Genomic DNA, 92,435 nt, shown 5'->3' on the forward strand with positions numbered 1-92,435 from the left:
CTTGCGGTCGAGCGCAACCCCGTAGAGTTCCATGCGGTGGTCGACGAGGCGGAAGCCCAGCCGCTCGGCGATTTGCTTCTGCAGCAGCTCCAGCTCGGGATCGACGAACTCGATCACCTTGCCGCTTTCGACGTCGATCAGGTGATCGTGATGCGCCTCGGGCGCCGGCTCATAGCGGGCACGGCCGTCACCGAAATCGTGGCGATCGAGAATGCCCGCCTCTTCGAACAGGCGGACGGTGCGATAGACGGTGGCGATCGAGATGCCCGGATCGATCGCGGCGGCGCGCTCATATACCTTTTCCACGTCGGGATGATCGTCCGCGTCGGACAATACGCGCGCGATCACCTTGCGCTGTTCGGTGATGCGCAGCCCCTTTTCGTGGCAGAGCGCTTCGAGATCAATCTTGCGAGCCATGACACCGCTGTAGCGCCATCCGTGCCAACGGAAAAGGGCAAGCCGTCGGATCTCTCGAGACGAAAACGCCGGCCGCGGACAAGGTCCGGGCCGGCGCTTCTATCTGCTGTCCTGGGGAAGGACGGATCAGCGCGTCTTGCGACGCTTGGTGCCGAGGCCGATCTTCTTGGCCAGGCTGCGGCGCTGTTCCGCATAGTTGGGGGCGACCATCGGATAGTCGGCCGGCAGATTCCACTTGGCGCGATACTGCTCCGGGGTCATCTGATAATGGGTCATCAGGTGACGCTTCAGCATCTTGAGCTTCTTGCCGTCTTCGAGGCAGACGATGTAATCGGGCTTCACCGAAGCGCGCACCGAAACCGCCGGCTCCTGCTTCACTTCCGGCTCGGGCTGGACGGTGCCGAGACCGCTAAGCGCGCCGTGCACGTTCGAAATCAGCTGCGGAAGGTCCGACACGGCAACGCTGTTGTTGCTGACATGCGCAGCAACAATATCCGCGGTCAGCGCGATGAGGGTTTCCTGAATTTCAGATGAAGCTTCCATGATGTTCCTTTCGACCCATTAACGGCGACTATTGCTTGCTGTCACCTGATCCGCTCTATCGTTCGACACACAACGATTGGCAAGATATCAAGTCGCAAGTCGAGTAAAAATTTATCGAAGCGGCCGTGCCAAAGTGAGAGCATTGAACGTCTGGCCATTAGTACCGCGATAATAGCCGCGCCGTTCGCCGACCTTTTCGAATCGCTCGCGGTGGTACAACCGGATCGCACCATTGCCTTCACGGACTTCCAGATGCAGCTTTTCCGCGCCACGATTGCGCGATTCCGCAACAACTGCTCGCAGCAGCGCACCGCCCACGCCGCGCCCGCGCGCTGCGGGGCTGGTGGCGAGCAGCAGCAATTCGGCTTCGTCGAGCATCGCCCGTGCCATCGCGAACCCGCAATCGCGCCCGCCGACGCTGGCGACCAGCAACCAGACACCGGAAAGTGCCATCATTCCCATGCATTGCGGATGGGTCCAGGCTTCGCCAAATTGGGAATCGAACGCCGCCTGCATGATGCGAAGTACCGACGGCAGGTCCTGCACCCCGCCCTCGCGCAGCTCGATCGGCTGGGGTGCCGCGCTCATGCCAGGCCGCGCTCGGCCAGGGTCTTGGCGTCCGGTCCGCGGCCGTAGAGCGGGCGCGGCGGCAGGGTGGTGAATGCAGGAGGCAGCAGCAGGGCGTCGGCTGCGCGCGGAAGCGCCTCGCGAAGGTCCAGCCCCCCGGCAAGTGCAGCGAGATGGCGGACGCCACTGCCGATCGCGGCACGCCCGTCGAGCGCGGCGAGCGCCACATCCGGACGCAGGGACGCCAGCGGTGCGGTTTCCATCAGCGGTGCCGAAAAATGCTGAACGAACACTTCGCCATGCCCACCTTCCAGCACCACGGAAAGGCGATGAAGGTCCGGATCGGAGGCGAAACCGGCTGCCGCAAGCAGCGCCAGCGACGAATAGCCGTGGACCGGCACCCCCCAGCCGATCGCCAGCCCCCGAGCAGCGGCGAGTCCCACCCGCACCCCGGTGAAACTGCCCGGGCCGACATCGACGAGGATCGCGTCGGCGCGCCCGCCACCGGGAAGCGCGCCGATCATCGGAATCAGACGCTCGGCATGGCCGCGACCCACGATTTCGTGGGCCTGGGCCAAGACGGTGTCGCCCGCCAGCAGCGCCACCGAACAGGCAGCGGTTGCGGTTTCGAGGACGAGAATGCGCGGGGCGTCAGCCATCGCCCCGCGCTAGCCAAAGAAACGGGGGCAGGTCAAATCACCGTGTTGAACTGATCGAACGCAGGACGCGGCGATCGCGCGAAGATCGTTGTCGGATCCCCCACGCCGAAGGTCGAGATGAAGTTCGACTTCACGCCGGGCTGGTCGCCGAAGAACGCGTCATCGACCTTCGCATTGTCGAAGCCGGACATCGGCCCGGTATCGAAGCCCAGCGCACGCGCCGCGATGATGAAATAGGCACCCTGCAGCGAGGAATTGCGGAAGGCCTGCTCGCGGCGGCCCTCCTCGGTGGGGAACCAGTTCTTGGCTTCGGGGGCGTGCGGGAACAGCTCCGGCAGATGTTCATGAAAGTTCACGTCATAACCGATGATCACGCTGGCCGGTGCCTTGCGGATCTTCTCGGCATTGCTGCCGCTGGCAAAGCTCGCCAACTTGTCCTTGCCGTCCTGGCTCAGGATCCAGACGAATCGCGCCGACTGCTGGTTGACCGAGGTCGGACCCATCTTGAGCAGGTCGTAGATCGCCTCGATGTCCCCGCGCTTGATCGCCTGGTCGGTATAGCCGTTATAGCTGCGGGCGGTACGGAAGATCGTGTCGAGGGCAACGTCGTTCAGCGGCTGGCCCATGGCCTGCGGTCCTTTCGTGCGGGGGAGGCGGGAAGCGGGCGCGCGCTCAGATGGCGCGCACCTCGGTGACTTCGGGGACGTAATATTTCAGCAGCTGCTCGATACCGTTCTTCAGCGTCGCGGTGGACGAGGGGCAGCCCGAGCAGGCGCCCTGCATCTGGAGGAACACCTTGCCCTCGTTGAACCCGCGATAGACGATGTCGCCGCCGTCATTGGCAACCGCCGGGCGAATACGCGTATCGATCAGCTCCCTAATCTGCGCGACGATGTCGGCATCCTCGGGGTTGTCGCCGAAGTCGGCGCTTTCCGGCGGCACGCTGAAGCCCGCAGCCGAGCCTTGCAGGAACAGCGGCATGTTGGCCGAGAAATGATCGAGCAGGATGCCGAGCACGTCGGGCTTGAGCCCGCTCCACTCCACGCCCGGCCCTGCGGTGACCGAGATGAAATCGCGGCCGAAGAACACGCCGGTCACGTCGCCCAGCGCGAACAGCGCGGTGGCGAGCGGCGACGCCTCGGCCTCCTCGGGGCTGGCGAAGTCGCGGGTGCCCGCTTCCATCACGATCCTGCCGGGCAGGAACTTGAGCGTGGCGGGGTTCGGCGTGGCTTCGGTCTCGATCAACATGGCGTTCACATGGGCGTGTCGTTGCGCCGGATCAAGCGGCACCACGGGAAACACAAGGTTGCCCGGCCATACCCCCTCCCCTGCCCGGAATGCATCGTGTAGGTCCGCCCGCGATGTTTAGCCGTCCGCTGCTCGCTTCGCTGATCCTCGGCCTCGTTTCCGCGACCGGCTTCGCGCCCCTCGAATGGTGGCCGCTCGCCCTGCTCTGCTTCGCCGGCCTGTTCGCGCTGGTCCATGCGGCGCCGACGCTGCCCCGCGCCCTGCTGCGTGGCTGGCTGTTCGGCCTCGGCCACTTCACGGCGGGCGACAACTGGATCCAGCACGCCTTCGGCTATCAGGACAAGATGCCGCCGGCGCTCGGCTATTTCGCCGTGGTGCTGCTGGCGCTCTACCTCGCCATCTATCCCGCGCTGGCGATGGGCGCAGCCTGGCTGTTCGCGCGCAAGGTGAAGGCGAAATCGGGCTGGATCGAGCCGGATCTCGGCTATGTGCTTGCCGCCGGCGCCGCCTGGATCGTCACCGAATGGCTGCGCGGGTGGGTGTTCACCGGCTATCCGTGGAATCCGCTCGCCGTGCTGTGGGTCCCGGTGCCGGGCGTGCGCAACCTCGCGACGCTGCTCGGCACCTATGCGCTGTCGGGCGTCACGATCATCATTGCCGGCTGCCTCTATCTCGCCGTCCAGCGCCAGTACCGGCCGCTGCTCGCCGCCGCTGGCGCGTTGCTCGCGCTGAACCTCGGCTGGTCGGATCGCTGCGACCGGATGCCGTGCATCAGCACCGCCAGCGGCACGGAGGTGGTGATCGTCCAGCCGAACATCGGCCAGGACGCGGTCAGCCGCCCCGATTATGCCGAGTTCCTGCTCAACCGGATGATCGCGCTCAGCGGCAAGCCGGGTGCGCTGCCGCGCCTCGTCGTCTGGCCCGAGGGCATGGTCGATTACTTCGTCGAGGACGGCTATCCGGTGCAATGGTACCGGCAGGACCCGCGCCTCGTCCGCGCACGCATCGCTGCGGTGCTCGGCCCGTGGGACCGCGCGCTGATCGGCGGCAACGCACTGCAGTTCGGCCGCGACGACCAGCTGCAGGGCGCCGGCAACTCGGTCTGGGCGCTCGATCCCGACGGGATGCTGGACGGCCGCTACGACAAGGCGCACCTGGTGCCGTACGGCGAATATCTGCCGATGCGCACGCTGCTGGCGCCGCTCGGCCTCGCCCGGCTGGTGATGGGCGACGTGGACTATCTCTCCGGCCCCGGTCCGCGCGCGCTCGCGCTACCCGGCTTCGGCAGCGCCGGCATCCAGATCTGCTACGAGATCATCTTCTCCGGCCAGGTCGTCGACCGTGCCCATCGCCCGGACTTCCTGTTCAACCCCTCGAACGACGCCTGGTTCGGTCGCTGGGGTCCGCCGCAGCATCTGGCGCAGGCGCGACTGCGTGCGATCGAGGAGGGGCTGCCGATCCTGCGGTCTACCCCCACCGGCATCTCGGCGCTGATCGACGGGCATGGCCGCCTGCTCGGCACGGTGCCGCCGGGCCGGGCCGGCGCGATCCGCCTGCCGCTGCCGCGCCCGCTGCCCCCCACGCTCTTCTCGCGGGTCGGCAACGGGATGGTGCTGCTGGTCGCGGCGCTGTGCGGATTGTTCGCGATTGCCAATCGGCGCTTCGCCCGTTAGGGAGTTGATATAAGGAAAGCTTTATATGGGCATGGCAACGGCCCGGCGATCCTTCCCAACCTGAGGAATTTTCATGCGTTCCAACTACCTCTTCACGTCCGAGTCCGTGTCCGAAGGCCATCCGGACAAGGTCGCCGACCAGATTTCCGACTCGATCGTCGACCTGTTCCTGTCGAAGGATCCCGAAGCGCGCATCGCCTGCGAGACGCTGACCACCACCCAGCTCGTGGTGCTTGCCGGCGAAATCCGCTGCAAGGGCGTGTACGAGAATGGCGAATGGGCACCCGGCGCGCAGGAAGAGATCGAGAAGACCGTCCGCGAGACGGTGAAGCGCATCGGCTATGAGCAGTCGGGCTTCCACTGGCAGACCTTCCGCTTCGAGAACAACCTGCACGGCCAGTCGGCGCACATCGCGCAGGGCGTGGACGCGAGCGGCAACAAGGACGAAGGCGCCGGCGACCAGGGCATCATGTTCGGCTTCGCCTGCGACGAGACCCCCGACCTGATGCCGGCGACGCTCGACTACAGCCACAAGATCCTCGAGCGCATGGCCGCCGACCGCCACTCGGGCGCGGCACCGTTCCTCGAGCCGGACGCCAAGAGCCAGGTCACCCTGCGCTTCGACAACGGCAAGCCGGTCGCCGCCACCGCGATCGTGGTCTCGACCCAGCATGCGCCGGGCTATGACCAGGGCGAGAAGGAAGCCGAGCTCCACGCCTATGTGAAGAAGGTGATCGCCGAGATCCTCCCGGCCGAGCTGCTCTCGGACGCGACCGAATATCACATCAACCCGACCGGCTCGTTCGAAATCGGCGGCCCGGACGGTGATGCGGGCCTGACCGGCCGCAAGATCATCGTCGACACCTATGGCGGCGCCAGCCCGCATGGCGGCGGCGCGTTCAGCGGCAAGGACCCGACCAAGGTCGACCGTTCGGCGGCGTACATCACCCGCTATCTCGCCAAGAACATCGTCGCGGCCGGCCTCGCCAAGCGCTGCACGATCCAGCTCGCCTACGCCATCGGCGTGTCGAAGCCGCTGTCGCTCTATGTCGACACCCACGGCACCGGCACCGTCGGCGACGACAAGATCGAGCAGGCGATCCAGGGCATCGAGAAGCTGGGCGGCCTCACCCCGCGCGGCATCCGCACCCATCTTGGCCTCAACAAGCCGATCTACCAGCCGACCGCTGCGTACGGCCATTTCGGCCGCAAGCCCGAGGGTGACTTCTTCCCCTGGGAGCGCACCGACCTGGTCGAGGATCTGAAGGCCGCGCTCGCCGCCTGATCCGACCTCCGCATCGCGAACGAATGGGCCCCGCCGGTATCCGCCGTGCGGGGCTTTTTCGTGGAAGTTGCGACCGTTCGTTTCGTCATCGGCCTATAAGGAGAGTCGGCCCGCATGGTTAACGCGGGGCATGAAGGAGTAACGGATGGTTCTCGATAGTGAGGACTGGCAGCCCGCGTCCCCCCAGGGGCTGCATCTTGCGTTCCGCCCCGTTCACGACGTCGTCGGCGGGCGGGTGTTCGCCTATGAGGCACTGCTGCGCGGCCCCGACGGCGAGGAGGGCGAAGAGATCCTCGCCCAGATTCCCTCCGAACGGCATGCCGAGCTCGATCGTCGCGTTGCCGCCGGTGCCGTCTACCGAGCGATGACCGCAGGGCTCGGCGCGATCCCGGCGCGCCTGATGATCCCGATCTACGCCCCCGCCGCCGCCTCCGCACAGGCGTCGCTCGCCGCCGCGACGGAAGCGGGTCGCCGCACCGGGCTGGTGCCCGAGCGCCTCGTCTTCGGGGTCCACGGCTTTGGCGACCTGCCCGGCCAGCTGCTTGCAGACCTGGTGGAAGGGCATCGCCGCGCCGGCAGCGCCACGGCCTTTGTCGGACTCGGTCACGATCCGGTCGGCTATACCGCCTGTGTGCGCTACCGGCCCGCGATGGTGCGCCTCGACAGCGACCTCGTACACGGCATCGACTCCAGCTGGTCGCGACGGCTGATGCTGGAAGAGCTGGTGCCCCGCCTGCGCGACCTCGGCATGCGGGTGATCGCCGACGGCGTGGAGCATGAGGGGGTGCTGCAGCGACTGCGCAGCCTCGGCATCTTCCACGTTCAGGGCGACATGGTAGCCCCGCCGATGCCCGGCGTGCTGCCCCCCACCCGCATCCTGCGCCCAGCCGCCGCGGCCTGACCCGCTCGGGGTCAGCCCCGGCGGCGGCGTCAACGCTCGGGTAACGGATTGCAATTATTGTCCAGGGTACGGGGATCAAGATTGGAGATGCCCCGTGCTCGACCAAATCGTCCCCGTTCCGCGCCAGGAACCCATTCCCCGGGACTGGTTTGCGATGGCGTTCCAACCGGTCGTCAACACCTCGACCCTTATCGTCACCGCCTATGAGGCAACGTTCCGCGGCCCCGAGGGCGAGAGCCCGGCCGCGTTTGTCGAGACGGTGCCAGAGGAAAAGCGCGCCACCTTCGATCTACGCTGCCGCGTCGCCGCGCTGGAGCAGGCGATGGCGCTGGGCATTACCGAGCGGCACACCCGGCTCGCCGTGAAGGTGATGCCGCGCTACATCACCGATCCCGTCGCCGATGCCGATCGCATGCTGCGGATCGTCCGCCGGCTGGGCTTCCCCGCGCGTGAGCTGGTGTTCGAGTTCAGCGATCGCGATCATCTCGAAAGCGACAAGATGCTCGGGTTGATGAAGGCCTATCGCAAGCTGGGCTTCCTGATCGCCTTCGACGATTTCGGCGCAGGCGACATGGGACTGGACCTGCTCTCTGCCTTTACGCCCGATACGCTGAAACTGGCACCCGAGCTGGTTCACAGCCTTTGCAGTAGCTGGGCAAAGAGGATCGTGGTCGAACGGGTGGTGGAGATTGCCAAGCGAGGCCGGATCCGGCTGATCGCCGAGGGCGTTTCGACCCGTGCCGAGCATGATCGACTTCGCTCGCTTGAGGTCACGTTGATGCAGGGCGATCTGATTGCCCTGCCGCAGGTAGGCGTCCTGCCGTCACCGGCACTCCGTCTCAACGCTGCCGCCTGAGCGACGACTCCCTCCGAATCGGGGGAGTCGCGAAGGCAACCTTCGTAGATTCCCCATTCGGACGAATCCGCTGCGGCGACGCACGGAATGGGCCGGGCCGGCGACTTTGGTTACCCAATCTTCAGGTTCGGAAGAATCGGGTAGAGGAGCACGGATCATGGCAAACACGATGAACCTGCGGATCAATCTGCGGCCGCTGACGGCGCAGGGCCAGGCCGAACCGTTCGCCTGGCACGCCGCCATTCACGCCCCTGCCCAAGCCTTTCATACGGCCGATGCGATCCTGCCGCGCGAAGATCGCACCGCATTGGAAGGGGTTCGCCTTGAACGTGCCTTTGCCGAGGCAGCCGAGGCCCAGCTGGCCGAGTCGGGCGGCCTGCTGATCGTGCCGGTCCAGCTCCACGCCGGCGCTGCCGACCGGTTGCTCACCCACTTGTTCCGCGCCGCGCTGCGTCACCGCTTTCCGCTGGACCGTGTCGTCGTCGAGATCAGCGCGGACGAGACCGCCGATCGCGATGCCGCCGCAGCGATGATCCACGCCTGCACCGATCGCGGCCTGATGATCGGCCTCGCGGATTTCGACGCCGGTCCACTGGCGCTTGGGCTGCTCGCCCATTGCTCGCCGCGGCTGATCCGTCTGGCGCCGGCGCTTGCCCACCGCCTCGACGTCGCCCCCGCGCGCGCGCGGCTGGTCGAGGGCGTGCTGCGCCTCGCCCGCGGCATGGGCGTCACCGTCGTCGCCCCCGCCCCGACCGAGGAAGCCGAACACCGCGCCGCCGTCGCCGCCGGCCTTCGCCACTTCGAGGGCGAACTGCGCATCCAGCCGCGCGTCCGTCGCTACACCCACCCGGTGCGCCGCTGGGGCGCGGCGTTCGCCACCACCCGCCTCGCGGCCTGAACCTGAACCTCCTCGGAGATTTGCCAGCGCGCGGCCACGCGACTATGCGCTGCGCCCCATGGCCGATCCCATCACCATCCGTCGTCTGTATGGCCGCCGCCAGGGCCACAAGCTCCGCCAGGGCCAGTCCGCCCTTGTCGAGGAGCTGCTGCCCCAACTGAGCGTGCCCGAAGCCGGCCCGCTCGATGCCGTCACCCTGTTCGGCGACGATCGCCCGCTGGAAGTCGAGATCGGCTTTGGCGGCGGCGAACACCTTGCCGGTCAGGCGGCGATGCGGCCCGACCACGGCTTCATCGGTTGCGAGCCCTTCCTCAACGGCGTGGTGGGCGCGCTCAATCACATCCGCGACGGGGAACTCGCCAATGTGCGCCTGCACATGGGCGACGCGCTGGAAGTGATCGAGCGGCTGCCCGACGCCAGCCTCAGCCGCGTCTATCTGCTCCACCCCGATCCCTGGCCCAAGGCGCGCCATGCCAAGCGCCGCATGGTCAACCACGGCCCGCTCGACCTGATCGCCGCCAAGCTCAAGCCCGGCAGCGAGTTCCGCCTCGGCACCGACGATCCCACCTATTGCCGCTGGGCGATGATGGTGATGGGCCAGCGCAAGGACTTCGTCTGGCAGGCGCAGACCGCGCAGGATTTCCTCACCCGACCCGCCGACTGGCCGGAGACCCGCTACGAGCGCAAGGCACGCCGCCAGGGCCATGAGGTGTGGTACTTCCGCTATGTCCGGGTCTGAGACCGGCCACCGCATCGAAGGCGTCGAGACCGTCTATCAGGGCTGGGGGCGGATGCTGCTGGCGACGCTGGTGACGCCCGACGGCAGCCGCATCACCCGCCAGATCGAGGATCACGGCGATGCCGTCGCCGTCCTGCCCTATGATGCGGCGCGCGGCACGGTGCTGCTGGTCCGCCAGTCGCGCCCGCCGATGCTCTTTCGCGACGAGAGCACCCCGCTGTACGAGGTGCTGGCCGGGCGCGTCGATCCTGGTGAGGATATCGAATCCACCGCCCGCCGCGAGGCGATGGAGGAATGCGGTCTGTCGCTGGGCGCGATCGAGCTTGTCGGCCATTTCTTTTCGATGCCGGCCGTCTCCACCGAGCGGCTGAGCCTCTATCTGGCGCCCTACAGCCTCGCCGACCGCACGTCCGCCGGCGGCGGCCTGGCGCAGGATCATGAGGATATCGAGGTCATCGAGATTGGGCTCGACGCCCTCTGGGCGAAGGGCATGGCGGCGCTGGCCGACATGAAGACCGCGATGCTGGTCCTCGCCTTGCGCGAGCGGCTCGCCGCTCAGGCCTGGCCGCCAGCCGCCTGACCGCTGCGTCCCCAGCCCCTGCGCAGCAGCCGCGCCGCCCATCCCTCGACGCCCGGCCGCACCAGGATCCAGTCGCGGATCGCGGGTCCGGGCACCGCGCCCATTGTCTGTTTGTACCCGCTGTCGCCCGCCCCCCAGTCGACCTGGGCGACACCGCGCTCCAGCGCGCGCACGAGATTGCGATACTGCAGCACCCTCCCCGGCGAATGCTTGGCCACGGCAGGATCATAGCTGTTGGCGATGGCGTGGATGCGCGTGCCGGTCACCAGATCGAAGGAGAAGGCCATCGCCCGACCGTCGATCCGCAACACCGCCGCCGAGAACATGGCAGCGAGTACCGGATCGCGTGCCGCTGCCCGCCAGAAGGCGCCGTGCCCCGTTTCGGTGAACTTGGCGTCGCTGCCGTCGGTGCGGGTGGCGATCCAGCTGCGCCGCTCGATATCTGCCAGGTCGGCGAAGTCTGGCCCGGCAAAGTCCCAGTCGACGGTGCCTTCGCTGCGCAGCTGCTTCTCGAAATAGCGATTCTTGCGCAGCGTCGATCCCCGCGGCCATTCGCCCCTCGCCGACAGCGCGGCCATGTCGAGCAGCCAGGAACCGGCGAGGCGGCGTTCGAGCAGCGTCCAACCCCGCCGAACGGCCCCCGCCTTCAGCCAGGCGAGTGCGGCGTCATCATCATATACCGGCCCGATCCGCAGCGCCCGCACGATGCGCGCGAGCCTGTCCAGCAGCGCATCCGCCGCAAGCGGGCTCGCCCCCTGCGCCAGGGGGAAGCTCCGAAACGGCCAGTAGCAGCCGGGTATCTCGGCCAGCCCCAGCCAGTTCGGCCCCTTCGCGATCATCGGCAGCGCCGCCACCGGCACGCGCTCCGCCTCTACCACCAGGGTGCGTCCGGCGCCGCCATAGGCCTGGAGCGCCGCCGCATACCAGCCGCGGCGGAGGAAGCGGTGGCTCTCCGGCGCCTGCTCGGCGACCCTGTCGAGGGCCGTCGCGAGACCCGCCGTGCAGGTAACGCGAAATGCCGGATCGGAGCGGGAAGCAGGCAGAGCCATGCTACCCCCCTAGCGCCCACCCCTTACCATCCGGTGCAGCCCATGCTTGCAAGCGCCGCACGCCCGCTTGCATAACGCGCGCATGGAAGGTCCCTATCTCTCCACCGTCTCGGAAACGATCCAGGCTGCGATCGCGCCGGTATTCCTTCTCGCCGGCATCGGCGCGTTCCTGAACACGATGGTGGGCCGGCTCGCCCGCATCGTCGATCGCGCGCGGATCATCGAGGAACTGCATCCCCGCTCCAGCGGCCCGGAGCATGACCGCCATGTGTGGGAGCTGCGCATCATCGATCGCCGCATCTCGGTGATCAACAACGCGATCTTCCTGTGCACCGCCAGCGCGCTGGCGATCTGCTTCGTCGTCGCGCTGATGTTCGTGTCGCGGCTGGCCAACCTCCATGTCGGCATCTGGGTCGCGGTCGCCTTCATCATCTCGATGCTGCTGCTGATCGCGGGGCTGCTCTATTTCCTCGTCGAGGTGCGGATGTCCTTGAAGGCGATCCATGTCCGCCAGGAACTGCTCGAACTCGACCGCTGACCCATTGCCCTCAGCGCCCTGCCTCACTAACACCCGCGCTTCCATTCCACGGTCGGGCAGGCAATGGCGGACGCACCTCTTATCGGCATCATCATGGGCAGCACCTCCGATTGGGAGACGATGCGCCACGCCGCGTCGATCCTGGAGGAGCTTGGCATTCCGCACGAGACCAGGGTCGTCTCCGCGCACCGCACCCCGCAGCGGCTGTATGACTATGCCACCGGCGCGGCGGCTCGCGGCCTGAAGGTGATCATCGCCGGCGCCGGCGGCGCGGCGCACCTCCCCGGCATGGCCGCGGCGATGACGCACCTGCCGGTGCTGGGCGTGCCGGTCGAATCCAAGACGATGAAGGGGCTCGATAGCCTCTATTCGATCGTCCAGATGCCCGGCGGCATTCCCGTCGGCACGCTGGCGATCGGCAAGGCCGGCGCGAAGAACGCCGCGCTGCTCGCCGCCGCGATCCTCGCCACCTCGGACGACGCGCTCACCGAAAAGCTGATCGCCTGGCGCACCGCCCAGACCGAAAGCGTCGCGGAGGAACCGGCATGAGCGACATCCTCCCCCCCGGTTCCACCATCGGCATCCTCGGCGGCGGCCAGCTCGGCCGGATGATCGCGGTCGCGGCAGCGCAGCTCGGCTATCGCACCCATGTCCTCGCCCCCGACGAGGAAAGCATCGCCGCGCAGACCGCCTCCAGCTTCACCCGCGCCGATTATCACAGCCATATCGTGCTCGACGAACTCGCGAGCCACGCCGACGTGATCACCTACGAGTTCGAGAATGTCGCCCTTGCCCCCGTCGCGCATCTGGCGAGCAAGGTGCCGGTCCGCCCTGGCGCCAAGAGCCTGGAGATCGCGCAGGACCGCGCCAACGAGAAATCGTTCGTGGCGGAGCTCGGCGGCCGCACCGCGCCCTGGGCGCTGGTCACCACCCGCGACGAGCTGCACGAAGCGATCGCCAGGATCGGCGCGCCGTCGATCCTGAAGACGCTGCGGCTCGGCTATGACGGCAAGGGCCAGGTGCGCCTGCACGATGCCTCGGAAGCGGACGCGGCCTGGGCAGCGATCGGGGAACGCCCGGCGATCCTCGAAGGCTTCGTCACCTTCAGCCACGAATTCTCGATCATCACGGTGCGGGGCTTGGACGGCACGCTGGCCAGCTATCCGCCGCCCTGGAACGAGCACAAGGACGGCATCCTCGCCCGCTCCACTTTGCCCGCCCCCGCCGAGATCGCCCGCCACTGGACCGAGGCGGCGGCGCTTTCGGGCCGCGTCGCCGAGGCGCTGGGCCATATCGGCGTGCTGACCTGCGAGTTCTTCGCGACCGAGCAGGGCCCGGTGTTCAACGAAATGGCGCCGCGCGTCCACAATAGCGGGCACTGGACGATCGAGGGCGCCGAGACCTCGCAGTTCGAGAACCATGTCCGCGCGATCTGCGGCCTGCCCTTGGGCTCGACCGCGCTGACCGGCAGCCATGTGGAAATGGAAAACCTGATCGGCGACGAGGCGAACCGCTGGCCCGAGCTGCTCGCCGAGCCGGGCACCCATCTCCACCTTTACGGCAAGGGCCAGGCCCGGCCGGGGCGGAAGATGGGGCATGTCACGCGGGTGAAGCGGGGCTGAGGCCCCGCCCCTGCCCTGGCGTTCGGATCACGACGCCTTGGGGCAGGGGCTGAAGCCGTCGAAGCTCTTGATATAGTCCGCCAGCGGCTCGAGGCCTGCCTCGCTGCGCAGCGCCGGCATCTTCGCGGCGTCCTCCAGCGGCAACGGCACCCGCTTTCCGGCGGTGCATGTCACCTGCGTCGCGTAGCGCTGCTTGCCCGAGATCTTGAGCATGACCCGGTCGTAGAGATAGGCGTAATTGCGCTTGTTGACCTCGCCGCGCGCGGCGAGCGGCGCCATCAGCCGGAGCGCGCGCAGCTGGAACGCCGGATCCGCATCGGCATGCTGCACCAGCAGCCACGCCATCATCGATCCCGATTCGCCCGCGCGCGCGATCGTCGGCCAGGCGTCCTTCGCCACTTCGGCCTTCAACCACGCGGTATTGGCGAAATCCCGTTCGCCCATCGCCACGGAGAGCTGGGCGATCAATACCGCGCGCGCACCGTCCGAGAGACGCGGCGCGTCCGCCATCTCGCCCGCGCCCCAGTCGGTTGCCTTGCGCAGCACCTGTTCGCCGATCGTCCGCGCGAGGATGCGTTCCTCGAGCGATGCAGCCGCACGCGGCATCGCCATTTCCTCGGCGAGCCGCAACGCCAGCAGGAAGCTGGTCGCGAAGGGCCGCGCCTCGGCGACATGCTGCTGGAATTCCGCCCAGGTGGCGCTGCGTTCCCGCGCCGCGCTTTGGGCGGTTGCGACGACATCGCAGCGCAGATCGCGTGGAGGCATGGTCGCCAGGTCGGCATGCTGCACGCCCATCGCCGCGAGTTCGTCGCGGGTATGCGCCTTGCCTTCCTCGAAGCACGCCGTCAGCCAGGCATTGACGGCGGCGTAGGTCCGGGCCTCCGCAGGCGTGGCCCCGGCAAACCCTCCGCGCATCCAGCCGAAATCGCCGGGATCGAATGCTTCGCCATGAAAGTAGCGGGCAAGTTCCGGTGGCGGTTCGCTGGCAGCAGTCAGCATCAAGGCGGCTATGAGCACACCAACAATGCGACCGATCTTCATGGACATTCCCCCGAAACGCGCAGCACTCGCCCGCCGAGGACAGATATTCATCGCCTCGCCGCCGCTGTAAAGAAGCCAGATGCTGGCGCTACATCTTGCGCCACCCGTGCATGAAGACGATCGACGCGCGCGCCTCAGCGCTGCGTATCACCGACGCGCTTCGCCACGATCTCCGGCCGGTCGCACGACGCATCGCGCACGATCGCGCGGGACAGGTCGGCCAGCGGCTCCTCCGTCAGGCGCCGGTTTGCGGGCACGGCCTCACCGCGGCCCTGTACCTGTCTGACTCGCGCATTCTGGCAGCGTCCGCCGGACGTGCGGACGACCGGCACGGCCATCGCCGGCGGCACCGGCACGATCTTCGGTGCGGGTGCGGCATCTTTGGTGAGCGCCGAAAGCAGCAGGACCATCCACATGGCAACCTCCCCGATGCAGCCCGTCGTTCTGGGACGGGCGGCCGCGAGAATAGCAGAAGATCTGCTGCCCTTCTATCGTCCCCGCTCGGCGAGCTTGCGTTCCCAGGCAAGGGCGTCACGGACGATGCCGTTCAGATCCGCATGCTTCGGCCGCCAGGGCAGCGCCGCCAGGATCGCGCTGTTGTCCGCCACCAGCGCGTCGGGATCGCCGGCGCGGCGGCCTTCCAGCTTGCGCTCGATCGTCCTGTTGGTGACCCGATCCACCGCGTCGAGCACCTCCAGCACCGAGAAGCCCCGACCATAGCCGCAGTTCATCGTGTGGCTTTCCTCGGGCCGCGCGATCAGCAGGTCGAGCGCATCGACATGCGCGGCGGCCAGGTCGCTGACATGGATATAGTCGCGCACGCCGGTGCCGTCCGGCGTCGCGAAATCAGTGCCGAACACGCTGACATGGCCGCGCTTGCCGGTCGCCGCCTCCACCGCCACCTTGATCAGGTGCGTCGCGCCCGCAGTCGACTGGCCGGTGCGCCCCTGCGGATCGGCGCCTGCGACGTTGAAGTAGCGCAGCGCGCAATAGTTGAGCGGATGCGCGGCGGCGACGTCCTTCAGCATGATCTCGGTCATCAGCTTGGACATGCCGTACGGGTTGATCGGCACCTTGGGGGAATCCTCGCGCACCGGCACCTGCTCGGGAATGCCATAGGTGGCGGCGGTGGAGGAGAAGATGAAGTGGCGCACGCCTTCCGCCACCACGCTTTCGATCAGCGTGCGGCTGGCGGCGGTGTTGTTGCGGTAGTATTTGAGCGGGTCGGTTACCGATTCCGGCACCACCACCGATCCGGCAAAATGCATCACGGCCGTCACATCGTGGTCGCGGATCGCGCGGCGCACCGCCTCGGCATCGTCGATGTTCGCCACCACCAGCGCGGCGCGGGGATCCACCGCCCACTCGAATCCGGTCACCAGATTGTCGACAACGACCACGCGCCAGCCGGCGTCGAGCAGCGCCAGCACCGCATGGCTGCCGATATACCCCGCACCACCCGTCACCAGCACCGTACCGTCGCGCATACGCCATCCTCTTTGTTCTGCGCCGGCTCCACCCTATCTTGGGCCCACAAGCAAGGAGTTCCTCGTAATGACAATCGAAACGGCGACGCTCGCCGGCGGTTGCTTCTGGTGCACGGAAGCGGTGTTCAACGACGTGATCGGCGTTCAGGGCGTCGAGAGCGGCTATATCGGCGGCACCAAGGACAACCCCACCTACAAGGAAGTCTGCAGCGGCAGCACCGGCCATGCCGAGGCGATCCGGGTGCGCTTCGATACCGATGTGGTGAGCTATGGCGAGATCCTCGACATCTTCCTCGCCACCCATGACCCGACCCAGCTCAACCGCCAGGGCAACGACATCGGCACCCAGTATCGCTCGGCGATCTTCCCGCATTCGGCCGAGCAGGAGCGCGAGGCGCTGGACGCGATCGAGCGCGCCCGCCCCGATTGGCCGCAGCCGATCGTCACCACGATCGAGCCGCTGGGCCAGTGGTGGCCGGCCGAGGACTATCACCAGGAATATTGGCAGGGCGAAGGCCAGCGGAACCCCTATTGCCTGGCGGTGATCCCGCCCAAGCTCCGCAAGCTGCGCAAGAGCTTCGCCAACAAAGCGAAAGAGGGCGCGGCCGCGTAAGCCACGCCCTCCCACGGGGGGTTTTCGGGACCGCGTCCGGCAACGATGCCGGTCGCGGCTACGAACAACGTCGGATAGTGCATGAATAGCACCAGACGCGGTTCGGGTTCCGCTCTCTTTGATGATGCACCGGCACAACGATCGACTGCCCGACGTTCGGGTGGATCGCTCAGCGCGCTCCAGATCCATCACCCACCGCCATTCCCGTCTGTTCCCGCGGGCTTGGCGGCAGATCCAGCCTAGAAACTTGGCAGCGGCTGTAAAGAAATGATCGTATACGGACTACCCAGAATGGGACGAAAACCACATGGTCCCGGGCTTTCATACTCACTTCATGTTGATGCACGTTTCTGACATCGATGACGGAAGTCGATCACAAGAACTGTACAGCGCCCGATCCACCCTACAGCCTGGCTCGCCGTCGTGCTGCTATCGTTCTTGTTCGCCGGCGCTCGCTGTTCAGCCGCGCGGATAGGCGGCGCGGGCGAGTCGGTCTCGAATTGCCCAGCCAAGCCCGGTCGACGGAATCGGCGCGACGGCGATACGCGGACGATCCGACGCATCGGCGCGGTGCAGCGCATCGAACAGGCACGCCGCCGCCTCGCGCAGGTCGCCGGTAGCGGATAGGGTATCGTCGCCCGTCACCGCGCCGAAGCCGATCAGCCACTCATCCGCCGCCGCCTGTTCCGCCTGCAGCCGCAAGGGCTTGGACGGGGCATAGTGGCTGGCAAGCTGCCCCGGCGCGGTGATCGCTCCCGGCGTGACCCCGGTGGCATAGCCGGGAAGGTCCTCGGCGGGAACCGGGCCGGGCCGCAGGATGCGGCGCAGCGCAGGATCCACGATCGTGGATTCGATGCCCGCGCTGGTCGCACCGTCGTCGATCACCAACGGGATGCGGCCGGCGAGGCTTGCCGCGACATGCGCGGCCCGGGTCGGGCTGATCCCGCCACTGGCATTGGCCGAAGGGGCCGCCAGCGGGCGCCCGCTGGCACGGATCAGCCCCTGCATCGCGCGGTGATCGGGCATGCGCAGCGCCACCGTGGGCAGTCCGGCGGTGACGAGGCTGGCGACCGGCGATCCTTCCGCCAAGGGCAGAACCATGGTGAGCGGCCCCGGCCAGAATCGTGCCGCCAGCGCCCGCGCCTCGTGGTCGAACCGCGCGATCGTCTCGGCCATGGCCATGTCGGCGACATGCACGATCAGCGGATTGAACGAGGGTCGCCCCTTCGCCGCATAAATGCCCGCCACCGCGTCCGAATCGGTCGCGTCGGCGGCAAGCCCGTAGACGGTCTCGGTAGGCACCGCGACCGATTCGCCGCGCCGGATCAGCGCAGCGGCCTCGCCAAGTGCAGCCTCGCCGTAGGGTAAGATGCGCGGATTTGCTGGGGTCACCCGCAAGGCGCTATATTGCTGTCAACAAGATCACAAGAGAGAGGCCTGATGTTCACCCCCGCAACCGCCGAGCAGCGTTTCGTGCTCGACCATATCGTCCGCCTGTCCGAGATCAGCGAAGAGGCCACGCCCGACCTGCTCGACGCCGTGCTGGAAGGCGCCGGCCAGTTCGCCGCGGGCGAATGGGCGCCGCTGGAACGGCTGGGGGACACCGAAGGCGCGCGCTGGACCCAGAACGGCGTGACGATGCCGGAAGGCTTCGCCGCGGCCTACCGCGCCTATGTCGATGGCGGCTGGGGCACGATCGGCTCGCCGGCCGAACATGGCGGCCAGGGCCTGCCGGTCAGCCTGTCGGTCGCGGTGCTGGAGACGCTGGGCACGGCGAACATGGGCTTCTGCCTGTGCCCGGTGCTCACCGTCGGCGCGGTCGAGGCGCTGCACCATCACGGTTCGCCCGAACAGCAGGCGCTCTATCTGCCCAAGCTGGCCACCGGCGAATGGACCGGCACGATGAACCTCACCGAACCGCAGGCGGGATCGGACGTCGGCGCGGTGAAGACCAAGGCCGAGCCGACGGGCGACGGCAAGTGGAAGATCAAGGGCACCAAGATCTACATCTCGTTCGGCGACCATGACATGGCGGACAACATCGTCCACCTCGTCCTTGCCCGCACGCCGGGCGCTCCTGCGGGCACCAAGGGCCTGTCGCTGTTCCTCGTGCCCAAATACCGGCTGAACGCGAACGGCACGCCGGGCGATTTCAACGACGTGCATGTCGTCTCGATCGAGCACAAGATGGGCCTGCACGCCTCGCCCACCTGCGTGCTGAGCTTCGGCGACCAGGACGACTGCATCGGCGAGTTGATCGGCCCCGAGCTGGGCGGCATCCGCGCCATGTTCACGATGATGAACAATGCGCGGCTCAATGTCGGCCTGCAGGGCGTGCAGGTTGCCGAGCGCGCCACCCAGCGCGCGGTCGCCTATGCCCGCGAGCGCGTGCAGGGATATCGCGGCGGCGCGCCGACGGCGATCATCGAACATCCGGACGTCCGCCGCATGCTGCTGCGGATGAAGGCGCAGACCCAGGCCGCCCGCGCGCTGGTCTATTACGCCTTCGGCCAGCTGGATCGCGGCCGCGCCGGCGACGCGGAAGCCGACAAGCGCGTCGAGCTGCTCACCCCGCTCGCCAAGGCGCATGCGACCGATATCGGCAACGAAGTCGCGAGCCTCGGCCTGCAGGTCCATGGCGGCATGGGCTATATCGAGGAGACCGGCGCCGCCCAGCATTTCCGCGACGCCCGCATCACCCCGATCTACGAGGGCACCAACGGCATCCAGGCCGCCGACCTGGTCGGCCGCAAGCTGAGCATGGACAATGGCGCGACGCTGCTCGGCCTGCTCGCCGATATGCGCGCCGAGGCCGAGGATGCCGGGCTGCGCCAGCTGATCGACGCCTGCGAGGAAGTCGGCCGCAACCTGCTCGGCGCCGATGCCGACGACCGGCTGGCGGCGAGCTATCCCTTCCTGACCATGCTGTCGGTGGCGGTGTGCGGCTGGCTGATGGAGAAGAGCGGACGGCTGGCGGCACAGGGCGACGGCGAGCCGGGCTTCCTGAAGATGAAGCAGGCGGCAGCGCGCTTCTATGTCGAGCAGATCGTGCCCGAAGCGCTCGGCCTGCGCGCGGCGGCGATGGCGAAGGCGGCGGTGCTGTACGCGGTGGAGGCGGAGGCATTCGCGGCGTGAGACTTCGCACCCGCCCTGCTCAAGCCAAACAACATCTCAAGAAATATTGCATCAAGGATCCCTAAGAAAGGCACTCATCCAAGCCCTCTCTTCATCTGAAGGATCGTATAACACACCATCTTCGTGCAGCCGCCAGTATCTTAGATCACTTATATCGTCGTGATAAGCCAACTCAGCGACGAGATATAGCATCCATATATTTGCCCGCATCGTACCTACGATGAATCGAAGAGCTCGGTCATCGACGTCGTACGGCTTCGGAGACTCAAGAATCGCGTGAACTGGACCCACGTGAGCAAATTGGTCACTGAGTAGCCCGTAGTATATACCGATCGGCTCAAGAACATTTTTTGCCCAACCGATACATTTAGGGGAAGGCAGATTCCCCTCATGAAATTTCTCTAACGCATCTGGCCGCGTAGCGATCACTATGACCGTCGCTATCAATTCAATGAACGTACGAGCAAGCACCCCATATTGACGCCTGAAGCCATGACGGGCGGTTTCGATGCTAGCCAGATACGTGTTAGCCGCTGTATTCAGAAGCCTAGAAACAGTTGCCTTGTAGCCATAATCTTCAAATTTTGGGAGGTGTTTCATCAAAATGTGCATCACCTCCCCAAGCAATGCACTGCATTCAGACACGTCAGAGCGCGTCAAAGCATCAAAAGACCTTCTAACTCTAGGCCCATCCCGCCTTAACACATTTTGAATGATATCGTTTGTTATGACGAAAACGAGGCCATTTTCTCGATCAATTCTAATTGAGGAAACCTTATTTCGAGGAGGAATACCAAACTTCTTTCGAGTGGTCTTTGTTTTCGTTCGCTTCGTCACAACGCCCCCAAATCCCCCACCGCATCCTTGTCCAGCCACGTCCCCGCCTCCGGCATCGGATATTTCAGCCCCGTCGCGCAATTGAACAGCACGGTCCGCTCCTCCGGATCCACCAACCCGTCGCGCATCGCCTGCCGATAGGCGGCCAGCGTCGCGCCGCCCTCGGGGCAGAGCAGCAGCCCGTCCTTGCGTGCGCAGTCGTCCACCGCCTGCAGGATCGCCGGATCGCCCACCGCCAGCGCCCGGCCGCCGGAATCGCGCACCGCGCGCAGGATCAGGAAATCGCCCACCGCGCGCGGCACGCGGATGCCCGCCGCCACCGTCGCGGCATTCTCCCAGCGCTCGGCATGCTCCTCGCCCGCCTCATAGGCCCGTACGATCGGCGCGCAGCCCGAGGCCTGCACGGCATACATGCGCGGCCGCTTCGATCCGATCCAGCCGAGCCGCTCCAGCTCGTCAAACGCCTTTCCACATGCCGATCAGCCCGGTGCCGCCGCCGGTGGGATAGAAGATCGCGTCGGGCAGTTCCCAGCCGCACTGGGCGGCGAGTTCGAGCCCCATCGTCTTCTTGCCCTCGATCCGGTACGGCTCCTTGAGCGTCGAGAAATCGAACCAGCGCCCCTCGGTGGCCCCGCGCCCGACGATCGCGCTGCACTCGTCGATCTGGCCGTTGACGCGGTAGACCCGCGCGCCCTGCGCGGCGATCTCGCGGACATTCACTTCCGGCGTCTCCTCGGGGCAAAGGATCACCGTCTCGATGCCGCAGCGCGCGGCGTAGGCGGCGAGTGCTGCCCCGGCATTGCCGTTGGTCGGCATCGCGATGCGGGTGACGCCCAGTTCGCGCGCCATGCTCACCGCCATCACCAGGCCGCGCGCCTTGAACGAGCCGGTGGGCAGCCGCCCCTCGTCCTTGACGATTGCACCGGGACCACCGGACTTGGGGATGGCGATCAACGGTGTCTCGATCTCGCCCAGCGAGACGATGTTCTCGGCGCGCCGCACCGGCAGCAGCTCGCGCCAGCGCCAAAGGTCGGTCGGCCGGGCCTCCAGCGCCTCGCGGGTCAACGCCTGCGCGACGCCCTCCAGATCGTAGCGCACGAGTAATGGCCGCCCGACACGGGAAAGCTGGTGCAGCTGGTCCGCCGCATAGTGCTCACCCGTCATCGAGCATTCGAGGCGGGTAACGAAGCTCGGCCGATCGGCCCGACTATTGTCCTGCATCGACTGGAGATTAGGCAGGCCCGGGGCGCGTGTCGACCGGCCTCATCCGCCGTCCTGCCCGGCCTCTTCGCGTTGGTCGCGACGCTTGTGAACGGTCTCCATCGCCTCGGCCTTAGCCGGGTCGAACAGGGATCCGAAGGCCAGCCCGATCAGCAGCATCGCCGCGCCCGCCTTGCCCCGGGCGCGACCGCGGCCGAAGCGGACCAGCAGCGGGATCAGGAGCAGGATCGCCGCGGCGACCGTCCATTGCAGCACAATGCTCAATTGGCACGCTCCGGCCGCAGACTGGTGCCCGCGCGATCGACGCGCAGCGCGCCGAAATAGGCGAGCGGGTTGAACCACGATCCTTCGCCGTTGAAGCTGTGCGTCACCAACTCGGCTCGCCCGGCCAGCGTCTCGATCGGCACCGGTCCGCCAAGCCCCAAAGCGTCCGAGCCGAAACGGCTGTCGGCGGACTGGTCTCGGTTGTCGCCCATCAGGAACACATGGCCTGCCGGTACGGTAATCGGTCCATAGGTGTCGCCCGGGCTCACATAGCCGCCGGGCAGCACGCTATCGCCCAGGTCCACCACATCATAGCTGGCGCCGCCCGGCAGCGTCTCGCGGTACAGCGGCAGCTGGCAGGTGAGCTTGCCGTCCGGCCCGGCCTTGCGGAATGCCGCCAGCGGCCCCTGGTCGCACGGCACCGCCGCGTCGACGGGAATCGCGGCGACGCCGTTCGGCACCCGCGGAACGGCCTTGCCGTTCAGGATCACCTGGCCATGGCGCACCGCAATCGTGTCGCCCGGCAGTCCGATCACGCGTTTGATCAGGTCCTCGCCGTCCCCCCGCCGCACGACGATGACGATATCGCCGCGCTCCGGCGTGCGGCCGAACAGTCGCGTCCTCGCAATGTCCTTGCCATGGATCGGAAAGGAGGCCTGGGAGAAGCCATAAGGAAATTTGCTCGCCACCAGCCGGTCGCCGGTGCGCAGCGCAGGCATCATCGAGCCCGACGGGATATAGTAGGGCCGCGCCACCGCGCTCTGGAACAGGAAGAAGATCCCGAGCGCGACCACCCAGCCCCCCAGCGTACGCAACCAGCCGGGCTTGGGATCCTCGGCCATGGTGTCAGGCGATCTCGTGGCTGCCGTCGAGCAGCTCGCGCACGTCGAGGCCGAGAAGGGAGATATGGTCCTTCACGCGCGGCCAAAAGCTGGTGAGAAAGCGCTCGCGCTCCGCCATTCGCAGCCGTTCCACCGCGCCGGAGACGACGAACATGCCCACGCCGCGGCGCACCTCGACATAGCCGTCGTCCTGGAAGCTCTGATAGGCCTTGGCCACGGTCAGCGGGTTCGCGCCATGCTCGGCGGCAAGCGCGCGGACCGAGGGAAGCTGGTCGCCCGCACGGTACTGGCCGCGCAGGATCGCCGCGGCGATGATCGCGCGCAGCTTGAGGTAGACCGGGCTGTCTTCGTGCTCCAGGGCTGTCATGCTGCCATAATACAGCACATGGCCTGCGAGTCCATACTCAGGGAATCCACCGATGGACGATCCGGGACAGTTCACCGCGCGGACGCTCCTCCAACGGACGCGACGGCGTGCCGAGGAAGACGAAGCCCGCGATGCGCTGGCCGTCGTCGCCGAACAGGTCGCGCACGGCAGGGGAATAGGCCGGCCAGCCGGTCAGCCAGCCGCCGGCAAAGCCCATCGCGTGGGCGGCGTGGAGCAGGTTCATGCAGGCCGCGCCGGCCGACAATTCCTGCTCCCATAGCGGGATCTTGTGCGGCTGGACGGGCGCCGAGAGCACCACCACCAGCGAGGGCGCCTGGGTGGCGAATTGGGCCGCCGCCTCCTCGTCCCGCGCGGTCGCCGCCGGGTTCTCGGCGCACAGGATCTCCACCAGCTTGCGCGCGAGCGCAGGCCGCGCCTCGTCCGGTACGATCACGAAGCGCCAGGGGGCGAGCTTGCCGTGATCGGGCGTGCGCGCGGCAATCGCCACCATCTGGTCGAGCTGCTCGGGGCTCGGCCCCGGTGCCGCCAGATCGCGCGGCTTGCCGGAGCGGCGGGTCTGGAGGAGCGTGAGCGGCGTGGTGCGATCGTTGAAGGTCATGGGGGCCATCTAGAGTGCCGCTCCGCCGCCGCCAAGCGGCACGACTTTACAGCGGCGATGCAGGCTCTAGTCTGCGCCCCCATGCACCGGGCCCATGCGCCCGGCTCCCAACCTTAGGACGAAAACCTGCATGGTCGACACACCCACTGCCGATTCCCCGGCAGAACCGGATATCTCCCACGTAAACCCTGCCGACGAAAAAACCTGGTTCGGTCATCCCCGCCAGCTCGCGCGGCTGTTCTCCACCGAGATGTGGGAACGCTTCGGCTTCTACGGCATGCGGGCGTTGCTGACGCTCTACCTCACCCAGCATTTCCTGTTCGGCGATCGCGAGGCGACCGGCCTGTACGGCGGCTATACCGCGCTCGTCTATCTCACCCCGCTGGTCGGCGGCTATCTGGCGGACCAGTTCCTCGGCTCCAAGCGCGCGGTGAAGTTCGGCGCGATCCTGATGTCGATCGGCTATTTCGTGCTGTGCTTCGGCGGCCAGACCGCCACGCCCTACGCCAAGATCGACGGCCAGCGCTATGAAGTGGTGATCGAGAAGACCGCCGCCGGCGAGCAGCGCTATGTGCTCGATGCCGGCCATAAGCAGCTGATCAAGGGCAATGACGACGGCTCGATCACGCTGAGCGAGAACGGCCAGACGGTGCGGACGATCGCCAAGGGCGGATTCGAATCCGAGGCCGATCGCAGCCCCTTCTACGTGATGGTGATGCTGATCGCGCTCTCGATGGTCTCGGTCGGCAACGGCTTCTTCAAGCCGAACATCTCCACGATGGTCGGCGAACTCTATCCGAATGGCGATACGCGCCGCGATGCCGGTTTCACCATTTTCTACATGGGCATCAATCTCGGCTCCACCCTGTCCCAGGCGCTGTGCCCATGGCTGGCCGTGGCGGTCGGCTGGTGGGCGGGCTTCGGCCTCGCCGCGATCGGCATGATGTTCTCCTGGGCGCTGATCCAGCTGGACGGCGGCAAGCTGAACGGCATCGGCGAGCCCCCCGCCAAGGCGGCAACGGGCCGGCAGCAGCTGCTGATCTATGTCGGCGCGATCTGCGTCGTACCGCTCTTCTACCTGCTCTACACCAACCTGATGGCCGCCGAACCCGCCCCCGCGGGCTCGGGCCTGCTCGGCTATGTCGCCTCGCTGTCGCTGATGGGCAAGCTGCTGTTCGGCACCTTCCTGATCGGTGTGCCGGCCATCCTCATCTGGTCGTTCTTTGCCGGCGATCGCCGCGAGTTCCAGATGATGCTCGCCGCGATGGTGCTGATCGTCTTCAACGTCGTCTTCTGGACGCTGTTCGAACAGGCGGGCTCGTCGCTCACCCTCTTCGCCGATCGCAACACCAACCTGTCGATCTTCGGCTGGTTCACCATGACTGCGGGGCAGACGCAGAGCTTCAACGCGCTGTTCATCGTGCTGCTCGCGCCGCTGATGTCGATGATGTGGGGCGCACTCGGCAAGCGTGGGCTCGAGCCGAGCATCCCGGTGAAGTTCGGCATCGCGCTGGTCGCCGTCGGCTGCGGCTTCCTGTTCCTGGTGTGGGGCGCCAACTGGGCGGATGCGAGCTTCAAGGTCTCGGTCTGGTGGATCGCCGGGCTCTACTTCATCCACAGCTTCGCCGAGCTGTGCATCTCGCCGGTAGGCCTCAGCATGATCACCAAGCTGTCGATCGCGCGGATCGTCGGCATGATGATGGGCGTGTGGTTCCTGTCGATCTCGGTCGCGCAGTATGTGGCGGGCGTGATCGCGCAGTTCGCCAGCGTCGAGACGGTGGGCGGCCAGGTGACCAACCTCAAGGTCAGCCTGGATACCTATCTCAGCGTGTTCACGCTGATCTCGCAATGGGCGATCGGGCTCGGCCTGGTCCTGCTGCTGCTCAGCTGGCCGCTCAAGCGCTGGATGCACGGCGTGAAGTAAGTGCCGGCAAAACTGGGACGGGGCGCCGCGTACATTGGGGGGAACAGCGGCGCCCCTGTCGTTCGCCCGAGGGGGGAGTGGGCGAACGAGTCTCGGTTCAGGCCGCCAGCGGCAGCGCCGGGATCGCGTCCTGCTCATTGGCTGCCGCAAGGGCGCGGCCGTTCGCCACGACCGGCTGGCCAGCCTCGGCAGCCAGGCGACGATGGGCGAAATAGAGCGCGATCAGCGAAAACATGGGAAACCTCGAATAGCTTTGCTGCAATGCAGCGTCGGCGGCGCATCTGGTTTCGAGCCCCCGATTCCGCAACTGCAAAGCCGGAGTCGGCCGGTTGCGTCTCGTGCAACTGACGCGATTTCTCCTCCGGAAATACAAAAAGGCCCGGCGTCTCCGCCGGGCCTTTTCCGTATTGATACGGGGGTGCGCTTACCAGATGTGGACGCGCTGCTCGGGCGGCAGATAGAGCTTGTCGCCCGGCTGGATGTTGAATGCCTTGTACCAGGCATCGACGTTGCGGACGACGCCGTTGACGCGCGCGGTCGCGGGCGAGTGCGGGTCGACGACGAGCTGCTGACGCAGCGCATCCTCGCGCATCTTCACCCGCCAGGCCTGGCCCCAGCCGAGGAAGAAGCGCTGGTCGCCGCTCAGGCCGTCGACCGTCTTCGCCTTGCCGTGCTTGGCCTGGTACTTCTGGTAGGCGCCATACGCCGCCTCGACCCCGCCCAGATCGCCGATATTCTCGCCGAGCGTGAGCTTGCCGTTGATCTTCATGCCCGGCAGCGGCTCATAGGTGTCGTACTGGCCGGCCAGCGCCGCCGTGCGCGCACCAAAATCGGCCTTTGCCTTGGGCGTCCACCAGTTCTCCAGCTTGCCGGTCGGGCCGAACATGCTGCCCTGGTCGTCGAAGCCATGGCCCATTTCGTGGCCGATCACCGCGCCGATCGCGCCATAGTTCACCGCCGGATCGGCCTTGGGATCGAAGAAGGGCGGCTGCAGGATCGCGGCCGGGAAGGTGATCTGGTTCGACAGCGGGTTGTAATAGGCGTTCACCGTCTGCGGCGTCATCGCCCAAAGCGTGCGGTCGACCGGCTTGGGGAAGCGCGCCAGCTGCAGCTGGTGCTGGAATTCGCCCGAGCGCATCACGTTACCCAGGATATCGCCGCGATCCACGGTGAGCGACGAATAATCGATATACTTGTCGGGATGCCCGATGCGCGGCTCGAAGGCGGCGAGCTTGGCGAGCGCGGCCTTGCGGGTCGCCTCGTCCATCCAGGTCGAGGCCTCGATCCGCTCGCGGTAGGAGTCGCGCAGATTCTCGATCAGCTCGGCCATCTGCTTTTCCGCCTCGGGCGGATAATATTTGGCGACATAGGCCTTGCCGACCGCTTCGCCGAGCGCGCCGTTGACCATCTGCACGCCGCGCTTCCAGCGCTCGCGCTGGGCCGGCACGCCGGAGAGCGTCTTCGAATAGAAGTCGAAGCGGGCCTGATCGAACGCCTTGGGCAGATAGGTCGCGTGATCGCTGACGAAGCGATAGGCGAGATAGTCCTTCCAGGTCTGGAGCGGTGTCTCGGCGAAGATCTTGGCCAACGCGATCAGCGCGGTGTTCTGCGCCATCAGGATCTGCGGCGAGCTGTCGACGCCCGCGGTCTTCAGCATCAGCGCCCAGTCGAACTCGGGTGCCTTGGCCTTCAGGCCGGCGATGGTCTGCGGATCGTTGAGCTTGGCGATGTCGCGGCTCTGCTCGGGCGACCACTGCACCTTGGCCATCGCCATTTCGAGCGCGACGATCGCATCGGCCTTGGCAGACGCATCGGGGATGCCCGCCAGTTCCTGGATCTGCTGCACATAGGCGCGATAGGCCTTGCGGAAGCCCTCGAACTTCTCGCCCGGGTTCAGGAAATAGTCGCGCGGCATGCCGAGGCTGCCCTGGCCGACCGCGGCGGTGTAGCGGGTCGGATCCGCAAAGCCGGGGGAGATCTCCACCTCGACCGGCGTCGCATAGCCGACGCTGGCGAACAGCACCTGCAGCGCGGTCTTGTCCTGCACGCCGGCGATGCGGGCGAGATAGGGCTTGAGCGGCGCCGTGCCGCGCGCCTCGATACCCGCCTCGTCCATCCAGCTGGCGTAGAAATCGCCGATCTGCTTGCCACTCGCGCCATAGGCGGCGGGGTTCTTGGCCATGTCGTCGAGCAGTGTGCGAACATTGGTTTCCGCCGCCAGCGCGAGGTCAACGAACGGGCCCGCCGAGGTGCGGTCGGCCGCGATCTGGGTACGATCGGCCCAGCCGCCATTCGCATAGGTCCAGAAGTCGTCGCCGGGCTTCACGCCGGGCTTCTGCGCGGTCATGTCGACGCCGAAGCTGCCATAATAGGGCTTGCCGGTCTGGGCGAGCGCAGGCGCGGAGACGAGCAGCGCCGCAGCGCTGGCAAGAAAGAGAGAACAACGCAATTTCATGGTGTTAGGCTTCCCCACCTCGGTGTGTGTTACCGGAGTGTAACGGCCAGTTTCATGCGTCGCAATGGAATTTTGTTACAAGGGAAACTGCCCAAACGGGCACCCCTCCTCCCCCGTTCTGCGGGGAAGGAGGGTCACGATCAGCCTACCCGATTCGCCACCAGATCGTCGACGACCGACGGATCCGCCAGCGTCGAGGTGTCGCCCAGGCTGCTGACATCGCCCTCCGCGATCTTGCGCAGGATGCGGCGCATGATCTTGCCCGAGCGGGTCTTGGGCAGGCCAGGCGCGAACTGAATCGCGTCCGGCGTGGCGATCGGGCCGATCTCGGTGCGCACCCAGTCGCGCAACTCCTTGCGCAAGCCCTCGCTCGACTCCTCGCCCGCGTTGAGCGTCACATAGGCATAGATGCCCTGGCCCTTGATGTCGTGCGGCATGCCGACGACCGCGGCTTCCGCCACCTTGTCGTGCAGCACCAGCGCGCTCTCCACCTCGGCGGTGCCCATGCGGTGGCCCGAGACGTTGATCACGTCGTCCACCCGCCCGGTGATCCAGTAATAGCCGTCGGAATCGCGGCGGCAGCCGTCGCCGGTGAAATACTTGCCGCGATAGGTGGTGAAATAGGTCTGGAAGAAGCGCTCGTGGTCGCCCCAGACGGTGCGCATCTGCCCCGGCCAGCTCCGCGCGATGACGAGATTGCCCTCGGTCGCGCCCTCCAGCAGTGCGCCATCGCCGTCGACCAGCTGCGGCTCGATCCCGAAGAAGGGCATCGACGCCGAACCGGGTTTCAGCGCGGTCGCGCCCGGCAGCGGGGTGATCATGTGGCCGCCGGTCTCGGTCTGCCACCAGGTGTCGACGATCGGGCAGCGCCCCTCGCCCACCACGTCGTGATACCAGCGCCACGCCTCCGGGTTGATCGGCTCGCCCACCGAGCCGAGCAGCTTGAGCGACTTCCGGCTGGTCGACGTAACGTAGCTATCGCCCTCCTTCATCAGCGCGCGCAGCGCGGTCGGCGCGGTGTAGAGGATCTCGACCTGGTGCCGGTCGACCACCTGCCACATCCGGCCGGCATCGGGCCAGGTCGGCACGCCTTCGAACATCAGCGTGGTGCCGCCGTTCGCCAGCGGGCCGTAGACGATATAGCTGTGCCCGGTGACCCAGCCGATATCGGCCGCGCACCAATAGACCTGGCCCGGCCGGTAATCGAACACCACCTCATGGCTGTACGCCGCCCAGAGCAGATAGCCGCCGCTCGAATGCAGCACGCCCTTGGGCTTGCCGGTCGATCCCGAGGTGTAGAGGATGAACAGCGGATCCTCGGCGTCCATCGGCTCGGCCGGACAGTCGGCGGAAACCCTGGCGGCGGCCTCGTGATACCAGAGGTCGCGGCCGGGCTGCATGGGCACGTCCCCGCCCGTCGCCTTCACGACGATGACCTTCTCGAGCACCGGGGCATGCTTCTGGGCTGCGTCGACATTGGCCTTCAAGGGCACGCGCTTGCCGCCGCGCCGGCCCTCGTCGGCGGTGATGACGATGCGGCTGTCGCAATCGACGATGCGGCCGGCCAGGGCCTCGGGCGAGAACCCGCCGAACACCACCGAATGGATCGCGCCGATCCGCGCGCAGGCAAGCAGCGCCACCGCCGCCTCGGGAATCATCGGCATGTAGACGGTGACGCGGTCGCCCTTCTGCACGCCTTCCGCCTTCAGCACATTGGCGAAGCGGCAGACCTCTTCATAGAGCTCAAGATAGGTGATCCGGCGCGCCTCTTCGCTGGGGTCGTCCGGCTCCCACAGGATCGCGGTCTCGCCCCCGCGGCTCGCCAGATGCCGGTCGAGGCAGTTGGCCGCGACGTTGAGCTTGCCGTCGGCGAACCAGCGGATGCGGAAATCGGCCTCGTTGAACGACCAGTCCCCGGCCGTCTGCGGCGGCACGATCCAGTCGAGCCGCCTGGCCTGTTCGAGCCAGAAGCCGTCCGGATCGGACAGCGACTGGGCGTGGAGACGTTCATACGCTGCGGCATCGACGCGGGCATGGCGCGCCCAGGCTTCCGGCACCGGATACAGATTCTCGCTCATCAAGACCCCTCCTGGTCGGCGGGCATCTAGGGGCGCAAGGGGTGGCTAGGCAAGGCACCTGCCTGCGCAAGATCGTTACGGTACCCCATGTTTTTTTGGTGGATCGGCGAAACCGTATCAGCCATATAAAACGCTATGGCACGACCTGCGATTGCTCTGTTGCTCGGTGCGGCGCTGCCGCTGGCAGCCTGCTCCACCGGTTCCGCCCGACCGCAGCAGAGCGCCGCGACGATCGAACTGCCCGATCGATTCTCGGTCGACCCGCAGGTAAAAGCGCGCGAGGACCTGTCCCGCTGGTGGGACAGATTCGACGATCCGATGCTGGGCCAGCTGATCGGCCAGGCGCAGTCCGCCAATCTGGACATCGCCCAGGCGGTGATCCGCCTGCGCCAGGCACGCGAATCGCTGATCCAGTCGCGGTCCGCGCTGCTGCCGACGGTGAGCGGCTCGGGCGGCTATTCGCGCAACGAACCGCTGCGCGGCGGCAGCACCACCACGCGCCTGCCCGACGGCACCATCGCCTCCTTCTCGCAGGGCGGCAGCAGCAACTTCTCGCTGGGCCTGGATGCGAGCTATCAGGTGGACCTGTTCGGCGGCGTCCGCGCCGGGGTGCGCAACGCGCGGGCCAGCTATGAATCCACGGTGTTCAACCGTGCGGCGGTGCTGCTCTCGGTCGAATCCGAAACCGCGCGCAACTATGTGCTCGCCCGCCTGGCGCAGGCCCAGCTCGCCAATGCGCGCGAGAGCCTGGCCATCCAGGACGAGACCCTCAGCATCGCCCGGTGGCGCGTGCAGGCCGGCCTCGTATCCTCGCTCGATGCCGAGACCGCACGGTCGCAGCGCGCGCAGACCGCCGCGACCATCCCGCAGCTGGAAAGCAGCTATGCCGGCTATGTCGCGCGGCTCGGCGTGCTGACCGGGCAGGCACCGGGCGCACTGCGGACCCTGCTGGAGACACCAAAGCCGATCCCGCGCGGCCCGGCGAACGTCGACACCGGCATCCCCGCCGACGCGCTGCGCCAGCGGCCGGACGTGCGTGCCGCCGAACGCAGCCTTGCCGCCGCCGCCGCGCAGATCGGCGTGGCCCGCGCGCAGCTCTATCCCAGCCTGGCGCTCGGCGGCAGCATCAACATGGGCAGCAGCCGGATCGGCTCGCTGTTCGACATCATCACCGGCCGCGCCTTCGCCAACGTGGCGCAGACGCTGTTCGATTCCGGCCGGCTGCGCAGCCAGCTCCGCTCGGCCCGGGAGGGGGCCGACGGTGCCTTCTATGCCTACAAGTCCAGCGTGCTGAAGGCGCTGGAAGAGATCGAAAACGCGATCGTCGCGCTGCAGGCCGCCCGCACCCGCGAGGCCGAGTTCCGCATCGCGCTGGAAGCCGCGACCAACCAGGCACTGCTCGCCCGATTCCAATATCGCTCGGGCCTGACCGACTTCACCACGCTCAACCAGTCCGAAAGCGCCCTGCTTTCGGCCAAGAACGGCCTTTCCCAGGCCGAATCCGAACAGGCGACCGCGCTGATCCAGCTCTATGTCGCGCTTGGTGGCGGCTGGGACGAAGCCGCGCCGATCCCGCCCCTTCCTCCAACGACAGGCAGCGCCACCGATGGCCAGTGAACCTCAGGACCTCAACGCCTTTCTGGGCACGAAGCGGCGCCCCTGGTGGCGGCGGAACCTGCGCTGGATCGTCATCGCGCTGGTCGTGGTGGTGCTGGGCCTGCTCGTCTCGCGCTGCTTCGCGCCCAAGCCGCCGCCCAGCTACATCACCGTGCCGGCGGAGCAGGGTTCGCTCGCCGTTACCGTCTCCGCCACGGGGCGCCTTGCGCCGATCCGCCAGGTGACGGTGGGCTCGGAAATCTCCGGCCTGGTGCTGAAGGTGCTGGTCGACGTCAACGATCGGGTGACCGAAGGCCAGACGATCGCGATCATCGACCCTGCCCGGCTGGAGGACGCGATCACCCAGAGCCGCGCGACGCTTTCCGCCAACCAGGCGGCGGTGGCGCAGACCCGTGCGACGCTCGACGAGGCGACCGCGCAGCTCCGCCGCATGGAGGAAGTCAGCCGACTGTCCGGCGGCAAGGTGCCCGCCCAGACCGAGCTGGATACCGCCCGCGCCGCCGTGGCCCGCGCCCGCGCCAATCTGCGTTCGGCCGAGGCGAACGTCGTCTCCGCCCAGGCCTCGCTCTCCTCGAACCAGACGCAGCGCACCCGATCGATCATCCGCTCGCCGGTGAACGGCGTGGTGCTCGCCCGCCAGGTCGATGCCGGCCAGACCGTCGCCGCGCAGTTCAGCACGCCGAACATGTTCGTGATCGCGCAGGACCTGACGCACATGAAGCTGGAAGTGGCGATCGACGAGGCCGATGTCGGCGCGGTCAAGGTGGGCCTGCCGGCGAGCTTCACGGTGGACGCCTTCCCCGGCCGCACCTTCCCGGCGCAGATCACCCGCGTCGACCTCGGCTCGAACCTGACGGCATCGACCGCCTCGACCAGCGCATCGACCAGCACCACCACCGCCAACCAGGTCGTCTCCTATGCCGCGATCCTGTCGGTCGCCAACCCGGACATGACGCTGCGCCCGGGCATGACCGCAACCGCGACGATCGGCGTCGAAAAGCTGGAGAATGCGCTGCTGATCCCCAACGGCGCGCTGCGCTTCACCCCGGACCAGGCCGGCGCCAAGTCGGGCGGCGGCATCCAGTTCGGGCCGCGCCGGCAGGACCAGCAAAAGGCGATCGGCCGCGGCAGCAAGCAGACGGTGTACATCGTCGGCAAGGACGGGAAGCCGCAGAAGGTGGAGGTCGTCACCGGCCCCAGCGACGGCAGCCGTACCGCCGTGACCAGCGCCCAGCTCAAGCCCGGCATGAAGGTGATCGTCGGCGTGCAGGCCGAAGGCGCGGCCACGCCCGCCAAGGCCGGCCAGAACTGACATGGCCGAGCCGCTGATCCAGCTGGAGGGCATCACCAAGACGTTCGGCGAGGGGCCGACCGCGTTCCAGGCGCTGAAGGGCGTGGATCTCACGATCGAGGCCGGTGCGTTCCTGGCGGTGATGGGGGCATCGGGCTCGGGCAAGTCGACGACGATGAACATCCTCGGCTGCCTCGATGTGCCAACGGGCGGCAGCTACCGGTTCCGCGGCGTGCATGTCGAGCAGCTGGACCGCGACCAGCGCGCCTATCTGCGCCGCCGCTATCTCGGCTTCGTGTTCCAGGGCTTCAACCTGCTGGCGCGCACGACGGCGCTGGAGAATGTGGAACTGCCGCTGCTCTACCGCGGCGAGCATCGCAAGGCGCGGCGGGAGGCGGCGATGGCCGCGCTGGAACAGGTGGGGCTCGATCGCTGGGCGGACCATACGCCCTCCGAACTCTCCGGCGGCCAGCAGCAGCGCGTTGCCATCGCCCGCGCGATCGTGACGCAGCCCGACGTGCTGCTGGCGGACGAACCGACCGGCAACCTCGACAGCGAACGCTCGGTGGAGATCATGAAGCTGCTCCAGCGCCTGAACGCGGAGCTGGGCATCACCGTGCTGATGGTGACCCACGAACCGGACATGGCCGCCTTCGCCAAGACGATCGTGCATTTCAAGGACGGGCTGGTGGAGCGCACCGAGATCGCCGCGGGCGCGGGAGCCTGAGCCGATGCTGTTCACCACCCTCCTCCTGTCGCTCCGCGAAATCCGCCGGCACCTGCTGCGCTCGTTCCTGACGACGCTGGGCATCATCATCGGCGTCGCCGCGGTCATCACCATGGTGACGCTGGGCAACGGCGTCTCCGCCTCGGTACAGGCGTCGATCAGCTCGCTCGGCAACAACACGCTCACCGTGTTTCCCAGCGGCGGGCGGCGCGGCGGCGGCAATGCGCCGCCCAGCTTCGACAATGCCGACGTGCTGGCGATCCGCCAGCAGGTGAGCGGCGTCAGCGCGGTGGCACCCCAGGCCTCGTCCTCGGCGCTGGCGGTGCGCAACGCGCAGAACTGGAACGCCTCGGTCACCGGAACCAGCAACGACTATTTCGACGCGCAGAACCTGGAACTTGCCGGCGGCCGCCGCTTCACCGATGCCGAGCTGAGCGCCGGCAAATCGGTCTGCGTGATCGGCGACACGATCCGCGCCAACCTGTTCGCCGACGAGGATCCGGTGGGCGAGCGCTTCCGCCTCGGCACGGTCAGCTGCGAAGTGATCGGCGTGCTGAAGAAGCGCGACAACGCCGGGTTCAGCGATCCCAATTCCACCGTCGTGCTGCCGCTCAAGACGGTGCAGCGCCGCTTCGTCGGCAACCAGAACGTGCTGGCGATCCAGGTGGCGGTGGCCCCCGGGTACGACACCTCGGTCGTCAAGCAGTCGCTGACCGGCCTGCTGCGCGAACGCCGCCACCTGAGCCCCGGCCAGCCCGACAATTTCGACATTTTCGACAGCGCCGAATTCGCCTCGACGGTTCAGAATCAGACGAAGCAGCTGACCCTGTTCGTCGCCGCCATCGCTGCCGTCAGCCTGCTGGTCGGGGGCATCGGCATCATGAATATCATGCTGGTCTCGGTAACCGAGCGCACCCGCGAAATCGGCATCCGCCTCGCCATCGGCGCGCTGGGCAAGGAAGTGCTGATGCAGTTCCTGGTCGAGGCGGTGGCGCTGTCGTGCCTGGGCGGCATGATCGGGATGGTGCTCGCCTTCTTCGCCTCCTGGGGCCTGGCGACGCTCGCCACCCTGCCGTTCCAGTTCGACCTGTCGATTAACCTGATCAGCTTCGGCATCTCGGCGCTGATCGGGATCGTGTTCGGCTTTTTCCCGGCCCGGCGCGCCGCCGCGCTCAATCCGATCGACGCCTTGCGGCACGAATAGCCGCGGCCGCCTCGCGCGCGCGCAGGGCCTCCAGGTCCTCGCGCGTGTCGATGTCGACCAATTCCTCGGGCCGGGTGATGATATGGTGGCCGCGCAGGATCAGCGTGCGCGCGCCGGCATCGCCGTCCAGCCCGCGCAGCGCCGCGAAATGGTCGCGGCCGATCAGCGCCGGCGGCATCGGCTGCACCCCGTCGCTGGAGGCGACCAGCGTCGCGCCGTTGTTCGAGGCATCGAACAGCCGGTAGCAATGCGCCACGGTCACGCGCGGCATGTCGGCCAGCGCGATCAGCACCGCCTCGGCGCCGGCCGCCTCCGCCGCCTCCACGCCGTGGCGGACCGACCGGGCCTGGCCGAGCGCCGGATCGGGGTTCTCCACCACCTGGAACCCGCGCGCGGCGAAATCCAGCGCGGTGTCCGACACCACGGCGACCCGCGCGAGGAACGGCATCTTCTCCAGCGCCGTCACCACATGGAAGGCGAGCGGCTGGCCGAGATAGTCCTCGGTCAGCTTGTCGCCATCGGCGAACCGCTCGGAGCGGCCCGCGGCGAGCAGGACGAGCGCGGTCTTTTCAGGCGTGAGCATGGAAGGTCTTCACCATGGCGGCGGCGATGGACAGGGCGATCTCCGACGGACCGATCGCACCGATCGAAAGCCCCGCCGGTCCTTCGATCCGCGCGAGATCCGAAGGCGAGACGCCCGCGGCGCTCAGTCGTTCCAGCCGCGCTGAATGGCTGCGCCGCGACCCGAGTGCGGCGACATAGCCCGACGGATGGGCAAGCGCGGCGATCAGCGCCGCATCGTCGATCTTGGGATCATGGCTGAGCGTCACCACCGCCGTTGCCTGGTCGGGCCGCAGGGCGGTAACCGCCTCGTCCGGCCAGCGGTCGTCGAGGGCGACACCGGGGAAGCGCTCCTCGGTGAGGAACCGGCCGCGGGGATCGATCACCGTCGTCGCGATGCCCAGCTCGCGGGCCAGCCCGGCGAGCGCCTGCGCGATCTGCACCGCGCCGACGATCAGCAGCCGTCGCGGCGGATCGTAGCGGTTGACGAAGCCACCGCCGCCGATCGTGCTCTGCCCGGTGGCGAGGTCGGTCCCCACCTCCAGCGGCCGCCCTTCGGCGCGCGCCGCACGGATCGCGTCGAACAGCACGGGCGGAAAGCCGTTCGCCGCCACCGGCTGCACCAGCACCGCGATCTGCCCGCCGCAGGGCAGCCCCACTTCCCAGGCGGCCGCATCGGCGACGCCATAGTCCTTCACCACCGCAGGCGCGCCGGCGATCACCTCGGCGGCGGTCTGCAGGATGTCGGTTTCGACGCAGCCGCCGGAGACCGAACCCTCGAACCGCCCGTCCTCATGCACCAGCAGATGGCTGCCGCGGGGGCGCGGGGCGGAACCCCAGGTCGTCACCACCGTCGCCAGCGCCATCCTCGCACCGCGCCAGGCCTCGGCCGCTGCCAGCACGCTGTCGTTGTCGGCCACTTGTCTCGCTCCCGTCACATCCGCTGCCTAACCGCCTAGACGAAGGAGAGTTTCGTGACGAGATGGATGCTTCTGGCGGCGGCCCTGCTGGCGCCCGCTTTCGCTTTCGGACAAGATCATCCCATGCAGAAGCCCATGCCCCGGATCGTCGTGATCGGCCATCGCGGCGCCAGCGGCGAGCGGCCCGAGCACACGCTGCTCTCCTACCAGCGCGCGATCGACCAGGGCGCCGATTTCATCGAGCCCGATCTGGTGCCCACCAAGGACGGCGAACTGGTCGCCCGCCACGAAAACAACATCACCGACACGACCGACGTGGCGGCGCATCCCGAATTCGCCACCCGCAAGACCACCAAGACGATCGACGGCCAGACGATCACCGGCTGGTTCACCGAGGATTTCACCCTCGCCGAGCTGAAGACGCTGCGCGCCAAGGAGCGGCTGCCCAAGCTGCGCCCCGGCAACACCGCCTTTGACGGCCAGGCCTCCATCCCGACGCTGGACGAGATCATCGCGCTGGCGAAGCGGGAATCGGCCCGTCTGCATCGCACGATCGGCATCTATCCCGAGACCAAGCACCCGAGCTATTTCGCCTCGATCGGCCTGCCGCTCGAGGCACGGCTGGTCGCCAGGCTCAAGGCCGCGGGCTGGGACCGCGCCGACGCGCCGGTGTTCATCCAGTCGTTCGAGGTCAATAACCTCAAGCAGCTTCACACCATGACCAAGGTGCCGCTGATCCAGCTGATGGCCGGCAGCGAGGGCCCGGCGGATCATGCGGTTGCCAGCTACAAGGCGATGGCGACGCCCGAGGGGCTGAAGACCGTGGCGACGTATGCCGCCGGCATCGGGCCAGAGCTTACCCAGATCCTTGCCGCCGACGGTACGCCCTCGACGCTGGTCGCCGATGCCCATGCGGCGGGGCTGAAGCTCCACCCCTGGACCTTCCGCGCGGAGAACTATTTCCTGATGCCGGCCTATCGCGACGGCACCGATCCGGCGACGCACGGGCGGCTGGCGGGAGAGATCACCGCGTTTCTCAAGGCAGGGATCGACGGCTTCTTTACCGATTTCCCTTCCATCGGCGTGCCGGCTCGGGATAGCTTCCTGCAGACCAACGGCAAGTAAGGACCTTCCATGCGCATCCTCCCCGCCCTACTGATGCTGCCGCTGCTGGCGGGTGGCTGCGTGGTGAAGACGGCCGCCAATATCGTGACGCTGCCGGTCAAGGCCGGCGCCCAGGCTGCCGATTGGGCCACCACCAGCCAGGACGAGTCCGACCGCAACTACGGCCGCAAGATGCGCGAGAAAGAAGAGCGCGAAGGCCGCGAGCGCCGCAAGCGCGACAAGGAATGCCGCGAGCATCCCGAGCGCTGCCAGTCTCAGCAGCCATAAGCAGAGGGTCAGCGCGCGCGTACCGGCGCTCAGCCGGCGAGTACGCCCAACGTCTTCAGCTCCGCGCGAAAGGCTTCGGCCCCTGTGAACACCACACCGTGGATGCCCTGCGCGCGCGCCGCTTCCACATTGGCGGGCAGATCGTCGACGAACACCGCCTCCGGCCCGTTGAGGCCGAATCGCTCCAGCGCAAGCGTGTAGATGGCGGGATCGGGTTTGGTCAGCTTCTCGTCACCCGAGACGACGATGTCCTGAAAGCGACCGAACAGCCACTCCACCTGCGGCATCCAGTCGCGCCAGAACTCGCCCGAAAAATTGGTGATCGCGTACAGCGGCACGCCCGCCGAATCGAGCTCGTCGATCAGCGCGATCATGTCCGGGAAGGCGGGCCCCAGCTGCTCGGCAAAGCGCGGCCCCCAGAGCGCGATCTTGTCCGCATGCTCGGGGTACAGGGCGCTCAGCTCCGCCGAGGTCTCGGCGAAGGGGCGGCCAGCGTCGTGCTGGAAATGCCATTCCTTGGTGGCGACCTTCGACAGAAACGCATCGAGCGCCTGCTCGTCATCGAACAGGCGCTCGTATACGAGTCGCGGTTCCCAAGGGAAAAGAACGTTGCCGACGTCGAAGATGACGGCGCGCGGCGCGGTTCCCACGTGGGCGATCAGCCCTGGCGTGCCTTGAAACGCTTCTGCGTCTTGTTGATCACGTAGATCCGGCCACGGCGGCGGATCACGCGGTTGTCGCGGTGCCGCCCCTTGAGCGACTTCAATGAATTCACGATCTTCATGACCGATTCGCTTCTCAAATTATCTGGAATGCCGGAAAGAGCGGCTCGCCTATAAGCGCGAGGGCAGGAAGTCAAGGCCGGTGCGCAGATGCGGCCGATCGTCGCGTTCGGGCGTTTCAGCGGCACGGGGCGCCGCCAAATCCGCTCGACCAGGTGCGGGTCCGCAGGATACAGCCATTGCGCCCACGAAACAGGAGTGCGTGTTCGTGAATCAGTATCTGCGTCTTGCCCTGCTTGCCACCCTGCCCGCGCTCGCCGCCGGCTGCACCACCACCGGCGCCCGCACGCCGGTAGACGTCACGCGCTACCATCTGGGTCAGCCGCTCGAGCGCACCACCGTCAGCGTCGTGCCGATGAGCGGGATGATCGACGCGACGCCGGAGTTTCGCGCCTATGCCGATGCGGTGCAGGCCGAACTGAACAAGCTCGGCTATGTCCCCGCCACCAGCGAGCGACCGGCCGGCTATATCGCCTCGGTCTCGTTCACCCGCGCGTCGCGCGGCACGGTGCAGGATCGGCCGCCCGTATCGGTGGGGCTGGGCGGCGGCAGCTTTGGCGGCGGCCGGGGCGGCGGATTCGGCCTGGGCGGGGGACTTTCGTTCGGCATCGGCAAGCGCAAGACCAACGAGATCCTCGTCTCGCAGCTCTGGGTGCAGCTGCGCCGCCGCGCCGGCGAGAGCGTGATCTGGGAAGGTCGCGCCGAGACGACGGGCGTGGGCATCAAGGACAACCAGCCCGCCGCCACCGCCCAGCGCCTGGCGGCTGCGCTGTTCAAGGACTTCCCCGGCGAGTCCGGCATCACTACGACGGTGAAATGAGCATTCAGATCAGCGCCGCGTTCGACAGCGGCAACATCCGCGTGGTCGCCATCGAAGGCGACCGGGTCGACTGCGAGATCGTCCTCGATCACGAGTCGGACTTCTTCCAGTGGTTCCACTTCCGCGTCGCCGGCGCGAAGGGGCGGACGCTGACCTTCCGCATCCTCAATGCGGCGAGCTCGGCCTATCCGTTCGGCTGGCCGGGCTACAAGGCGCGCTGGTCGGCCGACCGCGAATCGTGGCGGATGACCGATACCGACTATGCCGGCGGCATCCTCAGCTTCACCCACCATTTCCAGACCGACATCGCCTGGTTCGCCTATTTCGCGCCCTATTCGATGGAGCGGCACCATGATCTGGTCAGCCGCATCGCGCTGCAGGACGGCGTGACTCACCGCGAGCTGGGCACGACGCTCGACGGCCAGCCGATCGACTGCCTGACGATGGGCGAAGGCCCGAAGCAGGTCTGGCTCTATGCCCGCCAGCATCCGGGCGAGAGCATGGCCGAATGGTGGATGGAGGGCGCGCTGGAGTTCCTCACCGACGAGGACAATGCGGTGGCGCAGGCGCTCCGCAGCAAGGCGACCTTCCACTGCGTGCCGAACATGAACCCGGATGGTTCGCGGCGCGGCCATTTGCGCACCAATGCGGCAGGCGTGAATCTCAACCGCGAATGGCACACCCCCACGCCCGAGCGCAGCCCGGAAGTGCTGGCGGTGCGCAACCGGATGGACGAGACCGGCGTGCATTTCGCCATGGACGTGCACGGCGACGAGGCGATCCCGGCCAACTTCCTCGCCGGATTCGAAGGCATCCCGAGCTGGACCGACGAACTGGGCGAGAAATTCTACGAGTTCGGCCGTCGCCTTGCTGCGCACACGCCCGATTTCCAGACCGAGCTCGGCTATGACAAGGCGCCGCCGGGCCGGGCCAACCTGGCGATGTCGACCAACCAGCTCGCCGAGCGGTTCGGCGCGGTGTCGATGACGCTGGAAATGCCGTTCAAGGACCATGACGCCAATGCCGACCCCGAGTTCGGCTGGTCGCCGATCCGCAGCAAGCTGCTCGCCCATGCCTGCCTCGAAACGCTGGCGGGCATGATCGACACGCTGTGATCGCGATCCGGGAAGGCGGGCTGGACGACGTGCGGGTGCAGGATCTGCTGCGCCTGCACGCGACGGGCATGCTCGCCAACTCGCCGGCGGAAAGCTGCCATTTCCTCGACCTTTCGGGCCTCCAGGCGGCGGACGTGACCTTCTGGAGCGCCTGGGAGGGCGCGGATGCGATCGGCATGGGCGCGCTCAAGCAGCTCGACGCGACGCACGGCGAGGTGAAGTCGATGCGCACGGCCCCGGCGCACGTCGGCCGGGGCGTGGGCACGGCGATGCTGGAGCATATCCTCGCCGCCGCCCGCGGGCGGGGGATGACCCGTCTCAGTCTGGAGACGGGGACGGCCCCGGCCTTCGAACCGGCGATCCGGCTCTACACCCGCTACGGCTTCCTCCCCTGCCCGCCCTTCGGCGACTATCGCGAGGATCCCCACAGCCGCTTCCTGACGCTGGCACTGTAGGCGCGGCGCCGGAGACCGAAGTTTAGGACGTTTAGGCGTTCGCGCGTTTCAGCCGGTCGCGCGACGGGGCGTAGCGGGTAAGCGAAGTTTTTTAGTGGGCACCTCGACGGTGGGGGTGAACCGGCGGATGCGATAGCCGTCACCCTGCGGCACTAGGAGGGCAGTTTCGGCCAAATTGTTTTCCGCCGCCGGCGCCTCGCAGAGCCCGTCGCGAGATCGCTGTCGAACAGCGTCACCGCAGCCGGCTTGCCTGCGAAGCGCCTTGTGGTGAACGAGGCCCGCTGAAAAGCACGCGCTTCCACGCCGCGCAGGCCAACAGCCGAACAACGATGCGGACAGCCTCGGCGATACCTTCAAGCGAACAGAGACAGCGCCCCGCTCTCCAGCGCTTCCGGGATCGACAGCCGCTCGCCGGGCTCGCGCAGGTGGGCGGTAGGCTCCGGCACCAGGTTCCACGGCGTTACCACCGCGTCGCACCAGGCGGTGAACAGGCCCGAAGACCAGGCCCGGATGCTCTCTTCCGCTTCGGGCAGGGTGCCCGCGGCGAGGTTCGGTTCCAGCTGCATCGTCATCGTTCCCGCTCCCTGTCAGCGTGTTCGATCCCGCACTCCCCCGAGTCCCGCTCCTTATACCCCCAAACCTAGAGGAATGCACGGTAGTGCAATCGTTTAGCCTGCACCCATACCGGCTGCGAAGGCGATTCTGAGGGCCTCGGACAGGCTCTTGGCGCCCAGCTTGGCCATCACATTGGCGCGGTGGACTTCCACCGTGCGTGCCGAGATGCCGAGATCATAGGCGATGGTCTTGTTCGGATAGCCCTGCGCCAGCCCTTCGAGCACTTCGCGCTCGCGCACGGTGAGCGCGCCGAGCAGCGTTTCGGCGTCCGCCGCGCGGGTCTTCACGTCCTCGGCCGCTTCCAGCCGCTCGAAACCCCGGTTGATCGCGTCGATCAGCGCGCGGGCCTCCATCGGCTTTTCGAGGAAGTCGACCGCGCCGGCCTTCATCGCCTTCACTGCCAGCGAGACATCGCCGTGCCCGGTCAGCACGATCACGGGCAACGCAATGCCGCGCGCATGGAGTTCCTGCTGCACCTCCAGCCCGTCCATCTCCGGCATGCGCACGTCGAGCAGCACGCAGCCCGGCTCGACATGCCGCGCCTCCTTGAGAAAGGCGACGCCCGAGGGCCAGGTCTGCACCGCGAAGCCCGAGGTCTTGAGCATGAAGCTGGCGGAGCGGCGGACGCCGTCCTCGTCATCGACGATATGGACGAGGCGCTTGTCGGTCACGGACTATTCCCTTCTTCTACGTGGACGAGGGTGAAGTGGAAGCAGCTGCCGCCGCCCTCGCGCGGCTCCAGCCAGATGCGGCCGCCATTGGCCTCGACGATGGTGCGGCAGATCGAGAGGCCGAGGCCCATGCCGTCGGCCTTGGTGCTGTGAAAGGCGCGGAACAGATCCTCGGCCACCGCGGGGGCGACGCCGGGGCCGGTATCCGCCACCGTCACCCGCACGAAACCGGGCGATTCGACGCGGCTCGAGATGGCCAGCCGCCGCTCGGGCATTTCGGCCATCGCCTCGATCGCGTTGCGCATCAGGTTGATCAGCACCTGCTGGATCTGGATGCGATCGACCAGCACCGGCCCGGCATGGGGATCGAACCGGAATTCGGCGGCCACGCCCTTCTCGCGCGCGCCGATCAGCGCGAGCTTGCAGGCTTCGTCGACCAGATCGGGGATGTGCTCGACACTCTTCTCCACCTCCCCGCGCGCGACGAATTCGCGCAGGCGCCGCACGATGGTGCCCGCACGCAGCGCCTCCTGCGCGGTATCGTCCAGGGCCTCGCGGATCATCGGCAGGTCTTGCGCGTCGCTCGCCTCAACCAGGTTGGCGACGCCGCGCACATAGTTGACCACCGCGGTGATCGGCTGGTTGAGCTCGTGCGCCAGCGTCGACGCCATCGTCCCCATCGCGCTCACCCGCGCGGCGTGGATCAGGCCCGAACGCAGCTCCTCGATGCGCTGCTCGGCCCGCTGCTTGTCGCTCAGATCGCGGATGAAGCCGGTGAAGACGCGCTCGCCCTCGGTGATCGCCTCGCCGACCGACAGCTCGATCGGAAAGGTGGTGCCGTCGCGGCGCCGGGCGGTGACGGTGCGGCCGGTGCCGATGATCCGCCGTTCGCCGGTGTCCAGATAGTGGCGGATATAGCCGTCGTGCCGCGCCCCGTCCCCGGCGGGCATCAACAAGCTCACATTCGCGCCGACCACCTCGTCCTCGGCATAGCCGAACAGCCGCTCGGCGGCCGCGCTGAACGAGAGGATGTTGCCGCGTTCGTCGATGATCACCATCGCGTCGAGCACCGTCGCCAGGATCGAGCGGAGATGGTTGGCGGCGGCGGTCGCCTGGCGCTCGCTGGCGCGCTGCTCGGTGATGTCGCGGATCACCTTGCCGAAGCCGCGCAGCCGCCCGTCCGGCCCGAGCAGCGGCGTGATCAGCACCTGGGCCAGAAACTCGCTGCCATCCTTGCGGAGCCGCCAGTCCTCGTCCTCGAACTTGCCGTCGCGCAGCGCCGCGTCGAGATCGGCGCGCGGCTTGCCGGCGGCGACGGCGGAAGGCGGGTAGAACAGCGCCATGTCGCGCCCCAGCACCTCTTCCTCGCCCCAGCCCTTCAGCCGGCGGGCACCTTCGTTCCAGAAGGATACGCGGCCCAACGGATCCACGGTGTAGATCGCGTAGCCCACGGCGCCGTCGATCAGCAGATTGAGCTCGGCGGCGAGTTCGTCGGCGCGGTCGGCACGGCGGCGGGCATCGGCCTCCTCGGCGCGCAGGCGGCGACGCAACGCCCGGCTGTACGACGCCAGCAACAGGATCGCGGCGGCCCAGGCGAGCAGCACGCCGACCAGCACATAGCGCTCGCCGCGGGACACCAACGGCGCGAGCGCGAGGCCCGAGACCAGCAGCAGCAGCGTCGCCAGTGCCTCGGGCGCGCGCTGCCGCATCCGGTCGCGCAGCGCCACGGGTGCCGGCGTCTCGAACTGCGGCAGCGGAAAGTTCATCGCGCCAGCGCGCCGAGCAGTTCGATCCGGCCGACCGGCTTCTTCACCACATGCGCGAAACCGGCGGCGCGGGCGGCATCGTCCAGCTCGGCGTGGCTTTGCCCGATCAGGATCGCCCGCCCCTGCCAGCCGCGCTGCGCCAGCTGCCGCAGCAGGTGGATCGCATCGCCGTCGACCAGGTCACGCGCGATCAGCAGCGTGCGGATCTGGTCGAGCGTCGCCTCCGCCATCGCAGCGGCGGCCGAGGCGAAGGCGCGTACCTCCATGCCGCAACCCTGCAACAGCAATTGCACCGCGCGTCGCGATTCGTCCTGAGAATCGACCAGCAGCACGCGCTCGCGGGGCGCGCGGCTCGGCATGGGAGCGCCCTCCTTCATGCGCGAGACTCCGGGGACGCAAGGGTGGGGACAAGGCAGACGCTGAAACGCATGTCGCCAAAATACGGACTGCGAATCTGCAGCGGCATGCGGATTGGTACGTATTGCCGCGCGGTTCAGCGCGAATAGCGCTCCTCGGCCCAAGGATCGCCGCGCAGGTGATAGCCGTTCACTTCCCAGAAGCCAGGGCGGTCACGCCCGATCAGCTCGATGCGCGAAATCCATTTCGCACTCTTCCAGAAATAGAGATGCGGCACCACCAGCCGCGCCGGGCCGCCATGATCGCGGTGGAGCGGCCTGCCCTCCCAGCGATGCGCGATCAGCGCGTCGGGCGCGGCGAAATCGGCGAGCAGCAGGTTGGTGGTATAGCCGTCATAGCCGTGGAGCATCACCGCCGCAGCTTCCGCGCGCGGCTCGACCATCTCGAGCAGCCGCGCCGTCGCCACGCCCGCCCAGCGATTGTCGTAGCGCGACCAGCTGGTGACGCAGTGGATGTCGCTCACCCGCTCGTCGGTGGCCAGCGCCTCGAAGGCGGGCCAGTCGAGCGTCAGCGGCCGGGCGACCATGCCGTCGATGGTGAGGCGCCAGCGCTCCGGCCGCACCTCGGGCTGGCGGCCGAGATCGAGCACCGGCCAGTTGGTCACCAGATGCTGCCCTGGCGGCAGCCGATCGGCCTCGGGGCGCGACGTACGCCCGGTGAGGAACTTGCCCGCCTCGGCCCAGGCGCGCTTGGAGCGGGTAAGCTTGCTGTCCTCGTCCATCGTACGCCTCACTGTCAGGCCGGCTTCCGCTCGCCGGCGATGGTCGGCAATAGCTCGGAGACGGTCGGGTGGATGGGCACGGCGTGGGACAGGTCCGTGGCCGTCCCCTGCTTCACCATCAGGTCGAGCACGCCGTGGATCGCCTCGTCGCCGCTGGTACCGAGGATCGCGCCGCCGAGGATGCGGCCGCTATCGGCATCGCTCACCAGCTTCATGAAGCCGAGCGTCTCGTCCTTCTCGACCGCGCGGCCCACCCGCGTCATCGGCCGCCGGCCGACCTCGATGCGGTGACCGGCCTTCTTCGCCTGCGCCTCGCCCATGCCGACGCGGCCGAGGGGTGGATCGATATACAGCGCATAGGCGGGGATACGGTCGGTCACCTTGCGGTCGGCGCCGGCCAGCAGATTGTCGGCGACGATCTCGAAGTCGTTATACGCGGTGTGGGTGAAGGCGCCGCGGCCGTTGCAGTCGCCCAGCGCCCAGATGTGCTCGACATTGGTGCGGAGATAGTCGTCCACCTGCACATAGCCGCGCGCATCAGTCGCCACTCCTGCCGCGTCGAGCCCGAGATCGTCGGTATTGGGCGTGCGGCCGACCGCCAGCAGCACATGGCTGCCGAGCACCTCGGGACTGCCCTCGTGGCAGTCGACGCCGACGAGCACGTCCTCGCCTTGGCGTGCGAAGCGGATGCACTCGGCGCCGGTGCGGATCGCGATGCCTTCCGCTTCGAGGATGTCGTGCACCGCGTCCGAAATCTCGGGATCCTCGCGGCCGATCAGCGTGGGGCCTTTCTCGACGATCGTCACCTCGGCGCCGAAGCGGCGGAACATCTGGCCGAACTCGAGGCCAATATAGCTGCCGCCGACAACCACCAGGTGGCGCGGCACCGCATCCAGCTTCAGGATCGTGCTGTTGGTGAGGAAGGGTACGTCGTTCACGCCGGGCATGTCCGGCACCAGCGCGCGGCCGCCGACGTTGAGGAAGATGCGGTCCGCCTCCAGCACCGCGTCGCCGACGCGCACACGGTGCGGCGATTCGAAGCGCGCATGGCCGAAGAACAGCGTGCAGTGCGCCATGCCGTCGATCCATTGGCGCAGCGACGCGCGCGAGTCGGCGGAGATCTTGTCCGCCCGCGCGCGCACCTTCGCGAAGTCGATGCCCACCGCACCGCCGATTATCACGCCGAAATCGGCGGCCCGCCTGGCCATGTGCGCGGCATAGGCGCTGGCGACCCAGGTCTTGGTCGGCTTGCAGCCGGTGTTGACGCAGGTGCCGCCGAGTAGGTGCCGCTCGACCAGCGCCACCGACATGCCGGCATCGCTCAGCCGCCCGGCAAGCGGGGTGCCTGCCTGGCCGGCGCCGAGGATGATCGCGTCGAACCTGCGGGTCATAGCGAGGCGACCGCGAAGGCGCCGAGGGCGATGGCGGCGAGATCCTCGATCAGCGCCGCGGGCAGATCGGCGCCGAACGCCCGGCTCAGCCGCATCCGCGCCGCATGGCCCCCGAGGGTTCCGATCACCGCGCCCAGCACCCCGGCGGCGATGCACAGCGGCAGCGCACTCGCCACCAGCCCGATCGCCGCACCGCACAGCGCGCCCGAGAGCAGTCGTCCGATGAACCCCGGCGGCGCCTTGCGGCTGGGCGTGGTCGGCAGCTTGTCCGCGACAACTTCGCCGATCGCGAGCAGCGTGAAGATCCAGGGCGTGCCCCACCAGCCCATCCAGCCGAGCCACGTTCCCTCCAGCGGCAGCCAGCCGGCCGCCGCGGCCCAGGAGACCGCCATGGGCGCAGTCATGGTGCGCATGCCGGCGACGATGCCGATCAGCAAGGCGAGGACAAGGGGCGGCATCGGCAGGTCTCCCATGGTTGCGCGCATCCAGCGCTTTTCCGCGCGCCTGCGCAACTGGACTTGGGTATGGTCCTGCCGCCAACGAAACGACGCGACATGGGTTGCAACCCGCCACCGATTGAAGGATCAGGCAGGCCAACCAAGCCACAGGAGAACCGGCCATGAAGACCCGCGCCGCCGTCGCCTTCGAAGCGAAGAAGCCGCTGGAGATCGTCGAACTCGATCTGGAAGGCCCCAAGGCCGGCGAAGTGCTGGTCGAGATCATGGCCACCGGCCTCTGCCACACCGATGCCTACACGCTGGACGGCCTCGATTCGGAAGGGCTGTTCCCCTCGGTGCTCGGCCATGAAGGCGCCGGCATCGTCCGCGAGGTGGGCGCCGGCGTCACCAGCGTGAAGCCCGGCGACCATGTGATCCCGCTCTACACGCCCGAATGCCGCCAGTGTAAGTCGTGCCTCTCGGGCAAGACCAACCTGTGCACGGCGATCCGCGCCACCCAGGGCAAGGGGCTGATGCCCGACGGCACCACGCGGTTCAGCTACAAGGGCATGCCCGTCTTCCATTACATGGGCTGCTCGACCTTCTCGAACTTCACCGTGCTGCCCGAGATCGCGGTGGCGAAGATCCGCGAGGACGCGCCGTTCCAGACCAGCTGCTATATCGGCTGCGGCGTCACCACCGGCGTCGGCGCGGTGGTCAACACCGCCAAGGTCCAGGTGGGCGAGACGGTCGTCGTGTTCGGCCTGGGCGGCATCGGCCTCAACGTGATCCAGGGCGCACGGCTGGCCGGCGCAGGCCAGATCATCGGCATCGACGTCAATCCGGACCGCGAGGAATGGGGCCGCAAGTTCGGCATGACCCACTTCCTCAACACGCGTGGCATGTCGCGCGAACAGATCGTCGCCAAGGTGGTCGAGCTGACCGACGGCGGCGCCGACTACAGCTTCGATGCGACCGGCAACACCGAGGTGATGCGCACCGCGCTCGAATGCTGCCATCGCGGCTGGGGCGAATCGATCATCATCGGCGTGGCCGAGGCGGGCAAGGAAATCAGCACCCGCCCGTTCCAGCTGGTCACCGGCCGCGTCTGGAAGGGCACCGCGTTCGGCGGCGCCAAGGGCCGGACCGACGTGCCGAAGATCGTCGACTGGTACATGAACGGCAAGATCGCGATCGACCCGATGATCACCCACGTGCTGGCGCTGGAGGAGATCAACAAGGGCTTCGACCTGATGCATGCGGGCGAGAGCATCCGCAGCGTCGTCGTCTACTGAGAGGAGAGGAAACGATGTTCAGTCACGTGATGCTCGGCGCCAACGATATCGCGGCGTCCAAGGCCTTTTACGACGCGGCGCTGGATGCGCTCGGCATCCCGGCGGGTCGCATCGATCCCAAGGGCCGGGTGCTCTACATACACGAGGGCGGCCTGTTCCTGCTGACCAAGCCGATCGACGGCGAGCCGGCCTGCCACGCCAATGGCGGCACGCTCGGCTTCAGGGCTGCGACCACCGAGGCGGCCGATGCCTGGCACGCCGCCGGGCTCGCGCACGGCGGCACCGCCTGCGAAAGCCCGCCGGGCTGGCGCGAGTCGCCATTCGGCGCGTTGTACCTCGCCTATCTGCGCGACCCCGCCGGCAACAAGCTCTGCGCGATGCACCGCAAGCCCGCCTGATGGAAACGCTGTCGACCAACAAGGCGTTCGGCGGGGTGCAGGGCGTCTACCGCCACGCCTCCGCCGCGACGGGCACGCCGATGACCTTCTCGGTCTATGTCCCGCCGCATGCCGCGGGTGCGAGACTGCCGGTGCTATGGTATCTCTCCGGGCTAACCTGCACCCACGCCAACGTCACCGAGAAGGGCGAGTATCGCCGCGCCTGTGCCGAGGCGGGCGTAATCTTCGTGGCGCCGGACACCTCCCCGCGCGGCGAGGACGTGATCGACGTGCCGGAATATGACTTCGGCAAGGGCGCCGGCTTCTATGTCGATGCGACCCAGGCGCCCTGGGCCGAGCATTTCCACATGCGCAGCTATATCGAGGACGAGCTGCCGGCGTTCATCGCCGCGCAGTTCCCGATGGCCGACCTGACCCGCCAGGGCATCACCGGCCATTCGATGGGCGGGCACGGCGCCCTGACCATTGCCTTGCGCAATCCCGAACGCTTCCGCAGCGTCTCTGCCTTCGCGCCGATCGTCGCGCCTTCCCAGGTGGCCTGGGGCCAGAAGGCGCTGGGCGGCTATCTCGGCGACGATGCGCCCGCGTGGCGCGCGCACGACGCCGTCGCCCTGATCGAGGACGGCGCGCGGCTGCCCGCGCTGCTGGTCGACCAGGGCGAGGCCGATGCGTTCCTTGCCGAGCAGCTCCGCCCGCAGTTGCTGGCCGATGCCTGCGCCGCCGCCGGCATCCCGCTCACGCTGCGGCTCCAGCCGGGCTATGACCACAGCTATTATTTCGTCTCGACCTTCCTCGCCGACCATGTCGCCTGGCATGCCGCGCGACTGAAAGCGTGATATAGGACTAGTACACGGGCGGGGCGCGGGGCCTCGCCCGATCCAGTTCGGGGGACCTTCCGCCGTGAAGATCAAGTCGCTGCTCGCCCTTGCCGCCGCGCCGCTGGCGCTGCTGTTCAGTCCGTTCGCCTTCGGACAGGCAGCCCCTGCCGCGAAGCCCGCCGTGCAGAGCCGCCCCGCCGATCCGGCGCTGTGGGTGGTCAAGGATGCCGATACCACCATCTATCTGTTCGGCACGGTCCATGTGCTGAAGCCCGGCCTTAGCTGGTTCGATTCGGCGGTGAAGACCGCGTTCGACAAGAGCGACACGCTGGTGCTCGAACTGGTCGAGCCCGATCCGGCGACGATGCAGGGCCTTCTGATGAAGATGGCGCTGGCCCCCGCCGGCGCCAAGCCGATCGCCGAGCAGCTGCCCGCCGACAAGCGCGACGCCTATCTGAAGGCGATGGCCGATATCGGTGTGCCGCCGGCCGCGTTCGATGCACTGCAGCCCTGGGTGGCCGGCATCACGCTCAGCGTCGCGGGACTGCCCAAGCTGGGCTATGATCCGGCGAGCGGCGCCGAAAAGGTGCTGACCACCGCCGCCAGGGATGCCGGCAAGCCGGTGATCGGGCTGGAGACGGCAGAGCAGCAGCTCGGCTATTTCTCCAGCATGTCGGGCACGCTGCAGATCGCCTTCCTCGCCTCCGCGGTGGACGATTATCCCAAGCTGGGCACCGAACTGGGCAAGATGATCGACCAATGGGCCGCCGGCGACCCCGAGGCGCTGGGCGCGACGATGAACGAGGGCATGCGCGATACGCCCGATCTCGCCAAGATCCTGCTGACCGATCGCAATGCGCGCTGGGCAAAATGGATCGAGGAGCGGCTCCAAAAGCCGGGAACGGTGTTCTTGGCGGTGGGCGCCGGCCATCTGGCGGGTGCCGACAGTGTCCAGGCGTTCCTCGCCAAGGATCGGGTGAAGGCGGAACGTATCCGCTATTGATCCCTTTCGGCGGGGCGCGTCATCCCTGATGCGGCGCCCCGCCGCATCCCGTTTGGAGCAGCGTTGCATGGCATCGAGTCCCCGTCCCCTGATCGGCCTTCTCGCGGGCGTCGCCGCCGGCCTGGTCGCCTCGGCCGCGATGGCCGTCTTCCAGAACCAGGCGAGCAAGCTGATCCCCAAGGAAGACCAGAGCGACGGCGATCCCGCGACGGTGAAGGCCGCCGACGTGGTGGTCGAGGCGACGACGGGCGAGAAGGTGCCAGAGCCCTATCGCGAGGCGTCGGGCCAGGCGGTGCATTACATCGTCGGCGGCGTGTTGGGCGGCATCTACGGCGTCATCACCGAGTACCGGCCGGAGGCTGCTTCGGGCTTCGGCGGCGCCTATGGCGTGGTGACCTCGGCCCTGCTCGACGAAGGCGCGGTACCGGCGCTGGGCCTGGGCAGCGGACCAACCGAGACGCCGGCGTCGGTCCATGCGTACGGCGCGGCCTCTCACCTCGTCTACGGCATGGTGCTGGAAGGCGTGCGGCGGATCATTGCCGGCGCGCGGTAAGCGCCCAGGCTCACCTCGCGAGGTAGGGCTTCATTATATTTTCAAAGTGGCCCGTCATCCCGGCGAAAGCCGGGATGACGATGGAAGCGGGGTGACGATGGAGGTGTGGCCGTTCTCCTTCCGCCTCCCCACCCCTATCGCCTTGCGCTAACCCCTTATTCCTATACCCTCTCGCCTTGCGGACGAGACTGGACCGATCCGGCGCGCGCCGCGACCCGCAATTGCAGGGGAGGATGTCACTCTATGACGATCGTCTATTTCGCCATCGTCTGCGGCCTGATCGCCGTGGCCTATGGGTTCTTCACCAGCCAGCAGGTGCTGCGCGCACCGGCCGGCAACGCCAAGATGCAGGACATCGCCGCCGCCATCCAGGAAGGGGCCAAGGCCTATCTGGGGCGGCAATATCGCACCATCGCCGTGGTCGGCGTGCTCGTCGCCATCGTCCTGTTCTTCACGCTGGGGCCCATCCCCACCGTCGGCTTCCTGATCGGCGCGATCCTGTCCGGCGTGGCCGGCTTTGTCGGCATGAACATCTCGGTCCGCGCGAACGTGCGTACGGCCGAGGCGGCGCGCGGCAGCCTGCAGGGCGGGCTCACCCTCGCCTTCCGCTCGGGTGCTATCACCGGCATGCTGGTGGCGGGCCTGGGCTTGCTCTCGATCGCGGTGCTGTTCTGGTATCTGGTGGAGGTGGCGCACCATGCGCCGAACGATCGCCTGGTCGTGCTCACCCTCTCGACGCTCGCTTTCGGCGCCTCGCTGATCTCGATCTTCGCGCGGTTGGGGGGCGGCATCTTCACCAAGGCGGCGGACGTCGGCGCCGATCTCGTCGGCAAGGTCGAAGCGGGTATTCCGGAGGACGATCCCCGCAACCCGGCCGTCATCGCGGATAACGTCGGCGACAATGTCGGCGACTGCGCCGGCATGGCCGCCGATCTGTTCGAAACCTATGTCGTCACGCTGGGCCTCACCATGGTGACGATCGCGCTGCTGCTGCGCGGGATCGATACCGTGCTGCTCACCCGGCTGATGGCGCTGCCGTTGCTGGTCGGCGGCGTGTGCATCCTCACCTCGATCCTCGGCACCTATATGGTGCGGCTGGGCGCCAACCAGTCGATCATGGGCGCGCTCTACAAGGGCTTCTGGACCACCGTGATCCTCTCGGTCCCGGCGATCTACGGCGCCACTTATTATGTGCTGGGCGGGCGGATGCAGGAAGCGATTTCGGCGCTCGGCGAGCCCTCGGCGCTGCTCGACGGCAGCGCGCTCTCGGCCGAAGCCGTGGCGGCGGCCGCCGCGATGCCGAACGTCACCGGCATGGGCCTGTTCTGGTGCATGATGATCGGCCTGATCGTCACCGGGCTGCTCGTGTGGATCACCGAATATTACACCGGCACCAATTTCCGCCCGGTCAAGTCGATCGCCAAGGCCTCGGTTACCGGCCATGGCACCAACGTCATCCAGGGCCTCGCGATCAGCCTCGAATCGACCGCGCTGCCGACGCTGGTGATCGTCGTCGCGGTGATCGCCACCTACCAGATCGCCGGCATCCTCGGCGTGGCGTTCGCCGCGACCTCGCTGCTGGCGCTGGCCGGCATGGTGGTCGCGCTCGACGCCTATGGCCCGGTGACCGACAATGCCGGCGGCATCGCCGAGATGGCAGGCCTGCCCGACGAGGTCCGCCACAAGACCGACGCGCTCGACGCGGTGGGCAACACCACCAAGGCGGTGACCAAGGGCTATGCGATCGGCTCGGCAGCACTGGCGGCGCTGGTGCTGTTCGGCGCCTACACCACCGACCTCGACCATTATCACGACGCACTCGGGTTGACGGGGCCGGTCAACTTCTCGCTCTCCAACCCATACATCATCGTGGGTCTCTTGCTCGGCGCGCTGCTTCCCTATCTGTTCGGCGCGTTCGGCATGACCGCGGTGGGCCGCGCCGCCGGATCGGTGGTGGAGGACGTCCGCGCGCAGTTCCGCGACAATCCGGGCATCATGGCGGGCACCAGCCGGCCCAACTATGCCCGCACGGTGGACATCGTCACCAAGGCGGCGATCCGCGAGATGATCGTCCCCTCGCTGCTGCCGGTGCTGAGCCCGATTCTCGTCTATTTCCTGATCGCCGCGGTGGCGGGCAAGGAACAGGGTTTCGCCACCGTGGGCGCGATGCTGCTGGGCGTGATCGTCTCCGGGCTGTTCGTCGCCATCTCGATGACCAGCGGCGGCGGCGCCTGGGACAATGCCAAGAAGTATATCGAGGACGGCAATTACGGCGGCAAGGGCAGCGACGCCCACAAGGCCGCGGTCACCGGCGACACGGTGGGCGATCCGTACAAGGATACGGCGGGGCCGGCGGTGAACCCGATGATCAAGATCACCAACATCGTCGCCCTGCTGCTGCTCGCAGCGCTTGCAGGCGGCGGCGTGCACTGACCAACAACTTCTCCCCTGCTGCGCAGGGGAGAAGTTTCTGTAGCTTGCCCTGCCGCTCTCAAATCCCCACATCCCGAAGGAAGACGCGCGCCCGTGCCGCGCCGCCTTCCCTTTTTCCTTCCAGCGCTGTAAGGGCGACGCACTTTTACGCGCGCTAATTCCTGAGAGGCATTTTTTGGCCAAAGAAGAACTGCTTGAAATGCGTGGACAGGTTGTGGAGCTTCTCCCCAACGCCATGTTCCGCGTCCGGCTCGAGAACGATCATGAGATTCTCGGCCACACCGCCGGCAAGATGCGCAAGAACCGCATCCGCGTGCTGGTCGGCGACGAGGTGCTCGTCGAGCTGACCCCGTACGACCTGACCAAGGGCCGCATCACCTACCGCTTCAAGTAAGCGGGTGCCGCCCATGCGGCTCGTGCTCGCTTCCACCTCGCCGCGACGGCTCGATCTGCTCACCCGGATCGGCGCCGCGCCCGATCGCGTCGCTGCGCCCGATGTGGACGAAGATGTCCACCCCGGCGAGCTGCCGCGACCCTATGTGCTGCGCGTCGCCACCGCCAAGGCGCATGCGGTGACGCGTGCCGAGGACGAGATCGTCCTTGCCGGCGACACCACCATCGCCGTCGGCCGCCGCATCCTCGGCAAACCCGCCGACGAAGCCGATCTGCGCCGCATGCTCGCGCTGCTCTCCGGCCGCCGCCACCATTGCCTCTCGGCGCTCTGCGTGATCGGCGCGGACGGCCGGGCACGCACCCGCGTGTCCGACACCGTCGTCGCCTTCAAGCGCCTCAGCGACGCCGATATCGACTGGTACGTCGCCAGCGGCGAAGGCATGGGCAAGGCGGGCGGCTATGCCATCCAGGGCAAGGCCGAGGCGTTCGTGCGCTTCCTCTCCGGCAGCCATTCCGGCGTGGTCGGCCTGCCGGTGTTCGAGGCGCGCGCGCTGCTGGCCGGCGCCGGCTATCCCCTTGGCTGAGTGGCTGTACGAGGCGGGGATCGGCGAGAACCGCGCCGCCCTCGTTTCGCGCGGGGTGATCTGGAAGGCGCGGATCGAGCTCGCTGGCACCCGTCCCCAGGTCGGCGCGATCTGCGCGGCACGGCTCGTGGACAAGTCCACCGGCAAGGTGACGCTCGACCAGGGCGGCGAGGCGCTGTGCGATCCCCTCCCCAAGGGCATCACGCAAGGCGCGGCGCTGCGCGTGAAGATCGTCCGCGAGGCGATCCCCGAACCCGGCCGCGCCAAGCTCCCCAAGGCCGTCCCCGCGCCGCCCGAGGCCACCTTGGGCGACGGTCCGGACCTGCTCGCCCGCATCATCGCCAGCGACCATCCGGTGCGCAAGCTCCGCCCCCACGAGGCCGATACGCTGGAAGCGGCCGGCTGGTCCGAGCTGCTCGACGAAGCCTATACCGGCGAGATCGCCTTTCCTGGCGGCGCGCTGCGCATGTCGCCCACCCCCGCCATGACCCTGTTCGATGTCGACGGCGCCGGCCCGCTGGAGCCGCTGTCGATCGCAGCCGCCCACGCCGTCGCCCGGGCGATCGAGCGATTCGGCATCGGCGGCTCGATCGGCATCGACTTCCCGACGCTGAGCAGCAAGGCGGCGCGCAACGCCGTTGCCGAGGCGATCGACGCGGCGCTGCCCCAGCCCTTCGAGCGCACCGCGGTGAACGGCTTCGGCTTCCTCCAGATCGTCCGCCGCCGCACCCGCCCCTCGGTCCCTGAGCTGCTGCACGCCGATCCGGTGGGCGCCGCGACCCGCGCCGAGCTGCGCCGGCTGGAACGCCTTCCCCCGCCGGTGCCGGCCACCCATATGGTCGATACCCGAATCGCCCGCCGCCTGGCGCGCGAGCCCGACTGGACCGAGACGCTCGCCCGCCGCATGGGCGGCGCGGTCCGGTTCGTGACCCCCAAGGAGTGACCCGCATGCCCCGCGACGCCTGCCCGATCTGCGGCAAGCCCGGCACCGCCGACTTCAAGCCCTTCTGCAGCCGCGGCTGCAAGGATCGCGACCTGCTGCAATGGCTGGGCGAAGGCTATCGCGTCCCCGGCGAGCCGGCCGAAACAAATGTGCATTCGGGGCTGGACAGCCACGAATTCCCCGACTAACAGGCGCGCTCCCCGGCGGCTCCGCCGGTGTGCCCGGGTAGCTCAGTTGGTAGAGCATGCGACTGAAAATCGCAGTGTCGGCGGTTCGACTCCGTCCCCGGGCACCATTTCTTCCCGGCAAAATCAGTAACTTACCTAGGTGTCGCTTCGCCCATAAGAGGTGAAGTCCGCTCCCATATGTGGTGACATCCTCGCAACCCACGGGAATAAGCCATTTTCCCGATAATTCGCGTAATGACGACATATGGGGAAAAGCGTCGGGAAGGCGTGCTGAGATGGCAAGAAAATCTGCGAAACGCCCGGTATCAGGCTCCTGAGGTTCGTTCGCACCCGTCTGAGCGGTCCGTCACCTCCTTTGACCGCCAAGATCGTGACGAAGCCCATCTTGGCGTCCCGGTCGCTGGACCGATCGGAAGCGGCAGTAGAACACCTCGGTCATATTCACGACGGGAGACTACCGTCGCAGCGATCGTTGCGCTCACCAGCGAAGATCGATCTTGGACGGAGCAGCGCATGGTCACGCGTGAGGAACTTTATCGCCTCGTATGGTCGAAGCCGCTTACAAAAGCCTCTGAGCAGCTCGGTATATCATACAGCAAGCTGGTACAGATCTGCGCCGAGCTGGGAGTACCGAGGCCACCACAGGGTCACTGGGCGAGGCTTGAGCTCGGCAAGGCCGATCCAGCACCGCCACTACCGCCACCAGCAGAAGGGCAGCTTGTGGCGTGGACCGAGGAGGATTTAGCTCTCCCCAAGGCACCGTCGCGACCACGAGCGCCTCGAAAGAAGGCGATCTCAGCGCATCGTGCGCCCCCAACCATGCATTCCCTCGTTCGTGGCAGGAAGGCAGATTTCCTCAATACCCGCCCGACCAAGGAAGACGGCTTCCTACGTCCATTCAAGCGCGCTCTGCCCGACATTCAAGCGTCGTCCGACATGCTCGATCGCGCATTGCTGCTCGCGAATGCTCTGTACACTGCATTCGAGGACGCCGGTCACCGCGTGACCCTCAGCGGCCTTAACTCAGCCGCTCGCCGCCTGCGTATCGACCCCCGAGAAGCCCCTGCAAAGGGGGATAGGTACGACCCGTATCCGCAGCCATGGCGGCCCGATCGACTCACCCTCGTGCAAGCTGGTGCCGTCACCATCGGTCTGATTGTCCTCGAGATGACCGAGCGGGTGAAAATGCGCCACGTAAAGGACGGGTATGTCAGGGACAGTCCTGAGCTTGCCGCACGCGTGGAGCGCTCCCGCGCATACAGCTGGACCACGTTCAAGGACGTGCCCTCAGGTCGGTTTCGAATAGTCGCCTATGCCGCAGACGCCGCAGTAGATTGGTCGCAGAGTTGGCAGGAATCCGAAAAGCAGCCAGATTCTCTCACTGCTGCGTCAATTGCCAAAGCCGTCTTATCGCAACGAGGTAGGCTGATGGAAATGACTCGGGAAGCCGCGCGCCAGGCAGAAATTCGGCATCGAGAATGGCTGGAGGAACAGGAGAAATGGTGCCGCCAAGAGGACGAGCGAAAAGTTGCAAAATCTCGAGAAGAAAGCCTTGCCACTTTGCATACCGCTATCCAGCGCTGGGGGCGGGTAATGGAAATGGAGATGTTCTTCTCTGAAGCTAAGCAGCAGGCTCTAGGACTACCCGCCGACGCCAAGCACATCGTGCTAGAGCGCCTCCGGCTCGCCAGAGAGTTGATAGGCAGTCAGAACCCACTAGACTATCTACAAAACTGGAAGACTCCCACTGAAATTTATCGGCCTCGATATAGTGAGTCTGCTCATTCGGAGCGCTATCAAACGCCATAGAAGGTAGAGGTCCATTCTGCTTGCTTGGCATTTTGGCCTTAGACATTCCCGAAACGATGCCCCGCTGAGCTAATAGTGGCCTGAAAACGGGGAGCAGGTCAGCAGCTTTGCCCCAAAGCCTACGTTCAGCACTTCCCCGACTAGGCATTGGATTGCGCTCTAAGATGGCCGTAAGCTGTCGCTCGACTTTCCGCGCAAAACTTATGAAAGCGCCTAGAACTGGCGTTTCTGTTCTCGAAGGTATATCCTCGCCGACATGATCTATATTTGGTCGAGCTGTAGGTACGCCGGCCCGATGGTGCTCGGCAACGAAGGTCGCGAGATACCTGAGGACCTCGCAAAGCGGACGCCTCCACCGGACGATGTATTCTGCCTACCGTTGGTCGACAGCTGGCGGGATCGGATCTGGCACATGCTCGAAGACCTGGTCACTGCTGAGGTGAAAGATGCTTTCATCGGCGACCCGCCGGAATCCGTCTTTTCAGACGATCTGAGCTGGCTCGACGAGATCGTCTATGAGGTGACCGGTCGCATCGTGAACATGAAAGAACTGGTCGTTGACCGGTTCGCCAATGAATATCGCGCGTTCCGGGCAGGCCACGGGACCAGGACCAATGACGTGGGCCCGTTCTATAGCCATGGCCTGCGGTATCTTCGGCCCGATGAGATCGAGAACCGTGCGCGCGCGATATTCTTGAACGGCCAATATCCTCTCGGCAACGAAGCGAGGCTGAAGGATGCGATCGATGACGTCGACGCGCGCAATACCAGCGGCGGGCGGCCGGGCCGGCTCTACTTTGCGGCAGAAGAGCGCAGCCTAATCACGCGCATCGGCGGATCCGGGCACTATCTCGTTTATGGAAGCGAGTATCTCTATTGTCTCGGCATGCGCACGATCGGCGAATGGGAAACGCGTCAGGCGCTTAAGTCGATCGGCCGCCCGACCATGTTCGTGTGCGACATACCTATGTCGATGATGCGGCCGCATACGCTGGGTGAATTCGCTGGCATGGTCATCGAGTATCTCTTTTGCGAGCTCGCCAACCTTCCTTGCCACGCGCTCAGCGCAGGCGCGGGATCCGCGCTTAGCATTGCCCAAGACCTCCCCGGCAGATGCATCGTCGGGCATTATCATCCGGCGCGCGTCCACGCGCCCTATTAGTCGCCATCCCACCCCCCGTCCCCTACCTTCGCTCCCGCACGTGCGAATCTTGAGGCGCCCGACCAGCACCTGCTCAGGCGAGTGGCGACGGATTGCCGGATAGGTTTATAGCTGGGCTCTTGGCATGATCGTACGGTCAACGCTGTAACATGGCCTTGTTCGCGAATAATACAGCGTGCATCAGCGCGTCTCCGGCTCACCAGTTCGTGAGGAAGGCCTCGAGCTAAGGCGGGCGACAATCGATTCCGTCTGCCAATGTCCCAATCTATAAATTCTATTGTCCTTATATCCGAATATCGGTGAGAATGTTTGTGACGGACAGGCGGTTTTTCTCGTTCCTGCGGGCCCAAAATCTCCTTAGGAGATCCTCGTCGATGAAGTCGTCAAGCTTGGCGGACCTCAGACCGACAACGAATGAGGCAAGATCATCGATCGCCGGGCACTCCGGCAGCGAGCCGAGGAGCTGCTTCAATTCCGGGGCAGAGATGCCGACGGCCGTTACGCCGACATCGTGCGCCTCGGCATCGATACCAGCGCTCATGAGGACGATCGAGAGCAGGGAGTTCACCGCGGTGCCATGCCAGGTCAGGAGGTGGGTATCGGCCCCGGTCTCGATGACATTGCGCCGTTGCAGGCCCAACTCGCGGAACGCGGCGCGCCCCTGGTCCAGGAACTCGCCTCCTGCCGCGTCGAGGAACGCGGGCCGGTCGTCATCGAGGAACACCTCCAGCGTCATCGCCGTCAGGCGGTCGTGCAGCGGCTCGTTCGCGGGCCTGTCGAAGCGGGGCAGCTTTCCCGATCTGTGCGGGACAACCTCGAGCACCTTCGCCCGGTCGTCGACGACCTCAACGCGCCAACGCCGGCCGGCGAACCCGACGAGCGATCCAATTCCGAGGACGTTGGTCAGCGGCACGGTGCCAAGGGGCCTGCCACCCGCGACAAGGCGCCACTCCTCGTCGGTGGCGAAAACCGCGTAGAAGTCGCGGCTGTCGACGAGCTTCTCGCCCTCTGAACCGAGCAGAAGCAATCCGTCTGGCGCCTGTTCCAGCAGATCGACACCGTCGCGGGCCGCTCCGCGCAGGAGGTCGGCGTAGTCGGAGGGCGCGAGCCGTAGAATGCTATCCTGCCCGAAGAGGAGCTTGTGCGCCGCCGCGGCGCGAACGCCCCCCCGTGATGAGATCAGCGACAGCGTCTGATGCAGCGAGACCGTCGGCAGCGACGGATCTTCCAGAGCCGGCTCGACCCAGTTCTGCTGTAGGAGTCGGACACTCGCCACGGCGCGGGCCGTCTCGAGGCGCAGCCGGTCCAACGGGTCGACATCGGCCGTGAGGTGCTTCTCCCGGACGTAGATCCTGAGAATGGCGGGATCTCCGCGACGGCCGCTGCGACCCAACCGCTGCTTCAGGCCTGCGAGGGATCGAGGGGCCCCTACCTGCGCAACCGACTTCACGCTGCCGAGGTCGATGCCAAGCTCCAGCGTCGTTGTGGCGATGGCCGTCGTCGGCAGGCCACCCGTCTTGAGCCGCGTCTCGAGGGTCTCCCGCAACTCCTTGGAGAGGCTGCCGTGATGGGGAAAGAACTCCTCAGGCACGGCGTCTCGTTCGGACCGCTGCCGGAGGCGATCGGCCAAAGCCTCGACCGTCCGCCTCGACGCGGCGAAAACGAGATTGTTGCTGCCGCGAAGCGTGGCGAAGATATGGTCCGCTATCCTGCTCAGGGCGTCCTGTGCCCCGTCTTCCGCAAAATCGTCCGAGCCTCCCTTCTCGGGAGGCTCCTCGTAGCCCCGTATCTGCAACCTGACCGACGGACCGCCTGTCGATGCCTTTAACACGGCGACGTCGCCCGGCCGTTGGGAGTTGACCCATCGGCAGGCAGCCTCCGCATCGCCGAGCGTCGCTGACAGTCCGATCCTCCGGGCGCGAGATACGAAGATCAGGTCAAGCCGCCGGAGCAGAGAGGCAAGGTGCAGGCCGCGAGGCCCTTGGAGGAACGCGTGCAGTTCATCAACGACGATCGCCTCGACCCCGGAGAAGAGGCGCGCTGCGTCCGCAGGCTTTCGAAGCAGCAACGCCTCGATTGATTCCGGAGTGATGAGGGCGACGCCGGCGGGAGCGCGCAGCAGCCTCGTCTTCGGACCCTGGGGGGCATCGCCGTGCCATTTCGTGAGTGGAAGCGACAGGCGCTCGCAGAGTAGCTCCAGCCGGCGGAACTGGTCATTGATCAGGGCCTTGAGCGGGCTGATGTATAGGAGCTTGAGGCCCGGCCGCGACGATTCGGCGGTCTGGGTGAGAAGTGGGAGGAAGGCCGCCTCTGTCTTTCCCGAAGCCGTTCCGGCCATGACGATGACATCGTCCCTAGTGTCCAGGACAGTGCGGATCGTGATGTCCTGGATCTCGCGCAGACCGGGCCAGCCCTGCTCACGAATCCAACGGCGGATCTCGGGATGAAGCCGATCGTAAGATCCGGCCTCAGAGACGGAGGTCAACAAGCTCGTCGTCCGCGTCCAACTCGTCGGGTTCATCCTGCTCGGGCGCGACGCCCCCGATGAGATCCTGCCACCTGGTTCCCGGGTTCTGCTGCAGCACCGAAAGGAACTGCACGAAGGCCTTGATGGTGTTCCTCGGCGTGCGGAAGTAGGCCTCGCCGATCCGTTTGCTGCAGTGATCCATGAACGCCGTCAGCGCCTCGTCGGGAACCAAGTTGGCGGTAGCATCGCCTAGCGCGAACACGGACCGGATGTTGGAAAGCAGGACGAGCAGATCCTCGGGCGACAGGCTCTGCAGGCGCAGGACAGGACCGCTCATGTCGATGCGCCCCTCAGTCGCGAAGCTGTTCTCCGCGAGGCGAGACTGAAGGGCCTGATAGCTGTAAAGGCCGCGTCGGCTGTCTAGCAGGAACTCCGGCGTTCCGCCGAAGACAAACCCTAGACCCTCGACGTTGCCCTGCAGGACGTCGTTGAGGATGCGGAGGAGCTGCTCGTAGTTCTGGTTGCGAGCCTGCGAGCTCTGCAGCTTGTAGAGGTTCACCATCTCGTCGAACACGACGAGGAGGCCGCTGTAGCCCGCGATGCGAACGAAGGCGGACAGCAGCTTGAACGTGTCGTAGATGTTGGCGTCGTCGATGATGCTTCGAACCTGAACCGCCTGCCGCGCTTCCGTCTTCGTCGGGTACTCCGCGCGAAGCCACCGCAGAGAGGCCGACTTCAGCGTGTCGTCACCCTCCTCGTGCCCGCGCCAGTAGGCCTTGATCACGGTGGAGAAGTCATGGCCGCCGAGCATGTCGAGGAGTGGCGCGAGCCGCCTGTCGATAACGCGCTCAACAGGAGACGTCGTATCCTCCGCCTCCCGCAGGCACTCGGTCACGAAGCGCTCGACGATGCTTGGGAGGGCGCCTCCCTCTGGCTTCGTCCTCGTCGCCATATTGCGCACCGCTTCAGCGTAGAGGCCGCGGGCCTGCCCCCCTGTAGCATGCAGGCGGCGGTCCGGCGCCAGATCGGTATGGACCGTGACGCATTTCCGCTCAAGAGCGATCAGACGTACCAGATTGAGGAAGAAGGTCTTCCCCGCTCCATACTCTCCGATCACGAACCTCACGGCGGATCCTGAATCCGCGATCCTGTCGATGTCGCGAACGAGCGCTCCGACTTCCCGCGAGCGTCCGACCTGGATGTGCTGAAGCCCGACCCGGGGGACGACGCCTGCTGACAGGGCCTGCACGATGAGATCTCGATCCTTGCGACGTATAGTGGTCAAGCGGGAACTCCAATCGGCTGCAACTGGTCTAAGATCTCGGCGAGAACGCTGACGCTCTCATCGTCCTCAACAACGGGCTCCCCGAAGCGGTCAAAACCCCACTCGTTGAGAGTTTCGATGGCGCCTTCCGGCATCAGGCGCAGGGATGCGGCAGCCGCATCGAACTCCGACCTCGGCAGAGGGGCCAACATCAGGCGGACCAGGAGGTCGGAATGGGCGGCATCCAGGCCCTCAAAGGCGCTACGCGCCGCCTCCGGTCTAGAGGGGATCGCCGCAGCGGGTTGCGGATCCGGCTCATCCTCCATGAAGATCGCAGCGAGCATCGCGGACACCTGCGTCGTCTCGCCGCGGATGCGTTCCAGCCTGCGTGCGTCGATCAAGACACCCGCGCGCTCCTCGTCTGCGGGCAGCGGTACCAATTGTTCGGGCTCGCTCCTCAACACCTCGACAGGGCCGTGATCCTCGCCGGTCCGGTGCAGGGCGGAATAGAGCGCGTTCAGGGGTAGGTCCAAGGCGGCGTGGAGCGCCTCTAGGAACCTCACCTCGTCAGGGAGCACCCGACCATCGGCGAGCACCGCCTCGATTGCAGAAGCGACGAGGGCGGCCTTGCTCGCCGGGGGCACGTCGGCCAGCTTCTTCAACGCGGCACGTACCTTAGGCGGGTCAGCGGCGAGCGCCCTGCCGCATGCGAGCAGTCGCGTCACCTCATGCGGCTGAAGGTCAGGCATAGATCGAAGACGTCGTTCGATCGCATCGATTTCAGAGTCCGCGACCTCGCCATCGGAGGCGGCCGCAAGCATCGCGACCTCCACCATTCCGCGCGCAGCAAGGTATGCAGGCCGATCCGGATCCACCGCGCCGCCGCCAGGTGCCTCGAACAGGATAAGGATTGCGTTGCGGCGGAGCACTGTTGCGGGACCATAACGGCGATCCGGCTCGCAACCGAGGTCGAGGGCGTCTAGCGCTACGCCCATCTGCCGCACCAGACCGGCGGGTAGCTTGTCGGAACCTTCCTCCACCTCAAGATCCAGGACGCGTGCCAGATCGACTGCCGAAATGGCTGACGGCGCTCCAACGCCGAGCGCATCTCTGCAGCGCGCAAGAGATGGACGCGACGGCCTCAACTCCTGCGGGAGCAGAAGATCACCCCTCAAGCAGCCCCGCGCCTCTGGATCGCGGCCCAGAAGCCTGCTGTATGCCGACAGGTCCTCCATGCAGGCGTCGAGGAGCGTCCGGAGCGGCACGAGCGCCGTTGAGACCTTGGACACGTCGGGGATCTCCAACGTGAGGTTGGTTACAAACGCTCCGCTGGCCGCCCTGTACTCGTAGCGCACCTGTGCCTTGGGTTTGCGGACCCGCAGCCCTTCCGGATGCCGAACGGCGAACCTCGCCGTCCACAGCTCTCTCATCTCGTCGAAGCAACGCTGGCCGGGCGTTCTCAAATACACGTCCGGCAGCCCCAACACCCATGAGAGGGCGTCATCTGCATCGAACGGCTGATCGTCGCGAAGCCTTCGCCCAAGCCTCACTCTGACATCAAGTGGGAGCTCGAGTTCGTAGTTGCGGGTCGAGGCTTGGGTCGGAGGGCCGCCTTCGGTCGGTTCATATACCGCGGCCAGCGCGAGGAACTTCCAGGCATAGCTCTGAAACGAATAGTTTTCGCCGTAGATCTGAAAGAGACGGCGCACCTCGGCGAAAAGGACCGGCACGTCCTCCCGGGCGTCATCAACGAGAAGGCGTTGCTCCAATCCGTAGAAGAACAGGAATACGTAGCCGATGGGTATGGTCGGATCGGAACGTCCGCTCTCGAGCCAGTCGAGATATGTCCAACGCGCCTTCGGATCGAGGCCGGCATAGGTCGGCCAATAGCCGAGCGTGGCACCCGAGCGGTCGCCGCGTGGATCGATTGGCAATGACGGGTCGATCCGGCTCTTGTCGTGCCTCGGCTCGTAGGAGGTCGGCGTGCCGTAGTAGGCGAATTCCAAGACCACGGAGCGCCCGCCCACGTCCAGCGCCTCTGTTTGGCCGACCCAACGCGAGGAGGCCCGCGGGCCGGCCGACGCCTTTGGAGCGGACGCCGGCGCCGGGGAGAAGTTCGGTTGAGCGGGGCGAGGCTGGCTCAGAGAGGCAAGGTGCTTCTTCGCCTGCTCCAGGGTCGAGAACGAGTATTGACCGACCACGAAGCGGCCGTCTCCGCCCATGCGCACGCCCTCCGGAAGATCCCTAGGAGTGCCACTCGGGGACGGAACGTTGCGATCGGCTTCAGCATGCGACGCCGACGGTCCAAGATTGGCGTTGCTGTCCTTCGTCGCTGGCGCGAGTGCCGCAGAGCCAGCGAGTGATAAGGCGGGAAGGGCTGAGCGGGGGCGGCTCAGGGAAACCAGATGACGCGTTGCCTGCTCGAGGGTCGAGAACGAGTAACCGCCGGCCACGAAGCGGCCGTTGTCGCTGACGCGCACGCCGTCGGGAAGCTCAGTGGAAGCGCCCTGTGTGGAGGGAGCGTCAGGTTGCGGGAGGGCGACCTTCTCGGCCAGCGACGCCTGCGGCCCGAACTCTGCGGCGGCGTCGGCAGTCGTTCCGGACATGAGTTCGCCGAAACGCCGCGCCACTCTCGAGAGCCAACCCCCACTCTGCACCATCACAGTCCCCCAGTCTGCCGATCGTGTCCCAAAGTCGATGCGATTTCCAGACTATTCCCTCGCGATTAGATGGAATTTGTTGACCGATAGGGTTGTTAGTCGTGGAATAGTTCCTTCTGATGTAGCAGCATGGGGGGCGATCCGTCCGGGAAAGCGGATTCGCCAGGTTGAATGGGTTTGAAGGAGTTGGGGGCGAATGTCGTTCACTGAGGTGCCGGTGATTCCGGCGTTGGTCCTGCTCGTGCTGCTGTGCCTGGCGGCGGGGTTCGTCCGATTCTTCTTCATCCCGGCGAGAAGACTCGACCAATCGCTGAAGAGAATAATTCAGGAGGTCGAGCGTACCAGGGCAGCCGGATCCCAGAGCCTGACCGAATGCTTCGGATCGGACGAGGCGATAGCCGCACTGTGGAACGAGTACCGCGAGACGCTCCATGTACAAAAAGCGATCGACGCCGGAACGGGCGAGGTGGCCCTAGGAGCGATCCGGTCGACGGTCCCGGCCGAGATGTTCATATCTCCGCACTCGATCGTCGACAGCCGGGTCCACGCCGAGTTCTTCAAGCATCTGCCAGGTATCTTCACCGGCATCGGCATCATCGGGACGTTCACGGGTCTGCTGACTGGCCTCCGAGCCTTCCAGATTTCTGACGATTCCAGCGTCGTCCGGAACAGCCTAACGGCCCTGCTTCACGGGGTGAGCGAAGCCTTCATGGTCTCCGCGATTGCGATCATCCTCGCGATGCTCACCACCTTCGTGGAAAAATACCTTCTCAACAGCTTGTATCGGAAGGTAGCCCATCTCGCGCATCAGGTGGACGCGACTTATGAGGCGGGAGCGGGCGAGGAGTATCTGGCGAGGCTCGTCGACTCCTCGGAAGAGTCGGCCAGTCAGACGAAGATCCTCAAGGACGCGCTCGTCGCGGACCTCAAAGAGATACTGACCGACCTCGCCGAGCGGCAGATCCAGGCGACCGTCCAGCGGTCGAACGAGCTTGGGACCACCATCGCCGGCGCGCTGACCGAAGCGCTCAAGGCTCCCCTCGACCAGATCGCAGGGGCGGTTGGCCAGGTGAGTCTGGACCAGTCCTCTGCGGTGACCAAACTCCTCACCGACGTCCTTGCGAGCTTCAGCGACCGCCTTGAGAACCTGTTCGGCAGCCAGCTCTCGGGCATCGGCGACATGCAGCAGCGGACCATAGACGCGATGCAGACTGCCGTATCGAGGCTGCAGGACCTGACCGCCAATGTGGAGGCGGCCGGCACTCGGGCGTCCGATACGATGTCGGCGAAGCTTGTCGAGGCAGTCGAAGCCGTCGAAGCGCGCCAGTCTGCGATCAGCGAAGAGATCCGCAACGTTCTCGGGGAGATCCGGGCGACGACCGGCCAGTTGCAAACCGAGACTCAAGAGCGCGTGCAGTCCATGCTCGCGGAACTCGGCGAGCGCATGGGCGAGGCCATAAACACCATCGAGAGGCAGTCGGCCGAGCGGTCCCGCCTTCAGTCCGAGGAGGATGGCCGGCGAGCTCAAGCCGCGGCCGGGCAGGTCGGGCAGATGCGCGAATCGGTTGGAGAGCTGGCCTCCAACGTGGACGGATTGGTCGGCGCCGTTCGCGAGATGGCCGCCGGCGTGCAGTCAGCGACGCGCGACGCGTTCTCGCGCCTCGCCGGCGGAGCGGACACGCTTCTCGCCGCCGCCAATAGGCTTGAGGCCTCGGGGAAGGAGGCTGCCGGAGGCTTCGACCGCATTGCCACGGTCACGTCAGGCTTGACGGAGGCGGCGGGCAGCGTCGCAGGCGCCGCGCGCAGTCTGGACTCCGTCATCTCGGACTACCGGTCAGCCCGCGATGCCGTCGCGACCATGGTCGCCGATCTGCGCGGGACGGTCGAGGCCGCCTCGAGAGAGGCCACCCTTACCGCCGACGTGCTTGGCCGGATCGAGGGGGCAGCCCAGAAGCTGGCGGCGGCCCAGGTCCAGGCGGATGGCTTCCTCGACGAGGTGGTGGACGTGATCGGCGCGTCACACGAGAAGTTCTCGGATGGCATGCGGAACACCGTGGTCGAGGCGAACCGGCAGTTCCACAAGGAGATGACCCAGGCCACGGGCCTGCTCAAGGAGGCGATCCAGGAGCTGGAGTTCGCACTCCCGGCCGGTGGACGCCAGGCAGCCTAACGCTAGATGTTCCAGCGCATCTCAATCGGGCAGCGGGGTCGTGAGGAGGGCGAAAAGCCGTTCTGGATCTCATTCGCGGACCTCATGACGGCGCTCATGGTGCTGTTCCTCCTGGTCATGAGCGTCGCGCTTCTGGCCGTCACCCGCACCATCACGCAGAAGGAGCGGCTCGAGGCCGAACGGCAGACGGAGATCAGCAAGCTGCTTGATCGGATAGACGCAGCAGCGCGCAAGCAGGGGATCCACGTCGACCACCAGCGGGCGGTCATCGATTTCGGCGACCGGGCCCGGTTCGATACCTCGAGCTTCTCGCTCAATCCCGATCAGGAACGTCTGCTCAGGACGTTCGTCCCCGAGGTGCTCGCCATAGCCCGCGACAAGGGCGGTCGTCGCTGGCTCAAGCGTATCGTGGTGGAGGGGTTCACCGATCGACGGGGGAGCTATCTCTACAACCTCAATTTGAGTCTCGAGCGCAGCCAGCGGGTCCTCTGTGCGCTGATGGCGCCGCCGATCGCCGGCGAGCAGCCCATGAGCCGCCAGGAGCTCGAGGAGATCAGAAGGCTCTTCCTGGTCGGTGGCTACTCTTCCAACTCCGCGAAGGCGTCCCTGGACGCCAGCCGAAGGATCGAGCTCCGATTGGAATTCTTCGGCGTCGACGAGCCCGCAGTGACGGCGGTGAGCGCGTTCGAGGGCGACTTCGGGAAGTGTGCCCTGTGACGCCGCTCCTAGCTAGGCTGCGGGAGCGTCTCGACGCCGCCGGAACGGCCGCCCTGCGCAACATGCCCGAGCCGGATCTCGTGGCGCTCCGTCGGGAGGCGACTGCGCTGAGATCGATGCTCGGAGGCTCCGGATCCGGTGCCGGTGGCTCGACAGACCGAATCCGCGATGAGGTGTTGAAGTTCAGGGACACCGGGCGGCTCGCGGACGTGCGTTCCGCGCGCCTCGTGTGTTGGGGCACGCGTCTCGGCGACAGGACGCATGCACCGCTCATCGAGGACGGCGACAGGTTCGAGCCACTGCTGGACGAAGTCGACGCCTTCCGCAGCATGCCGAGGCCATACCGACGTTGCTGGCGTGGGCTTCTGGACGGCTACATCAACTACGACCCAGACGAGGCCCGCGATCATGGTGCCAGGAACTGGCGGCGCCTCCGCGAGTACCTGAACGACAATTTGCCAGGGCTGGCGCGAGCCGGGCAGTCGCCGGACTGGCTCATCGCGGTGGACGAGCATGCCAACATCCTCAGCGACGACCCGTGCTCAAGATACGGGGCCGAACTTCTCGGCGGCGGGAGCGACGCGCTCGAGGTTCTCCGCCGGGAACTCTCGGCCGGGGACTCGTCATGGATCGGAAGGCGCATATTCGAGGCGCAGATCGCAGCGGCCATCGGCTTCGACGACCGACGCTTCCGTAGCGTGATCTCGAAGGTCCTCGACATCATCGGCGCTCACGATCTGCTCGCCGACGAGGCGCTCTCGCGCGTGCTGGATCGCTACTCGATGTGCGAAAGCGCCGAAATCGAACCCGCTCTCCGTGACGCGTCGGTTTCACGCTGGGGCAATCCCTGGCTCGAGCGCAATGACACGAGGTGGACGCTGGTCCGTCCGGAGACCCGATCCATGGTCTCCTCCTGGCTGAAGCTCCGCCTGATCGAGGATTTCTTCAGCCTGCTTTCCGAGGATGGCGTGAATGATCAGCGCAGGATCAACTTCTGGAAGCGCTACGTGGATCAGATTAGTGACATGCACTTCGCGCTGGGCGACGCGGCCTATCGAGATCCGCGGCCAGACTTCCGGGCGCTCCGCCAATCGATGAAGGGACGACTGCTGGAACTCTCGAACGGCGGATCCCCGCGCAACAACGCCTTCATAATGCGCATCGGCGGGCACGTGTTCGTTGAGTTCGGCGAAACCGGCAACGCCATGTTCGCCTTCGACGCGGAGAGCCTGCCCTTCGATCTTCGGAAACCATGGGTCGCTGGAAACAAAACTGCGCTCAAGCATCCGAGCTTCGCCGCGCGTATGACCCACACCGACAGCGCCGGTGAGCGCTGGGAACGGAAGATCGAGCGGCGGATCTCGGAACTGGGCGCGAAGCGGACGACGCCGCCGTTGCCAGCTCAACCATCGACTCATTCCGGTAATATCCGGCGGCCGGCCGAGCCTGATTACGCGCCTCGTTGGCGATCCACGCCTGCGCAAACTGCGTCTGGAGACGACGCGGGCCTGTTCGCGATACTCGCGGCGCATGGCATCAAGTCGGTGGACTCCCGCGACAAGGGCGGGACGTTCTGGGCATACGCTCCGAGGTCCAGCGCTGCGTCGAAGGAGCTGGTGGATCGGGGCTTCGCCTGGTCGGACCGGCGCGGCGCCTGGTATCTGCGGCGATGATCTGGGGCCGCAAGACCAAGCCGTCATCCGCGGTTCTCGAAGAGGCTGCACCGCGCGCGCAGCTCGATGAAGATGGGCTCCGCTTCCCTTTAGGTCGCTTGGAGGCGCCGTCGGCGGCAGCCAGCGCCGCGCTCCTCGATCAGCTGGCCGACGAGGGACTTGCGGAGCGGACCGGCGATGGACACCGCATGAGCTGGGCTCAGCTCTATGTTCTTCTCGAGGACGAGGAGGCGGCGGGGGAACTTCAGATTCTCGGTCTCCCGCCGACGGTTAGCGCAGCGCCCCGTCTCGTCAGTCGGAAGTCGCTCACGGATCCCGACTTCGTCGTGGCCATCGACGGCTGGATCGGCGCGGACCGCCGAATTCTGGCTGACACTCGCCTCAAGGGCGGCGCTCTCGAGCTCCGGGGCGAGGTGAACCTGCTGCCGCCGGCGGCGTGGCGTCTGGTCGAGCGGGTGAGGAGCTTCGCACGTCGTTCCGACGAGGACAGGGGAGAGGCAGGGCAGCGTCGAGCCTGGGGCGAGATCCGCGGTCTTGCGCTGGCGGCCGGCGCTCATCTCGACGATTTTCTCTTCCGGACCGTTGTCCTCACGCCGGAGCGTCTGCAGCTCGCATTGCGCCGCTCCGGGGAACTCGGGCTGGTTGAGGTCGAGCCTTGGTTCGAGGGCGCTCCTGCGGACTGGCTCGAGGCCTTCGACCGATCCGGCCAGGTGAGGGAGCGATACGACCTCCCCACGTCGGACGGGATTGTCCAGGTCATGATCTCGCCCGAGGTCGGCACGGTCCTGCGGGAGGTGAAGCGGATGCCCGGCCGCCGGGTCGCCGGGCAACGGGCGGAGGCGTTCCTCCTCAACCCGATCGCGGCGCTCGGCCCGGACGCGGCGAGAGTGGTGGACGAAAGCCAATTCGAGGCCGCGAAGCAAGAAGCGGGGATCGTCTTCGAGAGGTTCGCGGCGATCACGCCCGAGACTCACGGGAGCGGGGCGCTCGGTCTGCTCATTTCGAGCGGCTCAGGCGACGCCATCGAAACTCGCCAGGTGATGCTCGAGGAGAGTGACGCTCTCGAGTTCGCGGACGGCGTGGAGCGCAACCTCAACCGGGGCCTCCAGCTCTTCGCATGGGATGAATACGAGTTCGAGCTGGACGGTGACAGCCACCTCCACTGCGAGGCACTTCGGCGAGCCGTCACGCGACGCGACAAGGGCCTGATCAAGCACGGGGAGGTTTACGATCTCTCCGGATACTCCGACCGCGTCGAGGGCATCGGCCAGGAGAAGTCGTTCTACTCGCCGCATATCGCCAAACGTGACGACGGCGATAGCTGGTTTCCCGAGAACATCGTGCCGATGATCGGCTGGAATGACGCGACGACAGGAGAGCCGAGCTTCCTCCCTTTGACGGACGATCTCGCCGAGCAGCTGCGGTCTGGCGTCCTGAACGCTAAGCGGGCGGGCGAGGCCTCGGTTCAACTTGATGGATGCCCAACGCCCATTCCCGTGCGCGAGGCCGAGGCCATTGCAGCGACCTTCGCCAAGGTGGGAGAGCAGGCGAAGAAGGGGACGTTCAAGCCGACAGGCGCACCGCGGCGGGGCCCCAAGCCCACCCTCATCCTGAAGAGCAACATCGGCCAGGTCGACTACCGTGAAGAGCGTCTCGCGGCCCTCGCGGTTGAGCCCGGCCCCCCTCGCCTTCCACGGGCGCTAAAATCCACGGTACAGTTGAAGCCACACCAGCTGGATGGGCTCGCATGGATGCAGCATCTCCTCGGCCTAGCTCCCGACCACTGCCGCGGTGCGCTGCTCGCCGACGACATGGGGTTGGGGAAGACGCTTCAGATTCTCAGCCTCGTTGCCAGAGCGCGGGAGGAGGACCCCGCGATGCCGCCGGCGCTCGTAGTCGCACCTCTTTCGCTTCTCGAGAACTGGCGGGAGGAGGCGGAGAAGTTCCTGGAGGCCGGGTCTCTTCGGATACTCACGGCCTATGGTGAGGGCCTCGCGGACCTCCGGGTCGACAAGACCTCCGTGGACGAGCAGCTACGTCGGGAGGGGCTGGTCCGCTTCCTCAAGCCGAATTGGCGGGGCAACGCCGATCTCGTCCTGACGACCTACGAAACGCTCCGCGATCTCGAGTTCTCGTTCGGTCGCGAGCGATGGTCCGTCATGGTCTGCGACGAGGCTCAGAAGATCAAGAATCCCAACGCGGCGATGACCCGGGCCGCGAAGAAGCAGCAGGCCAGATTCCGCATCGCGTGCACGGGAACCCCGGTCGAAAACAGTCTGGTCGACCTCTGGTGCCTCTTCGACTTCGTGCAGCCTGGACTGCTCGGCGCCCTCAACGAGTTCGGCTCGACCTACCGTCGCCCGATCGAGGCGAAGAACGACGAGGACAGAGCGAAGGTGGAGGAGCTCCGCCGCATGATCACGCCGCAGCTCCTCCGTCGAATGAAGGCTGAGGTCGCGACCGACCTGAAGTCGAAGAGGGTCGACGAGGAGAGCCGCTCGCTCCCTATGGGCGCGTTCCAGCGCGGGCTCTACGTCAGCGCGATAGAGGCCTTCCGACGTCAGTCCGCGGGTGCCCCCGGCCGGCACCTGGCGCTGCTGCATCGGCTTCGGCTGCTTTGCTCGGATCCGGGAGACGGGGGCGCCGAGACGCTTGAGCCGATCGAGATTTATAGGTCGCGGTCGCCGAAACTCGACTGGCTCATCGACACGCTCGACAGCATCCGGGCGAAGGATGAGAAGGCGATCGTCTTCTGCGAGTTCAAGGCTATCCAACGTCTGATCCGACACTATGTTAAAGATGCGTTCGGCATCCCCGTGGACATCATCAACGGCGACACGTCTGCGGTCGCCAGCAGCGTCGACAGCCGGCAAAAGCGCATTCGCGCCTTCCAGGAGAGCCCTGGCTTCGGCGTCATCGTCCTGTCTCCCGTCGCCGTCGGCTTCGGCGTGAACATGCAGGCGGCGAACCACGTCGTCCACTTCACCCGCACATGGAATCCCGCAAAGGAGGATCAGGCGACCGATCGCGCATATCGGATAGGGCAGACGAAAGACGTGTTCGTCTACTATCCGACGGTTGCCGCGGTGGATTTCAAGACATTCGACGTGAAGCTTGACGAGCTGCTGGAGCGAAAGCGTTCGCTTGCAAGCGACATGCTTAATGGCAGTGGAGACATAGGTTTGAGTGATTTCGACGTGGATGAGCTCAGACCCAGGGTCGTCTGAACGCTTGTGCGAGGCGCCGAAAGAATTGAGCATGCCGCGGAAACTCCACCCCAAGCGTGTGCAAACAAGCGAGTGATCGCTCCGTTGGCGTCGGCGAGGATCGCTGACGCAATCGACGCGGCACATGCGCTTGACTGATAAATTTACATATATTGACATGGTAGCATGGCTCGTAAACGACAGCCCTCGACGCAGATGTGCCGCCTCGCCAAACTGATGCGGATATTGACCAGACCCGGTCGCTCGCATCAGTCCCCGCGAACGTTTGCTCCTGACAGAAGCTGCCGATGCAGCACTCCGGAGCGGACCGGCAGGAAGGCGCGCTAATCTCAGCCATTACATGGCCTTAAGCTTGATCCCGAAAGCGGTCTTTCAGTCTTGGTTGATTGGCGGAACTGCGCGGGCGCGGCATCATCTCTGCTGTGGGCCCGCGCAGATACTGGTGGAGACGACGCTACCCCAACATCTCTTCAAAATTCGTCGTCGTGCCCGTTTGGCACTGGCTGCAGAATGAAGCCTGGGAAATCGATGATGTGGGCACGCTGAGTCATCTCCAGTTGCACCAGCGGCAATGGCTCGGAAGTTGAAACGATGACTTGGCCTCCGGCTTGCGCAGCGGCCGCAGCTCGCTTCAGGAAGGCAAACAGACTGCCTGAGTCAATCTCCTGCTGCCCAGGTTCATCAAATATTAGCAGCCCTGGATGATTTGTCGGATGATTCTGCTGGAGCTCGAACGTGGCAAGCAGATAAGCCCATTTCAGGCGGATCGCGTCGCTTGCTGAGACCTCGAAATTGATTTCCTTTTCGACGATCTCGGTGCCTTCGCGTTCCCGGACCAAGGGGCGGAAATTGTCTGTCGAAAGCGCAATCTCCGCGGGCTGGAAAGACCGAAACCCGTAGGCTGTCAACTGCTCGATGACCTTGACTGTGAGAAGATCGACCTTCTTCAAATCAGTCGCGGTCAGATTGTCGTCGGGCAGCTTGCGCAAGGCGTCGCTGGCTTTTGCCCATCGCTCGGCAATCGCTTGCAGATCGTCGAGCAGTGAAATGGCAACGTCGTCTATGCTACGCAACTGGCTCAGGAAATTCTGCTGCCGAACGAGATTCTCGATGACCGCGCGCGACGGTGACGACCCGGGACGGAGCAGTTCCTGACGGAGAGTCCGTAGCTCCTGCTGCTTGTCGTGGAGATTCCGCTCGACACCACGATATCGGCCAGCAATCTCCTGCAACCGCTCGGACGAGGCGCCCAGGCCGGACCGGTATAACTCAAGCTGCGACTTAACGAACGCGACATTCTCGTCGAGCGCCATGCCCAATGCATCGACCGTGGGAAGCAACTCGTTGCTGACGTCTTGATGGCAGGTCGGGCAGACGTGCTCGGACGACGCCTTGCCTAATTCCGACCCGAGCCGCTGTAACTTTTGGGCGTCCTGGTTGCGGCGAAGGTCGACTTCAAGCCCTCGAACTCTTGCGGTGAGAGCTTGGCTCTCCTGAACCTCGGATGCATATTCGCTACGAACGGTTTCGAGAACTGCTGTCTCGGTATCTATCTGCTCACGCAGGAGCACGATTCGGGCTTCAATCTGCGGTGCGACATTGTCGACCGTTTCCATCTGCGCCGCTTCCAGCTCCGCGATGCGCTCATCGATTTCGGCGACAAGCGTTGAAAGCCGGACCCATTCGCCCTCATGGAAGAGCTGCAAGTCTATTTCCGGCTGCAGCGCGAATTCCGCGTTTGGTTGCTGCGGCAGACCTCGAATTCGGCCGATCCTAGCTGCAGCCTCAGCGAGCTTGCTACGCTCTTGGGTCCATCGATTGTTGAGCTCCGCGATGGCGTTCCTTAATTCGGACCGCTGGCGCCGAAATTGCGCGACGTCCAGATTGAGGAGGAACTCCATCACTCTGCGCGCGATATCCTGAATACGGAAGAAGGTCGGGAATGGTCCTTGGATTGTGGACCAACCTCGCTTCTGCTCGACGAATAGCATCGGAAAGATGGCTTCGAGATATAGTGGACATTCAGCACCGTCGAAGCGCGCCACGATCGGCAGGTTCCAACCCAGAAACGATGCGAGGAAGAAGTGGAACCCATCCTCCCGAACCGCCGATCCGCTATCGAGCACGTAGAAATCGCGCTGCCGCGTGCGCGCTGCGCCTTCAGTCAATGACGGCCCGAATGTGGCCTGGATTAGCTTTGTGTCCTTTCCGCCGACGACATCGCGATGGAGGACAATGATCTCGCCGCGATCGTTCTCTAACTCCAGTTCGACGAACGATTGCAGGACCATTTCATATGGCGTGTTCTCAGCCGCATGGATGCGTTCCCGCATCGCATATGGCAGCGGAATAGCCAGTTGTGGACCTAACGACCGCTCAAGGCCCAGCACGTAGATCACCGCCTGCAAGCACGTCGATTTGCCCGAGGTATTTGGTGCCTGGATAATGTTGAGGCCGGCATCAAAAGGAATGTCTGCCTGGAACGACTGGTCCGCAGTGAAGGAGCGCAGGCGCAGGTGGCGAAGTCGAATCACGCTGCGGTCCTTTCCCCGAGGAGCGCAGAAACGCGAATCTCTGTCAGCTTTTTGGCATGCTCGGAGATGATCGCCCGTTCCTGCTCCAGAGCGTCCTCAATTTTCTCAATCTCTCCGACCGCGGTCAGGCCCGCCTGGGTCAGCTGCAATGAGGCTCGCCCACCAGCCTTGGTCCATTCTGCAAGCCGCTCACCGACAACGAAGTCGATCGCGCGCGCGAAGGCGGGTTCGACCCGCAAGTTCCAGGGCAGGATCTTTGTATCGGCATCGATCGCATCTCGCAGTGTGCTGATCTGATTTGACCGGATCGCATCGTTTAAAATGTGAAGTTTCGCCAGCGAGGCGCGAGCCGATCGCGAGCCCGCTAGCATCAATAGGATAAGCGATACGCGCCAAGTGATGCGCATGTCTCCGGGCACAGGCGTCGGCCGCCGCTTGAAGGAAAAACGGGTGTGCGAGAATTCGGAGCTGCTCAAGACGCACCCTCTTCCGGAAAATCCAGCGGACAACGGATCAGCCAGTCGCTGATCGTTCCATGCGCGATGCGAGTGCGAAGTCCTGGATTGAGCGTCGGCAGCGCCTCCGCAAGGGAGGTTTCCATTCTGCTCATGCTCTCTTGAAGTTGCTGGCCCGGCAGGGTGGAGGTCGCGCCGAAGGCTATAAGCCGAGCCTCTTCTGCCTCAATCGTTTCGAACGCGCGTTCCCAGAGGACAGCGTGATTCTCACGCAACTGTTGAAGCGCATTCTCACGATGGAGGTGCGCCTTCACAAATTGATCGCGCTGGACTGCAACCTGCTGGGCAGACGCTGTCGAGCCAAATGCCCGACCGAGCTTGTCATCAATGCGTGCGCCAATTTCCGTATCGCCAGCATCTTTCACCTGCTGGTCGGTCGGCGAAACGATACTTAGCGGCAAGCCCAACGACATAGCCCTCAGCTGCTCTAGCTCAGCCTGAAAATCCTCTTGAGAGTGGCAGAGGGCCTCAAAGTCCGTGGTCAGAAAGGATAGGCCGCCTGCCTTAATCGCGAGGCCGCGCGCACGGATGGATGCAACCACATCCTTATTGTCCAGGAAAGGACAGAGAAGGATCCACCGCCGGGCCATCGTTCCCGCAAGCAGTTTCTTGATCGTTTCCCTATTTTTTTCAAGCTTCGGCAAGTCGCGACCAGCTTTGGCCTTCATGGCGCTGGCAGCCTTGGCGACGTTCGACGCCTCTTCGGGCGCGTAACATTGGTAAAGGCAACCGCAGGTCGTGAAGAACTCGAGTCCGGCGTCGCCCTTTACCTTGTCTGGGACGACCTGGATATTCTCAGCACCATGACGGCGCTGGACGAGCTGTAGCGCAAATTCCTGCCACTCCTTTCCCTTCCATTCTCGCCGAGTTGCCATGCCTTCCCCCAAAAGAAGAGAATTACGGAACACACGTCTCGCTGCAACTGGAAACGCGCGGATTAGGTCTTGAGCCCTGCCCAACGGGGTAACCGCTCAACCCTTTGCGATGCGGGCGCGGCTCAAGGCATGCACCAGCTGTAGCAATTCCTTCATCCTGGCGTCGCCTTCCTCGCTCGACCACGGCTCGACCATCTCGCCATGCATGACCGAGTTTCGGACCTTCGACCAAGTTTGGACATGGTCCGGATTGACGACGCCCCGCGCCGCCAGCCCGCGCATAAAGGCCAGGATGCTGCGCTTGCTGACCAAGCCGAGATTGTTGAGCAAGCGATCCCGCAGGCCGATGTCGTCCTTCCACGCCCGCAAATGCGTCTTCATCGATCGAAGCAACGCATCGGAGAATTCCGGCTTGCGGTCCTCGGCGGTCATTAACGTCCCGGCCAAAGCCTCCACCGTGCTGGCCAGCGTCAAAGTGATCACCCAGCGAGAGCCGTGCTGCGCATGGGCCAGCTCGACATACAAATGTGTAAGCGGATGAGCCTCGAAACTACCCGCCTTCGCGATCATAGTCAGGATGTCAGCGTAAAGCTTCCAGAAGGCTTCGCGGCGGCCGCCCTCGAGTGCGAACGGCTGCAACAGCCCGATCGCGGACGGCTCCCGCGTTGTCGGTGCCGACCTCAGCCAGACATGCGCGGTTCCGTCACCCAGGTTCCGCGCGACCATGCGCGGGTAGACCGTGATGCCGAGCAATATGCGCAGCGGCTCGGTTAGCCAGTTCTCGGCAAAAGGGTGCTTCAGCTGCGGGCTCGTCTCGGCCGTGATCCAGAGCGCCTCGCCGCCCTGCTCATAGGTGAAGTGGATGGTCGTGCCGAGCAGCGAGACACTGTGCTCACCTGCTTCCCAAATTGAGCGGACTTTTCGGTCGCCAATGCGCGAGATGGTGACGAGAGTCTTGGTCGTCGGCAGGTCGATCGAAGGAATCAGCAGCAGCTCGACGCTGCTCCGCTTTGACACCCATGGTCCGGTAGCAAGGGTCGTCAGCCCCTGTAATTCGCCCGTCAGCGGCCATCCCTCCTTGGCGTCATCGAAATAATCGACGGCGCTCCAACCCCCGGCCCATTCGACGCCCTGATAGTCGGTCGCGTGAACCTGAAACTGCTCGAGCGGGTCATAGGGATGCTCGCGCGCCTTGATTAGCTTGCGGAACGCCGCCGGGCCATTCTCGGCCGTCCCGTAAACGAAGAAGCGAATCTCGGTCTCGGACCGGATCTCGATCCGCCCAGGGCCGGTAAAATAGGGCTCGTGGCTGTCGCCGCTCAAAAGCTCGATCACGCTGCACTCAATCGTGCGAGGCAGTCCAGACAGCTTACCGCGCCAGTGATCGAGCGTGCGCAGCTCGCGGTTGATTTCATCGTCATGCGCCGCGGTTGCCGGCATCTCGACACGCAACTTGTCAGCGATCCAGTTTCTGAGTCTTTCGAACAACCCGCGATCCTGCTTCTATGACGTCGGTATTTGCACGAGAGAGGCTGAGACAAAGAAGAAGCGGCAATTCTTATCGGGCGCCCGAACGGCAATCAAGGGCGATAGCGGCATCCGTTGGCAACTCTGGCATTCGGACAAGGGCGTATCCGGCCGCGCGATCACTGCGAAGAGACGTCCGCTCTGGCCTGTACAGCTGCCGACAGCCGCCAGTCCGCTTGCGACCCAGCTTTCGTCGCTATGCAACGCCGCTCAGGCAAACTTTGAATGTCTGCTCCAGACGAGAGATGCCGTTCCGCGCGTCGCCTCTGAACGGCAGCAAAGTGCCAAGACCTCCCCTCGCTCAAACTCGAGGCCCAGGGTTTTCCATGCGAATTTGCGCCTCAGAACTCCTGACGTGGCACTCGGCCGCAACCTGTCCAGGTGCCCTCAGCAATCCGACGCCCTTGCTATTTGTTCTTTTTTTGTTCTAGCTGACGCCTCGCTGCTGATGCAGCGATTCGATGTCATTGGGAGCTTCGGCATGGAGCATGACCTCCAGTTGCGCGCTGCGGCGCGTGCGATCTACGATGCCTGCTATCCGAGCGACGAATGGGCGCCGTTCGGCTTCGACGAGGCGGAGCGATTCAGGACCATCCACTATCGCCAGGCCGTTGGCGCGGCGCTGCAGGCCCGTCGGGCGCTGCACGATCGCGCGGTGCAACCGAACCTGTTCGCCGAACAGGTGCACGCCTGACGCCAGCGCGATGGATGCGATCGAACGGACCAACTGGCTGGCACATCGCTGGCCGATCGAACTCGAAACCTTCTCCTATGGCGGGTGGCTGATCCATTTGGGCAGGGTCGAGGGGCATCGCCTGGGGCAGGTCAATTCCGCTGCGGAGTTCGAGACCTGGAAGGCGGCGCAACGGCCGCTATGCCTGGCACGCTTCATTGCGGGGAGATGCGAGTTGCACCCTCCAGCGGTGCTGGTTGTCGCCGGCAAGTACCGCCTGGGCCGTATCCCGCCGGAACTGTGGTGTGGCTATGACGCGACGCTGCTGATGGATGTACCTGCAGCGACCCTGCTCTCTGCCAAGGTGCGCGCGATGTTCCCTACCTGGCCGGACGCCCTCATCCGGGTGGTACCACAGGATCAGGTGCCTGCGCTCGGCCTGCATCCTGCGCCCGCCGCGGCAGGTCCCTGCCTGCGCCTGGTTGGCTGACATGGCACGCTACGATGCAGATGGCGGGCAGGTGCCCCGGACGCTGTTCGAAGCTGCGGCGTTCCATCGTTCGGTCCGGGCAGCCTGTGCGGGGTGCGGGCACATCGGCGTCTTCCACGCGGCGGCGCTCTGGCGGCTGTTCGAGCGCCGGCAATGGCCGGGCCTGCTCGCCGAAGTGGGTGCTCGCCTCCGATGTTCGCGATGTTGGCGGCGCGGCACGACGATCAGCCTGACCCGCGATCCGCCGACGATCACCAACCTGCCGCTCCCGAGCGATGTCGAATGGCGGCGGGCGGTCAGCCGGTTTCGCGCCTAGAACAGGGCCGCCTGTTCGACGGCGCCTTTGCGTTTCACCCAAGGCTCGCGGGTCCGCTCCGTGACGATCAGGTCATCGGGGAAGCAGCGCGCCTGGAATCCGAGAATGTCGTCGAAGCTGCCGTGCAGCCAGCGATCATGGTCGTCGCGGTGGAGCAGCACCGGCATGCGGTCATGCACCGGGCGGATCGCTTCATTGCAGTCGGTCATGACGCCGGAATAGACCGGCCCCCATTCGGCGCTGTCGCGCCACAGGCCCGCCCAGGCGAAGAGCGGGGAGCCCTTGACGCTGAACCAGGTCCGCGTCTTCGATCCCTTGGCCCCCTCTGCTTCGGCAAAGCCGGTCAGTGGGATGAGGCAGCGCCATTCCGGCTTGCGTGCCAGCCCGACCCACATCGGCTTGGTGAGATCCGCAATGTTGTTGACCGGCTTCGGCTTGGCGCTCGGGCTCATACCCTTGAGCCGGAGCGGAAATCCCCAGACCATCGACTGCAGTACGCGCGCGCCGGCTTCCTCGCGCACCACCATGCCGGGATAGCCGGGATAGACTTCCTCGCCCGCGTTGGACTGCACAGGGCTGTCGACGCCGAAATGCGCGGCGACTTCGGCCGCGCTCTTCCGAAGCTGGTAGAGGTTGCACATGGCCGCAGCGTAGGTCGAAGCCAAGCGAGCTGCAACGCAAGTCCTATGGTGTAGGATTGGCTTTCCTGCAGTTCGCTACATTCGGCTCAGTGTTGGAGCTCCGCCGCCCTCGCCTGAGGCTGGTCCCAGATTGTGGTTTCTGAACTTTCCCTACGTAAATCAAATACGTTAGTGTCGAGGTTTCCACGTGAGCTTCCGCCGCAATCTCTGAGTGCAATCGATCTCCCTTTGCCAACTCACCATTGAGGAAGTTCACCAACTCGGCTTGGCTTGCGAAACGCCCCCTCACCAGCATGGCTTCGCGGTTGTGCGCTTTCCGTGCGAGCATCTTCTCTGCAACGATCTCTCTCGCAGGGCGCTGTGGCAGGATTTCAACCCAGTTTAGTGAACCAAACCTGCTATGCAATTGCTTCCGGGTCATGCGCGTCCGCCGATCTCCGACTGCGCGGCCTGGATCTCAATTAACGGAATATCTATCAAGCACAACTTTTCGAGAGAGAAATAGCGCGCGCAACCTTCTGCGTGCGATATTCTGACTACGTTTGTGCTAAGCTCCCACTCACTTGCGGACACTGCAAGCAAATCAGCCCGGTCGGCTTCGTAATTTTTTGTCTTCCCATTTTCATAATGGATGACAGTTTGCCGGAGCAAAGCGCGGAGTTCGGCGGGGCTTTCTAAAAGCCCCAGACCTTCAATAGCCGCAAGCGCCTCCTTTTTCTCTCTAGCGGTATAATTTTCTTCGAAATAACCTTCGCCATCCGCCCAATCCGCCATCCGCTGAAACAGCTTGGCCGACAATTCACCGCTGTCGCTAATCCCGAGCTCACAGCCAGTCCCGACTTCCGGCCAGGATTCTGCCTCGTCCGACAGTAAAATACTGAGGCATTTTGTGGGATTTAGGAACAGCAAGCGATGATCCATCGTCTCTACAGACAACCACCCAGAAGAGCGTCGCTCAGAAGACAACCCACTTTCTAGCTGGAACGCCACTCGACGCGAGACGGGCCACCACTTGATATCTGGCGAACCGATGAGCTCGACACCTAGGTGCCCAAACAATTTGTCAGATACTCCGCTGAAATTAATTGGACTTCTCCTCAGTTGCGATCGAAAACAATACTCCAGGTCGGTGCTTCTTTATGTTGTTAGCGTATGCAAGCGCATCCAGCACAATAGAAATTCGATACCCTCCAGCCTCAAATCGTTCCTCTATGTTATTTTGTGTGGAAATTGAGAGATCACTTTCTATGATTATATACCGGTAAATCACCCTTTCCGATATACCAAGAAGTTCCTGGACCTTACGTTTACGTACGGCCTCATTTCCATCACTAATCCAACCCCGATAATCGGCGACTTCCTCCGCCTCTCCCTCGAATTTCCAGTTTAAAATATCCACACCAAGCTCCGTTAGAGCAAAGTTTCGGAGGCCCCCGATGTATTTTGCCACGGTAGCCGCAGATATCCCAAATTTTGCGACATCGCTAAAAGCCATCACTCCGATTGCGGTCCCAATGTAGTCAGCGGAGGAACTAGCCAGATTAAGCTTCCTATACTCGTCGTAAAAATTCATTCTGTCTTCAGTTTTTGAACTATCCAATTGTTGGTAGTGCCTTCTAGTGACATCGCCTTGAGTTACTACGAATTTATGTGTCAATTAATCACTCCTAAATTCAAGATTGAGCCTCACCAAGTGCAACCGTCAACGTGGTGCTCCAAAAGCAGCAGCTGCAGCCGGCTGGTTGGCAATGCAGCTAACAGGCTCACTTGCTCGCCATCCACCTCCACCAAGCGGCCGTAGAGCCAGCGGCCACGTTCCAATGCGGCCGCGAGCTCATCCAATCCGCAGACCGCAACCTCGACGATCAAAACCTGCGGGGAGCCGATCATCGATATCCGCACCCTCAAGTTCGCTTTCACCATATAATCCACCGCCTGCGCAGATCGAAACGCCCCGATCGTCCACAATGAAAATAGTATTCAAAGCTTCCTCGAGTCAACTTGAGGTTTTATGACATCACTTTTTGGGTGGATCGATTTGGCACGCCGACATGTTAGGCAAAATTGACATCTCTTTATCGACTGTTACTTTCACTGGTCTTGATTTGACTTAGATGACACTGCATATCTCGATCGAACAGTGATCGAGGGCGTAGGTGCCAATCAGCAACGACGAAAATAGCTGGCCTCACTCGCATGAGGCCAAAGCGAGTGAAGAATTCCTCAAACTGAGGGGTGGTGCTTGGCCGAGCGGCATCGCGGTCAGCGAACAAGCCGTGCGACGTGTTCATACTCGCGGCCGCCGCAGGAACACCTCTCTCGTCTTCTCCACACTGCCCTTAGGTATGCGTGTCTCAGAGTCGCATTCCGAAACGCGATTCCTGAAAGTGGCGCAGCTCGAACCACTCGCGTCCATTGTGCGCGCTCAGCCGACCTGGCTGCGGGTTATGGAAGAGGGCAGGATACGTCGCCGCGCACCGGATTTCGCAGTTCTCATCGACGGGCGCGCCGAACTTCACGAGACGAAGCAGGACGCCGAGTGCCAGAAAAGCGAGATCAAATTAGAGCTTTTGGCGATCCGGGACGAGGTCGAGCGTCATCCTGGTTGGCGCTACAGTGTGACGCTCGAGAGCGCCCTGATGGCCGAGCCCTTGCGCTCAAACACCGATCTGTTGTGGCGAGCGCTGGTCCCGCTGGAGGAGATTGGCCTGGATCTCCGGTTGCGCACCCAAGCGGTCCTGGACCATGGGCCCCTCTCTGCTGCAGAAGTGATGAAACGGGCTGCACCCCCAGCTGGACGTCAGGGAGCTGCCACCCCCTGGCAGGACCTGCTCGCAATGATTGCGGGCGGCCTCATTCATTTTGACGTGCGTGAGAAACTCACTCGGGACAGCCTTCTCTGGAACCGCAACTCAGGTCCTGAACGCGGCCGCACGCTACCGTTTTGCACGGTCGAGGAGGCCATCCGTCGCTCTTCAGTCGTTCCTCAACCGACACCCTTCTGCGCCGTCAAGCTTCGAGGTCCAGCCCAGTGAACGACCTTGCGAACCTCGTGCCGCTGACGCCGCGCTTCGACATCACCGTGGAAGACCGCATTCAATGCAAGGGAGCGACGTGGTGTCTCTCCCGGCGCCGGGATGCACATCTGGATTTCGTCGATCCGCGAACGGCAGAACTACTAACCCTGACGGATGAGGATCTCGCGGGCCTGATCGCCGCTGGAGAGGCAAGGATCGTTCGTGGGAACGCTTCTGCCAAAGAGCAGGCATATGCGGCTGCAACCGCTGACCTTGGTGTCATCTCCAAGGTGGACGTCGAAGATGCGCGACGAGCGATGGCGTACACGGACGAACTAAAGGCTCGGCAGCTAACCTACCGCCCTGCAACCCCATTGGTTCAGGAGGCTATTTCGCATGTTGCGGCGCGGATCTTCGATCCGAGCCCGCCGGCGGTGTATCTCGTTAAGCGTTGGCTGAAAAAGGGCGATAGCCGGGCGGCCGGCGGTGGTCGGCTGCGATCTGAGACCACGCTGGCCGACTATGTCCCGCAACATGGGTTCAAGGGAAACCGAACATCGCGCGTCTCGTTTGAAGTCGCGCAGATCATCCACCGTGTCTTGGACGAACTTTACCTAACCCCAGAACGCAGGTCGGCGGAAGCAGCCCTTGCCGTGTCCCGTCATAGGGTTCGGCTCGCCAATGAGACGCGTGCACCCGCAGACTGGCTCAGGGTCCCGGGGCGCAAGGCTGTAGAGGCTGCGATAGCCAGCCTGCCCCGAGAGGAAGTGATCCGGCGGCGCTATGGAGCCGATAGGGCATATGATGCCGTCGGGCCGGTCCAGTATCGGTCCCGCCCCGAACAGCCGCTGGATGAGATCGAGCTCGATCACACGACGTGCGACCTGTTCGTGGTCGACAGCCTAACAGGTGCACCGCTCGGACGACCGACGATCGTGCTGGGCACGGATAGGTGTACCGCAATGCCATGGGGAATGCATATCGGCTTCGATCCCCCCAGTGTGCACACGGTGATGCAGTGCATGCGCAACGGCATGCTGCCGAAGAACTATGTCCGGATCTACGCAGATGCTGGAATCTGGGACATCGAGGGCTCGTGGCCAACCTTTGGCCGCCCGGTGAAACTTTCGGTCGACCGCGGTGCCGAGAACATCAACCACGATATGCGGGCCCTCGGCGTCGACTTGCCGATCAAGGAGATAGAGGCGAAGGCGGGCCGCAAGGGCCGCCTGAAGGGTGGTATCGAGCGCATGCTCGGCACCCTCAATCGCAACCTCCTGCAGGAACAACGCGGCACGACGTTCTCGAACGTAGTCGCGCGCGATGACTACGACTCAAAACGCAATGCCATCATCACGTATGAGGAGCTGCTGGAGAAAACTCACCAGTGGCTCGTCGACATCTACATGCGCCGTTATCATCACGGCGTGAAAGACGTGCCTTTGCGGCTCTGGAATTCGAAGATAGCCAGTCACAAGCCGCGGCAGGTGGAGAATATCGACAAGCTCCTTCCGCTTTTCGGCAGGATTGAGCAGCGAGTTCTGCGACGAGACGGCATCCGTTGGCGGCATCTTTTTTATACTTCGCCAACCCTGATGGCGCTCCTGTCGAACCCTGAGTTTTTGAAGGAGTCGAGGAGTGCACGCGGCGATGTAGTTGTTCGCTTCCGCTACGACCCGTCCAACATCGACCATATCAACGTCTATCTTCCGCATTCTCGCGGCCAAGAATCGATGCACCTACGCGTTCCGATCGAAGCGCGTGCACAGGACTACGCCCGCGGCCTATCCGTCTGGGCTCACACATCGATCGTAAAGATGTCTCGAGATGCAGCGATGACCGCTGTGGATCTGGCAGCCCTTGACGCTGCCAAGGCCAAGCTCCTCGCGGATCTAGACCGCGATGCGCCCGGATCAGCAAAAGTCCGACGAATGACGCGCATTGCTCGCATTCGGCAAATCGGCGGCATTGCACCGTATGGCGACAGCGTCCGCACGACTCCCGTCGGCAGCTTCGAGGATCACCGGCAGCGATTAACTATCGATGCACAAAGAGAATGCGAGCAGAGAGTCGCAGAGAAGCACCGCACCAACAAATCCTCGCGAAGGCCATTCGATCTTGCGGCTCAGGGGGAGGCAGGCAGTAAGAGTGACCCGTATGCGAGGGCATCCAGAACATCCAATCGTACATCAAGCAATAGCCGGACAATCACTCCGCGAGTTGTTTCTGATGGGCTCGACGATGGTTTCGACTTTTACAGTGATGAGGTCAAAGCGTGACCGGGATCAATGCTCCTTCAACCTCTGCGTCTGTCATCGACTGGGAGGCCGTACCAGTCGCAAAGCGGCGGGAAGCTGCGAACTGCATCTTTGTACCACGAGGCTTCACTGATGAATTTTTGATCGCGATGCAGGAACTACGAGACGGAACGAGAGAGGGAGCGGACGCCATGTGCCTCGTAATTGTCGGTGAGCAAGGCGTTGGCAAAAGCACGTTTTTGAAGCGGTACGCCGAAGAGCATCCGCCACAACGACTTGTCGAAGGCAATGTGATCACGATCACCCGGCCCGTGATATACATTTCTTTCCCGCCAAGCCCCACGCTGAAGGGCGCCGCAGAGACTTTTCTGAAAGCCCTTGCGGGCCCGGGCGCTGCACGCGGCAGCCGCACCACGCTGACGCACCGCATCAAGGAAATGCTGATAGACCTCAAGACGGAGTTGGTAATCGCAGACGAGTTTCAGCATGTTCGAAACGAAGGTATAAAAGGAAGGAGCGAAGTTGCCGATTGGCTAAAGGATATTGTGAAAACGACGAATATACCTTTCGTACTCTCCGGGATGCCGGAGACGGTTCAGATAATCCAGGCCGACGCGCAACTTCATAGCTTAACCGAGAAACCAACAATCCTCATGGCTTATGATTGGGAAAACAAGGATAGCCGCTTTGCATGGAGAGCCTTACTCGCAAAGATCGATAAGCAGCTTCCGTTCAACGAGCGATCCGATCTTTCAGAAGAGGAAACTGCTCGGCACCTCTTCATGTGTACTGGCGGCAATCTGAGAGACCTGCGCAAGATTCTCCACCGCGCGGTAAGGCGGGCGCTTTCCGTAGGTGGGAAATTGATAACCTGGGACGACCTGGCAGCCGGCTATGAGATCCTCCCGAAAGCATCCGCAGTTCGAGGAAACCCGTTCGACCGTAATGGCCTGTTCAAATGACCGCGGTAGCGACCCCCTTCCCTCGCCGCCCGATCCCCGTCCACGGTGAAAGCATTTACGGCTTCGAGCGCCGGTTCGCCGCGTGCACCCGCTACCAGAGCCTTGGCGCCTTTCGCAAAGCAACCGGACTCATGGAGGTTGTCCCGGGCAGCACGCCCAGGAAGTTCGCCAGCATGGCCGAGCTGGCAGGGCTGGCACCAGAAGCATTGGCTTCCATGCGCTGGACTGGCCGCGATGGCGTTCGCAGAGGCTGCTCCGCGCTCATCATGGGCCACCTGATCAATGCTTCGTATCTGAGGACGCAGACGCTACGCTTCTGCCCCGACTGCCTCTCGGAAGATGGGCCGCCTGAGCAGCGAATCCATCATCAGGCCTGGCAGATCCTCCAGGTTTGCGCCTGCCCCAAGCACGGCACCATGCTCGTTGAGGCTTGTGACGACTGCGGCCGGCCCATTGAACAAGCGCTCAAGACCAAGGCGTGGGCCTGCGCTTGCGGCAAGGAGATGACGGACATGGCGGCTGCGAGTGCTCCGGACGGAGCGGTGCGCATGTCAGAGCTCATCACCAAGCGCCTGCTGACACCCCCTGGGCAAGAAAACGCAACGTGCAACGCGGGGACGGTGCCGGAGGAGTTCAAAGCCCTGAGCCTAGACGCCCTTCTAACCGTCATCTCGAAAATCGGGACGATCGCATCCGATGATCAGGACGACGAACCTGTCGGGCTGACAGACCGGTTGTACAATGGCGTGGCGTTCAACAACACCGCGTCCTGCGTTGACGCTGCTCGCGCGATGAGCGCCGCCTACGACGTAATCAACACCTGGCCCCAAGGCCTCGAGCAGATCTTCACGGCCCTCGCCGATCGCAACCCCTCGCCTGCCACCAACCACCCCATTCACTCGATATTCGCGACGCGGCTGGGCTACCGGCTACTCGGTGGCATCAAGACCTCTGATGGAGAGAGCATTCGCCTGATCGACGATGCCTTGGGCGCTTGGCTCTTCCGGGAGCGCGGCATCTACATCGACGCGAGACGTCGACCCAAGATTGCCGCTGCCGAGGACGTCGCCATCGACATGGCGGATGCGTTGCGAAAGCTGGAAGGCCAGGCTGGACACCCGCTTGCTATCCGCACTTGGGCAGAAGCTGGTGCCGTCCAGATGATAGGCGGGTCCGTCAGCTTGAACTCCGTCGATGCCACCGTCGAACGCATTGCAAACCTGAAGTGTAGCCATTTCGATCGAGGCATGTCCGTGGAAGATTGGCGCAGCCGCTTTCTGTATCACAAGCACTACAAGCGCTCGGACGCGATCCGTGACATCCTCCGTGGCGATATCCGCGTACGAAAGGCCAACGAGGACGGCCTAACCGGCTTGGCCTCCATCGTGATATCTGCAGACGACTTCCTCGAACGCAATCGCCGCGCGGCGACGTCCGCCAGGACGGAGCGGCGCTCGCTCCACCGGAAATTGGAACGGGCACAGAGACATGACACCTTCTGTCGATCGGGCCAACTTCAGGCCCTGCTGGACGAACGTTTCAAGGGCCTTCCGATCATCGACTTCGCTGCTGAGCCGACCATCAGACACAGGGTTGACGTCCGCAGATACTATGGACGGCAGATGATACAGAATATGTACAGCATCGTTGACGCCATGACCTACGTACAGAGAACTTACCGCAGCTAAACGTCTTTTACCGCAATATCGTAACTTGATACTGTCGCGAGTTTAGGATCGAAAATGATCAAGCCACATCAATCCATTTTCTCTCATCCAGGTCCATGGCTTGCAGACGCGGTGGTGAAGGAAAACGGCCTTGATATTGGTGAGCTTGCTCGCGCGTTGGACCAGCCAGAAGCTGATGTGGCGACGTTCCTTCAAGGAAGCTTGCGTTTAACGCCGGAAATCGCTGCCAAATGGGAGCTGGCCTTTGGGGTCAATCCGGAACTGCTGAAAAAACTACAGGAAGGGTACGATCGAGCGAATGGGGTTGCCGCTGCGCCTGACGATCCCTCCTGACAGCCTCGGGTCTCGGATCAGCGCGTATTCAAACAAGCCGGCTTCCCGCCGGCATTTTTTGTAGCTCCCATCCGGCAAAACGACGGCTTATGCGCGCTGACCGCTCTGAAATGACCGCTTATGCTCGCAAAGTTGACCCATTGCGCACACCCGAGGGCTTGCAGCCCTGAGGGACACGCCGAGCCAAGTTGACCTCTTATGGGCACGGCGACACTAGGCTCTCGCTCTAGCCCTGAGCTGGAGCTACGCTAGCACAGTGCTAGCACACGGATTTCCGCCCTCTCAGCAATCTCAAGACGTTAACCTTCTGCGGCTATCGCCGGGAGGGGCTGTTCTAGCACATTTCAAGCACAGCCAGCGCAGTCCGCACACGGGCGCGCGCTACGATGTCGGGGCATGTCACGCATGGAATTGAGCCGGATTGCCGGAAAACAGCCTTTTACGATCTTTCAGCGGCCAGGAAGCACCGTCTGGTGGATGCGCTTCAGCGTCCGCGGCGAAGGCCAAATACGAAAATCACTCGGCACCTCGGACGAAGCCGAAGCGCACCGCGTCGCGATGAAGCTCTGGCACGAGGCGCAATATCGTAGGGAGCATGGGCTGCGGGCAGTTCAACGCACGTTCCGTGCCGTCGCCGAAGAGTTCTGCGATCACATGGACCGGCTCGCGCGGGATGGCGAGGTCCGCCACGATCGCGGCGATCGCATCCGCCCGCTGGTCGAACGCTATTTCATGCCATTCTTCGACAAAAAGCCGATCGACGCCATTACCGACGCGGACCTCACCCGTTACATTGCTTGGCGCAAGGCATACTGGACGACCGGCCCGGGCAAAGACCAGACCCACCTCGAATATATCCGCGCCGGCAAGCGCGTGCGGCGGCCGGCCACGGAGATGCGGCGCATCCCCAGCCTGAGCAGCCAGCGCGGCGAAGCGGTGGTGTTGCGGCAGCTCTTCCGCCAGGCGGCGAAGTGGGGCTACATCAACCAGAGCCAGATACCCGATGTCGACACGCCCCGCGTGCCGCCCTCGCCGCGCCCCAGCTTCTCAGCCAAGGAAATCGAACACCTCCGCAAACTGGCCGAGGCCAGAATGTCTGATCCGCAGATCAATCGAGAGGTACGCCGCGATCGAACCATCCTTTACGCCTACATCACCATCGCTGCTAACACGGGAATGCGCCCTACCGAGCTGAAGAACCTGAACTGGGGCGACATTTTACACTATCGGGAAAGCATGGCTAAGCCGGTAGGAGAGCGGGATATCCGCATTCGTGCGCGGGGTAAGGGTAAAGCACGGGAGTTCGTGCCGCATCTGGGCGCGATCGCGGGCTTTGACATGCTGTGGATGCTTTGGAAAACTTATAATCAGAACAATTTGCCGGCCGACACCGATCCCGTCTTTGCGGCGGCTGACGGTAGGCGGCTGACCTCGCTCAACAACGGGCTGAACGCTCTGCTCGAGGCCGCAGACCTCAAAACCGATCATCGCGGAAAGAAGCGCGATGCCTACAGCTTCCGACATTTCTACATTTCGCAGCAGCTATGCGCCGGCGTTGACGTGTTCGTGCTGGCACGTAATACCGGCACCAGCCCCGACATGATCGACAAGTTCTATGGCCAGGTCAGCGTCGAGCAATTCAAGGACGCGCTTCGCCCCTCGTGGGGCGCTTAGCTGCCCGTGCGGGGGTCACACAGGGCCTCGTATGCTCCTGCTTAGCCGTTGCGCCCCGCAGGCTGTCAGACGCCGCACAGGGGCTCATTGGCCGGCGCGCGCCCGTCACGCACACTTGCCCTTTTCGTGGAACGACGCTTGATCGAGCAGCCTCAGCACAAAGAGGTGTAACATGCGGCAGGAATATCGAGATCGGGTGGGTCGACTGATCGGGTGGCGCGAACACCGCTCAAGCCGGGTAGATGGCCGCAATCGAGTTGGCGTTCTTGTCGGGTGGCATGACCCGAACCGTGACGAGACCCCCGATCGACTGGTAGACTGATCGGGCGCGGCGACATGATAATGTCGCTCCTGTGAGCGCCTCAGTTGATGGCGTCGCCGGCGATCGCCGTATCCGGTTGGCGCGGCGAATAAGAAATAGCGGGCGGCCAAGGGCGCTTGCTCCTGACAACGATGTGCGCCTCCGCCTGGTTAGTTGCCAGAAGCAAGCGAAGCGCCCGGTAGTGTTGGTCGGTGATGTCGCGGACATCGTAGCGACGCATCAATATTCCTCCACCAGCATGATCGTCGTAACACGCAGGGTAGTGCTGGGGTCGGCCGGATCGGGCTCAATCCGGCCGGTGCGATCGCTCGGGTGATAGTCGATCTTCCACATGATGCGGTCGTCACCTGCCGACAAACTCGCGCAATCATGCTCCCCGTGCGGATCGTTGTCGGAGGTGAACGCATCGAGAAGACGAACTGCTCGTATCACCGCATCCTTGCGGGCGATCGGCAATGCGGCCACGCCGCGCGATAGATAGGTCCACCCGCCCTCGCCGGTAAAACGAAGATGGTCGTTGAGGCGGGCGATGTTCGCCCGCCTCAGGTCCGTCGCCATCAGGCGTTGGCCTTCTTCGCACGCGGCTTGAAATTCGCCCTGCGCTGGGCGATCGCGCCCTTGAGCTGCGGGTCCAGCTCGCCGGCGTTGATCGCCTCCATGATGGAAGTGATGATCTCAGGCACTTCATTGAGGCCCTGCACCTCCACCGCGTTCATCCCCTTGGCGAACTCCAGCGGCTTGCTGCCGTAGCGTAGCTGGAAGAAGGTCTTGCCACTGGTGTCGGTGAACCAGCCCTTCCGCACATGGCGCGGCACATCGACGCGCGCCTTTTCGCCCGCATCGTTGGTGCGGGTGACGCGCCGGGTCGCGCTGAACGGCGTGCCTGCGATTTCGGCCTCCGCCAGCGCCTTCTGCTCGGCGAGATAGCCCAGCAGCTTCGCGCGGAAGGCATGTTCGGACGTGGTCGGGTTGGTCGGGGCGGCTGCGGCCAGCTTCAGGGATTTGAGGATCGACATATCGGGCTCCTGTCTGGTTTCGGACAGGTAGAGCCGTAATGTCGTCGTTCGTGAGAGCGACCGAAGATTGGCGTTAATGCCCATAAATTCAGCCAAAAATAATTCCGCCAACATGACCATGGCTTCGATGCCATTTGGGTTGGTGGCGGAATATCTGTGTTTATATCTATGACTTGTTTCTTCATGCCACAACCACAAGAAACTGCTGCGGCTGTATCGCGAGGAGAATCTGCGGGTGCGTCGTCGGCGCGGCCGTAAACGGGCGATGGGTACGCGGGCGCCGATGGCGCACCCGCAGGGGCCGAACCAACGGTGGAGCCTGGACTTTGTGAGCGATACGCTGGTGTGCAGCCGGCGCATCCGCATCCTTGCCGTCGTCGACGACTTCACGCGGGAGAACCTAGCGCTGGTGGTGGATACGTCGCTGTCGGGCGCTCGTGTTGACGACGACGGGGATGGGCACGTTCGGCGGCTGGG

General features: G+C 65.1%; 91 protein-coding genes, 1 tRNA gene and 2 pseudogenes (1 of these 94 running past the window's edge). 49 read left to right on the forward strand and 45 right to left on the reverse strand.

Features of this window, described 5'->3' with window-relative positions; all coding sequences use genetic code 11:
• From KK7_RS0105875 to KK7_RS0105900, 6 genes are all read right to left on the reverse strand, one after another.
• Positions 1-417, reverse strand: partial view of a Fur family transcriptional regulator gene (locus KK7_RS0105875; RefSeq protein WP_010543711.1) — the 5' portion only. The gene continues 6 nt to the left of window position 1, outside the view; only the first 417 of its 423 coding nucleotides appear in the window; it begins with the start codon at positions 415-417; the stop codon falls past the left edge of the window.
• Positions 418-543: 126 nt separating this feature from the next.
• Positions 544-960: a Ros/MucR family transcriptional regulator gene (locus KK7_RS0105880; RefSeq protein WP_010543712.1), complete on the reverse strand. Its 417-nt coding sequence runs from the start codon at positions 958-960 to the stop codon at positions 544-546.
• Positions 961-1,071: 111 nt separating this feature from the next.
• The gene (locus KK7_RS0105885) at positions 1,072-1,548 is read right to left on the reverse strand and encodes a GNAT family N-acetyltransferase (RefSeq protein ID WP_010543713.1); all 477 of its coding nucleotides are present in this window, start codon (positions 1,546-1,548) and stop codon (positions 1,072-1,074) included.
• Positions 1,545-2,186 carry a tRNA (adenosine(37)-N6)-threonylcarbamoyltransferase complex dimerization subunit type 1 TsaB gene (gene tsaB, locus KK7_RS0105890; protein ID WP_010543714.1) on the reverse strand — a complete coding sequence of 214 codons (642 nt, stop codon included), beginning with the start codon at positions 2,184-2,186 and terminating at the stop codon, positions 1,545-1,547. Before tsaB ends, KK7_RS0105885 begins: the two co-directional genes overlap by 4 nt.
• 32 nt (positions 2,187-2,218) lie before the next feature.
• Entirely contained in the window at positions 2,219-2,812 is a 594-nt protein-coding gene (locus KK7_RS0105895) for a malonic semialdehyde reductase (protein WP_010543715.1), read from the reverse strand.
• 46 nt (positions 2,813-2,858) lie between these two features.
• Positions 2,859-3,434 carry a NifU family protein gene (locus tag KK7_RS0105900; RefSeq protein ID WP_010543716.1) on the reverse strand — a complete coding sequence of 192 codons (576 nt, stop codon included), beginning with the start codon at positions 3,432-3,434 and terminating at the stop codon, positions 2,859-2,861.
• A gap of 113 nt (positions 3,435-3,547) precedes the next feature.
• On the opposite strand from KK7_RS0105900, the gene lnt reads away from it, so the two are divergent.
• The 7 genes from lnt (at position 3,548) to KK7_RS0105935 (ending at position 10,366) form a co-directional block, all read left to right on the forward strand.
• On the forward strand, positions 3,548-5,107 hold the full coding sequence (lnt, locus tag KK7_RS0105905; protein WP_010543717.1) for an apolipoprotein N-acyltransferase: 1,560 nt from the start codon (positions 3,548-3,550) through the stop codon (positions 5,105-5,107).
• Between the two features lie 73 nt (positions 5,108-5,180).
• A complete protein-coding gene (gene metK, locus KK7_RS0105910; RefSeq protein WP_010543718.1) occupies positions 5,181-6,392 on the forward strand; it encodes a methionine adenosyltransferase in 1,212 nt (403 codons plus the stop codon).
• A gap of 145 nt (positions 6,393-6,537) precedes the next feature.
• The gene (locus tag KK7_RS0105915; RefSeq protein WP_010543719.1) at positions 6,538-7,293 is read left to right on the forward strand and encodes an EAL domain-containing protein; all 756 of its coding nucleotides are present in this window, start codon (positions 6,538-6,540) and stop codon (positions 7,291-7,293) included.
• A gap of 94 nt (positions 7,294-7,387) precedes the next feature.
• A complete protein-coding gene (locus KK7_RS0105920) occupies positions 7,388-8,149 on the forward strand; it encodes an EAL domain-containing protein (protein WP_010543720.1) in 762 nt (253 codons plus the stop codon).
• A gap of 157 nt (positions 8,150-8,306) precedes the next feature.
• On the forward strand, positions 8,307-9,047 hold the full coding sequence (locus KK7_RS0105925; RefSeq protein ID WP_010543721.1) for an EAL domain-containing protein: 741 nt from the start codon (positions 8,307-8,309) through the stop codon (positions 9,045-9,047).
• 58 nt (positions 9,048-9,105) lie between these two features.
• Positions 9,106-9,786: a tRNA (guanosine(46)-N7)-methyltransferase TrmB gene (gene trmB, locus KK7_RS0105930; protein ID WP_010543722.1), complete on the forward strand. Its 681-nt coding sequence runs from the start codon at positions 9,106-9,108 to the stop codon at positions 9,784-9,786.
• Entirely contained in the window at positions 9,773-10,366 is a 594-nt protein-coding gene (locus KK7_RS0105935) for an NUDIX domain-containing protein (RefSeq protein ID WP_010543723.1), read from the forward strand. Before trmB ends, KK7_RS0105935 begins: the two co-directional genes overlap by 14 nt.
• Here the strand turns inward: KK7_RS0105935 and KK7_RS0105940 are convergent.
• On the reverse strand, positions 10,342-11,415 hold the full coding sequence (locus tag KK7_RS0105940) for a GNAT family N-acetyltransferase (protein ID WP_010543724.1): 1,074 nt from the start codon (positions 11,413-11,415) through the stop codon (positions 10,342-10,344). The genes KK7_RS0105935 and KK7_RS0105940 overlap by 25 nt on opposite strands.
• Before the next feature lie 82 nt (positions 11,416-11,497).
• Here KK7_RS0105940 and KK7_RS0105945 point away from each other — a divergent pair, with 82 nt between their 5' ends.
• The 3 genes from KK7_RS0105945 (at position 11,498) to KK7_RS0105955 (ending at position 13,575) form a co-directional block, all read left to right on the forward strand.
• The gene (locus tag KK7_RS0105945; protein ID WP_010543725.1) at positions 11,498-11,953 is read left to right on the forward strand and encodes a DUF2721 domain-containing protein; all 456 of its coding nucleotides are present in this window, start codon (positions 11,498-11,500) and stop codon (positions 11,951-11,953) included.
• Positions 11,954-12,016: 63 nt separating this feature from the next.
• A complete protein-coding gene (purE, locus tag KK7_RS0105950) occupies positions 12,017-12,502 on the forward strand; it encodes a 5-(carboxyamino)imidazole ribonucleotide mutase (RefSeq protein WP_010543726.1) in 486 nt (161 codons plus the stop codon).
• On the forward strand, positions 12,499-13,575 hold the full coding sequence (locus KK7_RS0105955; RefSeq protein WP_010543727.1) for a 5-(carboxyamino)imidazole ribonucleotide synthase: 1,077 nt from the start codon (positions 12,499-12,501) through the stop codon (positions 13,573-13,575). Before purE ends, KK7_RS0105955 begins: the two co-directional genes overlap by 4 nt.
• Before the next feature lie 27 nt (positions 13,576-13,602).
• Here the strand turns inward: KK7_RS0105955 and KK7_RS0105960 are convergent, their stop codons facing one another.
• From KK7_RS0105960 to galE, 3 genes are all read right to left on the reverse strand, one after another.
• A complete protein-coding gene (locus KK7_RS0105960; protein WP_237709144.1) occupies positions 13,603-14,574 on the reverse strand; it encodes a DUF6624 domain-containing protein in 972 nt (323 codons plus the stop codon).
• 176 nt (positions 14,575-14,750) lie between these two features.
• The gene (locus KK7_RS0105965) at positions 14,751-15,026 is read right to left on the reverse strand and encodes a hypothetical protein (protein ID WP_138983915.1); all 276 of its coding nucleotides are present in this window, start codon (positions 15,024-15,026) and stop codon (positions 14,751-14,753) included.
• 78 nt (positions 15,027-15,104) lie between these two features.
• Positions 15,105-16,103, reverse strand: coding sequence for a UDP-glucose 4-epimerase GalE (gene galE / locus KK7_RS0105970; protein WP_010543730.1), 999 nt, complete (start codon positions 16,101-16,103; stop codon positions 15,105-15,107).
• A 67-nt stretch (positions 16,104-16,170) separates the two neighbouring features.
• Here galE and msrA point away from each other — a divergent pair, with 67 nt between their 5' ends.
• Complete coding sequence (gene msrA, locus KK7_RS0105975) at positions 16,171-16,716, forward strand: peptide-methionine (S)-S-oxide reductase MsrA (RefSeq protein ID WP_010543731.1); 546 nt, start codon at positions 16,171-16,173, stop codon at positions 16,714-16,716.
• A 459-nt stretch (positions 16,717-17,175) separates the two neighbouring features.
• On the opposite strand, the gene KK7_RS0105980 is transcribed toward msrA, so the two are convergent.
• Complete coding sequence (locus tag KK7_RS0105980) at positions 17,176-18,114, reverse strand: L-threonylcarbamoyladenylate synthase (protein ID WP_010543732.1); 939 nt, start codon at positions 18,112-18,114, stop codon at positions 17,176-17,178.
• 42 nt (positions 18,115-18,156) lie between these two features.
• Between KK7_RS0105980 and KK7_RS0105985 the strand changes: the two genes are divergently transcribed.
• Positions 18,157-19,851 carry an acyl-CoA dehydrogenase family protein gene (locus tag KK7_RS0105985; protein WP_010543733.1) on the forward strand — a complete coding sequence of 565 codons (1,695 nt, stop codon included), beginning with the start codon at positions 18,157-18,159 and terminating at the stop codon, positions 19,849-19,851.
• Between the two features lie 51 nt (positions 19,852-19,902).
• Here the strand turns inward: KK7_RS0105985 and KK7_RS22490 are convergent, their stop codons facing one another.
• From KK7_RS22490 to KK7_RS0106010, 6 genes and pseudogenes are all read right to left on the reverse strand, one after another.
• Positions 19,903-20,688 (reverse strand): hypothetical protein, encoded by a 786-nt coding sequence (locus tag KK7_RS22490; protein WP_157999983.1) that lies wholly within the window; start codon positions 20,686-20,688, stop codon positions 19,903-19,905.
• Positions 20,685-21,909, reverse strand: a pseudogene (locus KK7_RS20195) (threonine synthase). Before KK7_RS20195 ends, KK7_RS22490 begins: the two are co-directional and overlap by 4 nt.
• A 42-nt stretch (positions 21,910-21,951) precedes the next feature.
• Positions 21,952-22,173: a hypothetical protein gene (locus KK7_RS0105995; protein ID WP_010543734.1), complete on the reverse strand. Its 222-nt coding sequence runs from the start codon at positions 22,171-22,173 to the stop codon at positions 21,952-21,954.
• Entirely contained in the window at positions 22,170-23,015 is an 846-nt protein-coding gene (gene lepB / locus KK7_RS0106000; protein WP_010543735.1) for a signal peptidase I, read from the reverse strand. Before lepB ends, KK7_RS0105995 begins: the two co-directional genes overlap by 4 nt.
• Before the next feature lie 4 nt (positions 23,016-23,019).
• Positions 23,020-23,382 (reverse strand): GntR family transcriptional regulator, encoded by a 363-nt coding sequence (locus KK7_RS0106005; RefSeq protein ID WP_029622903.1) that lies wholly within the window; start codon positions 23,380-23,382, stop codon positions 23,020-23,022.
• A 37-nt stretch (positions 23,383-23,419) separates the two neighbouring features.
• The gene (locus KK7_RS0106010; protein ID WP_010543737.1) at positions 23,420-24,001 is read right to left on the reverse strand and encodes a nitroreductase family protein; all 582 of its coding nucleotides are present in this window, start codon (positions 23,999-24,001) and stop codon (positions 23,420-23,422) included.
• Between the two features lie 130 nt (positions 24,002-24,131).
• Here KK7_RS0106010 and KK7_RS0106015 point away from each other — a divergent pair, with 130 nt between their 5' ends.
• Positions 24,132-25,925 carry a peptide MFS transporter gene (locus KK7_RS0106015; RefSeq protein WP_010543738.1) on the forward strand — a complete coding sequence of 598 codons (1,794 nt, stop codon included), beginning with the start codon at positions 24,132-24,134 and terminating at the stop codon, positions 25,923-25,925.
• A gap of 97 nt (positions 25,926-26,022) precedes the next feature.
• Here the strand turns inward: KK7_RS0106015 and KK7_RS22835 are convergent, their stop codons facing one another.
• The 3 genes from KK7_RS22835 to acs all read right to left on the reverse strand — a co-directional run bounded on the left by KK7_RS22835 (position 26,023) and on the right by acs (position 30,458).
• Positions 26,023-26,160 (reverse strand): hypothetical protein, encoded by a 138-nt coding sequence (locus tag KK7_RS22835; RefSeq protein WP_157999984.1) that lies wholly within the window; start codon positions 26,158-26,160, stop codon positions 26,023-26,025.
• A gap of 189 nt (positions 26,161-26,349) precedes the next feature.
• Entirely contained in the window at positions 26,350-28,380 is a 2,031-nt protein-coding gene (locus KK7_RS0106025) for a M13 family metallopeptidase (protein ID WP_010543739.1), read from the reverse strand.
• 140 nt (positions 28,381-28,520) lie between these two features.
• Positions 28,521-30,458: an acetate--CoA ligase gene (gene acs / locus KK7_RS0106030; protein ID WP_010543740.1), complete on the reverse strand. Its 1,938-nt coding sequence runs from the start codon at positions 30,456-30,458 to the stop codon at positions 28,521-28,523.
• Positions 30,459-30,593: 135 nt separating this feature from the next.
• On the opposite strand from acs, the gene KK7_RS20200 reads away from it, so the two are divergent.
• From KK7_RS20200 to KK7_RS0106050, 4 genes are read left to right on the forward strand one after another with little or no spacing between them, the layout of a single operon-like run.
• Entirely contained in the window at positions 30,594-32,075 is a 1,482-nt protein-coding gene (locus KK7_RS20200) for an efflux transporter outer membrane subunit (RefSeq protein ID WP_040597816.1), read from the forward strand.
• On the forward strand, positions 32,065-33,387 hold the full coding sequence (locus KK7_RS0106040; protein ID WP_010543742.1) for an efflux RND transporter periplasmic adaptor subunit: 1,323 nt from the start codon (positions 32,065-32,067) through the stop codon (positions 33,385-33,387). Before KK7_RS20200 ends, KK7_RS0106040 begins: the two co-directional genes overlap by 11 nt.
• A gap of 1 nt (position 33,388) precedes the next feature.
• Positions 33,389-34,093: an ABC transporter ATP-binding protein gene (locus KK7_RS0106045; RefSeq protein WP_010543743.1), complete on the forward strand. Its 705-nt coding sequence runs from the start codon at positions 33,389-33,391 to the stop codon at positions 34,091-34,093.
• 4 nt (positions 34,094-34,097) lie between these two features.
• On the forward strand, positions 34,098-35,297 hold the full coding sequence (locus KK7_RS0106050; protein WP_010543744.1) for an ABC transporter permease: 1,200 nt from the start codon (positions 34,098-34,100) through the stop codon (positions 35,295-35,297).
• On the opposite strand, the gene KK7_RS0106055 is transcribed toward KK7_RS0106050, so the two are convergent.
• Positions 35,266-35,880, reverse strand: coding sequence for a nucleotidyltransferase family protein (locus KK7_RS0106055; RefSeq protein ID WP_010543745.1), 615 nt, complete (start codon positions 35,878-35,880; stop codon positions 35,266-35,268). The two genes, KK7_RS0106050 and KK7_RS0106055, sit on opposite strands and share 32 nt — an antisense overlap.
• Positions 35,867-36,778, reverse strand: a complete 912-nt coding sequence (locus KK7_RS0106060) for an XdhC family protein (RefSeq protein WP_010543746.1) — start codon at positions 36,776-36,778, stop codon at positions 35,867-35,869. The genes KK7_RS0106055 and KK7_RS0106060 overlap by 14 nt, the downstream gene beginning before the upstream one ends.
• Positions 36,779-36,901: 123 nt before the next feature.
• Between KK7_RS0106060 and KK7_RS0106065 the strand changes: the two genes are divergently transcribed.
• Positions 36,902-37,903 carry a glycerophosphodiester phosphodiesterase gene (locus tag KK7_RS0106065; protein ID WP_237709145.1) on the forward strand — a complete coding sequence of 334 codons (1,002 nt, stop codon included), beginning with the start codon at positions 36,902-36,904 and terminating at the stop codon, positions 37,901-37,903.
• Between the two features lie 9 nt (positions 37,904-37,912).
• A complete protein-coding gene (locus tag KK7_RS0106070; protein WP_010543748.1) occupies positions 37,913-38,170 on the forward strand; it encodes a hypothetical protein in 258 nt (85 codons plus the stop codon).
• Between the two features lie 29 nt (positions 38,171-38,199).
• Here KK7_RS0106070 and KK7_RS0106075 read toward each other — a convergent pair whose 3' ends face one another.
• Together KK7_RS0106075 and ykgO are read right to left on the reverse strand one after the other, a co-directional pair.
• Positions 38,200-38,820, reverse strand: a complete 621-nt coding sequence (locus tag KK7_RS0106075) for an HAD family hydrolase (RefSeq protein WP_010543749.1) — start codon at positions 38,818-38,820, stop codon at positions 38,200-38,202.
• 8 nt (positions 38,821-38,828) lie between these two features.
• Positions 38,829-38,954, reverse strand: a complete 126-nt coding sequence (gene ykgO, locus KK7_RS0106080; protein WP_010543750.1) for a type B 50S ribosomal protein L36 — start codon at positions 38,952-38,954, stop codon at positions 38,829-38,831.
• Positions 38,955-39,160: 206 nt separating this feature from the next.
• Here ykgO and KK7_RS0106085 point away from each other — a divergent pair, with 206 nt between their 5' ends.
• Genes KK7_RS0106085 through KK7_RS0106095 form a run of 3 tightly spaced genes read left to right on the forward strand, consistent with a single transcriptional unit; the run spans position 39,161 to position 41,342 of the window.
• Positions 39,161-39,772, forward strand: a complete 612-nt coding sequence (locus KK7_RS0106085; RefSeq protein WP_237709146.1) for a DUF4136 domain-containing protein — start codon at positions 39,161-39,163, stop codon at positions 39,770-39,772.
• A complete protein-coding gene (locus KK7_RS0106090; RefSeq protein WP_010543752.1) occupies positions 39,769-40,887 on the forward strand; it encodes a M14 family metallopeptidase in 1,119 nt (372 codons plus the stop codon). Before KK7_RS0106085 ends, KK7_RS0106090 begins: the two co-directional genes overlap by 4 nt.
• Positions 40,884-41,342, forward strand: coding sequence for a GNAT family N-acetyltransferase (locus tag KK7_RS0106095; protein WP_010543753.1), 459 nt, complete (start codon positions 40,884-40,886; stop codon positions 41,340-41,342). The genes KK7_RS0106090 and KK7_RS0106095 overlap by 4 nt, the downstream gene beginning before the upstream one ends.
• Positions 41,343-41,695: 353 nt before the next feature.
• Here KK7_RS0106095 and KK7_RS0106100 read toward each other — a convergent pair whose 3' ends face one another.
• The 7 genes from KK7_RS0106100 to KK7_RS0106130 form a co-directional block, all read right to left on the reverse strand.
• Entirely contained in the window at positions 41,696-41,914 is a 219-nt protein-coding gene (locus tag KK7_RS0106100; RefSeq protein ID WP_010543754.1) for a hypothetical protein, read from the reverse strand.
• Positions 41,915-42,010: 96 nt separating this feature from the next.
• A complete protein-coding gene (locus KK7_RS0106105; RefSeq protein WP_010543755.1) occupies positions 42,011-42,628 on the reverse strand; it encodes a response regulator transcription factor in 618 nt (205 codons plus the stop codon).
• Complete coding sequence (locus KK7_RS0106110) at positions 42,625-44,394, reverse strand: PAS domain-containing sensor histidine kinase (protein WP_010543756.1); 1,770 nt, start codon at positions 44,392-44,394, stop codon at positions 42,625-42,627. The genes KK7_RS0106105 and KK7_RS0106110 overlap by 4 nt, the downstream gene beginning before the upstream one ends.
• The gene (locus tag KK7_RS0106115) at positions 44,391-44,753 is read right to left on the reverse strand and encodes a response regulator (protein ID WP_010543757.1); all 363 of its coding nucleotides are present in this window, start codon (positions 44,751-44,753) and stop codon (positions 44,391-44,393) included. Before KK7_RS0106115 ends, KK7_RS0106110 begins: the two co-directional genes overlap by 4 nt.
• Positions 44,754-44,887: 134 nt before the next feature.
• Positions 44,888-45,532 carry a sulfite oxidase-like oxidoreductase gene (locus KK7_RS0106120; protein WP_010543758.1) on the reverse strand — a complete coding sequence of 215 codons (645 nt, stop codon included), beginning with the start codon at positions 45,530-45,532 and terminating at the stop codon, positions 44,888-44,890.
• 14 nt (positions 45,533-45,546) lie between these two features.
• Positions 45,547-46,923, reverse strand: a complete 1,377-nt coding sequence (locus tag KK7_RS0106125; RefSeq protein ID WP_010543759.1) for an FAD-containing oxidoreductase — start codon at positions 46,921-46,923, stop codon at positions 45,547-45,549.
• Positions 46,920-47,381 (reverse strand): membrane protein, encoded by a 462-nt coding sequence (locus tag KK7_RS0106130; protein ID WP_029622909.1) that lies wholly within the window; start codon positions 47,379-47,381, stop codon positions 46,920-46,922. Before KK7_RS0106130 ends, KK7_RS0106125 begins: the two co-directional genes overlap by 4 nt.
• Positions 47,382-47,542: 161 nt before the next feature.
• Here KK7_RS0106130 and KK7_RS0106135 point away from each other — a divergent pair, with 161 nt between their 5' ends.
• The 13 genes from KK7_RS0106135 to KK7_RS0106195 all read left to right on the forward strand — a co-directional run bounded on the left by KK7_RS0106135 (position 47,543) and on the right by KK7_RS0106195 (position 58,939).
• Positions 47,543-48,655, forward strand: a complete 1,113-nt coding sequence (locus KK7_RS0106135) for an S-(hydroxymethyl)glutathione dehydrogenase/class III alcohol dehydrogenase (protein WP_010543761.1) — start codon at positions 47,543-47,545, stop codon at positions 48,653-48,655.
• A 14-nt stretch (positions 48,656-48,669) separates the two neighbouring features.
• Complete coding sequence (locus KK7_RS0106140) at positions 48,670-49,053, forward strand: VOC family protein (protein WP_010543762.1); 384 nt, start codon at positions 48,670-48,672, stop codon at positions 49,051-49,053.
• Positions 49,053-49,889, forward strand: coding sequence for an S-formylglutathione hydrolase (gene fghA / locus KK7_RS0106145; protein WP_010543763.1), 837 nt, complete (start codon positions 49,053-49,055; stop codon positions 49,887-49,889). The genes KK7_RS0106140 and fghA overlap by 1 nt, the downstream gene beginning before the upstream one ends.
• 64 nt (positions 49,890-49,953) lie before the next feature.
• Positions 49,954-50,874 carry a TraB/GumN family protein gene (locus KK7_RS0106150; RefSeq protein WP_010543764.1) on the forward strand — a complete coding sequence of 307 codons (921 nt, stop codon included), beginning with the start codon at positions 49,954-49,956 and terminating at the stop codon, positions 50,872-50,874.
• Between the two features lie 67 nt (positions 50,875-50,941).
• Entirely contained in the window at positions 50,942-51,427 is a 486-nt protein-coding gene (locus tag KK7_RS0106155; protein ID WP_010543765.1) for a hypothetical protein, read from the forward strand.
• A gap of 243 nt (positions 51,428-51,670) precedes the next feature.
• Complete coding sequence (locus KK7_RS0106160; protein ID WP_010543766.1) at positions 51,671-53,860, forward strand: sodium-translocating pyrophosphatase; 2,190 nt, start codon at positions 51,671-51,673, stop codon at positions 53,858-53,860.
• A 175-nt stretch (positions 53,861-54,035) separates the two neighbouring features.
• A complete protein-coding gene (gene infA / locus KK7_RS0106165; RefSeq protein WP_003049127.1) occupies positions 54,036-54,254 on the forward strand; it encodes a translation initiation factor IF-1 in 219 nt (72 codons plus the stop codon).
• Positions 54,255-54,267: 13 nt separating this feature from the next.
• Entirely contained in the window at positions 54,268-54,837 is a 570-nt protein-coding gene (locus tag KK7_RS0106170) for a Maf family protein (RefSeq protein ID WP_010543767.1), read from the forward strand.
• Entirely contained in the window at positions 54,830-55,780 is a 951-nt protein-coding gene (locus KK7_RS0106175; RefSeq protein ID WP_010543768.1) for a ribonuclease E/G, read from the forward strand. Before KK7_RS0106170 ends, KK7_RS0106175 begins: the two co-directional genes overlap by 8 nt.
• 5 nt (positions 55,781-55,785) lie before the next feature.
• The gene (locus KK7_RS0106180; RefSeq protein WP_010543769.1) at positions 55,786-55,968 is read left to right on the forward strand and encodes a DNA gyrase inhibitor YacG; all 183 of its coding nucleotides are present in this window, start codon (positions 55,786-55,788) and stop codon (positions 55,966-55,968) included.
• A 31-nt stretch (positions 55,969-55,999) separates the two neighbouring features.
• Positions 56,000-56,075: transfer RNA gene (locus KK7_RS0106185), tRNA-Phe, on the forward strand.
• A gap of 406 nt (positions 56,076-56,481) precedes the next feature.
• Positions 56,482-57,777 carry an RWP-RK domain-containing protein gene (locus KK7_RS20205; RefSeq protein ID WP_138983917.1) on the forward strand — a complete coding sequence of 432 codons (1,296 nt, stop codon included), beginning with the start codon at positions 56,482-56,484 and terminating at the stop codon, positions 57,775-57,777.
• Positions 57,778-58,033: 256 nt separating this feature from the next.
• A complete protein-coding gene (locus KK7_RS0106195) occupies positions 58,034-58,939 on the forward strand; it encodes a hypothetical protein (RefSeq protein ID WP_157999985.1) in 906 nt (301 codons plus the stop codon).
• 283 nt (positions 58,940-59,222) lie between these two features.
• Here KK7_RS0106195 and KK7_RS0106200 read toward each other — a convergent pair whose 3' ends face one another.
• Genes KK7_RS0106200 through KK7_RS20210 form a run of 3 tightly spaced genes read right to left on the reverse strand, consistent with a single transcriptional unit; the run spans position 59,223 to position 65,300 of the window.
• Positions 59,223-61,427 (reverse strand): DEAD/DEAH box helicase, encoded by a 2,205-nt coding sequence (locus KK7_RS0106200; RefSeq protein WP_040597862.1) that lies wholly within the window; start codon positions 61,425-61,427, stop codon positions 59,223-59,225.
• Positions 61,408-62,691 carry an ATP-binding protein gene (locus tag KK7_RS0106205; RefSeq protein WP_010543772.1) on the reverse strand — a complete coding sequence of 428 codons (1,284 nt, stop codon included), beginning with the start codon at positions 62,689-62,691 and terminating at the stop codon, positions 61,408-61,410. The genes KK7_RS0106200 and KK7_RS0106205 overlap by 20 nt, the downstream gene beginning before the upstream one ends.
• Positions 62,688-65,300 carry a tellurite resistance TerB family protein gene (locus KK7_RS20210; protein ID WP_157999986.1) on the reverse strand — a complete coding sequence of 871 codons (2,613 nt, stop codon included), beginning with the start codon at positions 65,298-65,300 and terminating at the stop codon, positions 62,688-62,690. Before KK7_RS20210 ends, KK7_RS0106205 begins: the two co-directional genes overlap by 4 nt.
• 226 nt (positions 65,301-65,526) lie before the next feature.
• Between KK7_RS20210 and zorA the strand changes: the two genes are divergently transcribed.
• From zorA to KK7_RS0106230, 4 genes are read left to right on the forward strand one after another with little or no spacing between them, the layout of a single operon-like run.
• Positions 65,527-67,500: an anti-phage ZorAB system protein ZorA gene (gene zorA / locus KK7_RS0106215; protein ID WP_010543774.1), complete on the forward strand. Its 1,974-nt coding sequence runs from the start codon at positions 65,527-65,529 to the stop codon at positions 67,498-67,500.
• A gap of 6 nt (positions 67,501-67,506) precedes the next feature.
• Positions 67,507-68,217 carry an OmpA/MotB family protein gene (locus KK7_RS0106220; protein WP_010543775.1) on the forward strand — a complete coding sequence of 237 codons (711 nt, stop codon included), beginning with the start codon at positions 67,507-67,509 and terminating at the stop codon, positions 68,215-68,217.
• The gene (locus KK7_RS0106225) at positions 68,214-69,890 is read left to right on the forward strand and encodes an EH signature domain-containing protein (protein WP_010543776.1); all 1,677 of its coding nucleotides are present in this window, start codon (positions 68,214-68,216) and stop codon (positions 69,888-69,890) included. Before KK7_RS0106220 ends, KK7_RS0106225 begins: the two co-directional genes overlap by 4 nt.
• On the forward strand, positions 69,887-73,117 hold the full coding sequence (locus KK7_RS0106230) for a DEAD/DEAH box helicase (RefSeq protein WP_010543777.1): 3,231 nt from the start codon (positions 69,887-69,889) through the stop codon (positions 73,115-73,117). The genes KK7_RS0106225 and KK7_RS0106230 overlap by 4 nt, the downstream gene beginning before the upstream one ends.
• A 470-nt stretch (positions 73,118-73,587) precedes the next feature.
• On the opposite strand, the gene KK7_RS0106235 is transcribed toward KK7_RS0106230, so the two are convergent.
• The 4 genes from KK7_RS0106235 to KK7_RS0106250 all read right to left on the reverse strand — a co-directional run bounded on the left by KK7_RS0106235 (position 73,588) and on the right by KK7_RS0106250 (position 78,529).
• Complete coding sequence (locus KK7_RS0106235) at positions 73,588-75,651, reverse strand: AAA family ATPase (RefSeq protein ID WP_010543778.1); 2,064 nt, start codon at positions 75,649-75,651, stop codon at positions 73,588-73,590.
• On the reverse strand, positions 75,648-76,127 hold the full coding sequence (locus tag KK7_RS0106240) for a hypothetical protein (protein ID WP_040597827.1): 480 nt from the start codon (positions 76,125-76,127) through the stop codon (positions 75,648-75,650). The genes KK7_RS0106235 and KK7_RS0106240 overlap by 4 nt, the downstream gene beginning before the upstream one ends.
• Positions 76,124-77,074 carry a hypothetical protein gene (locus KK7_RS0106245; protein WP_138983919.1) on the reverse strand — a complete coding sequence of 317 codons (951 nt, stop codon included), beginning with the start codon at positions 77,072-77,074 and terminating at the stop codon, positions 76,124-76,126. Before KK7_RS0106245 ends, KK7_RS0106240 begins: the two co-directional genes overlap by 4 nt.
• A 63-nt stretch (positions 77,075-77,137) precedes the next feature.
• Positions 77,138-78,529, reverse strand: a complete 1,392-nt coding sequence (locus KK7_RS0106250) for a hypothetical protein (RefSeq protein WP_010543781.1) — start codon at positions 78,527-78,529, stop codon at positions 77,138-77,140.
• A 394-nt stretch (positions 78,530-78,923) separates the two neighbouring features.
• Here KK7_RS0106250 and KK7_RS23675 point away from each other — a divergent pair, with 394 nt between their 5' ends.
• From KK7_RS23675 to KK7_RS0106265, 3 genes are read left to right on the forward strand one after another with little or no spacing between them, the layout of a single operon-like run.
• Positions 78,924-79,262 carry a hypothetical protein gene (locus tag KK7_RS23675; protein WP_337459574.1) on the forward strand — a complete coding sequence of 113 codons (339 nt, stop codon included), beginning with the start codon at positions 78,924-78,926 and terminating at the stop codon, positions 79,260-79,262.
• A gap of 10 nt (positions 79,263-79,272) precedes the next feature.
• Positions 79,273-79,731, forward strand: a complete 459-nt coding sequence (locus tag KK7_RS0106260) for a hypothetical protein (RefSeq protein ID WP_010543783.1) — start codon at positions 79,273-79,275, stop codon at positions 79,729-79,731.
• 1 nt (position 79,732) lies between these two features.
• Positions 79,733-80,047 carry a hypothetical protein gene (locus tag KK7_RS0106265; RefSeq protein ID WP_010543784.1) on the forward strand — a complete coding sequence of 105 codons (315 nt, stop codon included), beginning with the start codon at positions 79,733-79,735 and terminating at the stop codon, positions 80,045-80,047.
• Here KK7_RS0106265 and KK7_RS0106270 read toward each other — a convergent pair.
• The 4 genes from KK7_RS0106270 to KK7_RS0106280 form a co-directional block, all read right to left on the reverse strand.
• Positions 80,044-80,712: an SOS response-associated peptidase gene (locus KK7_RS0106270; protein WP_237709147.1), complete on the reverse strand. Its 669-nt coding sequence runs from the start codon at positions 80,710-80,712 to the stop codon at positions 80,044-80,046. The two genes, KK7_RS0106265 and KK7_RS0106270, sit on opposite strands and share 4 nt — an antisense overlap.
• A 393-nt stretch (positions 80,713-81,105) precedes the next feature.
• Positions 81,106-81,678, reverse strand: coding sequence for a hypothetical protein (locus KK7_RS0106275; RefSeq protein WP_157999987.1), 573 nt, complete (start codon positions 81,676-81,678; stop codon positions 81,106-81,108).
• 91 nt (positions 81,679-81,769) lie between these two features.
• Positions 81,770-82,345, reverse strand: coding sequence for a hypothetical protein (locus tag KK7_RS22495; RefSeq protein WP_138983920.1), 576 nt, complete (start codon positions 82,343-82,345; stop codon positions 81,770-81,772).
• A gap of 29 nt (positions 82,346-82,374) precedes the next feature.
• Positions 82,375-82,620 carry a hypothetical protein gene (locus tag KK7_RS0106280; RefSeq protein ID WP_157999988.1) on the reverse strand — a complete coding sequence of 82 codons (246 nt, stop codon included), beginning with the start codon at positions 82,618-82,620 and terminating at the stop codon, positions 82,375-82,377.
• Positions 82,621-82,844: 224 nt separating this feature from the next.
• Between KK7_RS0106280 and KK7_RS0106285 the strand changes: the two genes are divergently transcribed.
• From KK7_RS0106285 to KK7_RS0106305, 6 genes are all read left to right on the forward strand, one after another.
• Positions 82,845-83,723, forward strand: coding sequence for a hypothetical protein (locus KK7_RS0106285; protein WP_138983922.1), 879 nt, complete (start codon positions 82,845-82,847; stop codon positions 83,721-83,723).
• A complete protein-coding gene (locus KK7_RS0106290) occupies positions 83,720-85,984 on the forward strand; it encodes a Mu transposase C-terminal domain-containing protein (RefSeq protein WP_010543789.1) in 2,265 nt (754 codons plus the stop codon). The genes KK7_RS0106285 and KK7_RS0106290 overlap by 4 nt, the downstream gene beginning before the upstream one ends.
• Entirely contained in the window at positions 85,981-86,925 is a 945-nt protein-coding gene (locus tag KK7_RS21485) for a TniB family NTP-binding protein (protein WP_138983923.1), read from the forward strand. Before KK7_RS0106290 ends, KK7_RS21485 begins: the two co-directional genes overlap by 4 nt.
• Complete coding sequence (locus KK7_RS0106300; RefSeq protein WP_010543791.1) at positions 86,922-88,613, forward strand: TniQ family protein; 1,692 nt, start codon at positions 86,922-86,924, stop codon at positions 88,611-88,613. Before KK7_RS21485 ends, KK7_RS0106300 begins: the two co-directional genes overlap by 4 nt.
• 54 nt (positions 88,614-88,667) lie before the next feature.
• Complete coding sequence (locus KK7_RS22500) at positions 88,668-88,946, forward strand: helix-turn-helix transcriptional regulator (RefSeq protein WP_010543792.1); 279 nt, start codon at positions 88,668-88,670, stop codon at positions 88,944-88,946.
• A 396-nt stretch (positions 88,947-89,342) separates the two neighbouring features.
• Complete coding sequence (locus KK7_RS0106305) at positions 89,343-90,620, forward strand: tyrosine-type recombinase/integrase (RefSeq protein ID WP_202798669.1); 1,278 nt, start codon at positions 89,343-89,345, stop codon at positions 90,618-90,620.
• 362 nt (positions 90,621-90,982) lie between these two features.
• On the opposite strand, the gene KK7_RS0106310 is transcribed toward KK7_RS0106305, so the two are convergent.
• From KK7_RS0106310 to KK7_RS0106320, 3 genes are read right to left on the reverse strand one after another with little or no spacing between them, the layout of a single operon-like run.
• Positions 90,983-91,162: a hypothetical protein gene (locus KK7_RS0106310; RefSeq protein WP_029622937.1), complete on the reverse strand. Its 180-nt coding sequence runs from the start codon at positions 91,160-91,162 to the stop codon at positions 90,983-90,985.
• A complete protein-coding gene (locus KK7_RS0106315; protein WP_010543794.1) occupies positions 91,162-91,500 on the reverse strand; it encodes a DUF3768 domain-containing protein in 339 nt (112 codons plus the stop codon). Before KK7_RS0106315 ends, KK7_RS0106310 begins: the two co-directional genes overlap by 1 nt.
• On the reverse strand, positions 91,500-92,078 hold the full coding sequence (locus KK7_RS0106320; protein WP_237709148.1) for a hypothetical protein: 579 nt from the start codon (positions 92,076-92,078) through the stop codon (positions 91,500-91,502). Before KK7_RS0106320 ends, KK7_RS0106315 begins: the two co-directional genes overlap by 1 nt.
• A 70-nt stretch (positions 92,079-92,148) precedes the next feature.
• Here KK7_RS0106320 and KK7_RS20225 point away from each other — a divergent pair.
• A pseudogene (locus KK7_RS20225) lies at positions 92,149-92,435 on the forward strand (hypothetical protein); the annotation flags it as partial.

Origin of the sequence: Sphingomonas elodea ATCC 31461, assembly GCF_000226955.1 — a bacterium.
Classification (GTDB): domain Bacteria; phylum Pseudomonadota; class Alphaproteobacteria; order Sphingomonadales; family Sphingomonadaceae; genus Sphingomonas; species Sphingomonas elodea.

Bases quoted from the DNA above. Each gene is read 5' to 3' on its own strand.
- KK7_RS0105880 (WP_010543712.1), bottom strand. From the start codon at position 960: ATGGAAGCTTCATCTGAAATTCAGGAAACCCTCATCGCGCTGACCGCG.
- KK7_RS0105885 (WP_010543713.1), bottom strand. From the start codon at position 1,548: ATGAGCGCGGCACCCCAGCCGATCGAGCTGCGCGAGGGCGGGGTGCAG.
- tsaB (WP_010543714.1), bottom strand. From the start codon at position 2,186: ATGGCTGACGCCCCGCGCATTCTCGTCCTCGAAACCGCAACCGCTGCC.
- KK7_RS0105895 (WP_010543715.1), bottom strand. From the start codon at position 2,812: ATGGGCCAGCCGCTGAACGACGTTGCCCTCGACACGATCTTCCGTACC.
- KK7_RS0105900 (WP_010543716.1), bottom strand. From the start codon at position 3,434: ATGTTGATCGAGACCGAAGCCACGCCGAACCCCGCCACGCTCAAGTTC.
- lnt (WP_010543717.1), top strand. From the start codon at position 3,548: ATGTTTAGCCGTCCGCTGCTCGCTTCGCTGATCCTCGGCCTCGTTTCC.
- metK (WP_010543718.1), top strand. From the start codon at position 5,181: ATGCGTTCCAACTACCTCTTCACGTCCGAGTCCGTGTCCGAAGGCCAT.
- KK7_RS0105915 (WP_010543719.1), top strand. From the start codon at position 6,538: ATGGTTCTCGATAGTGAGGACTGGCAGCCCGCGTCCCCCCAGGGGCTG.
- KK7_RS0105925 (WP_010543721.1), top strand. From the start codon at position 8,307: ATGGCAAACACGATGAACCTGCGGATCAATCTGCGGCCGCTGACGGCG.
- trmB (WP_010543722.1), top strand. From the start codon at position 9,106: ATGGCCGATCCCATCACCATCCGTCGTCTGTATGGCCGCCGCCAGGGC.
- KK7_RS0105935 (WP_010543723.1), top strand. From the start codon at position 9,773: ATGTCCGGGTCTGAGACCGGCCACCGCATCGAAGGCGTCGAGACCGTC.
- KK7_RS0105940 (WP_010543724.1), bottom strand. From the start codon at position 11,415: ATGGCTCTGCCTGCTTCCCGCTCCGATCCGGCATTTCGCGTTACCTGC.
- KK7_RS0105945 (WP_010543725.1), top strand. From the start codon at position 11,498: ATGGAAGGTCCCTATCTCTCCACCGTCTCGGAAACGATCCAGGCTGCG.
- purE (WP_010543726.1), top strand. From the start codon at position 12,017: ATGGCGGACGCACCTCTTATCGGCATCATCATGGGCAGCACCTCCGAT.
- KK7_RS0105955 (WP_010543727.1), top strand. From the start codon at position 12,499: ATGAGCGACATCCTCCCCCCCGGTTCCACCATCGGCATCCTCGGCGGC.
- KK7_RS0105960 (WP_237709144.1), bottom strand. From the start codon at position 14,574: ATGCTGACTGCTGCCAGCGAACCGCCACCGGAACTTGCCCGCTACTTT.
- KK7_RS0105965 (WP_138983915.1), bottom strand. From the start codon at position 15,026: ATGGTCCTGCTGCTTTCGGCGCTCACCAAAGATGCCGCACCCGCACCG.
- galE (WP_010543730.1), bottom strand. From the start codon at position 16,103: ATGCGCGACGGTACGGTGCTGGTGACGGGTGGTGCGGGGTATATCGGC.
- msrA (WP_010543731.1), top strand. From the start codon at position 16,171: ATGACAATCGAAACGGCGACGCTCGCCGGCGGTTGCTTCTGGTGCACG.
- KK7_RS0105985 (WP_010543733.1), top strand. From the start codon at position 18,157: ATGTTCACCCCCGCAACCGCCGAGCAGCGTTTCGTGCTCGACCATATC.
- lepB (WP_010543735.1), bottom strand. From the start codon at position 23,015: ATGGCCGAGGATCCCAAGCCCGGCTGGTTGCGTACGCTGGGGGGCTGG.
- KK7_RS0106005 (WP_029622903.1), bottom strand. From the start codon at position 23,382: ATGACAGCCCTGGAGCACGAAGACAGCCCGGTCTACCTCAAGCTGCGC.
- KK7_RS0106010 (WP_010543737.1), bottom strand. From the start codon at position 24,001: ATGACCTTCAACGATCGCACCACGCCGCTCACGCTCCTCCAGACCCGC.
- KK7_RS0106015 (WP_010543738.1), top strand. From the start codon at position 24,132: ATGGTCGACACACCCACTGCCGATTCCCCGGCAGAACCGGATATCTCC.
- KK7_RS22835 (WP_157999984.1), bottom strand. From the start codon at position 26,160: ATGTTTTCGCTGATCGCGCTCTATTTCGCCCATCGTCGCCTGGCTGCC.
- KK7_RS0106025 (WP_010543739.1), bottom strand. From the start codon at position 28,380: ATGAAATTGCGTTGTTCTCTCTTTCTTGCCAGCGCTGCGGCGCTGCTC.
- acs (WP_010543740.1), bottom strand. From the start codon at position 30,458: ATGAGCGAGAATCTGTATCCGGTGCCGGAAGCCTGGGCGCGCCATGCC.
- KK7_RS20200 (WP_040597816.1), top strand. From the start codon at position 30,594: ATGGCACGACCTGCGATTGCTCTGTTGCTCGGTGCGGCGCTGCCGCTG.
- KK7_RS0106040 (WP_010543742.1), top strand. From the start codon at position 32,065: ATGGCCAGTGAACCTCAGGACCTCAACGCCTTTCTGGGCACGAAGCGG.
- KK7_RS0106045 (WP_010543743.1), top strand. From the start codon at position 33,389: ATGGCCGAGCCGCTGATCCAGCTGGAGGGCATCACCAAGACGTTCGGC.
- KK7_RS0106050 (WP_010543744.1), top strand. From the start codon at position 34,098: ATGCTGTTCACCACCCTCCTCCTGTCGCTCCGCGAAATCCGCCGGCAC.
- KK7_RS0106055 (WP_010543745.1), bottom strand. From the start codon at position 35,880: ATGCTCACGCCTGAAAAGACCGCGCTCGTCCTGCTCGCCGCGGGCCGC.
- KK7_RS0106065 (WP_237709145.1), top strand. From the start codon at position 36,902: ATGCAGAAGCCCATGCCCCGGATCGTCGTGATCGGCCATCGCGGCGCC.
- KK7_RS0106070 (WP_010543748.1), top strand. From the start codon at position 37,913: ATGCGCATCCTCCCCGCCCTACTGATGCTGCCGCTGCTGGCGGGTGGC.
- ykgO (WP_010543750.1), bottom strand. From the start codon at position 38,954: ATGAAGATCGTGAATTCATTGAAGTCGCTCAAGGGGCGGCACCGCGAC.
- KK7_RS0106090 (WP_010543752.1), top strand. From the start codon at position 39,769: ATGAGCATTCAGATCAGCGCCGCGTTCGACAGCGGCAACATCCGCGTG.
- KK7_RS0106100 (WP_010543754.1), bottom strand. From the start codon at position 41,914: ATGACGATGCAGCTGGAACCGAACCTCGCCGCGGGCACCCTGCCCGAA.
- KK7_RS0106110 (WP_010543756.1), bottom strand. From the start codon at position 44,394: ATGAACTTTCCGCTGCCGCAGTTCGAGACGCCGGCACCCGTGGCGCTG.
- KK7_RS0106115 (WP_010543757.1), bottom strand. From the start codon at position 44,753: ATGCCGAGCCGCGCGCCCCGCGAGCGCGTGCTGCTGGTCGATTCTCAG.
- KK7_RS0106120 (WP_010543758.1), bottom strand. From the start codon at position 45,532: ATGGACGAGGACAGCAAGCTTACCCGCTCCAAGCGCGCCTGGGCCGAG.
- KK7_RS0106125 (WP_010543759.1), bottom strand. From the start codon at position 46,923: ATGACCCGCAGGTTCGACGCGATCATCCTCGGCGCCGGCCAGGCAGGC.
- KK7_RS0106130 (WP_029622909.1), bottom strand. From the start codon at position 47,381: ATGCCGCCCCTTGTCCTCGCCTTGCTGATCGGCATCGTCGCCGGCATG.
- KK7_RS0106135 (WP_010543761.1), top strand. From the start codon at position 47,543: ATGAAGACCCGCGCCGCCGTCGCCTTCGAAGCGAAGAAGCCGCTGGAG.
- KK7_RS0106140 (WP_010543762.1), top strand. From the start codon at position 48,670: ATGTTCAGTCACGTGATGCTCGGCGCCAACGATATCGCGGCGTCCAAG.
- fghA (WP_010543763.1), top strand. From the start codon at position 49,053: ATGGAAACGCTGTCGACCAACAAGGCGTTCGGCGGGGTGCAGGGCGTC.
- KK7_RS0106155 (WP_010543765.1), top strand. From the start codon at position 50,942: ATGGCATCGAGTCCCCGTCCCCTGATCGGCCTTCTCGCGGGCGTCGCC.
- KK7_RS0106160 (WP_010543766.1), top strand. From the start codon at position 51,671: ATGACGATCGTCTATTTCGCCATCGTCTGCGGCCTGATCGCCGTGGCC.
- KK7_RS0106170 (WP_010543767.1), top strand. From the start codon at position 54,268: ATGCGGCTCGTGCTCGCTTCCACCTCGCCGCGACGGCTCGATCTGCTC.
- KK7_RS0106180 (WP_010543769.1), top strand. From the start codon at position 55,786: ATGCCCCGCGACGCCTGCCCGATCTGCGGCAAGCCCGGCACCGCCGAC.
- KK7_RS20205 (WP_138983917.1), top strand. From the start codon at position 56,482: ATGGTCACGCGTGAGGAACTTTATCGCCTCGTATGGTCGAAGCCGCTT.
- KK7_RS0106195 (WP_157999985.1), top strand. From the start codon at position 58,034: ATGATCTATATTTGGTCGAGCTGTAGGTACGCCGGCCCGATGGTGCTC.
- zorA (WP_010543774.1), top strand. From the start codon at position 65,527: ATGTCGTTCACTGAGGTGCCGGTGATTCCGGCGTTGGTCCTGCTCGTG.
- KK7_RS0106220 (WP_010543775.1), top strand. From the start codon at position 67,507: ATGTTCCAGCGCATCTCAATCGGGCAGCGGGGTCGTGAGGAGGGCGAA.
- KK7_RS0106230 (WP_010543777.1), top strand. From the start codon at position 69,887: ATGATCTGGGGCCGCAAGACCAAGCCGTCATCCGCGGTTCTCGAAGAG.
- KK7_RS0106260 (WP_010543783.1), top strand. From the start codon at position 79,273: ATGGATGCGATCGAACGGACCAACTGGCTGGCACATCGCTGGCCGATC.
- KK7_RS0106265 (WP_010543784.1), top strand. From the start codon at position 79,733: ATGGCACGCTACGATGCAGATGGCGGGCAGGTGCCCCGGACGCTGTTC.
- KK7_RS0106300 (WP_010543791.1), top strand. From the start codon at position 86,922: ATGACCGCGGTAGCGACCCCCTTCCCTCGCCGCCCGATCCCCGTCCAC.
- KK7_RS22500 (WP_010543792.1), top strand. From the start codon at position 88,668: ATGATCAAGCCACATCAATCCATTTTCTCTCATCCAGGTCCATGGCTT.
- KK7_RS0106305 (WP_202798669.1), top strand. From the start codon at position 89,343: ATGTCACGCATGGAATTGAGCCGGATTGCCGGAAAACAGCCTTTTACG.
- KK7_RS0106310 (WP_029622937.1), bottom strand. From the start codon at position 91,162: ATGCGTCGCTACGATGTCCGCGACATCACCGACCAACACTACCGGGCG.
- KK7_RS0106315 (WP_010543794.1), bottom strand. From the start codon at position 91,500: ATGGCGACGGACCTGAGGCGGGCGAACATCGCCCGCCTCAACGACCAT.
- KK7_RS0106320 (WP_237709148.1), bottom strand. From the start codon at position 92,078: ATGGTCATGTTGGCGGAATTATTTTTGGCTGAATTTATGGGCATTAAC.